The sequence below is a fragment of the Priestia sp. SRI_019 genome, from assembly GCF_057586255.1.
The window spans coordinates 228,859-344,201 of the sequence record NZ_JBYCZN010000004.1 but is presented as its reverse complement, the minus strand read 5'-3'; the positions used below and the strand labels follow the sequence as shown (position 1 = coordinate 344,201).

Sequence of the window (115,343 nt, the reverse complement as noted above, 5' to 3'; positions counted from 1 at the left end):
TTACATTGAGCATTGGTATCGGAGCTGGTGCTGCTGATTTACCTGAGCTGGGTGCTTTAGCTCAATCTAGCTTGGATTTGGCCTTAGGTCGAGGCGGAGATCAAGTAGCGATTAAACAGCCGAATGGAAAAGTGAAATTCTTTGGGGGCAAGACAAACCCAATGGAAAAACGGACGCGCGTGCGTGCAAGAGTTATTTCTCACGCGTTAAAAGAGCTCATTACAGAGAGTGGAAAAGTGATTATCATGGGTCATAAGTATCCAGATATGGATGCTGTAGGAGCTGCTATTGGGATATTAAAAGTAGCCCAAGTAAATCAGAAAGACGGTTTTATCGTATTAGATCCTGATCATATCGATACAGGTGTTCAGCGAATGCTAGAAGAGATTAAAAAGAAAGAAGGCCTGTGGGAGCGATTTATTACGCCTGAAGAAGCCTTAAATCTTGTAAGTGATGATACTCTTTTAGTAGTAGTGGATACGCACAAGCCGTCCATGGTTATTGAAGAAAGATTATTACATCGTATTGAAAATGTCGTGGTCATTGATCACCATAGACGTGGAGAAGACTTTATTGAAGATCCTCTTCTTGTCTATATGGAGCCATATGCTTCCTCGACAGCAGAGCTCGTTACTGAGCTTCTTGAATACCAGCCAAAACGATTTAAAATTGATATGCTAGAAGCAACGGCACTTTTAGCCGGTATTATTGTCGATACAAAAAGCTTTACATTACGCACGGGATCTCGTACGTTTGATGCAGCGTCCTTTTTACGTTCTCAAGGCGCAGATACGGTTCTTGTTCAAAAGTTTTTAAAAGAAGATATCACGCAATATGTACAGCGAGCACGCTTTATTGAACATGCAGAGATTTATACAGCAGGTATTGCCATTTCACGAGCTGAACCAAACAAAATGTATGATCAAGTGTTAATTGCGCAGGCTGCAGATACGCTGCTTTCAATCAACGGAGTAGTTGCTTCGTTTGTTATTTCTAAGCGACGGGATAATCTAATTGGTATTAGTGCTAGATCGCTTGGAGATATCAATGTACAAGTTATTATGGAAAGTCTCCAAGGCGGAGGCCATTTAACGAATGCTGCTACTCAGCTTCAAGACATTAGTTTGGATGAAGCTGAAGAACGGCTTAAACAAGCAATTGATGAGTACTTAGATGGAGGTAAAAAATCATGAAAGTAATTTTCTTAAAAGATGTAAAAGGAAAAGGCAAAAAAGGTGAAGTGAAAAATGTTTCAGACGGTTATGCACATAACTTCTTATTAAAAAATGGTTATGCTGTTGAAGCTACAGGCGGTAATGTGAAAGTATTAGAAGCACAAAAAAATAGAGAGCAAAAAGATGCAGCTGCAGAACTTCAAGCAAACAAAGAGTTAAAAGCAACTCTTGAAGAACTAACAGTGGAATTAACAGCAAAATCTGGTGAAGGCGGCCGTTTATTCGGTTCTATCACAAGCAAACAAATTGCTGAAGAATTAAAGAAAAAGCACAAAATTAAAGTAGATAAGCGTAAAATTGAATTAAATGATGCAATTCGCGCATTAGGCTACACAAATGTACCGGTTAAATTACATCCGGAAGTAACGGCTACGGTAAAGGTACACGTGACTGAACAAAAATAAACGTACGATTGAAAAATAGGTAAATAATATAAAGGGTTGGCGCGGACTTGTATTTGTTCGCGCCAACATTTATGATGAAAGAAAATACTGAAAGAATATAAGAGGGGCATAGAAATATGAGTGATCTTTTTGCTGATCGTCTTCCGCCTCAGAATATTGAAGCAGAGCAAGCGCTATTAGGGGCCATTTTCTTAGAGCCTTCTTCTTTAACCTTAGCATCTGAACTGCTAATACCTGAAGATTTTTACCGGGCATCGCACCAGAAAATCTTTACATGTATGCTGAAACTTTCTGACCAAGGTGAACCGGTTGATTTGGTAACGGTAACGTCTGAATTAGCCGACCAAAAAATCCTAGAAGAAGTTGGCGGCGTATCGTATTTAAGTGATTTAGCTAACTCTGTTCCAACGGCTGCAAACGTAGAGTATTACGGTAAAATCGTAGAAGAAAAGTCGATTTTACGCCGTTTAATTCGTACTGCAACGCATATTGCTTCAGAAGGATATGCAAGGGAAGACGAAGTGGAAGTTTTATTAAATGAAGCGGAAAAAAACATTTTAGAAGTAGCACAGCGTAAAAACAGCGGTGTGTTTCAAAATATTAAAGATGTACTTGTACAAACGTACGATGATATCGAAGTTCTTCACAATCGAAAAGGTGACATTACAGGTATTCCAACCGGGTTTAGTGATTTAGATAGAATGACAGCAGGGTTCCAGCGAAATGATTTAATTATTGTAGCGGCCCGACCATCGGTAGGTAAAACGGCTTTTGCCTTAAATATTGCGCAAAACGTTGCAACGAAAACGGATGAGAACGTAGCCATCTTCAGTTTAGAGATGGGTGCTCAGCAGCTTGTTATGAGGATGCTTTGTGCGGAAGGAAATATTGATGCACAAAGGCTGCGTACAGGTTCGCTTACAGCGGATGACTGGGGAAAGCTCACTATGGCAATGGGATCTTTGTCCAATGCAGGGATTTATATCGATGATACACCGGGTATTCGTGTAGGTGAAATTCGTTCTAAGTGCCGTCGCTTGAAACAAGAAGGCGGGCTTGGGATGATTTTAATTGACTACTTACAGCTCATTCAAGGAAATGGACGAAGCGGAGAAAACCGACAGCAGGAAGTATCTGAAATTTCTCGTGCGTTAAAAGGTTTAGCTCGTGAATTAGAAGTTCCTGTTATCGCCTTATCACAGCTTTCCCGTGGAGTAGAGCAAAGACAAGATAAGCGGCCAATGATGTCTGATATCCGTGAATCCGGAAGTATTGAGCAGGATGCCGATATCGTAGCTTTCTTATATCGTGAAGACTATTATGAAAAAGATACAGAAAATCAAAATATTATCGAGATTATTATAGCCAAGCAGCGTAACGGTCCAGTTGGAACCGTACAGCTTGCCTTCGTAAAAGAGTACAATAAATTCGTTAATCTCGAGCGGCGCTTCGACGACGCAGGAGTGCCGCCTGGTGCATAAAACCTCTCATATTGAGAGGTTTTATTTTATTGTTATCGCATTCGTTCCGCAAAATACGATATATTTGTAATAACTTTTGTTAAATCGTTCGGATTTAATTGACTTTAGCGTGATAAATTGATACACTTATCCATGGTTAAATTATGTCGTAGTGAGCTGTTGCTTACTAAGCGGAGGTGCTTAAGATATGTCTTCAGTCGTTGTAGTAGGAACACAATGGGGAGATGAAGGAAAAGGGAAGATTACAGACTTCCTATCAGAAAATGCAGAAGTGATTGCACGTTACCAAGGTGGGAACAATGCAGGTCACACAATTAAGTTTAATGGTGAAACTTATAAGTTACATTTAATTCCTTCAGGTATTTTTTATAATGACAAAACATGTGTAATTGGAAACGGTATGGTTGTCGATCCAAAAGCGCTTGTTCAAGAATTAAAATACTTACATGATCGCGGTGTAACAACAGAAAACTTACGTATTAGTAACCGAGCTCATGTGATTCTTCCATATCATTTAAAATTAGATGAAGTTGAAGAAGAACGTAAAGGTGAAAATAAGATTGGTACAACGAAAAAAGGTATTGGACCAGCTTATATGGATAAAGCAGCACGTGTTGGTATTCGAATTGCCGATTTACTAGACCGTGAAGTATTTGAAGCAAAATTAACACAAAACTTAGCTGAAAAGAACCGCCTTCTTGAAAAAATGTATGAAGTAGAAGGCTTTACATTAGAAGAAATTTTAGATGAGTACTATGATTATGGTCAACAAGTTGCAAAATATGTTGTTGATACATCAGTAGTATTAAATGATGCGTTAGACGAAGGACGTCGTGTACTATTTGAAGGCGCACAAGGTGTTATGTTAGATATCGACCAAGGAACATATCCATTTGTTACATCTTCAAACCCAGTAGCGGGTGGAGTAACAATTGGCTCTGGTGTAGGTCCATCTAAAATCAAACACGTTGTAGGTGTATCAAAAGCGTATACAACTCGTGTTGGTGACGGTCCTTTCCCAACTGAATTAACAAACGAAATCGGTGATCAAATCCGTGAAGTAGGACGTGAATATGGTACAACAACTGGTCGTCCTCGCCGTGTAGGTTGGTTCGACAGTGTAGTTGTACGTCATGCTCGTCGCGTTAGCGGAATCACAGATTTATCTTTAAACTCAATTGATGTATTAACGGGAATTGAGACATTAAAGATTTGCGTAGCTTACCGTTATAAAGGGGAAGTTATGGAAGAATTCCCTGCTAGCTTAAAAACACTTGCAGAATGTGAACCTGTATATGAAGAGCTTCCAGGTTGGACAGAAGATATTACGGGTGTGAAAACATTAGATGAATTACCTGATAACGCTCGCCATTACTTAGAGCGCGTGTCTCAATTAACAGGTATTCCTTTATCTATTTTCTCTGTAGGTCCAGATCGTACACAAACAAATGTATTACGTGGTGTATATAGCTAAATAAAAAAGGTTAGCTCCTCGTGAGCTAACCTTTTTTATTTGTAATTGGTGCTTTGTTAACAAGATTTTTTAAAAAAGGTCAATAATAAAAAGAAAGTTTTAAAAAAACTATTGCATTCATAGGAAATATCATGTTATTATAATAAACGTCGCTAAGAGATATAACATGAGCCATTAGCTCAGTTGGTAGAGCATCTGACTTTTAATCAGAGGGTCGAAGGTTCGAGTCCTTCATGGCTCACTTTTGTTACAACGTGGCCCGTTGGTCAAGCGGTTAAGACACCGCCCTTTCACGGCGGTAACACGGGTTCGAATCCCGTACGGGTCATTTTTAATATTTTTAATATATAGCATATAGACTGAGGTCCCGTGGTGTAGCGGTTAACATGCCTGCCTGTCACGCAGGAGATCGCGGGTTCGATTCCCGTCGGGACCGCCATTTTGGCTCGGTAGCTCAGTTGGTAGAGCAAAGGACTGAAAATCCTTGTGTCGGCGGTTCGATTCCGTCCCGAGCCATCAAAAAGCATGACTTTATTTAAAGTCATGCTTTTTTCTTTTATTTACATTTAAAAGAAAACGTTATTTGCTTTGTATCTCTTTTGTGGTAATATATTACTTTTGTATTTAGAGATGGTTGAAAATCATATATCTTCATGTATAGTAGAGGATGAACTTGTGACGTTTCAAGGGTTATCAAGTATAATAAAACTACGGTATTCAAACAGTATGAATACTATCTTTTATATTTTGCTTCAACTAATAAAGGAGAACGATGATCATGGATAAACGTATTTTAGTCGTAGATGATGAAAAGCCGATTGCAGATATTTTAAAGTTTAATTTGCAAAAAGAAGGTTATGAAGTATTTTGTGCTTATGATGGCGTAGAAGCACTTGAAAAAGTGGAAGAAGTACAGCCTGAAATGATTTTATTAGATATTATGCTTCCTCAGAAAGATGGAATGGAAGTTTGCCGAGAAGTGCGCAAAAAATATGATATGCCAATTATCATGTTAACAGCAAAAGACTCTGAAATTGACAAAGTTTTAGGTCTAGAATTAGGTGCAGATGATTATGTAACTAAGCCGTTTAGCACGCGTGAATTATTAGCACGTGTAAAAGCTAATTTACGTAGACATCAGCAGGTAGCTGTTCCAACGGAAGAAAGCGAAACGAATGAAATAACGATTGGAGCACTTGTTATTCACCCAGATGCTTATATCGTGTCTAAGCGCGGAGAAACGATTGAACTGACTCACCGTGAATTTGAGCTGCTGCATTATTTAGCGAAGCACATTGGGCAAGTCATGACGCGTGAACACTTGCTTCAAACTGTATGGGGTTATGACTATTTTGGTGATGTGCGTACGGTAGATGTAACAGTTCGAAGGTTACGTGAAAAAATTGAAGATAATCCAAGCCATCCAATGTGGATTGTAACAAGACGTGGAGTAGGCTATTATTTACGCAGCCCAGAGCAGGAGTAATTTTAGATGAAGAAAGTAAGGCTCCTGCAATCTATTCATTTAAAGTTTGTATTGATTTATGTGCTGCTCATTTTAATTGCGATGCAAATTATTGGGGTCTATTTTGCACGACAATTAGAAAAAGAATTAGTTAACAACTTTCGAACGTCTCTTCAAGAGCGGACAGACTTGCTGACGTATAACATTGGACAAGAAATGGTGAAAAATCGTGATGATGATTCACCCACTCTTGAGGAAGACTTAAAGACTATTTTACGAGATTTTGCTTCAAGACCCAATTTAGCTTCAAATGATATGAATGACATCTCTGAAGTAAGAGTCATTGACCAAAATAGAAGAATCATTGCTACATCGAACTCAAATCCTCAACAGATCATAGGTAAAAAGACTAATGATTTAGCGATTACAAATGCGTTGTTAGCAGGAACGAACTCTGATAATGTATTTGTTGATCAAAGCGGACAGCGAATTAGAGTTATGATACAGCCCATTCGTTTACAGGATAAAGTAGGTGCCAGTCAATCAAATTCAACTAATAAAAATGGAAAAGTTCAGTCTAGCGAAGAAATCTTAGGGGCTATTTACTTAACAGCTTCCATGGAGCCTGTTTACGATCAAATGAGTAATATCAATCAGATCTTTAAGGCAGGTACGGTGATTGCTCTTTTTATTACAGCTATTTTAGGCGTGTTTTTAGCTCAGACGATTACTCGTCCAATGTCTGAAATGAGAAAACAAGCACTTGAGATGGCCAAAGGGAATTTTACGAGAAAAGCTAAAGTATACGGGTATGATGAGATTGGTCAGCTAGCTCTCACATTCAACAACTTAACAAGAAAGCTTCAAGAAGCACAGGCAACTACAGAAGGGGAGCGCCGTAAGCTTAGCTCGGTATTAGCTCATATGACGGACGGCGTTATTGCGACGGATCGAAAAGGAAGAGTAATTTTAATTAATGATCCAGCTGCAGCTATGCTAAATGTTTCACGTGAAACGGTTTTGTCTGACCCAGTTGTTTCCCTATTAGATCTTGAAGAAACGCATACGTTTGAAAGCTTGCTTGCTAATCAAGAGTCATTAATTTTAGACTTTAGTACAAAATCCGATCCCTTTATTTTAAGAGCTACCATTTCCGCTATTCAAAAAGAGACCGGTTTTATTAACGGGATTATCATTGTCTTGCATGATATTACAGAGCAGGAGAAAATTGATCAAGATCGCCGAGAATTTGTAGCGAATGTTTCACATGAATTGCGTACGCCGTTAACAACGATGCGCAGTTATTTAGATGCGCTTGCAGAAGGAGCATGGCAAGATAAGGACTTAGCTCCAACATTTTTAAATGTAACGCAAACAGAAACAGAACGAATGATTCGTCTCGTTAACGACTTGCTTCAATTATCTAAGCTAGATAGCCAAGACTACCGATTTAGTCGTGACCCAATCAATTTTGTGAAGTTCTATCATTACATCATTGATCGCTTTGAAATGACAATAGAACAAGGTATTTCGTTCGTGCGCGACTTGCCAAATGAAGCAATCTATGTCGCTATCGATCAAGATAAAATTACACAAGTATTAGATAACATTATTTCCAATGCAATAAAATATTCGCCTGAAGGTGGAACCATTACGTTTTCAATTGCTCAGCATACGCATGAAATTGTTGTGAGCATTAAAGACCAAGGTATGGGAATTCCAAAATCAAATTTAGCTAAAATTTTCGAACGCTTCTATCGTGTAGATAAAGCACGAACGCGTAAATTAGGCGGAACAGGATTAGGGCTTGCTATTGCCAAGGAAATTATTGAAGCACATGATGGACGCATTTGGGCAGATAGTCAGGAAGGAAAAGGAACAACGATTTACTTTACTCTTCCGATTGAAAGTGAGAATGATGACGAATGGGAATGAGATATGAACATATCAAAACGGCCATCTTAGTTGTTCTCGTCGCTTCCAGTTTAATTATGACTTATCATATATGGACGTATCAGCCTTCTTATAAGGTCATTTCAAAGAATCAACATTTACAGGAAGTTGAAGTGAGTTCAAAAAGTAAAATAGAAGATCATATTCTTCCAACAGAAGTTCTCTATCATCGAAACGATAATCACTACATGTCTCACGACGAAGATGATGTAAACAAATGGGTAAATGAAATGAAAAAGTGGAAATTTTCGAATGTGACGGACGTTTCGGATGCCATTTCTCCTGATGGATTTTTAAATTATGTCCATGGAAGTAATTCTATTGAAGTGCTGTATCCAGACGCGCTGCCTTTGAAAACATTTCAACAGCTTTTTTCATTTTCTCAAACGTCTTTGCCTAATCAAACATTTGACCGTGTACTCATTAAAATTAAGCGTACACCTTCCTTTTTCGTGAGCGTGTATCTTGTGAATTATGAGCAAAAAAAGATTTATTCGGTTACAGTCAAGAATTTGGCCAAAGATGATATCAAAGAATTAGAAGACAAAATGAAACGTACGTATGCCCCGAGCTTTGTATATAAAGAAAACAAAAATCGGTATATCTTCCTTCCGGAAAACAATATCACGATGAATAGTGAAGTCTACTATACTAGCATGAGGCATTTAGATATTGAGAAATATAAGGAAGCGCTTTTTAACAACCCAGACTATGCACGGAAAGAAACGTCTACAAACCGAGATGTCTACACCGAAGGTACAAAAGTGATTAATGTTAATACGAAGACAGATGTGATGGAATATGTGAATCTTGTAAATTCCACGACCGAGGTAATGGAAGATTATAATTTAATAAATCGCAGCTTTAGCTTCGTTAATGACCACGGCGGCTGGACGGAATCTAATTACAGGTTCAACAGCTGGAATCGTATTACAAAAGAAATTAGCTATCGTTATTATAAAGATAACTATCCCGTGTACAGCAATCAGGGAATGACTGAAATATATCAGAGATGGGGAAATGCGGAGATTTTAAATTACCGTCGTCCTCTTTATCGTTTTGTAAGAGTACAGGATTCCAGTATAGAAAAGCTGCAGTCATCTCAAAAAGTGATTCAATTAATTGAAAAACACCAAAACTTTGACTCGAATCTGTTAAAAGACATTTCAATAGGCTATCAGCTAGAAGAAGTCTCACAGCAGCCGAAAACCGGTGAAAAGACGGTTGAGTTTAATTCTAATTCTGTCAAACTCGTTCCTTCTTGGTTCTATTATTATAATAGCAAGTGGTATCGAATTGCACCGCCGACCGAAGGAGGCGATAACGATGGATTGGAATAGAACAAAAACCATCTTTATTTTCACTTTCTTGATTCTTAATATTTACTTAGGCTATCAGATTTTTAAAACTCATCAAGAAGATCAGTACTCTCTATTTGTAGAGTCGAGCGTTGAAGAACAATTGACGAGTGAAGGCATTGAGTATAAACATTTACCTGTAGATGTGAAGGAAGCTTCGTCGTTAAATGCTAAAAGTAAGTTATTTAAAGAAGAAGATTTAAAAAAGTTAAAAGAACAAAAAGCAACGCTGCTTGAGGAAAAAACAATTCGAAGCGTATTAGACAAACCTTTTTCAGTACCTGAAAAAAGTCCCGAAGCAAAGCTAAGTCAATTTCTAAAACGGTATGTGATCTCAGGTAAGGATTATGAGCTATGGAATGTTGACAAAGAGAAAAAAACAGTTACATTCTTTCAAAAATATAAGAAGCATAAAATCTTTGATAATGAAAATGGCATGATTATTGCTCATTTAAATGATAAAGGTGAAATTATTTCTTATGAACAAACAATGCTAGGTTCTGTGAAAACGTTAGATGATGAGCAGGATGTTTTAACGCCTTTAAAAGCATTAGAAAATTTGTTTTTGAAGGGTGAATTGAAAAAGAAAGATTCTGTAACAAAAGTAGAGTTTGGGTACTATACGTTTGATCTGCCGCTATTAAATTCTCAAGTTTTAGCACCAACTTGGCACATTGTTGTAAATGGAGATACGAGTTATTTTGTAAATGCCTTTGAAGGGCAGATTATTAAAAAAGGAAATAAATAAGTATTTGGAGTGAGATAAATGAGCCTGCATTTCAGCGTGCTAGCGAGTGGGAGCACAGGAAATGCGATTTTAGTAAGTGATGGAGAACATTCCTTACTAGTTGATGCAGGGCTGAGCGGAAAACAAATGGAAGCTCTATTTCAACAAGTAAATCGCAATATCCCGGATTTATCAGGAATTTTAGTGACTCACGAACATAGTGACCATATTAAAGGACTAGGTGTTCTGGCACGTAAATATAAGCTCCCTATTTTTGCAAATGAAAAAACGTGGAACGCAATGGATGGCTTAATCGGCAACATTGATACGGAACAGAAGTTTCACTTTGAAATTGGCCAAACGAAATCGTTTGGTCAATTGGAAGTGGAGTCTTTTGGCGTTTCGCATGATGCTGCAGAGCCTATGTTTTATGTCTTTCATCAAGGGTCTAAAAAATTAACCCTTATTACGGATACCGGCTATGTAAGTGACCGCATGAAAGGTACGATTAAAAATAGCGATATGTACGTATTTGAAAGCAATCATGACGTTGAAATGCTGAGAATGGGGCGCTACCCTTGGAGCATTAAAAGACGAATTTTAAGCGACGTCGGACACGTATCAAATGAAGATGCGGCTCTTGCAATGGCAGATGTGATTGGAGATCAAACCAAACGCATTTACTTAGCGCATTTGAGTCAAGACAATAACATGAAGGAAATTGCTCGCATGTCTGTTGCGCAAGTGTTACAACAAAAAGACATCAATGTAGAGGACAATATTCTCCTATGTGATACAGATCCAAAAAGACCAACTGATATTGTTTATGTATAGTCTCTAGAAAGGAAGCGAAAAATAACTTCATTTAGTACGTGAATGCAGACATTCACGATGATAAATGAAGGGTTCGGTGATAGTGTGGAACATTATGATGAAGGCCAAGAGCCAAATAGTCGGCCGCCTAAACGCCGCAGAGGATATTTCGCTTCTGCTCTGATTGGAGCTATTATAGGTGCACTTATTGTACTGCTTCTTATGCCAGCCTTGGTGAGGAATGGGATTTTGCCATACGGATGGATGGATGATGAAAATGGAGATGAACAAACAGGGTCGACCATTCAAAAATCAGTATCTCTTGACGTCACCACGGCCGTCACAAAAGCCGTTTCTGAAGCCAATGCAGCAGTTGTAGGAGTTGTAAACATCCAGAACTCTGAAAGCTTTTGGAATGATGAACGAACTGATGCCGGGACGGGCTCAGGTGTTATTTACAAAAAGCAAGGCAATAAAGCTTATATTGTGACAAACTATCATGTCATTAAAGGCGCTAACGAAATTGAAGTGAGCTTCAGTAACGGTACAAGGGTATCGGCTAAAATTCTTGGCAGCGATGATTTAATGGACTTAGCAGTTCTTGAAATTGACGCAGGCCACGTGACAAAAGTGGCTACCTTCGGAAATTCTGATAAGCTTAAAGCTGGTGAACCAGTGATTGCTATCGGAAACCCGCTGGGCCTTCAATTTTCCGGCTCCGTTACACAAGGAGTTGTCTCAGGGGTTAACCGTGTCATTCCTCAAGATTTGAATGGCGATGGAAATCCTGATTGGCAATCAGAAGTTATTCAAACAGATGCCGCCATTAACCCTGGTAATAGCGGGGGTGCTCTTGTTAATATTGATGGTGAATTAATCGGTATTAATTCCATGAAAATTGCTCAAGAAGCAGTAGAAGGCATTGGTCTTGCGATTCCAATTAACATGGCTAGACCCATTATTAATGACTTAGAACGATATGGTGAAGTCAGACGTCCGTATCTTGGAGTTAGTACACTATCATTAAGTGAGGTATCAGGATATCATTTAAAAGAAACCCTTAAGTTACCGCATGATGTAGTAAACGGAGTCGCTGTTCTAAAAGTCGAGCAAGGTTCGCCAGCTGCTAAAGCTGGATTAAAGGAATATGATGTGATTGTTGAGTTAGATCACAGCAAAGTAAGGGACATTGCGACACTTCGCAAACACCTCTACATTGAAAAAGAAATTGGCGATAAAATGAACGTAACGTTCTATCGGGACGGCAAAAAGAAATCCACAGAAGTAAAATTAACACGTCAAATGAAGTAAAAGAAAAGTTATCCACAGGGGATAAACTCCTGTGGTTTTTTACTGAAAAGAATAGAGAAAGGAAGATAAATACATGAAGATATATTGCTGTTTAGAACATACAGAACTAGCGCTGGATGTAATGGTAGATGAGATTGAGCTAGCACCGGTTTTTGAAAAAATAGAAAATTCTACCGACAAAAAAAGCTGTGAATATTGTGACAATGAAGCTGTATATGTAGTAGGGAACTAATATTCTTATACAAAATGTGGATATAGCATGTGGATATGTGGATAATATCTGTGGATAAGAGATAAAGGAGAGGAGAATAGCCTGTGAATATCTCTATTATAACCATTGGAAAGCTAAAAGAAAAATACTTAAAACAAGGCATTCAAGAATATTTAAAGCGTTTATCAAGCTATGCAAAAGTAGAAATTATTGAGCTTGCAGATGAAAAAGCGCCAGAAAACTTAAGTGAATCTGAAATGGAACAGGTGAAACAAAAAGAAGGAGAGCGCATCTTAGCGAAAATCTCAGACGATACTCACGTGATCGCATTAGCTATTAACGGAAAACAAAAATCTTCCGAGGAACTCGCAAAAGAAATTGATTCATTAGCTACCTACGGAAAAAGCAAAATAGCGTTTGTTATCGGTGGGTCGCTTGGTTTAAGCAGCGAAGTAATGAAACGCTCAAACGCAGCCCTTTCTTTTTCAAAGATGACGTTTCCTCATCAGCTTATGCGCCTAGTATTAGTAGAACAGATTTACCGAGCTTTTCGTATTATTCGAAATGAACCTTATCATAAATAGAACGTGTGGATATTTTTTTATTAAAAGCTGAGGCAGAAGGAAATGTAAAACCTTCTGCCTCAGCTTTTATCATATGTGGATAAATAGCACACCTCTATAAAAAAGAACAAGAAGTTCTTCTCTCCGATAAAATGGTAGAACAATTGAGTTTAAGCAAGCGAGATCTTATTTAAGAAACAGAAAAACCTTCGTCTTCTTTCACTCCAGCTCTGTCTTTAAACTCATCAAGCAACGCACGCACTTCGTCAGTTGTTTCCGTGCTCATGAGTAGATTTCTTAATTCACTTGCACCGCGGAATCCGCGAACGTAAATTTTGAAAAAGCGTCGAAGCGGTTTGAAAGGGCGCGGCTCTAACTCTTCAGAATACTTATCATGAAGATCTAACTGCAGGCGAAGAAGTTCTAATAGCTCTTCGCTTGTGTGCTCTTTCTTTTCTTTTTCAAACGCAAACGGATTATGGAAAATTCCGCGTCCAATCATGATTCCATCAATGCCGTACTTCTCCGCAAGTTCAAGACCTTTCTGGCGGTCAGGAATATCCCCGTTAATTGTTAGTAGCGTATGAGGGGCAATTTCGTCACGAAGCTTCTTGATCTCCGGAATTAACTCCCAGTGCGCGTCAACATCGCTCATTTCTTTTTTTGTACGAAGGTGAATAGAAAGGTTCACGATATCCTGTTCTAAAATATGCTTCAGCCAGTCGTACCACTCATCAACTTGCGTATAGCCAAGACGAGTCTTTACGCTTACTGGAAGTCCTCCAGCTTTAGCTGCCTGGATAATCTCAGCCGCAGTATCTGGACGGCGAATCAGACCAGAACCTTTTCCGTTTCCTGCAACATTCTGTACAGGACAGCCCATATTAATATCAATGCCGCGAAAACCCATTTCGGCCATGCCGATACTCATTTGACGGAAGTATTCAGGCTTGTCTCCCCAAATGTGCGCAACGATTGGCTGTTCATCATCTGTAAACGTCAAACGTCCTTTTACGCTATCTTTCCCTTTCGGATGGCAGTAGCTTTCCGTATTCGTAAACTCTGTAAAAAATACGTCAGGTCGTGCTGCTTCGGTCACAACATGGCGAAAAACGACATCCGTCACAGCTTCCATCGGTGCCAAAATAAAAAACGGACGCGGCAACTCATGCCAAAAATTATCTTTCATCTTATATCTAAACCCTTTCTTTTAGAGAAAACGTATTCCCAAAATTAAAAAGTGTAATTTCTTTTATCAGGTTGAATGTCAGTATAAACTTCAACCAATATATACTTTAATGGTATGGGAGGAAAAGTGCAAGGGAACGAGTGATTTTGTTTTGCTGGAAATACCTATTGAAACAAATTTTATATCTAATATTAGTGGAGTGTAAGCAATTAAAAGCGAGCCTGAAGGCATGTAACGGATACCTGCGAATAAATATCCTAAAGTATTTGGTTTGTGTGTAGGCACTTTCTCCAAGGATATTATAAAGTATTCACCATAATTATGATTACGATAAACGATTTTATAAATAACTTCGACTATATAAAAAACCACGTCTGTAACTGTACAACAGACGTGGCTTCATTACGTATTAATGCTTTTTGTAAGGAGCACCGTCCTTAGAAGGCAGTCCAGAAATGTATCTATCCTACACCACCTGTTTCTTGAATGCCAATGCTTTCTTTCAGTGCATTAGCTAGCTCTTCTTTATCAACAGCGGTAATATTTTTGTCGCTGATGTCCTCGCCCGGGTGCTGATAGTTGCTTAATACGTAGCGAGAGTTTTTAATGTTTTCTACTGCACGAAGTCCTGTTGCTTCTGCTCCCACTGGAACTGAAAGGATGCGTGATAATTTTTTAGTTTTTACATGATAAGCCCATACGAAGTTGTTTGTATGCAGTGAGCTGTCTTCTCCGATAAACAGTGTATTTAAGTCATTTGAATACGTAAGGTTATCAGGGTTGGCAATTTTATTTGGGTCGGCTGTATTACCGTATGCATCTGCTTTTTCTAGGTCTTGTCCAATCAGTAGCCCTTCCATGCTTGCAGGAACGTAGCGGCTGTTAATCTTGCCGTTTGCTTGGTCTTTTTGATGCGATCCTAAGTTCAGCTGGTAGGTCACACCAGACTCTAATTTTGGAAGCTGGATATCATCTTGTACAGCGCCAGATTCTTTTAGCATGGCACTATTTTGGTAAGAAATAGCCATATACGCTTTTTTGTCTTTTTTGTTAACCGTTAGTCCTTCCATCTTGTTGAATTCAGATGTTGCACCTAAAATTGCACCGTATCGGCGTGATTCTAAAAAGGCAGCTGCTTTTTCCATGCCAGGCTTTACTCTTAGGTATTCAACTTTGTTACTTGCAGCGGTTTTCACAGCTGTAAATCCTTTTGTAGGCTGGTCAGCTGTTTCAAAAATATCACTAAATTTTGTGCCTTTGTCGATTATTGTTTTCACTTCATTGTCTGTTGCATGACCAAGCTTAATCCACTGAAGGTCGCCTTTACCTCCATTTTCTGTGCTCGTTTGTTTAAACTTTGCCGCATAAAGAGTTCCTGCTGAGAAGTCTTTCTCCTTATCGGCTACATACATAAACATCATGGTATTAGACCCATCGTCTCCAAAAAGAGCGGTTTTGTTATCTGGAAGTACCTGCATCATTTCGTGTGAAAAACGGCCTGTGCTGTAATGTTTTACGACGGATGCATGGCCGCTTTCATCCACTGAAATTTCTGGAATCCAGCCGTAGTAGTAAGGATTTGCTTTTGACGTGTCGCCGAAATAAAGCTTAGCGAAGTTCGTGACGTCTTTATAAGAGCTGGATGAAGGATCTTCAAAAGCACGTGCATCAGGCTCGTATTCTTCTGACCCAAGGTGAGTACCCCAATCCGTTGTAGAGCCATTACACGGCGTCCACAAACCATTTACATTAGAAAAATCAATTTTTTTAGCATGGTTGACGGTTAGTTTTCCTGTTTTATCATCTCGGTCAACTTGTGTAAGCGTCATTGAAGCAGGAAGACCGGAAATCTCTTTTCCAGCATTATTAACAGATTCATATTCATAATGTGAAATAATATAAGACTTACCGTTGATGGTGATAAAGCTGTTTGAATCCGGTGCATCTGATACGTAAGGTGATGGCTTATCAGGAACGCTTCGGTCAATAATCGGATCCCCGTTTGCATCGATCGGTGTACCTGCGGCGATTAATTCCCCTTTATTATCGACAATTTTATCTTTTGAAAGAAAGAGCTGGTTATAGTTAAGCGGCGTTTTTTCAACGCTTCCATCTTTATACGTTACTTTTACAGATGCCTCTGTATACGTTTTAATCATATTTTCAATCGTAGTAGGTGCTTTCATTGGCTGAAACTCGACGCTTTTGATTTGTTTTGGATGTTGAATTGGATGATGCTCTGCTGCAAAAGCAGAAGCGGCGCTAGAAGCTAAGAGGGTGAGAGATAGTCCAAAAGATACTCGTTTTTTCATGGTTGATAACCTCCGAATCGTATTCATACACTTATTAAATCATTTGGTTGTTGAGGAAATATAAAGAGAAGAGCTGGATTTGTTGAGCTGTTGTTAAGAACGTTGAACATTTATATGACAAGTTTAACTAGAAGTTATTCAGCTATCTTTTAGAATTTGTTCAGATAGTATTCAGCTGGGCTTCACAGTGAATTCATGTTCCGCTCTTACAATAAACACATAGCTAAAGGCGACAAAAAGCACTTTGGCTCGTACAGCAAAAGTGAAAGGTATTTTAGCAGAAAAAAATGTCACTCAGTTCAATGCTTATACGGGATAAGAGTGCTCATAATTTTTTATCTTAATACATTTCATTTTTCATTCATATCAAGCAGAGGGTGCTTCAAGGCATCTTCTGCTTTTCTATTTATAACTAGAAACGGAGCTGTTTATCTATGTTAAGATAAATGTAGATTATTGTTGTAAAATGGATAGAACTAGAATGAAATAAATTAAATAGATAGGGTGTACACATGAGAAAAGAAGTACAAGTTATAGCCAAAGAAGCTTTTATTAAAAAAGTGAACAAGGGTTATCCACTCATTGAAAAAGATGCGCTTGTTGATGGTCATAAACTGCAAGAAGAAGGCGTTATTATTAACTTATTCACTCCGAAGAATCAATTTTTAGCCAAAGGCTATTATGGAAAGCAAAATAAAGGCTATGGATGGATTCTTTCGAAAAAGAAAAATGAGCAAATTGACGCGGCGTTTTTTGCCAGAAAAATTCAGCAAGCTATTTCATCACGTCATGATTTTTATGCGTCTGAAGACACAACTGCTTTTCGCGTATTTAATAGTGAAGGTGACGGAATCGGCGGCTTAATTATTGATTATTATGACGGATATTACGTCATGAGTTGGTATAGTGAAGGAATTTATCGATTTAAAGAATACGTCATTGAAGCCTTAAAGTCTGCGCCTAATTTTAAAGGGCTGTACCAGAAAAAACGTTTTAACGTAAAAGGGCAATATATTGAAGAAGATGATTTTGTAGCAGGGGATAAAGGTGAGTTCCCTCTTATTGTAAAAGAAAATGGTATTCGTTTTGCCGTTTACTTAAATGACGGAGCGATGGTGGGAGTCTTTTTAGATCAGCGAGACGTCCGTAAAACGATTCGAGATAAATATGCAAAAGGAAAGACCGTGCTAAATATGTTTTCGTATACAGGTGCATTTTCAGTGGCGGCCGCTCTTGGAGGAGCTGCGAAAACAACAAGTGTCGATTTAGCCAATCGCAGCTTGGCAAAAACAATTGAGCAATTTAGTGTAAATGGAATTGATCACGAAGCACAGGACATTATCGTAGAAGATGTTTTCAAGTATTTTAAATATGCGGTCAAAAAGAACATGACCTTCGATCTTGTGGTGCTAGATCCGCCGAGCTTTGCCAAGTCGAAAAAGCATACGTTCAGCGCGGCAAAAGACTACAAAGATTTATTAAAAGAAGCTATTGCTCTTACAAAGCCAAACGGTGTCATTGTGGCATCTACGAATGCAAGCAATTTTGATATGAAAAAATTCCATTCGTTTATTGAAAAAGCTTTTAATGAAAAAGGTGAACGTTACAAAATGATGGAGCAGTTCGCTCTTCCAGCTGATTTTAAAACAATAAAAGAATTTAAGTCAGGTAATTATTTAAAAGTGGTGTTTATTCAAAAAGTAAATCACTAAATGCAAGGCTGCATGATGAACTCATGCAGTTTATTTATTTTTGATAAAATAACGCTTACAAGCTATTTTGAAGGGAATAAAATGAAGGTAAGAGATAAATATTGTCAATATATATGATAAAATAATAAAGGAATTATGCTCAACACTTCACAATTTTACAATATCATCCTTACGAAACGTATTTTTACAATTATTTTATTTTAAATGGGATAAGTATTGGGTGTGAAGTAGAAAGAGCATACTACTATTATTAAAAAACATGAAAGGAGAAAGATTATGGCTGAAACAACAAAAAAGCCTGCCGGCGAAGTGAAATTTATTCCTTTATTAATTTGTCTGGCAATCGGACTTGTTTTATGGTTTATTACACCTCCGCCCGGACTTGATTTGAAGGCTTGGCACTTATTCGCTATTTTTGTGGCTACTATCGTAGGGCTTATCATTAAACCATTGCCATTAGGCAGTGTAGCTATTTTATCTTTAACCATTATTGTATTAACTAATACATTAACACTTGAACAATCGCTCAGCGGTTTTCAAAATACGACGATTTGGTTAATCGTTATTGCATTCTTTATTTCTAGAGGTTTTATTAAGACTGGTCTAGGAACAAGGGTTGCCTATATCTTCGTTCGTTTGTTCGGTAAAAAGACGTTGGGACTATCGTATTCTCTTATCGTAAGTGACTTGCTTTTATCACCTGCAATGCCGTCTAATACAGCACGAGCTGGAGGAATTATTCTTCCCATCATTCGTTCTTTATCCGAAACATACGGATCGAGAACTGGAGACGGTACGGAGCGCAGAGTCGGCGCTTTCTTAACAAAAGTATCGTTTCAAGGAGATATGATCACATCCGCTATGTTCGTAACAGCAATGGCGGCCAATCCTCTTGCTGTTAAAATGACGGAACAAATTACAGGCAAGACTATTTCATGGGTTGGCTGGGCAGCGGCTGCAATCGTACCTGGAATTATTAGTTTAATTGTTATTCCACTCGTTATTTATAAGCTGTATCCGCCAGAATTAAAAGAAACGCCGGAAGCATCTGAAATTGCAGCAAAAAAACTAAATGAAATGGGTCCGCTAAAGAAAGAAGAATGGTACATGATTGGCGTATTTTTACTTCTTCTTGTGCTGTGGATTTTTGGCGCTAATTTAAATATTAATGCAACAACAACTGCTTTTATTGGTCTATGTGCGCTTCTTTTAACGCAAGTGTTAAGCTGGTCGGACATCAAAAAAGAACAGGGAGCATGGGATACATTAGTCTGGTTTGCTGTTTTGGTTATGATGGCAACTTTCTTAAATGATCTAGGCATGATTCCTTGGTTCAGTGATCTGATGAAAGGCACTGTTAGCCATATGTCTTGGATGACGGCGTTGATTGTACTAGCTATTGCGTATTTTTATTCTCACTACTTTTTTGCAAGTAACACGGCTCACGTCAGCGCTATGTACGCAGCATTTTTATCTGTCATCGTGGCCGCTGGTGCGCCTCCGTTACTGTCAGCATTAATTTTAGCGTTCTTTAGCAATTTATTTGGCTGTTTAACTCACTACGGAAGTGGACCGGCACCGGTGTTCTTCGGTAGTGGATATGTAACGCAGCAAAAATGGTGGTCGCTCGGCTTTTTAATTTCAATTATTCATATTATCATTTGGATTGGAATTGGCGGCTTGTGGTGGAAACTGCTAGGTCTATGGTAAAAAAACAGTGGCGCAGGCCACTGTTTTTTTATGCTTCAGCCCAAACGGATACAGAGCCGCCATTTACAGGGAACTGTCCGTAGCCATCTTCTTCAATCACGATTTGGTCCTCTCGGTTGTTTGTGAAGTCAATCCACGTTTGTCCACTTCGGTGTTCGCCGACGAACATTCTCTTTTCGCCATCTTCGCCGTTTGACATCACCACAGCGCATCCAGACTTCTCAAATTCCTCTACACCATGCCTTACCCATCCAATGGTATTCGGGTGATCGAAATAATCGTCTTGCTGGCCGTATGCTTTGTCATAGCGTACATGCAAGAGAGCGGAAATATCTTTTTCTTTTCCCTCAATTGGGTGCTCTCCGCCTATTCCAAAATAGTCTCCGTAAAACACACAAGGATAGCCGTCTTCACGAAGTAAAATTAGAGCGTAAGCACTTTGTTTGAACCAATCTTCTACCCAAGATTCTAAAGATTCATTTGGCTGAGAGTCATGGTTATCTACAAATGTGACAACATTCAACGGGTGAGTCTTGACTAATGTATCATCAAAAATCGTGGTTAAATCAAAATCTCTTCCTTGCTGAGAGGCTTCATGCAGTTTATAGTGCAGCGATACGTCAAACAAATCGATTTGATAATCAATCACGTCTAGGAATTCCTGACAGGCTGTTAACTCTGGATTCCAAAACTCTCCCACAAAATAAAAGGGCTTTTCTTGAGAAGAGGACAATTCGTGGGCAAATTCTTTAATAAAATCGTGGTTAATATGTTTAATGGCGTCTAATCGATAACCGTCGCACTGCAGGGTGTCTGCTAACCATTTTCCCCATTTGATCATTTCTTCTCGAACTTCAGGATGATCGTAATCAATATTCGCAAACATTAAATAATCGTAGTTGCCAAACTCTTGATCCACATTTTCGTTCCAGCTTTTGTTCTCCCCGGCAATACGAAAAACGCCTTCTTTTCCATTTTTATCATCGTAATCAGTGCCGTTAAAATGATTAAAGTTCCATTTGAAAGAAGAATATTGATCGCCGCGCCCTTCAAATGTAAACTTTGTCCACCCTTCAATTTCAAAAGGTTCAGAAATTTCTTCTGTTCGGTTCATGGGGTCCACTTCAATGACGTGGAACGTTTCTTTTTCATCTGCTGCAGCTTTATGGTTCATTACAATATCCACATAGACATTAATTCCATGATTATGACAGGCATCAATCGCTTCATGCAGCTCTTGCTTGGTTCCATACTTTGTACGAACGGTTCCTTTTTGATCAAATTCGCCAAGATCATATAAGTCGTAAACGCCGTAGCCGTTATCCTCTGATGAAACACCTTTTGTAACCGGGGGAATCCACACGGAATCAATTCCTTGTTCTTTTAGTTGAGGAGCGAGCTCTTTAAGGCGTTGCCAATGCTCGCCATCAGCCGGCACATGCCATTCGAAAAATTGCATAATTGTATGATTCCGTTCCAAGTTAAATCATCCTCCTTTTAAATAAAAAGATATAATCGCTCACGGATAGTTCTTTAGAATCAAATGAGGAATTGATTATATTTTTTCTTTTAACGTTCCTGTTATCCCTATTCTTTAAACCTTTTTCAACATATGAAGCTTAAGAAAATCTTAAGATTTCCCCTTCCTTTTTCTTAAGAAATGCAGTTTACAATAAAATCCATAGACGAAATGACCCATGATATACTTTTGAAAGGAGTGTGAGAAATTAATGAACGAATATGTGGTTTTAGTCGTAGACGATGAGCAAGAAATCCGTAAGGGCATTGCTATTTATTTGAAAAATGAAGGCATTAAAGTCTTTACGGCCAAAGATGGAATCGAAGCCATAGAGATACTAAATAAAGAAAAAGTTCACTTAATTATTCTTGATATTATGATGCCAAGGCAAGACGGCATTTCAACGACGTTTAAAATCCGAGAACAGAAAAATATCCCGATTATTATGCTGAGCGCTAAAAGCGAAGATGCAGATAAAGTACTCGGTCTGCAGGTAGGAGCAGATGATTATGTGACAAAGCCTTTTAATCCATTAGAACTGATAGCGAGAGTTAAATCACAGTTAAGAAGATATGTGACATTAGGTACATATGAGGAAACAAAGACGATTGATATCCGAGGTCTCGTACTTGATATTGAGGCTAAGTCCGTCACTCTTGACGGGGTATTCATTAAGCTGACTCCCATTGAGTATAAAATTGTAGAGTTATTAATGAAAAATGCAGGGAGAGTTTTTTCCATACATGATATTTATGAACGCGTATGGAATGAACCAGGCTACAACGCAGAAAATACAGTAGCGGTACACATTAGAAAAATAAGAGAAAAAATTGAGATTGAACCAAAAAATCCGAGATATGTAAAGGTTGTGTGGGGACTTGGATACAAAATGGAAAAGTAGCGTCATTTCAGCTATAGGGATTATCTTGTTTTTATTTGGTTTAGGAGCAACTATTTCTTCAATTAGTAACGTGCATAATCTATTAAAAACAAACTATTTACAAAAAAGCAGCTATGTAAAATCAGAAGACTTCAAAAAGCAAATAAGTCGTTTTACAAATGATCTCTACCTTTTAGAATTGACACAAAAAGATAAGAATACCGTTAATGCAAATAAGATAACAGAAGAAGAGATTGAGTCGTATCGATATACGGAAGGAACATTAACAGAATAAATAAAAAACGTGCACGATAAATATGAAGAAAAAATAGAAGACGCTAAGCAGGCAAAGAGCAAAAACGTTGAAGCTGCCTATGTAAAGCAGCAGGATCTAGAAGTTAAAAACATTCAAAAAAAGTTTCAAGATGATCAATTCGTTCGAGAAGAAATAATGAAAAACAAAAAACTCGAAATGAAGAAACTATATGATGAAGCTTTTTATCGACAAAAAATATTATCTCAATATAAAAAAGACATCATGTATTATTTAAAAGATAGGAACACAAACAAAATATATACGAACATCCAAAACGCAGGCAAAGAAGATGTTAATCAATTAGTAAAACAGAAAAATATATTGTATAAACATACTTATTCAGCTCAATCACCACTGGTGTTCCAAGCAGATGAATATAAAAATTCATCGTTAAGCAGTGAGGTAGACTCAGAGATCCCAACCCGGTATTTAAAGCAGAAGTTTACGGGTATAATTGCTGTTCCTGAAAAAGAAACCTTCATTAGTCCTTTATTTGATGAATATAACTATTATCATCATCAAAATGTAGCGTTTCTCGTGTATGCATTTTCAGGGATACTAGCTCTGTTAATAGGTTACTTTATTTATAAAAAAACAATAACTGGACATTTAAAAGAAATAACAAGACAAACTGCAGTACAGAGGGTTTATAAAAAAATACCTTTAGATATTTGTATAATTGTTTTTCTTTTATACTCATTTTTTACATTAAGTCTAGTTCTGAACGGCTATCCTGCTTCTTTATTAGAATCATATAAGCATGTTGCTACGTTCTTCTTTTATATGATAGCAATATCTATAGCTATTTCCCTATGGGCACTTCAAGTATTTCTACTGTTTCAGCGTATGCGCACAATAGATGATATAAAAGAAGAATATAAAAGAGCGTGTGTTTATCAAGTAATTTATTTTCTTCAATCTATTTTTATTATCAGACATATTGGCATGCATATAATGGTTGTAGTGCTGCTTTTAGTGTTTGCCGTGTTTGCTGTTGCAACTCTATTGACTAGTGGATCTATGTTTGCAGAACAAGTATCCATACTGTACTTAGCTATAGGCAGTGTTGTAGGAGTGGTTACTTTGATACTGCTTATGCTACGAGTTAATTATTTGAATAAAATTATTATCTCAATTGATCAAATTGCCACAGCCGAGTGGAAAGAGCCGTTACCTATCAAAGGAAAATCAGCTTTGACTCAAGCAGCGCTAAACATAAATCATATCCAGCAGCAGATTCAAACATCTCAGCATGTTCAAGTGAAAAGTGAACGCTTGAAAACAGAGTTAATTACCAACGTCAGTCACGATTTAAGAACACCATTGACTTCTATTATGACATATACAGCGTTGCTAAAGTCGCAAGATCTTACTTCGGACGAACAACATGCTTACGTTGAAATTATTGACCGTAAATCAAAACGTTTACAGACACTTATTGATGATTTATTTGAAGTGTCAAAAATGGCAAGTGGAAATGTAGAATTGCATAAAGACAAAATTGATATTAACCAGCTTCTTCATCAGGCTTTAGCTGAATATAATGAAGCAATTGAAGATTCAACTCTGCAATTTCGTATTCAATCTCTCGAAAAGCCGATATTTGCTACTGTAGATGGTCAAAAATTATGGAGAGTATTTGACAATTTGATAGAGAATATATTGAAATATTCACTTGAACAAACGCGTGTCTATATTTCTGTTCAAGAAATAAACGAACAAGTGAAACTAACATTTAAAAATGTAAGTAAATATGAATTAAATGAGCAGGCAGATGAGCTGTTTGAACGATTTAAAAGAGGGGATACTTCAAGACAAACCGATGGCTCCGGACTTGGGTTAGCTATTGCTAAGTCAATTATTGATTTGCACGGAGGAGAACTGAATATTGAAATTGACGGAGATTTATTTAAAGTAACGATTACTCTTTAATGTGAGTGAATATAAACAGCATATCTAGTAAAAAAAGAGAAGCAACCTCATTATGCTGGTTGCTTCTCTTTTTTTAGCGTTCGTAATTTTATTCCGCAACCGCAAAGCGTACTGTGCTTTAGTACTTTTATTTCTCTATCACACTGATTACATCTTATTTCTGGTCCAATCATTTCTTCATCCCTTCCTCTTTTTACAAGAATTTAAATAAGTATCCATAAAATATGGATACTTATTTAGTGATAAAATGTTAAACTAATTGATAATAAACGATAATCTACAATGAGAAAAACACCTTTATTTTTCTCATTTAGAAAACGGATAAATTTATTTTACTTGCTGCGGAACAGATAATCCTAAACCATCTGCAACGCGTGTTCCATACTCTGGATCCGCTTTGTAGAAGTGCTGAATTTGACGCAGTTTAATCTCTTCTTTTTCTACAGGCTTCATAGCTTCAACGATGTTTGCAACGAGTCGCGTACGCTCGTCTTCGCTTAGAAGGCGGTATAAGTCACCTGCTTGCGTGTAATGGTCGTTATGATCATATGCAACACTATCGGCAACGCCTGAAACAGGGTATGCTGCTTGTTTGTTTTCCTGTGATTCTGTTGGGCCGCCAAAGCTGTTTGGCTCATAATAAACAGAACGGCCGCCGTTATCGTCAAAGCGCATTTGGCCGTCACGCTGATAGTTATTTACTTCATTGCGCGGACGGTTAATCGGTAGCGCCTGATGGTTAGCACCCACGCGGTAGCGATGTGCATCGCTGTATGCAAATAGTCGGCCTTGCAGCATTTTATCAGGCGATACGTCAATTCCCGGCACAAGCGTTCCAGGTGAGAATGTAGCTTGCTCCACTTCGGCAAAATAATTTTCTGGATTGCGGTCCAAGACCATGCGACCTACTTCAATTAACGGGTAGTCTTTTTGTGACCAAACCTTTGTTACGTCAAACGGATCAAAGCGATACGTATCAGCATCTTCTAATGGCATAATCTGAACGTACAGCTTCCATGAAGGGAAATCGCCTTTTTCAATGGCATTAAATAAATCTTCAGTATGATAATCTGGATTTTCACCAGCTAACTTTGCAGCTACGTCTGGAGACAGATTTTTTACACCTTGCTCTGTTTTAAAGTGATATTTTACCCAAACGCCATCTCCTTCGGCATTAACCCATTTAAATGTGTGGCTGCCAAATCCATGCATATGGCGTAAAGTTGCGGGGATACCGCGGTCAGACATTAAAATAGAAACTTGATGCAAAGATTCAGGAGATAAAGACCAGAAATCCCAAACGGCCGTCGGGTTTTTTAAATGTGTGCGTGGATCGCGTTTTTGTGTATGAATAAAGTCAGGAAATTTAATCGCATCTCGGATGAAAAATACAGGTGTATTATTTCCGACTAAGTCGTAGTTTCCTTCTTCTGTATAAAATTTAACAGCAAATCCGCGAGGGTCGCGAACGGTATCTGCTGAGCCGTTTTCACCAGCTACTGTTGAAAAGCGAGCAAATAGAGGTGTTCGTTTTCCTACTTCAGAAAGGAAAGCTGCTTTTGTATAGCCTGAAACATCATTTGTCACTTCAAAATAGCCGTGGGCACCGGCGCCTTTTGCGTGTACGACGCGTTCAGGAACTCGTTCTCGGTTAAAATGGGCTAATTTCTCTAAAAGGTGAACATCTTGAATTAAAGTAGGTCCGCGTGAACCAGCGGTCATTGAATTTTGATTATCTCCAACCGGAGCTCCCCAACTAGTCGTTAGGTTATTCTTGTTTGTTGTCATCTTAGAACCACCTCTTATTTGAATTTTATTATGTTAGAAATAATAATAACATTTTTAAATAAAAAATCAATACTAAATTATAATTATTATAATTTGAAGTGTTGATTTTGAGATGTAGTCAATGGGGTATATAACATGTGAAGTGTACGAACTATTTAAAAAATTTTCTGTATAGTATATTTAGTTTAATAATAAAAATGCCTGGTGTGCAATTATTTTGACCGGCTATTACCATATCAAAAACACGCTTGCTTATATAAGCAAGCGTGTTCTTTTTATATATTTTGTGATAAGTTTGCTTTCGCTGCCAGTTCAGCCTGAGGCGTGCGCCAAAGCTGCGTCCATTTTTGGATCGCAGCAATCATAATAATGAGACCGAGTATAAGCATGATGATTGAAAGAGTCGCATTTAATATGCTGTAACCTGCCGCAGCTTCATTTAAATAGACATTCTTAACCATCCAATAACCTGCGTAGTTAACCGTTACGTAAAGGTAGGCTAGTGGAATAAGGCAAGTAAGCATATAGGAGCGTTTATCTGCAATTCTAAGAATAACGGTTGCTCCAATAATTAAACCAATAGAGGCCATTAACTGATTCGATACGCCGAACAGCGCCCAAACTGAGCCAATATCTCCTGAGAACAATAAGTACCCCCACATAAAACAGGCTAGGGCGCTTGCAAAAATGGACCCCGGAAGCCAGTCTACTCGCTTCAATGGCTTATAAAATTCACCGAAAAAGTCTTGAATTAAATAACGGGAAACGCGTGTACCCGCGTCGATAGCAGTTAAAATAAACACTGCTTCAAACATAATGACGAATTGGAAAAAGTAAGAAGACAGGTGGCTGAACCAAGGAATTTCTGTGAAGATATATGTCATTCCTACGGCCAGTGTAACAGCGCCGCCTGTACGGCCTTCTAAGTTTAGACCAATCTCTTGGCTAAGCTGAGGAAGAGCTGTCACGTTCATGCCGAGCGTTTTGAACACTTCAGGTGTAGAGTTGATTGCAAAATAGTCTCCAGGATGTAAAGCTGTTGCGGCAATTAACGCCATAATTCCTACTAAGCATTCGACTAACATCGCGCCGAAGCCTACAACTTTAATGTCACTCCAACGGTCGATCATCTTAGGAGTTGTTCCTGAACCAACAAATGCATGGAAGCCGGAAATAGCACCGCAGGCGATCGTAATGGAAATGAACGGCCACACAGGTCCTGCTAAAATAGGGCCGCCTCCGTGAATAAATTCAGTAACTGCAGGAAATGGAATTGCTGGGTTTACGAAAAACACGCCTACGATCAGTGCGATAAAGACACCAATTTTCATAAAGCTGCTTAAATAATCTCGAGGTGCTAAAAGCAGCCAAACGGGCAAGGCCGCTGCGAAAAATGCATAAACGGGAAGAATAATTGAAAGTGTTTTAATATCTAACGTTAAAAAATCTCCTAAAGCTGTTCCTTGAATATAAGGACCGCTAAATACGGCGATTAAAATTAAAATGAAGCCGACGGTAGAAGCCGCTTTTAAATTACCGGTTTTTTTGTGGTAAATACCCACACCCATTGCGATCGGAATCGTAATTCCAACAGCGAATGTACCCCAAGGATTTTTCTCAAGTGCATGTAGCACGACCATAGATAAACCGGCCATTGTGATGGTAATGATAAAAAGCATAGCTAAACCTGTACAAAAACCAGCGACGGGTCCTAGCTCTTTTTTAGCCACTTCGGAAAGCGACTGGCCTTTTTGGCGCATAGATGCAAATAACACAACTGCATCGTGAACGGCTCCTCCGATTACAGCTCCTATTAAAAGCCAGAGCAGGCCGGGCAAATAGCCAAACTGAGCTGCTAAAATAGGTCCAACAAGCGGACCTGCAGCTGCAATAGCTGCAAAGTGATGACCAAATGTTACCCATCGGTTGGTTGGCACATAATCTTTCCCATCTTCAAGTTCATGTGCTGGCGTTTTTTGCGAATCGTTTAGTTTCAAGACCTTAACAGCCATGAATGTTCCATATAGCCGATACGCAATCATTAAAATACAGATAGATCCAATAACAATCGTAACCGCATTCATTACAAATCCCCCTATCCCTTAGTTGTCTGATGTTTGTACTACTACACAACGTTATGTAATTGTGTGTTCCCCTTACAACTTTCATTATAAAAGAAGAAAGCGCTTTTATCACCAGTTTTTCCCTTAATTATTTAAAAAATTAGAAAGTTCAAATTCCCTTTGAAAAACTATAAGACTTTTCGCATAATCTCTGCTATAATTTTTAAAAAAATTAGTACGCATTTAGGTGTTTTTAGTTAGGGAGATGAAAAGAGTGAACCATCGTCAAGAGTTACAAAATAGCAAGCGTATCGTAGTCAAAGTAGGGACATCTACGTTGACCTATGATAACGGAGATATTAACTTAGCACGCATTGAAAAACTAGCACGTGTGTTATCTGATTTAATGAATGCAGGAAAAGAAGTTGTGCTTGTTACATCAGGTGCTGTTCAAGTAGGAGTAAAAAAACTAAAGTTAAAAGAAAAGCCAACTTCTATTCGAGAAAAACAAGCAGCAGCCTCTGTCGGGCAGTGTGAGCTTATGCATATCTATAGTAAATTCTTTGGTGAGTACAGCCACATCGTCGGTCAAGTACTGTTAACGAAGGATGTAATCGAAGATGAACATGTGCGCAATAACGTTGTAAACACGTTTGAAAAATTAATTGAAGATAAAGTGATTCCTATTGTGAATGAAAACGATACGGTTGCCATCGATGAGATTGAAAACATCGTGCGCTTCGGCGATAACGATAATTTATCTGCCATTGTTTCGGTTTTGATTCACGCAGACTTACTCGTTATTTTATCTGACATTGACGGTTTCTTTGATTCAGACCCCACAAAAAACCCTAACTCTAAGTTAATGAAAGTAATAGATGGCATCACACCGGAGCTTGAGAATTTTGCTGGAGATAGCGGAACGGATGTTGGAACAGGCGGAATGGTCACAAAGCTTACCGCTGCTAAAACAGCTACAAGTGCAGGCGTAAGCTTAATCCTAGCAAATGGTAAAGAACCAAGTATTTTGCGAGATATTATTGAAGGCCAAGAAATTGGAACGTTATTCTTAAAACAAGCTGAAGGAGTAATGAAATGAGTGAATTGCAGTTTAAAGGAAAGCAGGCAAAAGAAGCCTCTTATTTCTTAGGAAATGTAACGAGCGAACAAAAACAGCAGGCACTTTATAAAATGGCGGCTGCTTTATTGGATCAACAAGAAGCGATTTTAAAAGCAAATGAATTAGACGTAGAAAAAGCCGTTCAAAAAGGCACGTCAAAAGCGATGTTAGATCGCCTATCTTTAAATGAAGAGCGAATTCACGGAATGGCAGACGGCCTGCGCCAAGTAGCTGCGCTTTCGGATCCAGTCGGAGAAGTGCTGTCTATGGCGAAGCGACCAAATGGCTTACAAATTGGACAGCAGCGTGTACCTATTGGTGTCATAGGAATTATTTATGAAGCGCGTCCAAACGTTACGTGTGATGCAGCAGGCTTATGCTTAAAAGCAGGAAATGCAGTTATTTTGCGCGGAGGCAGCGAGGCGTTTTATTCGAATCAAGCGATTGTTTCTGTATTATCTCAAGCTGCGGCAAGTGCAGGATTGCCTGAGCATAGCGTACAGCTTATCGAAGATACGTCGAGAGAAACAGCACTGGAGTTAATGAAACTAAATGAATATATCGATGTGTTAATTCCTCGAGGCGGTGCTGGTTTAATTGAAGCGGTGGTAAAAAATGCAACCGTTCCTGTTATTGAGACAGGAACCGGGAACTGCCACATTTATGTTGATGAAGAATATGACCGTGACATGGCGGCCAATATTGTCATTAATGCAAAAACATCTCGTCCAGCCGTGTGTAACTCAGCCGAAAAGCTGATTATTCATGAACGAGCGGCTCATGAATTTTTGCCGATTATTGTTCAAGCGCTACGAGAGAAAGATGTAGAAGTACGAGGTGATGAACGTGCGCTAACAATCGTTCCAGATCTTGTTCCAGCAGCGAATGAGGATTGGAAGAAAGAATATCTGGATTTCATCATGGCGGTTAAAATCGTAGATGATATCGATGAAGCGATTTCCCATATTAATGTTCACAGTTCACATCACTCTGAAGCGATTGTAACAACAAATTATGCTCATGCTCAGTGTTTTTTACAGCGCGTTAATTCAGCCGCTGTTTATGTAAATGCTTCAACGAGGTTTACGGACGGAGAAGAGTTTGGTTTCGGGGCAGAAATCGGAATTAGTACACAAAAGCTTCATGCGCGTGGACCGATGGGATTAAAAGAATTAACAACGCTAAAATATATTATTTACGGAGATGGACAAATTCGATAAAAAAGAAGAGGCTGGGACGAAAGTATTTTAGACAAAGTAAAAACGAACCATTGATCAAAATTTTTGATTAGTGGTTCGTTTTTTGTTAGGGTGAACATAGTTTTCATCTATTTAAATTCTTCTAGTAGTTGATGGGAGGGCGAGACGAAGAATCCTGCGGGAAAAGCGGAACAGATGAGACCCCGCAGGAGCGAAAGCGACGAGGAGGCTCAGCGGCCGTCCGCGGAAAGCGAAGTCTTGCACGGAAATCAACTACGGTGTCATAAGCCGTTTAGCTCATGAATCCCATTTGTTCGTCTTTAGATGGGATTCATTTGGTTATATCCCAACCTCTTCTTTTACTTCCACATATGTTCAATTTCTTCAAGTGACTTTCCTTTTGTTTCCGGAACCCACTTCCATATAAACAAAAATGAAGCGAGACACATAACCATAAAGAATAAAAATGTAAAAGATCCTCCAGCTTTGTTCCAAAGGATAGGGAAAAACTGAGATACAAACCAATTAGCTATCCACAAGAAAAACGTAGAAATAGACATTGCATAGCCTCTCGCGTGATTAGGAAAAATTTCAGAAATCACAACCCATACAACCGGTCCCATAGAAATATTAAAAAGAAATAAATAAAAAACAATAAGTAAACTAGTAGTCAACCCTTCAGTACCTTGAGAATGAAACCCAAAGGAAACGAGAAGCTGCGTAACGGCCATACCAGCCGTGCCAATAAGCAATAAAGCTTTGCGGCCAATCCGGTCGATAAGCCACATGGAACAAAGAACGCCTAAAAAGGCAGCCACACCAATCATAGACGTAACAAGGAGCGATAAATCTCCTCTAGCTCCAGCTGCTTCAAAAACTTGCGGGGCGTAATAAATAATGGCATTAATTCCGACAAGCTGTTGAAAGGCTGCAAGTAGAATACCAATAAGCAGCGCTTTTCGAAGACAGGCCTCTTTAAAAAGCGAAAGAGAAGCCGGTTGATTTTCTTTTAACGATTGCTCAATATGATACAGCTCTTGGCGTGCAATGTGTGTACCATTGATTTTAATTAAAATGTCCATAGCTTCTAAAGTGCGGTTTGCTTTTACCAGCCACCTCGGACTTTCAGGAACAGGAGAAAGAATAAGAAGAAATAAAAGAGCTGGAATGCCAGAAGCACCGATAATGTAGCGCCATCCCGTGGAATTCTGCCAAGCGTCTTCCCCAATAGATAAAATGTAGTCATTTACAAAATAGACAGAAACAATCCCAACGGCAACAGCAAATTGGTATAGAGAGCCTAAGCGGCCACGCATGTGCGGAGGGGCTATTTCAGAAATATAGGTAATAGAAAGAACAGAAGCCATACCAATGCCTAGTCCTCCAATAATTCGAGAAATAATCACAAAAGAGATGGATGAAGATAGCGCTTGCATAATTGCGGACACGACAAATAAAGAAGCTGCTAAAAGTAAGATGCTTTTTCTACCGAATCGATCACTCAGTTTTCCCGAAGCAAGTACCCCAACGGCACCACCGAGCAGCAGACTAGATACAACAAAACCTACCATCGTTGGACTGAGATTAAAATGTACTTTCATCAACCCAATAGCTCCTGAAATGACGGCTGTGTCATAGCCGTAAAGCAACCCTCCAAAAGCAGCTGCACATGAAATGAAAATCACGAAAAATAGATCTCCTTTTTGCTCCTTATACTCGTCAGAAGTTACTTTTACTATCCCCATATAAATTCCTCCTTTGAATCACCGTCACTATTTCAATTAAAAAAACGTTATACGTAAAACGTTTTCATAAAAGATGTTTTTATGTTAAACTAAAAATTATAAATAATCAAACTATTTTTCAACTTTTATATGAATTATGTACGTTTTGTTATCAACCAATAGGGAAGAAAAAATAGGGGGAAGAGAAATATGGCGTTTATGCAATGTGATTTTTTTTCAGAAGTATTGCAAATAAGTACTTCAATGAACGTTTTGATACCGCAGCAAACAAAATCTCAAATTGGTTTACAAACCAATACAAGAAGTGAGAAGCACCCTACGCTCTATTTATTACACGGTCTTTCTGATGATCATACGATATGGATGAGAAGAACATCGATTGAACGCTACGCATCAGAATTAGGACTTGCAGTTGTAATGCCAAATGTAGATCGCAGCTTTTATAGAGATATGGCTTATGGAAAGAAGTATTGGACGTTTGTAACAGAAGAACTTCCTCAATTGGCTAGATCATTCTTTCCGTTATCGGAAAAAAGAGAAGATAATTTTGTAGCTGGCCTTTCTATGGGAGGATACGGCGCTTTAAAATGGGCGTTTCGCAAACCACATCAATTTTCTGCAGCTGCCAGTTTATCAGGAGTGATGGACGTTGAAGGGCTTGGAGGACGTGAAGAAGTGCAGTTCTTAGATTATCCTTTGATTTTTGGCATGCCGCCTGTTATTAGACCTGAGGATGATCTTTTCTGGCTGCTTGAAAATCGCCGGCGATATGGAGAAGTGACTCCGCGTATTTATCAATGCTGTGGAACAGAAGATTTTTTATATCAGGAAAATAAACGTTTTTCCGAGCGCTGTAAGCAAGAGCCTATTTGTTTTACATATGAAGAAGGAAAAGGAAGTCACGACTGGGCATATTGGGATCAAAAAATTCAAGATGTGTTAAAGTGGCTGTTTAGTGAAAAGTAGGGAAGGTAGTTTTCAGTGGTGCCGGCTTCTAGTAGTATAATAAAGAAAAATGTTTACTTGGTCGATAGACTAAAAGGAAATGGGAGTCGGTACGAATGGGGAGAAAAAAAGTCACGATTACAGAAGTAGCAAAAGAAGCGGGTGTTTCATTAGCTACGGTATCAAGAATCTTCAATAATAAAGACGGTAAAATTAAAATTAGTGAAACAACTAAACAAAAAGTACTAAAAGCAGCAGCTCATTTAGGGTATCAGACGAATCCATTTGCGGCAGCTCTGCGGGCCCAAAAAACAGGGATTATCGGCATATTGATTAGAGATTTAAAAGATCCGTTTCTAATTGAACTATTAAAAAAGGTACAGCAACAAGTCCAAAGTCGAGGGATGGACGTTCTTATTGGACACACGGATTACGAAGAAACAACGGCTGAGCGTCAATTAAATGTTATGATGAATCATTGGTTTGATGGGGTCATTTTATTAGACTATGTAGCTGCTCAGCATCCGTTTGTAGATGTATTAAAACAATATCAAACGCCTTACGTTTCTCTTACAGGTGACGCCTCTTCTGCACTTTGGCCGATTGTACATGTAGATGATGCGGTGGGAATGCAATTAGCTGTTGCTCACTTAACGGACCTTGGTCATAAGAATATAGGGTTCGTTGGAAAAGCTGTAAGCGGAGTCGAGCACCGTCTGTCTCTTTTTTATCAGTATGTACCGTCAGCAAACGCAAAGTTTGTGAAAGAAGATATGAATGACTCAGATGAACTATATCAGTTTATAAATGAGCTAGCTCATCATCCAGATCCTCCAACTGCGCTTATTTGTGCTACGGATTACATCGCTCTGAAAGTGATACACTGTGCGTGGCAAAACGGGCTTCACGTTCCAGCAGATTTGTCTGTTATAGGGTTTGATGATATTACAGAAGCTAGTGAAGCGCATCCTCCACTAACAACTATCCGTCAACCGATGGAAAAAATGGCTGAAAAAGCAGTAAACCTCTTACTTCAGCAAATTCAGGATCAGCAAGAAATAGATCAGATACAGTATAAAATGGCACCTGTATTAGTAGAGCGTGAGACCACAAAACGTATGAATTGATAAGGAATGTATATACTATTCCTGAAAGTGTGAGACAAAAAGTCCACACTTTTTTGCATTAACCATTGCGTCCACTTCCCTCTTTCTTATACACTGTATGCTGTAGGGGAAAAAACCAAGCTTTAATATGTTTGGAGCGATTTGATGACACAACAAAAATTAGATAAATATGAAATTATGGACGTTAGCTTACTAGCAGGTAAAATTATGTTAGAAAGCGGAGCAGAAACATATCGAGTAGAAGACACAATGATGCGGATTGCAGCGTCTTACGGTATAAAAAAATCCCACAGCTATGTGACGCCAACAGGGATTATGTTTTCACTTGAAACGAAAGAACCGACGAAAACGAAGTTAATTCGTATTTCCGAACGAACGACCGATTTAAAAAAAGTAACCATGGTAAATAGCGTCTCAAGAACAATCAGTCAAGGAAACATTTCCTTGGAGGAAGCGTATGAAATGCTACAAGAAATTGAAGCAACGAACGTAGCTTTTCCACTATGGGTTCAACTTGCAGCTGCATCCATTTCTAGCGGATGCTTTTTAATCATGTTTCAAGGTTTATGGACGGACTTTATTCCAGCCATGTTTTCAGGAGGTCTCGGATTTTTAACCGTGGTGTATTTCCACCGTCTTATTCCGATTCGCTTTTTTGCTGAGTTTACCGCTTCGTTAGTTATTGGACTTTTATCAGCTCTCTTAGTCGCTTCAGGACTAGGCACGCAAATTGATAAAATTATTATTGGATCCGTTATGCCTCTCGTTCCTGGCTTATCCATTACCAATGCAGTGCGAGATTTAATGGCGGGACATTTACTGTCTGGATTATCAAAAGGAGCAGAAGCGTTTCTGACGGCATTCGCTATCGGTGCAGGTATTGCCATTGTATTTACGCTTCTATAGAAGGGAGGCATCATATGCATATCGTAGAGCAGATAATTACAAGTTTTATTGCTTCAGCAGCATTTGGGATCATTTTTAATGTTCCACGTGAATCATTATTAAAAAGTGGCTTTGTCGGAATGATTGGCTGGCTCATTTACTATTTGCTAACGTTCTATGGCGTAGATGAAATTCCAAGCACAGTTGCATCGGCCTTCTTTATTGCTATTATTAGTCAAATTTACGCAAAAATTTACCGAACGCCGATCATTATTTTCACCGTAGCAGGTATTATTCCGCTAGTTCCAGGAGGAACAGCATACGATGCCATGCGTAACTTTGTAGAAAATAATTATAATGAAGCGATTAGTCTTGCAGCGAAAGCCTTTATGATTTCAGGTTCAATTGCCATTGGTATTGTGTTTTCTGAAGTCATCAACCAAATCATTCGTCAATCTAAATTAAATGCCAAAGCAAAATATCGACCGTAGAGAAGCAAGCTCAAATCAGAGCGTGCTTTTTTTATGAAAAAAATAAACAGAACCTTCACTTTTTTTGTCACAAGAAAGTCACGTTTTAGTCTAAAAACGTTCAAAAAATGTACGTGCACAGCTAAAAAAATAGACTATACTATGTAAATAGAAAGAGAGATATTACATATGTATGTGAAACACTGAGCATATCTCTCGAATTATTATGCTCAATATTTCACAATGTAAGTAAAAGATACTCAGAAATGAGCAAAGTATCTATGGAAATGATGAATGTTCTTATATATGAAAGGAGAAAGAAGATGGATACAGTTATACTATCGCGTATTCAATTTGCATCAACGACGCTGTTTCATTTTATCTTTGTACCGCTATCTATCGGTCTTGTCTTTTTAGTAGCGATCATGGAAACGATGTACGTAGTAAAAAAAGATGAACAGTATAAAAAGATGGCAAAGTTTTGGGGACACTTATTCCTGATTAACTTTGCTGTCGGAGTCGTAACAGGTATTTTACAAGAATTTCAGTTTGGCATGAACTGGTCAGAGTACTCACGGTTTGTAGGAGATGTATTCGGTGCGCCGCTTGCTATTGAAGCACTGCTAGCGTTTTTTATGGAGTCCACTTTCCTTGGACTGTGGATTTTCGGGTGGGATCGTTTGCCTAAATGGCTGCACTGTCTATGTATTTGGCTTGTTAGTCTAGGTACTATTTTTTCAGCGTTCTTTATTTTAACGGCTAATTCTTTTATGCAGCATCCGGTTGGAATGGAGCTGAATAATGGACGTTTAGAAATGAATGACTTCTTTAAATTGTTAACAAACGGTCAGCTGTGGGTTGAATTCCCTCATACCATTTTAGGTTCGTTTGCAACAGGCGCCTTTTTTATCACGGGTGTCAGCGCCATTATGCTCTTAAAGAAAAAACATTTGGCTTTTGCCAAAAAATCATTTCAAGTTGCCATTATTGTAGGGTTAGTTTCAGGTGTAGGAATTGCGTTATCTGGTCATGAACAGGCTGGATACTTAGTTAAAACACAGCCCATGAAAATGGCCGCAAGTGAAGGATTATGGGAAAACAGCGGAAGTCCAGGCGCTTGGACGGTAACAGCAAATATTCACCCCGATGAAAAGAAAAATACGGGCGAAATCAAAATACCTTATTTATTAAGCTTCTTATCATACGGGAAATTTTCAGGTTCCGTTCCTGGGATGAATGAGCTGCAGGAGCAGTATACGGCGAAATATGGAGCAGGGAATTATATTCCACCCGTTCGGACAACATTTTGGAGTTTCCGCATTATGGCTGGTCTAGGTGGCGTATTATGTGCATTAGGCATTTGGGGCACGTACTTGCTTTCTCGTAAAAAACTTCAAGAAAGCAAACTATTTTTACGTATTATGACGATTGCCATTGCCTTTCCGTTCCTTGGAAGCTCAGCAGGTTGGATTATGACAGAGATTGGCCGTCAGCCTTGGGTTGTATTTGGCTATATGAAAACGGAAGATGCCGTGTCTCCTGGTGTAACAGCAGGTGAATTGCTGTTTTCTATTATCTCGTTTTCGTTCTTTTATTTAATTTTAGCTGTGATTATGGTGTTCTTGTTCGTTAAAGAAATTAAAAAAGGTCCAGATCACGATCATGAAGCACATACAAAAGTAACATCAACTGATCCGTTTACAAAGGAGGGATACAATGTTTTCTCTTAATGAATTCTGGTATTTACTAGTATCCATTCTGTTTGTTGGTTTTATCTTTTTAGAAGGCTTTGATTTTGGGATTGGAATGGTGTCTCGTTTTTTAGGAAGAAACGACTTAGAGCGACGAGCTTTTATTAATACAATCGGTCCTTTTTGGGATGCAAATGAAGTTTGGCTAATTTCAGCAATCGGTGCTATGTTTGCCGCTTTTCCAAACTGGTATGCAACGCTATTAAGCGGGTCATATGTTCTTTTTGTTCTTCTTTTGCTTTCGCTTATTGGCCGCGGTGTAGCATTTGAATTTCGAGGGAAAGTTGAAAAACAAGCGTGGAAAAATGCATGGGATTGGGTTATCTTCTTTGGAAGTCTTTTTCCACCGCTCATTTTTGGTATCTTATTTTCAGCGCTAATGAAAGGACTGCCTGTTGAGCGCAACATGCAAATGAATGCCGGCTTTTCGGATATTGTTAATCTATATACCATCACAGGCGGCGTTACGTTAACAATGCTTTGCTTATGGCACGGACTTATTTTTGCCACGATCCGTACGATGGACGATATTAGAGATCGTTCACGTAAGGTCGCTATGAAGCTTTTGCCTATAAATGCCTTATTACTTCTTATCTTTTCAGGCATGACGTTTTTTGAAACAGATTTATTCAGTAATCATAGCCGCTTGATGCTATATACATTTTTCATCGGTATTTTCGTGTATTTACTAGCAGGATTTTTCCTTACACGTAAAAAAGATGGATGGGCATTTGCTATGTCTGGCTTAATTTTAATTCTATCAATTTCCTCTATATTTGCAGGATTGTTTCCAACCGTTTTGGTTAGTTCAATCAATGAAAGCTATAGTTTAACGATTCATAATGCAGCATCAGGGAATTATTCCTTAAAAATTATGTCTTACGCTGCTATTGCATTACTGCCTTTTGTGTTAGGTTATCAAATTTGGAGCTACTACGTTTTCAGAAAACGTGTAGATCATAAGGAGCATATGGAGTATTAATGGGTAGAAATTTAATGGTTTACAACGGAATAAAAATGGTTCTTGCCGTGTTAATAGGGCTTATTACTATTCAAAGTGTAGCCATTATTTTTCAAGCTAAGTGGCTCGCCGAAGTAATTACCGCTCTTTTTCATGGTGAAAGTTTAACTTCGCAGACAAAAGCAATCGGATTGTTTTTGTCTGCCTTTATGATTCGTCAGATCGTAAGTTTTATAGTAAAAAAAACAGCATATCAATTTGGAGTCAAAACGACGCAGGAACTTCGTTTGATAGTCATGCAAAGCATTTTTTCATTAGGACCGCGTTTTACCAAAGATGAAGGAACAGGAAACTTGGTGACGCTCATCACCACAGGCCTACAGAAGCTTCGCGCTTATCTCGAGCTGTTTTTGCCTAAATTGGCCGCCATTAGCGTTACACCTTGGCTAGTGCTTGCTTTCGTCTGGTACCATGATCGGCTTTCAGGCATTATTTTACTTGTGACCATGCCAATTTTAATTTTATTTATGATTTTGCTTGGATTGGCTGCACAAAAAAAAATAGATAGCCAATGGGAGACATATCACGTGTTGTCCAACCACTTTGTAGATTCGCTTCGAGGGTTAGAAACTTTAACATTTCTCGGGAAAAGTAAGAAACATGCTGAAACGATTGAAAGAGTCAGTGACCGTTATCGAAAAGCGACAATGGGAACGCTCCGAATTGCTTTTTTATCTACGTTTGCTTTAGATTTCTTTACGATGTTATCTGTAGCCATCGTGGCTGTTATGCTTGGTTTGCGGCTGGTGAACGGGTCTATGACATTAGAACCTGCACTTATGATTTTATTGCTGGCGCCTGAATATTTCCTGCCGATACGAGAAGTCGGAAACGATTACCATGCAACATTAGACGGAAAAGAATCCGGAGATGCATTACTTAAGATTGTGAAGCGGGCTGAAAAACCGTCTGCTAAAAAAGAAGCTGTTCCTAGTTGGACTGAAAGCAGTGAACTTCAATTACGTCATATTACTGTCAAATATGACAAAGAGCAGCCGCCTTCTCTTGAAGATGTGTCACTGCATGTTAAAGGAATAAAGAAAATTGGAATCATCGGAAAAAGCGGAGCTGGAAAATCGACGCTTATTGATATACTCAGCGGCTTTGTACAATCTACAGAAGGTTCTGCTGAAGTAAACGGCGTGCCAATTGATTTACGCTCAGATGCTTGGCAAAAGCAGATTACGTATATTCCTCAGCACCCATTTATTTTTAATGGAACAGTAAAAGAAAATATTGAATTTTATCAAGACAGAGGCGGCTCATATGATTATCAAGATGCTTTAACGAAAGCAGGACTTTTATCAACGGTTCAACAGATGCCTAAGAAGGAAAATGAAATGATAGGGGATGGGGGACGGCAGCTTAGCGGCGGCCAAGCTCAAAGGATTGCTCTAGCAAGGGCATTTCTAAGCGACCGTCCTATTGTTATGCTTGACGAACCAACGGCACAAGTCGATATTGAAACGGAATATGAATTAAAGCAAGATATTTTAACGATGTTCCAAGAGAAGTTATTTATTTTAGCTACGCACCGTCTGCATTGGATGAAAGACATGGATCTCATTGTTGTAATAGAGGACGGAAAGGTTGCAGAAATCGGTAATCATCAAGAACTGATTCAAAAAAAAGGAGCTTACTATCAATTTTTACATGAAGAGGAGGAGATATGATGAAATATAAAAGTTGGATATGGCCCTACTTTAAAACATATAAATATCGTATCTTTTCTATCTTATTACTAAGCATGTTAACGATTGGTTCTGCTTGCGCGCTAATGTTCACGTCAGGTTATTTGATTTCAGCTTCTTCCTTACGGCCAGAAACGATTTTATTGGTGTATGTTCCAATTGTACTTGTGCGTACATTTGGTTTAAGCCGAGCCTCATTCCGTTATGCGGAGCGTCTTGTCAGTCACGATTTTATTCTTCGTATTTTGGCTAAAATGCGTACACGTCTTTATCGTTTGATTGAACCGTTAATTGCTACATCTCGCTATCAAACAGGAGATGTTTTAGGCGTTCTCGCGGAAGATATTGAAAGTTTACAAGGCTTGTTCTTGCGTACCATTCTTCCAACAATTTCAGCTGTTATTTTATATGTTATTTCGATTGTAGCTTTAGGATTCTTTAGCCTAAAGTTTGCATGTTTGATTGCCATCTATTTATTTTTATTAGTAGTAGTGATGCCGCTTTTTTCCCTTTGGCATATGAAGGCAGCCAATCAGCGATATAAATCAAGCAAAGCACAGTTATATGCCAAGGTCACAGACGGCTTTTTAGGAGTGGCTGATTGGGTGTTAAGCGGTCAGCAGCAGTCATTTTTTCATTCGTATAACAAAACAGAAAATGAGTTAGACGGCATGGATCGCAAGCTTAAACTATGGACGTATTACCGAGAATTGTTTGGACAACTTATTGTAGCAGGTTTAATTGTCACAATGATTTGGTTTGGGGCTTCTCTTTTTGCAGATAAAGAGCTTGCAGGTGTGTTTATTGCTGCTTTTATTTTAGTAGTATTTCCTTTATCTGAAGCGCTGCTGCCAGTAGCTAATGCGGTAGAAAAGATTCCTCAGTTTGAAGAATCATTAAATAGAGTACAGGCAATGGAAAAGAACTGGGAAGATGTGAATGAAAAGAAAAAACATACTCTTTCTCTACCTTATGAAGGTTCATGGAATTCGGTTAGATTAAAAGTTGAGCATGTAAGTTTTCGCTATAGTAATGAGGAGGAGTCAGTAATTCATGATCTTTCATTTCAAGTCGAGCAAGGGAAAAAAATTGCGATTCTTGGCAAGAGTGGAGCTGGAAAATCGACTCTATTAAAGTTGCTGCAAGGCTCCTTAGCACCTACAGAAGGCACAGTTCAACTAAACGGTCAGTCTGTTGCTGAAGTTCGTGAAGATGTACCAAAACTCATCTCTGTATTAAATCAAAATCCTTATTTATTTAATACAAGCGTAGCCAACAATTTATTACTAGCTAATGAAGAGGCCACAAAAGAAGAAGTAATTGAGGCCATGAAGCAAGTGAATATGCACTCCCTTGTGGAAGGTTTGCACCAAGGATATCAAACGCCGATGCTCGAAACAGGTCAGCGCTTCTCGGGAGGAGAACGTCAGCGGATTGCGTTAGCACGCGTTCTGCTTCAGCATACGCCAATTGTTATGCTAGATGAGCCAACTGCAGGGTTGGATGCTATGACTGAAAAGCGCTTGTTATCCACTATCTTTGAAACTCTTCAAGACAAAACCTTAATATGGGTTACGCATAATTTAGTTGGGATGGAAAAAATGGATGAAATCTTATTTTTGCAAGATGGTAAGATAGCCATTCGAGGAACGCATGACGAATTGCTTGCGACGAACAGTCACTATCAAAAGCTATATGAATTGGATCATCCGGCAAAAAGCCTTTAGCAGAAGCTAAAGGCTTTTTATTATTTGATAATAAAGTGAAATTCGACAAACATGAGTAAAATATGTGTCGAATGAAAGAAAACAGCTTGGATTCAAAGAAAAGAGTATGCGTTTAGCATTTTTGAAAAAGTGGTAAAACAAGGTAGTGTTTGTTTCTTCCTGTATAACATCGGTTTATTTTAGGGAAAATATATACACATTATGCGAACGAGAGAAGGAAGATACAATGGAACCTATGCTTATACATATCACGCTCGTAGTGGGACTAGGCGTTCTATCTCAGTGGCTGGCTTGGAGATTTAAGTTACCAGCAATTGTCGTGATGTCAATTATCGGACTGCTAACAGGCCCTATTTTAGGTTTAATTGATCCTAAAGCACAGTTTGCCCAGCTTTTTGATCCTTTTGTGTCGATTGCTGTAGCTGTTATTTTATTTGAAGGCAGCTTGAATTTAGACATGAGAGAGGTAAGGGGAATCGAAAAGCCCGTGTTTCGCATTGTGACGCTCGGAGCCATGCTAGCTTGGATTTTAGGCTCTTTAGCTGCTCATTACATAGCGGATTTATCATGGGCGGTGGCAATTGTTATCGGAGGGCTTTTTATTGTGACGGGTCCAACCGTGATTTTACCTCTTTTACGACAAGCTAAATTAAAACCAAAACCAGCAGCGATTTTAAAATGGGAAGGTATTATTGTTGATCCATTTGGTGCACTGCTGGCCGTTTTTTCGTTTGAAATTGTTCAATTTTTAGTGCTGAGAGAAGTGAGTGGAAAAACAATTCTCTTTTTCTTTGCAGCTTCTATCATTGCTGTTTTAATAGGGTGGCTTCTTGGCCGCGGAATAGGATGGATGTTTCAAAAGGGGCATATTCCAGAGTATTTAAAATCTCCGGTCGTATTTATTGTTGTTATTGCCTGCTTTACGATAGCTGATGAAATTAAGCATGAAACGGGTCTTCTAGCAGTAACAGCGATGGGAATTACCCTTGCTAATATGCATATTTCATCTATTAGTGATATGCGACATTTTAAAGAGAATATTTCGGTTCTATTGACTTCTACTATTTTTATCATGTTAACGGCTGGACTGACGATGAAGACCATTACTGAAATTTTTCATTGGAATATTATTTTGTTTGTTTTACTTATGCTGTTTATTGTCAGACCTGTCTCCATCTTTTTATCAACGGTAGGGACAGATTTATCTATAAAAGAAAAAATACTGATTGGCTGGATTGCCCCGCGTGGCATTGTAGCGTTAACGGTCTCAAGCTACTTTGCGAAAGTACTAATTGATGAAGGATTTAAAGATGCTTCCATTCTAACAACGCTGACATTTGCTTTAGTGTTTGCTACGGTTTGTGCACACGGTTTTTCCCTTTCATGGCTAGCTAAGAAGCTTGATTTATCAATTGGGGAAGAACCTGGTATTTTGCTTGTAGGAAGCAATGATTTTACGGTTGCCTTTGCTTCCAAGTTAAAACAGCTGGGCTATCCAGTGTTAGTTGCTGATTCTTCGTGGGAGCGCTTAAGAGTTGCGCGCAGAGCGGAAGTAGATGTGTATCACGGAGAAGTTCTAGCTGAGCAAACGGAATATCATCTAGATTTAACTCCTTATGAATACGTGATTGCTGCAACTGAGTTAGATGCATATAATGCGCTTGTTTGTACTGCTTTTCTTCAAGATATGGGGCGAAACAATGTTTTTCAATTGAGTATTCGTGACCAAGAAGATTCAAGAGAAGATGTCGATGAAATTATGCACACAGTAAGAGGACGCATGCTTTTTAAGAAAGGAATTACGTGGGAGTTTCTGCATCATAAAATGGAGCATGGATATACGATTTACAATACAAAAATTACGGATGAATATACGTATGAAACATATCTTGAGGAGAAAAGCGATGATTCTCTTTTACTAGCAGTGAGCAAGCAAGGAAAGGCACTGAGCTTTTTTGCTCATGATCAAGAAATAAACGTTAATGCGGGTGATACGGTGTTAAGCCTTCAGCCATTAAAAAGATAAAAAAACAGGCCTTCAATGGCCTGTTTTTTATGCTTGTCTTTGTTTAAAATGAATGACGAACAGATAAGCAGCAGCTGCTGCAAAATAGATAGTAACGGCTGGTGCCGTGAAGACATGCCCAGCTACAAAAGCAATTCCAAGAGCTAATACAATTGCTGTACTGTACATCATAAAGCTTTCATCAAGAAGCTGTGATGGTTCTTTAAATAATCGAAGCAACACGGTTAAACCAACTACTATAAGTGGAAGAACCCATAGTAAAAATCCGATAATACCTAAAGAGAAAAACAGATCATAAAAATCCATTTCAATCATCTTTGGCGGAAGCTGTTTTGTATAGTCACCAGAAAAGCCCATACCTATCATTTTTCGTGCAATAGGTGCTTTTGCATACTCTTCCTTATGATGAGCTAAAAATTGCTCACGGCTGCTTAGAATCAGATTTTGAATATCTTTGTCATCTAAATTTGATTTCTTTTGTTTTTTCTTTTTAGCCGGCTTTTCTTTTTCTTTCTTTTCCGGCTTCTCTTGCTTTGTTTTCTCTTTTTTAGCCTCTAACATATCGATGTGCGTATATGTGTTTTTATAAGCTGGAGAAATCGGAGTGGTTGCTCCGGTTACAATTAAAAGCAGAATTGAGATTACTAAGTTGGCTTTAATTAAGCTGCGTTTATTCGTAAATAATTTTGCAAATAAGACAACTGTTGCTACAACTAAAGAAAGAATAACGGCACCTAAGCCTACTTTCGTTCCAAGCATGATGGATGAAACGGCTAACAAGATAAAAGGAATCCAGTAATAAGCTTTTGAAAACGAACGTACTTTATCTAAAGCTAAAAGCAGTGTGAGAGGAAGCAAAATAGCAATGGTTGCCCCTAGCTCATTCGCTGCATAAAACCAGCCTTTGAATCCAATTTTATTATACTGATAACTCTCTAGTGCTGTACCTGTTAGCATTGTACCGATAAAAACAATACTGATGATGAGTGAAGCAGTCAATAAGTTTTTGCTCAGTATTCTTTTTACATCCAAAGACGATCGATAATGTGAAAACATCACAATCATTCCAAGTAATGTAACGTTCATATAAACAACCTTATTGAAAAATTTAATTTCTTGCCCAATATAATAAGGATCTTTCCATTGATGATTTAAGTAGATATTGAGTCCAAGAAAGAGTGCAAAAACAATAAGGTAGATAATCGAATATCTAGCCCATTTTGATTGTTTGGCAAACACTAAAAGTAGGACACCTGCAAAAATCATATATAGAAAGCGAATAACAACCCCAATTGAGAGACCACTATCCATGTTCAAAACCATGTACGTCGTTAGCATATCAATAATTGGCTGAATTGAAATAAAACCAACGAACAGAAAAAATAACCAGTATGTGTTCTTCATATAGTACTCTCCTGTTTTACGTGAATTAACGTTTTCTTTTAACTAAAAGCATAACACCTTCTACTCTGCATAATAGCGTCGACATTAAGTATACTAAACCACCTGCAAGACAGACAATACCAAATCGTAAGATAACATGTAATGAATTCAAAAATGCGATGTCCTTCAAGAAGAACATGAGGATAGCAACAGGTACGGAAGCTAAAAGAATTTTTCCTGTTTCTTTCACTAGATATCCGTAATGGAAGTGATTGATTTGTTTTGCCAGCATAACGAATACGATGGCCGTATAGAAAAAGGCAACCACTGACATGGAAAGTGCTAATCCTTGGTATCCCATAAATTTAGTGAAAATCATGTTAAAGATGATGTTTAACACAATGGATAATAAGCCTGCTCTCATAATAAGATAACCTTTTTGAAGAGAATAAAATCCTTTTGCAAGAACAGCTTGCAGCGAATAGAAAAACACTGAACCTAGGTAATAATAAGATACATCTGTTGTTTTTAACGTCGAATTTGCGTCAAATGCACCGCGCTGATAAGCAATCATTACAATGTCTTTCATATAAAAGATCATAATAACAATCGTCGGAATCAGCAGCATCAGCATAAACGTAATCCCTTTTTCAATTCCTGATTTAAAGCGTTCTTCATCTTTTTCAGAAATGGCTCTTGCAATCAGCGGATAAATAATAGTTGCGACCGTAACCCCGAATATTGCCTGGGGAATACTTACAAGTCTGAAGGCGTAATTTAAATATGAAATAACACCTTCACCAAAGGAGCCAGCAAAGAAGAAGTTTACAGTTAAATTAATTTGACCGACCATAATGGTCACACCGACAGGGATGAATACTTTATAAAAAGCCACTACTTCATCACGGTCAATTTTTTGCTTCCATAACAGCAGATGCTGCGGTTTAAAATAGACAACTTTAATTAAGAAAGAAGCAATTGTTCCTATAAAATAGCCAAGAGCAATTGCATAGCCGCCCATGATTGAATGTAATAGGATTGTACTTAAAATCGTAAATAGTACAACAACCGTTTGAGAAAACACGGAGAAAGAATATTGACTTCGTGCATCAAATACACCTTCGTATACGGCATTCACTCCAACTAGTGAAAGAGATAAAAAGTACATAACGCCCGTATAAATTCCTAGTTCAATTGCTGCTTTGGAAAAATTAGAGTACGAAGCGGGAAAGTAAAAGAAAGCGGCAATTGATCCGAGAACCGAAATAATGAAACAAATAAGAAAGGTTGATTTAACAATATTAGTCAAATGAACCTTTCCTTTATTTTCTTTTTCATAACGTAAATAACTAGGAATAAACGCATCCTTCATCCCCGTTAACATAAATAAAATAAAAGCGTTTGGAATGATCATTGCTGCGTTGTATGAATCGACAATATAACTTGTACCGAAATAGTTAGCAATAACTAAATCACGAATCATACTAGAAAATTTCAAAAATAATGTTGATATGAGCAGTAAAATGCTCGCGAATTTTAAGTTTTTCATGCGAAACTCCTACCTTTTCAAGTTATCTCATCAACTATTAGCAATAAAGAAGCATCCGACAATTAAAAGAATACAGCCGATAACTTGTTTTGTTGTAACTTTTTCTTTAATTAAAAAGTAACCGAATGTTAATGTCCAAATATACGTAATAGACGTGAGCGGAAATACAATAGAATAAGGTAACAGCGTTAAAACATACACATTAAGCAAAGCTGCCGCCCCGTAAAAAAGGCCGCCACCTACAAAGCAAATAAGCGCTAGCTTTATCTTTTTTTCATTTAAATACGTAGAAATATACTTGAAAAAGACAGCTCCAACTGAACCTAAAAGAGTCATAATAAGTAAAAGCGGGATACTATTCATCTTGACCACCTACTAAAATTACACCTACGATAATAATAAGAGTACCGACCAGCTTCATAGGGCTAATGGTTTCATTTAATAGAAAGAAACCAAGAGCAATGCTGATTACGTATCCTAAGCTTAAAAATGGATGAAGTAAGGAAACTCTTTCAAATTTAAAAGCGGCAATCATAAAAACCGCTCCTAATCCATAAAGAAAAAAACCAATAATTAAATTTAAGTTAAATGAAGCTTCGGACAACTTCCAAAAAAGTTGTCCAACAGCTGTAAACAGGGAAGCCACGATAATGAGTGTGATTCCTAGCTTTTTGTTGTAATTGCTCTCCATCAGGAGGTCACATCCCTTTCTTTCTGATCAAATCGGATAAAAGGAAGACCAATAAAGAAGAAAGACACAAATACGCTTGCTAATAAATATCGGAAATCTTGAGCCGGCAATGCTGCAAGAACAGAAAGCGTGTTAAGAGCCCACGGAATGACGATAATGAGTGACGTAATTCCTCTTCGAATCACTAGCATTAATGAAAATAATAAAATGACACAGTGATAAAAAGCTGGTTTCCATAAGAATGTAAAAACAGGGTGCTTAAAAATAGCTAAGTAAGCATTAGCAGTATGTGTAATAAACGGCTCGATTACTTTATTTTTAAGACCTAAATCATTGCCGTAATAAATGTTGGTTACATACGTATCCGTGTAGCCATCTTTAAAAGGGTTGATTTGCCATACTAAAGCCGTTTGTTTGAGAAAGCCTTCCGTTGCGAGATAAGGATTTTTGATAACAATGCTAGCATAGTTCTTAAAGTAAAGACCTAAATCATTAAAAATAAATTCGCGGTCGTAGTATTTCCACGTGAATTTAATTGGATCACTTTTGTATGGATTATACTTTTCTTTCCACAATTCAATAGGAAGCACTTTATTAAAATATTCGCGCTCTTCTTTTGACATTTCCCCATCATTTGAAATGATATTTGCAATTTGTTGAGTTGGAATAGACAAAGCTTCATTTGGATCTGAAGGTTTTACATCAAGCCACGTGAACACAGGGCCTGTAACAATCTTTTGTAAAATAAAGACGACTAAGAAAATCGTGACAAGAGGTTTCCAATTTTTTCTGAACAAGACGATCATTAAAAGGAAAGTCAAAACAAATACAGGAAAACCATTATGTCTAAAGAAAGCTACTCCAAATGCCGAAAGTAAAAGTAAGAAAAAGCTCGCTTTACTTTTAACCCAAGCACCTTTTGACAGATAAATTTTTGCAATGTTCACCGTAAAAAACAGCAGAAAAGCACTGTATAAAATGTCTTTCCAAATAATAATTGAAAAGATTAAAAAGCTTGGAATAATGACAATAATAGCTGTTAAAAGTCCAATCATAACAGGATGTGCTTTGCGTTTAATGAAAAAGTCAAACGTATAGGCGTATATGCTCACTACAACAACAATTTGTGTGAACGCTACAATGCCTGGATTATCCCATATTTTTGTCAGCAGCATAATGAGCCACGTAATCATAATAGGGTGCCAATCGTTAAATTCTCCGTTATGTGCCTGTCTCCACTGTGCTAATGAATCGGGAGTCATGGCCGCTGGGAAAAAGGCGAACCAGTAGTATAGACTAACAGCTAAAATAAGAATCGCAACAATTCCTAGGTAACGCTTTGGGTATGCAAATGTATAGTGAAAATCGTTTATCTGTTTGATAGCGCTGAGTACAGCGGCCGTCAGCAGCATTGCTAATAAAGTACGGCTGATGGCATACAAAACGAGTGAAAAAATAGTTGAGCTCGTCATATGTAAGTTATCTAAAAATGAAAACTGTACGATAAACGAAAAAACAATCAGCAATAGCCATTCTAGCGGTTTAAATGAAGCATAAGCTCTATTTTTATAAATAAAAATAGAGCTTATGATGGTAAATACAAGTGCAGCAAAAAGGGAAAGATAGTGAACACCGTCTGGATTACCAATACTTAAACCGATAAGAATAATTAAAGCCGTTACTGTAAGCAGTAAAATACTTTTTTTATTCTTCATCATTGTTATTCTCCTACTTGTTCAATCTGTTCAATTTTTTTATTTAGTTCTAATTCATATTGCTTGCGATTTAATGAAGCAATTGTATCTAGAATTAATCCACAGACGAAAGATAAAACACCTAACACCATCAATCCAGTTGCTAAGATAGATGACGGTACTTTGGTAATAAAGCCTGTATCAAAAAATTCATAAAGTACCGGAGCACCAACAGCTAATCCTGCGACAATAAACAACACTGTCCAAATGGAGAAGAACTGAAGCGGCTTGTACTCTTTAAATAACGTAAAAATCATTCGTAACACTTTAAATCCATCAGAGAACGTATTAAGTTTCGATTCGCTGCCTTCAGGTCGATCGCGATAATCGATCGCGATTTCTTTGAGGCGGAAGCGTTTATCTAACGCGTGAAGACTCATCTCTGTTTCAATTTCAAATCCTGGGCTCATCACCGGTATTGATTTTACAAATAATTTATCGTAAGCACGATAACCTGTCATGATATCTTTAATGTTACTTTTGTACAGGCCATTAATTAAAGAACGTACCAAGTTGTTACCAAAATTATGGAAAGCACGTTTGTTTTCTTCGAGATACGTTCCGTTTGATAAACGATCTCCAATGACCATGTTAGCTTCTCGATTTCTAATAGGCTCAATTAATTGATGAACAAATTCTGCAGGATACGTATCATCCCCATCTACCATGACATAACAATCTGCATCAATTTCTTGAAACATCGAACGTACAACGTTTCCTTTTCCTTGCTTGAATTCTTTTTTGACGATTGCCCCGTGCTCAAGTGCAATTTCACTTGTGCGATCTTTTGAGTTGTTATCGTACACATAAATATCTGCACTAGGCAGTTCGCGTTTGAAATCGTCAATTACTTTTCCAATTGTTACTTCCTCGTTATAACAAGGAATTAAAACTGCGACTTTCATTTTTCCACCTCATCAAAAAAAATTGTTGGGAGTTGTTCAGCAATTACATCTACTGTGTAGCGGTTTGCTGTTTGTAACGCCTGTTGAGACATTTGCTGTTTCACATCTTCAGGAAGATTAATAAAAGCCTGTAGCTGTGAAGCTAGTTCGTCTACATTTTTAGGCTCAAAGAATAGACCATTCTTTCCGTCTATAATGTAATCTTTTAGACCACCAATCTGACTCCCAATTACGGGTGCTCCGCAAGCCATAGCTTCGAGGCCGACTAAGCCCAAACTTTCTCCTTTTCTTACGGTCGGAAACACGAATGCTTCAATCGCATTATATACGTAAGCAAGAGAGGACTGAGGAAGGAGAGGGAAATGGATGACTTTTTCCTCTAGGCCCAGAGTCTTGATCATTTCCTTAAATGCCGCTTCATCTTTTCCGCTTCCAACGTATAGGTATTTGTAAGAAGTGGGCATTTGTTGTTCAGCTTTTGCAATTGCTTGCAGGTAGTATTCCCATCCTTTACCCACATCAATGCGGCTTACACATCCAAGATAACGGATAGTAGGGTCCAAGTTTAGTTCTTGATAAGCTTTGCTTTTATCTGCATAAGGGTGAAACAGATCTTTATTCACTCCTCCGCTTGGAAAAATATAGATTGGGTTATGAACCTTATATTTCTCTTCAACGAGCCCTTTATAATAAGGAGAAGGAGTAATAATTTTAGTAGAATGTTGCAATAAGTCATTTACTCTAGGCTGATACTTTTCCTGTGAAGGTACTTCAGGTACAACGTCTGAACCATGAACGTTTGTCACAATCCTCACATTCTTCTTTAGCTTTTTAAGAATCAGCAGCGGAAGAGCATTATGAGATGCATAATGTACGTAAAGGTAGTCGTAGTTTTTTGTCAAGCCCGTCAAGACGACATTAGCATAATGAGAAGCATAGCTAAAAAGCTTGCTTAATTTGCTTGTCTTTTTTTGCATGACAATTTTATCAACTTGAATACCATGTTGAACTAAAATTTTTTCAGTGTTTTGAACAAATACACCATAGCTCGGGAATTGTTCCGAAGGATACATATTTGAAATCAACAAAATTTTCATGATTGTTTCACACCTATTTTTCTTTATTAGTTTATGATAATGACAACGGGTGTTCATTTAAATAGAGCTTACATGTATCATCTTACTATTAAGTTGAGCGATTTCATTGATAAACATGCAAAAATGGGTTGCATATCGCCAACATCACAATATTATAGCACACCTACTTTTTAAAATGCGAAAGTTTATCGGACACTTCTAAAACGATAGATAAAGCAGTAAAGAAGATGGTTTCCACATCATCATAATCACACGAAAAAAAGCGAACGCTATTCGTTCGCTTTATGTCACTTATTTCACTTCAACGCTTACCCCAAAATGGTCGGAAACAACAGGATAATGTATGCCGTTAAACACCACAGTTGATGACTGAATATCCTGCGCATGACTCGATAGAATTAAATCAAGGCGCAGTGCCCGTTCATTATCATCCCATCCAGCAATGTTACCTTTAACTGTAATACCGCTATCTTTTTTATTCGATAGAGTATACGTATCATAGAGGCCTTGGCTCAACAGGTAGTCGTAACCTTCATTTCGGCTATGAGCGTCATTATTAAAGTCTCCAAGTAGGAAAAATGGGTTATCTTTGTGTACATGAGCTAGCAGTGTATCAACTTGCTGCTTGAACGGCTCTTCCTCGTCATCCCACCAGCCAAGATGACAAGAATAAAACGTAAGAAGCTCTTTTTCATATTCGATTGTGGCTCCAACAATTCTTCTCGTTTTCCAGTAGTCAATATTTGACGTTTGTGACACGAAAAATGAATGCTCTTCAATAATCGGGTGTTTCGTTAAAATGGCAATTCCTTCTTCATACACTTCATAGCCTATATGAGATAAATCCCATAACAATTGATAGTCTTCACCTTGCTTACCCAGTTCTTTTGCTAAAAGCCAAGCGTAATTATCGCTGCGAATGTAGTCATATACATAAGGTGCGTCTACTTTTTGGCTTACTTCCTGTAAAGCAATGACATCATATTTTTCTTTTTTAATTACTTCAGCTAGACAAGATAACTTGTCTAGCTGATTTTCCTCTTGCCAAGAGTGGCAATTTAACGTTAATAGCTTCATTATGTTAAGCTCCTAACAAATCTTGAATGTCGGATTTCAAAACATCCGCTTTAGGTCCATAAATAGCTTGTACCCCTTTATCTTTCAAGATTAAACCAAGGGCTCCGTTTTGTTTCCACTCACTTTCTCCTGCAACGGCATGTATATCTTTTACCGTTACACGTAAGCGAGTCATACAAGCATCAACATCTTCAATATTGTTTTCTCCGCCAAGCAGTCCAATAATGACTGGTGCAAGCGAATCATTTTTCACCTGCTTGCTGCTTGTTGCAGTTGTTTCTTCATCAATATAGTTTCCGTTACGTCCCGGCGTTGGGAAGTTAAAACGTTTAATTAAGAAGTTTGCCACTCCAAAATTTAAGCCAAAGAATACAAGGCAGGCAATGACAAAGTTCATTAAGTCAGCCCATAGTCCGGCTTTAATAATCATTGGTGTACGTGTTAATAGTTCAATTACGCCAAATGAGTGTACGCGAACATGAACAACATCAACAATGGCAAAAGCCAGTCCCGTCATAATTGCATATACGGCATATAAAAGAGGTGCTGCGAACATGAACATAAATTCGATTGGTTCTGTTACGCCCGTTAAGAAAACAGCTAGTCCAGCTGAAAGGAACATTGAACGATATTTTGAACGTTTGTCAGGATCTACGTTACGATACATTGCTAAAGCGATTCCAATTAGCGACGCACAAGACAAAATCATCTGTCCTACTTTAAAGCGTGCAGGTGTAACGTCATGTAATAACTGCTTGTAGCTTTCCATATCTCCTGCAGCGCGGAAGTTATTTAAATCTGCAATCCAAGCAAGCCATAAAGGATCTTGACCGGCAACCGTGGAACCTGCCCCAGAACCTGTTAAAATTTTGTACGTTCCGCCTAGCTCCGTGTAGTTCATAGGAACTGTCAGCATATGATGAAGACCAAATGGAAGAAGCAGACGTTCTAATGCTCCGAAAATAAATGGTGCTAGAATAGGAGCTGTGTCTCTAGATGTTGCAATCCACTGTCCGAAGCTGTTTAATGAACCTTGGATAAACGGCCATACAATGGATAAAAGCAGTGCCGTTACAACTGAACCACCGATGACAACAAATGGTACGAAGCGCTTACCGTTAAAAAACGAAAGGGCTTCAGGCAATTTATCATAGTTGTAATATTTATTGAATAAATTCGCTCCTAAAAACCCGGCGATAATTCCTACGAACACTCCCATGTTAAGAGCGGGAGATCCTAAAATAGATGTGAAGTAGTCTTTTACAACTAATTCTTGTCCAAATAGTGAGTGAACCGTTGCTTTTGAATCTGAGAGCATTTCTGCTTTAACTCCGAAAATGGCGCCTGTAATTCGATTAATAAGAATGAATGCGATGAGTGCAGCAAATGCACCTCCAGCACGTTCTTTTGCCCAAGAGCCCCCGATGGCAACAGCGAACAAAATGTGAAGATTTGTGATGATACCCCAGCCTATGTCTTCCATCACGCGTGCAATTGTTTGTACAGCAGTGATGTCTCCCCCAGTCATTGCAACTAGTTTTCCAAGTGAAATCATAATACCAGCTGCGGGCATAACCGCTACTACTACTAATAAAGCCTTACCAAATTTCTGCCAAAAATCAAATGAAAAGAACTTCTTCATAGTTTTTCCCCTTCCCCTATGTATGGGTTTTCATTTTATTTTTTGATAAACTATATTTAAAAGATAGTGCAACCGTTTGCATAACCCTATTGTAATAAAAGGGCTTTCATAATGCAAGACTGTAATTTCTCTTTTTTGAAAAATTTATTCATGAATTATAAATGATGAAAAAATTTTTATGATAAAGTGAACAATATCAACGGTATTTTAACACGATAGAATGTAATCAAAGCATTCAAGTAATAGCATAAAGACAAGTGCAGAGGAGGATAATATGAAAAAAGAAGATCTACAAGCGATTATTTTTGATTTAGACGGTGTTATTGCAGATACGGTACATTTATATTATAGAGCAAATAAAAAAGTAGCAGATCAACTTAACGTTTCATTTTCTGAAGAACTGAATCAGCAGCTGCAGGGGATCAGCCGAGTGAAAACTGTAGAGCTCATTGCTGCACAAGGCAACGTGCGTCTCACAGTGGAAAAAAAAGAACAGCTTGCTGATGAAAAGAATAAGTATTATCAAGCATTAATAAAGGAAATGACAAAGAATCACTTACTTCCAGGAATACAATTGTTGTTAGAGGATTGTAAAAAACAAGGTATTAAAATGGCGATTGCTTCTTCTAGTTCAAATGCAAATACTGTAGTGGATGCGTTAGGAATACGTTCTTTTTTTGATTGCATTGTGGATGTGAGAAAAATAAAGAAGGGAAAACCAGATCCAGAAATATTTTTGACAGCTGCCGATCAATTACAAGTAAAACCCTATGCATGTGTGGCCATAGAAGATGGAGAGGCCGGTATAAAAGCTATTAATCAAACAGATATGGTTTCTATCGGCGTTGGTAAGCATCTGAAGGAAAAGGATGTGAATTTTCACGTATATTCCACAGCTGATTTGCATTTAAAGACGATTAAAGAGGCTTTCGAAAAAGCAAGAAAAGGAACAGATTATAACAGCGCGTATACAAAAAATTAGTAAATCTTTTACATGCAAGTAGCAAAGCGTAAAAAAACATATGCTAAAATAAAATAAGAGAGCAAAGATACATAGGAAGGGGTACATCATGATTAAATGTATTGCGATCGATATGGATGGAACTTTAGTAAATAGTGAACAAGTTGTAAGTAAAGAAAATGCCCAAGCGATTAAGACAGCTCAAAAGGCAGGGGTGGAAGTTGTTGTTGCTACGGGACGTTCTTATGAAGAGGCCCGTTATGTTTTAGAAGAAGCAGGACTTCATACATATTTAATTTGTGCAAACGGAGCAGAGCTTCGGAACCCACAAGGGGAAAAACAATATTCAGTAGGCATGACGATGGAATCTATTCGCGAAGTAGAGGATATTTTTAAGAAGTTTCAGTTGTACTTTGAAGTCTATACAAGTGAAGGTACGTATTCAAATGACTATGAAAAAGCTTTGTCGGTATTAATGGATATTTATTTAAGCGCCAGCTTAAAAGATAATTATGAAAAATCGTTAGAAGCGGCAAAAGAGCGTTTCAATAGCGGCAGAGTAAAACTTATTGAAGAGTATGAAGGGTTGTTTCAAGATCCAAATAAGGACATTTATAAGCTGCTTGCTTTCTCTTTTGACGAAGAAAAGTTAGAACAGGCAAAAATAGAACTTGTGAAGTTAGATTCTATTGCAGTCAGTGCATCTGGTAAAGAAAATATTGAAATAAATGATGAAAATGCTCAAAAAGGAATTGCAGTTACATCATTTGTTCAAGAACGCCATATTTCTTTAGAAGAAACGATGGCCATTGGAGACAATTATAACGACGTGTCGATGTTTCAGCGAGTTGGACGTGCCGTAGCGATGGGGAATGCCCCTCAAGAAATTAAAGAGTTTGCCCATATCGTAACAGGGACAAATGACGAGCACGGCGTAGCTCAGGCTATTTTAAATGCGCTTGAAACAGTCAAACAATAAGCAAACTAAAAAGCATGCCTAAAGGCCATGCTTTTAGTTTGTTACTTTTTCTTTTGCACGACGGTATGCACCGTGATTTGTTGGTCCGACATATTGATTTAAAGCAAATGAATGGCGAATTGCTTCTGTAATAAATTCTTTTGCTGTATAAATAGCTTGTTTGACGTCACTGCCTTTTGCCAATTCAGCAGCAATCGCAGCTGAGTATGTGCATCCAGCACCGTGTGTGAATGTCGTTTCAATACGTTCAGACTCTAAGATCTCAAATGTCTTTCCATCATAAAGCAAATCGATTGCTTTTTCATGCGCTAATTTACTTCCACCTTTAATCAATACATATTTGGCACCAAGTTCAGAAATTTTCACGGCTGCTTCTTTCATTTGATCAACCGTTTTGATAGGGCCAAGTCCGCTTAATTGACTAGCTTCAAATAAGTTAGGCGTTACGACTGTTGCTTTTGGAACTAGTACATCGCGCAAGCTGACAGTTGTTTCCGGGTGAAGCGCTTCGTCTTCTCCTTTACATACCATCACAGGATCGACTACAACATTTTTTAAATCGTATTCTTCAATTGTTTTTGCGGCTAGTTCAATAATTTCCACTGAGCCAAGCATACCCGTTTTTAGAGCTTGTACGCCTACGCCTTTTACGATTGTTTTCAGCTGCTGTTCAACAGTTGAAACTTCTTGTGGAAATACGTTATGAGACCAGCCGTTATCGGGATCCATTGTTACAATTGTTGTTAAAGCTGTCATTCCGTAAACACCAAGTTCTTGGAATGTTTTTAAATCCGCTTGAATGCCAGCTCCGCCGCTGCTGTCAGAACCCGCAATGGTTAATGCTTTATTCATTGTCATAAAAAATCCTCCCGTATTTTAAGTTCATAGAGAAAATAGAGTAAAACTTCCACCGGTCGGTTTTTAGCTGCCCAATGTGTTTTAGATAAATTTCTTCCATTCACTTTTCACTTTTTCTTTTATTTTATCGCTTTTAATGTAGATATTCAATTTCTAAAAACTGTATGAATCCTAAGTGTATACTTTTGTCTTAGCCTCTTTTACCTTATGGTACAAGCACTCTTTCTTTTCATGAATAAAATAAAGAGAAACTTAAGAAAGGGTGATTCACATAAAAAAACATTCTAATCATGACAGTTATAAAGACGATTCGTATGCTTTCAATAAATCACAACCTCGCAAAAAAAACCACAAAGATTATTATATGAATTCAAATTTAACAAATGATCACTTCAGAACTGTTAAGGCAGGCACTTTAAATGTTTGTATAATTGTATTACCAGGAGCTAAAGTTGATCGAAACTCCACAGATAATCAGTCTATAGTTCCCAATCGTGTAAAAAGAGACATAGCCGCTGCTAATAAAATATGGAAACAATATGAGAAAAACCGATTAATCCAAGGTGTTACATTTACTATTACACGTTCAGTTGTTTTTTTGGAAAACATCAGTGGCATTGTTAGTAATGCGGAAAATTTTCCAATTGGAGGGGCTAGTCATCTTACAATGGTACAAGCAATGCTTAAAACTGGCCGAAAGGTTTGTCAAAATGCTAATGTGTATGTATTTTACATGAATGGAAATAGATTTGGGCCTGTTAATTTTGACTATTCATCTACTCTCGCTGTAACTTATAACTCTTTTCCGCTTATTATTATGACAAATGCAAGTACAGATGAGTATCTTCTCGCACATGAATTGGGTCATTTTATGTTTATTACGAATCGATTTAACGAGACGGATGATCCAGAACCTTTTCATGAACTAGATGGAAATCATAATAAAACGCCTAGTAACCTTATGTTTCCTACTCCTGAATTCTGGCCAATAGTACCGGAGATTACCAGTGAACAGATACACAAAGCTTTAAATAGTCGTGTTTTTTACCGCTGATTGTTGTTCATTCAAAATAAAAACGCCCTTAACAGCGGGTTAAGGACGTTTTTCACTATTTATTAGATAGAAGCTAATTCTTTTTCAAGAGCTACGTCTACTGATACATAATCATAACCTAAATCATGTGCAACTGCTTCGTACGTAATGGCTCCGTTTGCAACGTTCACTCCTAATTTTAACGCTTCGTTTTGAGCGATTGCTTTGTGAACACCTTTAGAAGCAATTTGAAGTGCGTAAGGTACGGTTACATTTGTTAAAGCAATTGTTGATGTGCGAGGAACTGCTCCCGGCATGTTTGCAACCGCATAGTGTACAACCCCGTGCTTTTCATAAGTCGGCTGATCGTGTGTTGTAATGTGGTCGATTGTTTCAACAATACCACCTTGGTCGATTGCTACGTCAACAATAACAGAACCTGGCTTCATTGTTTTTACCATTTCTTCCGTTACTAGTTTTGGAGCTTTTGCACCTGGGATTAATACTGCGCCAATCACTAAATCTGACTCTGCTACTGCATCCGCAATATTGTAAGGGTTTGACACTAGCGTATTGATTTGGTTGCCAAAGATATCGTCTAATTGACGTAATCGTTCAGGACTTAAATCAATAATTGTTACATCAGCACCGAGACCGATTGCGATTTTTGCAGCATTTGTACCAACACCGCCGCCTCCGATAATCGTTACTTTTCCGCGGCTAACTCCAGGAACACCCGCTAATAAAATTCCTTTTCCACCGTTTGATTTTTGAAGGAATTGTGCACCGATTTGAGCAGCCATACGTCCTGCTACTTCGCTCATAGGTGTTAATAGAGGCAATGTACGATTTACTGCTACTGTTTCATAAGCAATGGCTGTTACGCCGCTATCTTTTAATGCTTTTGCTAGTGCTGGTTCAGCTGCTAAGTGAAGGTATGTGAATAAGATAAGACCTGGTCTAAAATAGCCGTATTCACTGGCTAGTGGTTCTTTTACTTTCATAACCATTTCAGCTTGTGCCCAAACGTCAGCTGCTGTCTCAGCAATTTCAGCTCCAGCTTTTACATAATCTTCGTTTGTGAAGTTACTTCCAATACCCGCTTCATTTTCAATTAATACACGATGACCTGTACCAACAAATGATGCTACGCCTGCTGGTGTAATCGCTACTCGGTTTTCGTTGTTTTTGATTTCTTTTGGTACGCCAATAATCATGATTAATTTCCCCCTTGGTCGTTTGTGTACCTTTAGTATAAAGAAAGTTTTGTGAAATTTCTTTGTCTAGAAAGAAGAATCGAAGAAGTGGTTTTTGTTTAAACACACAAATGTAAACGCTTACTTATCAGAATTTTTAATTTTTATGTAAGGTAATCTAACATCATAAAGAAATAAAAAGTGAAAAAAAAGAGCTATTCGTTTATTAGAAAATAAATGAATAGCTCAATGTTAAAAAAAGTCACATTATCTGTTATTTTTTATATTTCATTAACTTAATATCAATATAAAGAGTCATTTTTTGATTAACGTCCTTTAAGTTAATATCACCAATCTCTGAAATTCGCTTTAATCGATAGCTAAGGGTATTCATATGCACATTTAATTCTTTTGCTGCTTCGTTAATGTTATTATCATTATTTAAAAATACTTCGAGAGTCTCCACCAAGTTGCTATTATGACGAAGATCGTAATCAGTTAGCTTCTTTAAAGAATGGTTTTCAAATTGATCTTGCACGCGCTTTTCTAAAATAACATCAAGAAATTGATAAATACCTAATTCCTGATAGTTAATAATCTCTTTCGTTTCTTCTGGAAACTTACTTTTCATATCTAATACGTTCAAGGCTTCTTTATAACTTTTTTCGATATGATCGTGCGATGAATAAATACTGCTGCAGCTGGCTTTAATTTGAGTAACATCAAAGCGTTCATACATGTTGCCTCTAAAATAGTCTACAAAATCTCGCTGTTCATCAAGAGGGTTTTCAACCGCATCCAAAGAAAGCAGTAAGATTAAGTCATTGCAATCAATCGTATAAAGAACGATTTTTAAGCGATGCATCGTTTTTAGCATATACGAGATTTGACGTTCAGCTTCAGGCGTAATATCTTCTTGGAAGCGGAAGATAGCAATGGAAAACGTTGATGGAGCTGTAATTTGAGCGTCATAAAACGCTTCTGAAATTTCTTGGCGAGACTTAATGTGACCAGTTAATAGTTTCCAGAAAAATTCCTGTGAACGTTCCTCTCGTTTATACTTTCGAATTTGAAGCTGTAGCAATTTATTTTTTAATACATTCGCAGCTTTTTTTAATAGCTCTACTTCTTCGTCGCCTAAGGCTTTCTCAATTTCAACAGCCCAGATGAATCCTAGAACTTCTTCATTTTTCCAGATGGAAATAGCTATACGATCTCCAAGCCCAATTTCATTTATATTTTTCACACGCACAGGTTCACTTGTCTCAAGCAGTTTAGGAATAATGCCTTCTTTCCATAAGTTGTTGATGACCTTTTCCGGAACTCTTCTTCCAATAATCGTGGCAATACGCGCCTGGTCCGTTCTTTCGTCATGGGTGCTATAAGCTAATAAGCGATGATTAGCATCTTCAATGGTAATAGGACAGTTCAATACTTCGCTAATGCGATCAGCGAATTCTTCAAGCGTATCAAAATTTTCCTTGAACGGATCTTTGATTGGTTTCGTCATATATAAAATCCCTCTTCATAAAACAAAATAAGTACTAGTACAGCTTTTTTAGCTGCAATAAATATAGTAAAACGGTAACAACCGTGTTGATCATCAATTCATTGAAATGATTAACTGCTTAATATTTTAACAAAAGTACTTGTTTAAGAAAATGTTAAAATGCGTCTAAAGGTAGTTAAGAATGTACGGATGATTAGTAACTGCGTTCATTTCGCTTATTTTATCGAAATTTTCTTCAAAATAATCAATGTTCGGTGAGCATGATTCTTTTCAAATGTGTATAATAAAACGTATGATTATGGTTATATCAAACTTGAATCTGTAACTTTCTTTATGATATGTTCAGTTACGATTAGGTTGACCAATTCATATTACACATGAAGGGAAGAATTTAACATGGCAAAACAACAAATCGGTGTTATCGGTTTAGCGGTTATGGGGAAAAACTTGGCGCTAAACATTGAGAGCAGAGGCTATTCTGTTTCAGTTTATAACCGCTCTCCTGAAAAGACAGAAGAGTTCCTAAAAACAGAAGCAGAAGGTAAAAATTTTGCAGGTACATACAGTGTGGAAGAGTTTATTAATTCTCTTGAAAAACCGCGTAAAATTTTATTAATGGTTAAAGCTGGTGCTGCTACAGATGCAACAATTGATTCGTTAAAACCATACTTAGAAAAAGGCGACATTTTAATCGATGGCGGAAATACATTCTTCCAGGATACAATTCGTCGTAACAAAGAGCTAGAAGAATTAGGTATCCATTTCATCGGTACAGGCGTATCCGGCGGAGAAGAAGGCGCATTAAAAGGACCTTCAATCATGCCTGGCGGACAAAAAGAAGCATATGAACTTGTAAAACCAATCTTAACAGCTATTTCAGCGAAAGTTGAAGGCGATGATTGCTGCACATACATTGGACCAAATGGTGCAGGTCACTACGTAAAAATGGTTCATAACGGCATCGAGTACGGCGATATGCAGTTAATTTGTGAAGCATACTTCATTATGAAAAACGTATTAGGTTTAGAAACAGATGAACTACATGAAGTATTTGCTGAATGGAATAAAGGCGAGCTAGATAGCTACTTAATTGAAATCACAGCGGATATCTTTACGAAAAAAGATGAAGAAACAGGTAAAGCACTTGTAGACGTTATTTTAGACACTGCAGGTCAAAAGGGTACAGGTAAATGGACAAGCCAAAGTGCGCTTGACTTAGGTGTACCACTACCAATCATTACGGAATCTGTATTTGCGCGCTTTATTTCAGCTATGAAAGAAGAACGTGTAAAAGCAAGCAAAGTATTGAGCGGTCCAAATGCAGCTGCATTTGAAGGCGATAAAACTGAATTAGTAGAAGCAATCCGTAAAGCATTGTACATGAGTAAAATTTGTTCATATGCGCAAGGGTTTGCTCAAATGAAAGCAGCTTCTGAAGAATATGACTGGAATTTACAGTACGGTGATATTGCAATGATCTTCCGTGGTGGTTGTATCATCCGTGCACAATTCTTACAAAAAATTAAAGAAGCTTACGATCGCGATGCAGATCTAACAAACTTATTATTAGACCCATACTTCAAGGATATCGTAGAAGGCTATCAGTCGGCTCTTCGTGAAGTTATTTCAATTGCGGTTAAACAAGGTATTCCTGTACCAAGTTTCTCAAGTGCATTAGCTTACTATGACAGCTACCGTACAGAAACGTTACCAGCGAACCTTTTACAAGCGCAACGTGACTACTTCGGAGCTCACACATATCAACGTGTTGATAAAGAGGGCGTATTCCATACTGAGTGGTTAAAATAAAAAACAAGAAAAGCAGCTGTATACTACAGCTGCTTTTTTTATTTACTCTTTAGGGGAGAAGTTGTCTTCTCCGACTGGCCACCAGTGAAAACCGTCTTCAGCAAGCAATGCGTCTGATTCTTTTGGTCCCATGGAACCTGATTCGTAGTTCGGGAAGTTTTGTGCTTTTGTGCTTTCCCATGCTTCTGAAATGGTATCAACAAACTTCCAAGAAAGGGCTACTTCATCCCAGTGAGTAAAGTTCGTTGCATCTCCAAGCATGCAATCGTAAATAAGGCGCTCATAAGCTTCCGGTGTATTCATTTTATCTCCACAGTTATTGCAATAGTTCAAGTTAATTGGTGTGGATGATGTGGCACCTGGCGTTTTACGCGCGTTTAAGTGAAGCGTAATGCCTTCTTCCGGTTGGATATGAATGACAAGCAAGTTTGGATGAATTTCTTTATCTTTATTGAAGTACAGGTTCATTGGTAAGTCTTTGAACTGTACAACAATTGTCGTTGCTTTTTCTTTCATGCGTTTACCTGTACGGATATAAATTGGTACGCCAGCCCATCTGAAGTTATCAATCATAAGCTTACCAGATACAAATGTAGCGGTATTAGACTCAGGATCAACGGAGTTTCCTTCGCGGTAGCCGATCACTTCTTCTCCTTCAAGTACACCTTTGCCATATTGGCCTCGTACAAAATAATCATCTACTTCATCTACTGATAAAGAGCGAAGAGCACGCAATACTTTTACTTTTTCACTGCGAATTTCTTCCGGTGTTAATTTAATTGGCGGTTCCATTGCGAGTAATGCCACCATTTGAAGCATGTGGTTTTGTACCATGTCTCGAAGGGCACCTGAAGACTCATAGTAACGGCCACGGTCTTCTACACCAAGCGTCTCGCTAGACGTAATTTGGATGTTTGAAATGTATTGATTGTTCCACATTGGTTCAAATAGAGCATTTGCAAATCGGATAACTTCGATATTTTGCACCATTTCTTTACCGAGATAGTGGTCGATACGATAAATTTGATCTTCCTTAAATGCATGGCGAATTTGTTCATTTAGTTCTTTAGCAGAAGGATAATCATGGCCAAACGGCTTTTCAATGACTAGGCGACTCCAACCGTCTGTTTGTGTTAAACCTTCATTTTTTAAATTTGAAGCAATTGTTCCGAAAAATTCAGGTGCCATTGCTAGATAGAAAATACGATTTCCAGGCACGTTGTATTGCTCATCAAGGCTTTCTGTTAGGCTTTTTAATTCTTGATAAGAAGCGACATCTGTTACGTCAAACGGTTGGTAATAAAAATGTGAAGCAAACTTTTCAATGTCAGCGTCACTGTTTTTGAAACTGCTCACTGATTTTTTTACATTTTCGCGTAATTCGTCATTAGTCCAAGGTCTTCTTGCGACACCAACAACAGCGAAATCTTCCGATAGTTTGTTCGCTTTATATAAGCGGAAAATAGAGGGGAATAACTTACGTTTTGCTAAATCACCTGTAGCGCCAAAAATTACGATAATGGATTTTGGTTGTACATTTGTCATTACTTCTAGGACCTCACTTTGTCGTAGTTACGTTCAATTTTTTTCCGCTTTAACAGACAACACTAAAATGAAATCTGGGGATTCATTGCCCGTTAAACTCGGCCTTTATAAACAAACGAATGATTGCTTGTTTACCTTTTCCTTTATGTATAGAACTACTAATAAATTGTAACGATTTTAAAGGGTTAACGCAAATAGATTAAAACAATTTGTAGTTATTATTCCATGTTTTTAACAAGTTTAAAAGTATTTTGTTTCGAATACGGAGAAAAAGCTACCGTTATTTTAACAGTAGCTTTTCTCATTTATTTATATTGATACAGGGAACCGATAGATTTTTTTGTTGAAAATGGCAAGTCAGGGCTATCGGCGATGATAAAAATAGGACAGTGCATTAAAAGTGGATGTTTTTCGAAAAAAGAAGCATCAGCGTGATAGATGGACGATAGAATAACAGGGAGCTGTTCTAAAAAGTGAAGGTAGCGTGTAATGGTTTCATCTGTTGATGTATGCGCACCGATGTAATAATACACAGTAAGGAAATAAAAGCCTTTATCAAAGACGAAGGATGCTAAATATTCGTTCCGCTCTTTTTGCATATGATCGTAGGCAAATTCAATGCCGATTTGAATGGAAGGAACAGAAGTGTGTTGACCTGGGAAAACGGTGTATTTTCTTGGTATCATCGGTTCAATGGGTGTAACACCCAGGCTGTAGGTTACATCTATTTGGTGGGGATTGCTAATGATCATATGGAATCCCTCCTTTAATATAAAAATACACTCTTTATAAGTGTATACAAAGTTTCATTGAACATGACAATATTAAAATATGCCCAGGCTCTTAGCATATTTAAAGCAGGCAACGTTTGAGCAGGGGGCAGAGTTTACGATAAAATAACAAAAAAGATTATTATGAGGTGATAAGCGATGAGTATTTTAAAAAATGACTGGGCTCCTTTATTAGAAGAAGAATTTCAAAAAGACTATTACATACAGCTTCGAGAATTTTTAGTGGATGAATATAATCACCACACCATTTACCCTGATAAATATGATATTTTTAATGCCTTACACTATACGGATTATAAAAATGTAAAAGTGGTCATATTGGGACAAGATCCTTATCATGGACCAAATCAAGCGCATGGACTGAGCTTCTCTGTTCAACCAGGAGTAAAAACACCGCCTTCTTTAGTGAATATTTACAAAGAGCTGAAAAATGAAATGGATTATCATATTCCGAATAACGGTTATTTAGTCAAATGGGCAGAACAAGGTGTTCTTTTGCTTAATACTGTTTTAACAGTTAGAAGAGGAGAAGCGAACTCTCACAAAGGAAAAGGGTGGGAACAGCTGACGGACCGCATTATTGAATTAGTGGCACAAAAAGAGGAGCCAGTCGTGTTTTTGCTGTGGGGCAAGCATGCACAAGCTAAAAAAGAGCTTATTCATCATTCGCACCATTTAATTTTGGAAAGCCCGCACCCTAGCCCATTTTCTGCTAATCGAGGCTTTTTTGGCAATAATCACTTTCAACGAGCAAATGAGTTTTTGCTCCAACAAGGACGTCGATCTGTTGATTGGCAAATTGACGATGTGTAAAAGTGAGCATTTCATGAAGATTAGCTTCAGACATAGCCTCCTATTTCATCTTTTGATAAAATAGCTGTATAAAGTCATATTGAATGTAAGATGAGGTGTCTACATGGATATAAAAATGACGCAGCTCCTTGATAAAATTAGTGCAGAAGTACAAAAAGCAAAGCACCATTCGAATAGTGCGAACGTTCGAGATCAATTGGTTGCCATAAAAGCACTGTGTGAGCTTGCATTAGATCAAAATGGAGAGGTTTCAGTATCGAAACCTGTCTCGGTTTCAAAACCTGTTGTAATGTCTTCACCGGAAATTATGCAATCGCCTGAGATTATGCAGCAACAGATTATTCAGTCATCCAAACCTAATTTTGAAGGAACGAAATTGAAATCAGATGATGCAAACGGCGATAGTCTGTTTGATTTCTAAAGTGAGGAGAAAAACATGAAACTATTTTTAATAATCGGTGCAATCAATGCAATGTTAGCGGTTGCTCTTGGTGCTTTTGGAGCGCATGGGTTAGAAGGGAAAATCTCAGAGAAGTATTTAGAGGTATGGAAAACGGGAGTGCAGTACCAAATGTTCCATGCAATGGGGCTGTTTGTCATTGCGTTTCTATTAAGCAAATTTCCTCAATCTTCTTTGTTAACAGCTTCGGGCTGGATTATGTTCGCGGGGATTGTGCTGTTTTCGGGCAGTCTCTATGTATTAAGTACGTCCGGTATTAAAGTTCTCGGCGCGATTACTCCGCTAGGTGGAGTTGCATTTATTGTGGCTTGGATTTTAATTGTTGTTGCAGCTGTAAAATGGCTATAAAAAAACCCCTGAAAAGGGGTTTTTTTAACGCGGAGAATAATTGCTCAACTGCTGGCCTCCACCGCTAAACGGATAGTTATATTTGATTGGACCCTCAAAAGTGATGTAATCGAGATAAACCATAAGTAGTAAATAACGAGTGCCAGTTTGTGGATCACTTAAAATGATATGATCGCGTCCGGCTGCTTCAATTTCCCCTCTAAAGACTTTAGCGTTCCACTGCGTGTTATTTTCAAACGTCATATATACAGTCGCTATTTTCCCTCGATTTAAGCGTAAAATATTTTCAATATATGATTCTTCAATGGGCAGTTGATTCGGGTCTTGCGGGGCACCGCTTCCTCCAGAAGAGGTAGGGGGCGGACCTCCTTGTGTTTGCCCTTGAACCTGCTGGCTGCCTGGCTGGGGCTGCTGCGGCTGAGGCATATAATAAGGATAGTTTGGACTCATATACGGATTTTGCATATATTGCTGTTGCGGTTGATTAGACTTTGGTTTTTTCATAGGAACCTCCTTCAAACAAAAAGAAATTAGTAAACTCCTGGACAATCAGCTTGAGTTGGTGCAAAGAAACAGTGAGATTTAAATCGTCCTGTGTTATTTTGGTTATACCATTGAGCAGGACAGTCGCCGCTGGGCTTGAAAAACCACAGTGAGTTTTCTGCGGGGTTAAAACGTTCCCCTCTTAATACACGTCGTGCAAGTGTAATTTCAGACTGGCGGGCACGCTGATAAAAGTAGCCTTTTTGAGTTGCTTCAAATCCGCCTGGGTTTTGAAACACCATCTGACGAATGGTTCTTATATTTCTAAAATCTAAACAGGGAGCTTTAGCGCGGTTCACGCCTACATTTCCTACCAGTAACATCCCTTGTTTTCCTTCACTTTCAGCTTCAGCTCGAATGAGTCTGGCTAGGAGCTTAACATCTTCTTCGTTGTGTGCAACGACTGCCATTATCCCACCTCGCTTACTTGTGACACTGTTGTATATATATGGTCCTGTAAGTGCGAATATGCCATGGCTAGAAAATAAAAAACCTGTTTTCACTTGGAAACAGGTTTTTTAGATAAAGCTCATTGATATTTATTGCTCTAGGCGTTACAAAAGCGATGAGCGCTTTTGCGGCTTAGTTTAAACGTGTAAAAAGCGTGCAATAGCTTCTTCTTTTAATAAATTTCCGACAAAGAAGCTGCCAAATTCCCCGTAGCGAGCACTTACTTCGTCAAAACGCATTTCGTATACTAATTTTTTAAATTGAAGTACGTCATCTGCAAAAAGAGTGACGCCCCACTCGTAATCATCAAAACCAACAGAACCCGTAATGATTTGCTTTACTTTTCCAGCGTATTGACGTCCAATCATTCCATGACTGCGCATTAAGCTGCGTCGCTCTTCCATAGGAAGCATGTACCAATTGTCATTTCCTTGACGACGTTTATCCATTGGATAAAAGCAAACATGACTAGCTTTTGGTAAAGTTGGATATAGTCTAGCTTGGATTTGAGGATTTTCATAAGGATCCTCCCCAGCAGGTAAGTAGTTGCTTAATTCAACTACTGATACGTATGAATAAGTAGGAATGGTAAACTCAGCAAGCTTTGTTTTATTAAATTCTGTTTCAATTTCATTTAGTTCTTCCATAGTAGGACGAACAAGCATTAGCATAAAGTCTGCTTTTTGGCCGATAATGGTATATAAAGCATGACTGCCTTTCTTCTCAGCTTCAGTTCCTTTCCATTTCTCAATCAACCCTAAAAATTCATGGATAGCCGCTTGGCGATCGTCGCTTGATAACTGCTTCCAAGCGCCCCAATCGATTGAACGGAAATCATGAAGTGCATACCAACCGTCTAATGTTTGTGCTGCTTCTGCCATTTCGTTTCACTCCTATTGTCCGATTATGATAAATTCCAATTCTACTATATCATAGTTTGTCCGAAGAACTGGAATGAAAAACCTGTGATTTTGTGACTAAACTTTAAACAATTGTCGCAAAGTAAAAACAGGTTTCATTTTAGGTGTTAGCGGAAAATTAAGAATTAAAAGACTTTTTCGCAATCATGGATTCTTGAAGGACATGCCTTTGATTTTTAAAAAAAGTGGAGTATCCTATTATGAGAAAAGTTTTTTACATATCGAGGAGGATTTACTTTGAGTGATTTATTTACAGGTTTAAAACAAAAAGTATCAGCTAGCGATGTATCAATCGTATTCCCAGAGGGATTAGATGAGCGCGTATTAGGCGCTGTTTCTCGTTTAGCTGCCGACAATATCTTAAAGCCTATCGTTGTTGGAAACAAAGACGCTGTAGCATCAAAAGCAGCAGAACTAAACGTAAAATTAGACGGTGTTGAGGTTTTAGATCCTCAAAGCTACTCTGAATTTGATGAAATGGTAGCAGCGTTTGTTGAGCGTCGTAAAGGTAAGGCAACAGAAGAAGATGCTCGCAAAATTTTATTAGATGAAAACTATTTTGGCACAATGCTTGTTCATATGAACAAAGCTGACGGTCTTGTAAGCGGAGCTGCTCATTCTACAGCAGACACAGTACGTCCGGCTCTACAAATTATCAAAACAAGACAAGGTGTTAAGAAAACATCTGGCGTATTTATTATGGTTCGCGGCGATCAAAAATACGTATTTGCTGACTGTGCAATCAACATCTCACCTGACAGCCAAGATTTAGCTGAAATTGCTATCGAAAGTGCTCGTACAGCTGAAATGTTCGATATCGATCCTCGTGTTGCTATGCTAAGCTTCTCAACAAAAGGATCAGCAAAATCTCCGGAAACAGAAAAGGTAGCAAACGCAGTAGAAATTGCAAAAGAATTAGCACCAAGCGTAACATTAGACGGCGAATTCCAATTCGACGCAGCATTTGTTCCTTCTGTAGCTGAAAAGAAAGCACCAGGTTCAGTGATTAAAGGAGATGCAAATGTATTTGTATTCCCAAGCCTTGAAGCAGGTAACATTGGTTACAAAATTGCACAGCGCCTAGGAAACTTCGAAGCAGTAGGTCCAATCTTACAAGGTCTAAACAAACCGGTAAATGATCTATCTCGCGGTTGTAACGAAGAAGATGTGTACAAGCTTGCTTTAATCACAGCAGCTCAAGCATTGTAATAAAAAAAACTCCGTCCTAGGGCGGAGTTTTTTTTATTTGGCTAATGAACCTAATGCTTTTTCGTTGCGGTCATACATGCGCTGCAGCTGCGTCTCAAACAGCTCTTGTTCGGTAGCATTTAAGGGCATATTCACAAGAGAAGAGCTCATACTATTCAGTGTTTGCAATAAAAGCAGCATGACATCAGATACGGTTAACTCAATCTGTAATAGTTCAGATAGAGAAGCCATTGTGTGAGGCTCGATATTTGGGTATGAAAATTTAGTTTCCGTGTTTTGGAGACCTTTTTTGTAAAACTCTTGAATGAGAGAAGCACGTTTAGAACCGCTTCCTTTAACGCATAAGTAAATTTGTACAGCCACTCCGCCGCGAACGCGTCGCTGTGAAATGCCTGCAAACTTTTGATTGCGAATGCTTAGATCAAAGCTGCCGGGACAATAAGATCCCACGATTTCCTTCGCTTCAATTGCTGTCCCGTAAGATGCAAACATGACCTTAATCAAATCAAACATGGCTTCATATCCACGATCAATATCAATTCCTTTTTCTGCATCAGGAAAAATTAAAGAAATGTTTAGAACATCCTGATCAAGTACGACAGCGAGGCCGCCTGAATTGCGGACGATTGTTTTATATCCTTGTTCGTGTAAATAAGCTGCACCTTCAGCTAAATGAGGGAGCTTTGTATCTTGGATCCCTAATACAATCGTATCGTGATGCACCCAAGAGCGCATGACAGCTGGAGATTCACCTCTTCCAACGGTTGTACAAAGCGTGTCATCGATGGCAAAAGAATGACGGGCATCAAAATGAGGACCTAGACTGGATTGATCAATAATACGCCAAGCGGGCTGTGCTAAAAGCTTTAAACTATTCTGCTGCATATCTCAAACCCCTTTATAAACAGTAAACGAACATATTATAGCATAAAGGCGTCGTGTCATTGGCTGTAAAATAGAAAAAGAAGAAAGAAGAGCCAAGTTTGACATCCCTCTTTCTTCGTTCATGTAGCTTATTCAGCCATTTTCTCAAGATTTCCGTTACGATCCATCTTAAACGTAGTAGAAGAACGTTCTTCTTCATCGAATAGAGCTAACTTTCGCGCACGGTTCATGATTTGCATTAATGTTTCATAGTCTTCTTGAATAGTAGTAGCATTTGCCTCGAGATGTTTGATTTGTTTCTCCAACTCTGTGTTTTTCTTAGCTAATTCTGTATTTTCTTGCATCAAGCGTTTGTTTTCGCTTTGCAATGCCTGTAAATTGCTCGCTTGATTTGGCATTGTTTGCAAAAAGCGAATAACGTCAGCCATTGAAAGCTCTTCACTGCTGCTTGTTTCTACTTGTGTTTCAGATAAGCTATATGTTGCTGTAGGTGCAGACATCATTTGTTCCACATGCTCTACAGATGCTGGTGGCGTATATAATAATTTCTTTTTGCCTTGCTCTTGTCCAAGTGCACGCATGCGCTGTTTTCGCTGTTTTTTTGCTAGCTGAAGTGCTTTTTCATACTGATGGCGTACGACAGCATTCCATCTGAATCCACATGCTGCTGAAGTGCGGTTTAATTCATCTCCAACTTCTTCAAACGCATTCAGCTGCGTACTTCCTTCGCGGACATGGCGCAATACTGTTTCAGCTAATAATAAGTCGTTTTCTTCTGTCCAAGCATCTTGTCTATCTTTCACTTTGTTCACTCCTCTATTTTCCATGACTCATAGTAATCATGTTTTGTAGTATCATCATGTACAAAAAATCCATACTTTATACCATTTCTTCTAGGAGTATGATAGATTTTGCTTCCTTCTTTAACTTGCATCGGACTTCAAATAGGGGTAAAATACCCCTTAGACAAAATGATGAACCAATTTTGAAAGGATTGTGTCAACATGGCAAATGAATTTAGAATTTGTGATGATTGTCAGGCAACAAACGTCAAAACGTTGTTACCTCGACTTAAAAAAATAGATGAACAAGCTGAAGTACAAATCGGCTGCCAGTCTTACTGTGGACCCGGACGTAAAAAGTCATTTGCATTTGTAAACAACCGTCCTGTAGCAGCGCCAACAGAGGATGAATTAATCGAGAAGATTGAGAAAAAAGTAAAAAAATAGATAGTGAAACAATAAATAGCTGCTTTTCTGCTACTTATTTGTCGAACGAGCTTCTTACAAACAGAATCGCCTTGTTTGTTAGGTAAATCACCTTGGTTGCTTGACAAGGTGATTTTTTATTCTGAATAGGAAAATAGGAAGTGAGTGTCGAAAAATTATAGCAACAACAAAGTGAAGATAGAGAGGTATGTAAATGACATATCCTAATGAAAAACTCAGTGAAGAAAAAGTATTTAAAGATCCTGTTCACCGCTATATCCATGTAAGAGATCGTGTTATTTGGGAGCTAATTGGGACAGCCGAATTTCAAAGGCTGCGTCGTATTAGACAGCTAGGAACGACATACTTAACGTTTCATGGGGCTGAGCACAGCCGTTTTAGTCATTCCTTGGGTGTTTATGAAATTGTGCGCCGTATTATTGATGACGGTTTTCAAGGACGCCCTGAATGGAATGAAGATGAGCGTCTTCTTTGTCTTTGTGCTGCTTTACTGCACGATTTAGGTCACGGTCCGTTTTCACATTCGTTTGAGAAGGTTTTCCACTTAGACCATGAAGAATTTACACAAGCCATTATCGTAGGTGACACAGAGGTAAATCAAGTGTTAACCAAAGTAGGAAAGGATTTTCCTAAAAAAGTAGCTGAAGTAATCGCGAAAACATATGAAAATAAGCTTGTCGTTAGTTTGATTTCCAGTCAAATTGATGCAGATCGCATGGATTATTTACAGCGTGATGCGTATTACACAGGAGTAAGCTACGGTCACTTTGATATGGAACGAATTCTGCGCGTTATGCGTCCTAGGGAAGACCAAGCCGTGATTAAACACAGCGGTATGCATGCAGTGGAAGATTATATTATGAGCCGCTATCAAATGTACTGGCAAGTGTATTTTCATCCTGTTACGAGAAGTGCTGAAGTGATTTTGACAAAAATTTTACATCGTGCAAAAGAGCTCCATCATCATTACTATGAGTTCAAGCAGGAGCCAACTCATTTTTATTCGATTTTTGAAGAAGAGATATCGCTAAAAGAGTATTTGAAATTAGATGAATCTGTGATTTTATTTTATTTTCAAGCGTGGGAAGAAGAAGAGGATGAAATTTTATCTGATCTATGCCGAAGATTTATGAATCGTCAGCTTTTTAAATACATTGAGTTTAATCCGAATTCACAAATGAAGATGTGGATGGAGCTTACAACATTATTTAAAAAAGCGGGTATTAACCCAGATTATTATTTAGTCGTCGATTCTTCAAGCGACTTACCATACGATTTTTATCGACCGGGTGAAGAGGAAGAACGCTTGCCGATTCATCTGTTGATGCCAAATAATGAAGTGCGTGAATTATCACGTCAGTCGGAGATTGTTGAAGCAATTTCAGGGAAAAAGAGAACCGATCATAAATTATATTTTCCACAAGATCTCATTGATCAATTGTCGTCTAAGCGAAAAGTTAAAGATCAGATTATAAACTTACTAAAAGGAGATCAGAGTTAAATAGTATAGGAGTTGAAGGGGCTGTGTTAAACGATCACGCAAAGATTGTGAAAGTATTTTCCGCGGCGGGAGAAGTTGTTGGCAGAAAAAAGTTACAAAAGATGATATTTATCGGAAAAAAGCTGAAGTTTCCTTTTTATGAAAAGTATAATTTTCACTTTTTTGGACCTTATTCTGAGGAATTAACGCTTCGAATTGAAGAGCTGTGTAACTTAGGCTTTTTAAGTGAAATTAAAGAGAAAAAAGGCGGGTATATGCAGTATCGCTACGTATTAACAGAAGCGGGGGAAGGATTTCTAAGCCACTATGATTTAGAACTTCCTCACTTGCAGGAATGTATGAAGGATATGAACGAACAAAGCTCGAAATTTTTGGAGCTTGTCTCTACGATTTTATATTTCGATAATTTACCGAAAGAAGAAGTAAAAGAAAAAGTGTTTACGCTAAAGCGTAAGCAAAATTATACAGAAGAAGACATTTCAGAAGCATACAAATATATTGAAAAACTTCAGGCAACGCTGTCTATCCATTAAAAAAATGCCATAGGTTCACTCCTATGGCATCTTTTTTATGTAGGCGTTATTGATCGCTCATGCGCTTGCCCGCTACAGCGTAATGGTTTTTAGACATTTCTTCAATGATAATAGATACTTTTTCAGGTGCTGCACCTGTTGTTTCCACAACAGCATCCGTTACTTTTTCAACAAGAGCTCTTTTTTGATCATCTGTACGGCCCTCAAGCATTTTAACAGTTACAACTGGCATAATGTGTACACTCCTTTTTGATCATTATATGATTAGTGTACCCGTTTTCTGAATAAAATGACAGTATGAGATAGTGATGGAGGACATAATCTGTAGTATACTTTTATAATAACATCGATATAAAAAACTAGGTGTGCCCAAAGGAACCTTATCGCTGGTTTTTGAGAACTTTTAGGGCATATTTGAAGAAACCTTGTATCCTTCTTACCGCAAAAAAAGATTCATTTAGTAGATGTGATAGATTGAAATTACTTTAAAATAAAGGAGATAAAGAGTGGAACATTTTTTAGCTTTTTCATTGCAAGACCTTCCTTACGTGGTAATGACGCTTATTGTTGCATTCACGCTGCATGAGTTTGCACATGCGTATGTAGCTTATTTATTTGGAGACCACACAGCTAAAAAGCAAGGAAGGCTAACGCTTTCTCCGCTGGCTCATTTAGATCCATTTGGAACGCTTTTGTTAATTATCGCAGGTTTTGGGTGGGCGAAGCCGGTTCCTGTTAATCGCTATTTCTTTAAAAAGCCTCGTTTAGCTGGTATTCTAGTATCGATAGCGGGACCGTTTAGCAACTTGGTGTTGGCATTTATCGGCTTGCTTATTTACTATTTGATGAATAACGCCGCAGTGGACAACGATGCGCTTTATCGTTTTGTTACATTATTTATTCAAATAAACCTAACACTAGGTGTATTTAACTTGTTGCCTTTTCCGCCTTTAGACGGCTACCGCGTGATTGAAGATCTCGTTCCGCCGTCCACGCGAGCTAAAATGACGCAGTATGAGTCTTGGGGCATTTTTGTATTTTTAATTCTTGTGATTACACCTCTGGATCGCATTGTGATCTGGCCGCTTTTAAACGGAGCAGCAACGTTTGTTATGAATATCTTTCAGCAGATATTAGCACCACTGATTTAATGAATAGAGGAGGCTTACTATGACTCAGCCAAAAAAGAAAAGTATAGGATTTAATATCATAAAAGACGATTCAACCGACGGCCACGGCGGTTACGGGGTTGGAGCGTTAAGTTTAGAAAACATTTCACCCGTTTTTGTTTGTCCGAGCGACGAAGAAGTATTTGTGGATATCGGTGCGATGCATGCAAGAAGTGTAGTGGAAAAAGGAATTAAGTTCTTACCGAATAAAGACGAGGTGCCAAACGGCAAGTTATATTGGCTTGTGTGGGTAACGATTGATCGCAAGCAAGAAGGACCTTACTACGCAGGTATGACAGCATGTGAAATGACCGTTGATCGTGAAATTCGCCGCGGCTATAAGTCACTTCCTGAACACGTAAATAAAATGGATAAATCCTTAAAACGACGCATTATGGTAGAAGAAATGGATAACAAGTCTAAGGATTTGCTTCGTGAGTTTTTGAAGTCTCATAATGAAGAAGTTTGGACGTTATCTAATGATGACTTAAAAGAAGCGCTTCAAACATCGTAATGCTAAAAAAAGCTTAAGGCCTTGGGGACTGACCCCTTGGCCTTAAGCTTTTTTTTAATCAAACCATTTGGGTAACCAGTGAAACTTTTTATCTTCTGTTTCACGCTCTTTTTTCTTTGTTTTTGCTGCATGATCGATGTGATCAGTACAATATGTTTTTGGCTGTGTTCCAGTTAAATAATAAGCTTTATATTGAACAGGGCATGATTTGGATGCTAACTTTCCATTTTGAGGATTAATGTTTACGCTCATTAATCCGTTTGGTGCTTTAAACTTTTCTTTTTTCTTCCCTTTTAAAGCATCTTCCATAAATAATGCCCACATTTTTTTGGCGTATCCTTTTTCAGCTACATCATCCATTGTCCTTCCTTGATCATATCCAACCCAAACGCCTGAAACGAGCTGAGGAGAGTAGCCAATCATCCAGCTGTCTGTGGAGGTTGTGCCGGATTTTCCTGCATAAGGACGAGATACATATTTAGAAATAGGCTTTCCTGTGACGGTTGTATAGCCATTTAGCTTTTGATTAAACATGCCTGTCATTAAATGAGTAGTAAGAAAAGCATAGCGCTTATCAATGACTTGTTTCCGTTCCGAAGGAGCTTGATAAACAACTTCTCCGTCATGGGTTTCAATTCGTTTAATAAATGTTGGACGAATTTCTTTTCCGCCATTAGCAAAGATGCCGTACGCATTAACCATATCAATGACTTTGACAGGTGAAGTTCCAAGAGCTAAAGATGGAACTTTCTTTAAAGGTGATGATATTCCAAGTGTTTTAGCGGTTTCAATCAAGCGGTTTTCCCCAATAAACAAATGCGTTTTTACGGCATAAATATTGTCTGAAAGTGCGATGGCTTGAGCCATTGTAATAGGAGCATCTGCATAATAATTGTGATAGTTACTAGGCGTGTATGTCGAAACGCCATCTTCCAATTTGAACGTCGTTTCTTCACTTTTCATTGGAGTAGATTCAGTAAAACCGTCTTTTAACGCCGCATAGTATAAAAATGGCTTCATCGTTGAGCCAGGCTGTCTTATTGCTTGAGTCGCGCGATTAAACGGGCTCTTTTCATAATCTCTTCCACCAATAAGAGCTTTCACTTGTCCATTTTTAGGATTCATCGCAACAAATGCACTTTGTACGTCTGAAGAGCTGCTGATAACATCCTTCATTTTTTCTTCTGCCGTTCGCTGCATCTTTTCATCCAGCGTTGTATAAACGCGAAGTCCATTTGTATAAATCATGGTTTCATCAATGCCTAAATCTTGCTTTAATTCTGCTAGCGCTGCATCCATAAAGTAAGAAGCATCTTCTTTATTAGGATCTTTTTCAGCAGGCTTTGCGAATGCTAGAGGTGTTACAAGCGCTTTTGTTGCTTGCTTAGCTGTAATAATTCCATCCTCTTTCATGAGAGATAAAATGATATTTTGTCGTTTTTTTGCATTTTCTTGATGAATAAGAGGAGAGTAGTAGCTAGGGCCTTTTGGAATACCTGCTAACATACTCGCTTCACTTAACGTCAAATTTTTGGCATGCTTATCAAAATACAGCCTAGCTGCCGCTTCAATTCCATAAGCTCCATGGCCGTAGTAAATCGTATTCATGTAGCCTTCTAGAATTTCATCTTTGCTATAATTCATTTCTAACCGAATTGTGTACAGAGCTTCTTGAAGCTTTCGAGTCCACGTTTTGTCGTGCTCTAGAAACAAGTTTCGTGCATACTGCTGAGTAATGGTACTCGCACCCTGTACTTTTCCCATAGCTTTTATATCAGCTACAATTGCTCCGGCGATTCGATGCATATCAAAGCCGTGATGCTCATAGAAGCGCTTATCTTCAACCGCTAAAGTCGCATCTTTTACGTAAGGTGAAATTTGATTAAGTGAAACCCAGTAGCGCTTTTGTCCATTGTGAACTTCATCAAGAACTTTACCGTTTGCTGAGTAGAAAACAGCTGTTTGAGAAACGTTTAGCGGAGGGGGGCCAGAGATTTTGGCGTAGAGAAAGATGCTTATGTAGGCAAACAACAATAAAGCCCCCGCTAATATACCAAGGACGAGAAGAATTCGGAAGATGCGTCTTGCCTTTTTTAAATGTTCGGTTAATACCGTTTCCATTTCTATTCACCACCAATATGTGTCACTATGCACCATACATGTTGTTTTCAATACAACAAAATTCTATTAAAAGAGCGGTGCAAGTAGATTCTAAAGCTTGTATCTATCATCAGTATGAAATAGAAAAGGAGGTTTTAAACCTCCATTGCTAAAAATTTTACTTGCTTTTTTGCTGAATTCATCTATACTTTTTTCATGTTTGTATAAATTATGTTAGGGTAATCTATGCATAGGTTAATTCTCAAAATAGAAGGGAAGAGTTTGAAATGGAATTATGGTTCACAGAAAAGCAAACAAAGAACTTTGGTATTACAGCTAAAATTAATCGCACTTTACATACAGAGCAAACGGAGTTTCAAAAATTAGACATGGTTGAAACAGAAGAGTTTGGTAACATGCTCCTACTTGACGGTATGGTTATGACAACGGAAAAAGATGAGTTCGTTTATCATGAAATGGTTGCGCATGTACCGTTATTTACGCATCCAAATCCAGAAAACGTACTAGTTGTAGGTGGAGGAGATGGAGGCGTAATCCGTGAAATCTTAAAACACCCAAGCGTAAAAAAAGCGACGTTAGTTGATATCGATGGAAAAGTTATTGAGTACTCAAAAAAATTCTTACCTTCAATTGCGGGCAAACTAGAAGATCCTCGTGTTGATGTACAAGTAGATGACGGATTTATGCACATCGCTAAAAGCGAGAACGAATACGATGTCATTTTAGTGGATTCAACAGAGCCAGTAGGTCCAGCTGTGAATTTATTTACAAAAGGATTCTATGCAGGTATCTCAAAAGCACTTAAAGAAGATGGTATCTTTGTTGCTCAATCGGACAACCCTTGGTTTACGCCAGAACTTATCTCAAATGTTCAGCGTGACGTAAGAGAAATCTTCCCGATTACACGTCTATACGTAGCAAATATTCCAACGTATCCAAGCGGTTTATGGACATTTACAATGGGTTCAAAGAAACATGATCCATTAGAAGTAAGTGAAGATCGTTTCTTCGATATTGATACAAAGTATTACACAAAAGAATTGCATAAAGCCGCATTTGCTTTACCAAAATTTGTGCAAGATCTTATTAAATAAGTTATCACATACAAGTGAGGTGCCAGAGGTTTAAGGCTGGCATCTTTTCTATGAACAATGAAGGAGGAACAAAATATGCGTTTTGATGAAGCTTATTCAGGTAATGTATTTATCGGCAGTCACCCTGTTTTTGAAGAAAGTGAAGCGGTTCTTTATGGAATGCCAATGGACTGGACAGTTAGCTATCGTCCAGGTTCACGATTTGGCCCAACTCGTATTCGTGAAGTATCAATTGGATTAGAAGAATACAGCCCGTATTTAGATCGAGAGCTAGAGGAAGTAAAATATTTTGATGCAGGAGATATTCCACTTCCATTTGGGAATCCTCAGCGCAGCTTAAATATGATTGAAGAGTATATCGACCAGCTTTTAGCAGCAGACAAGTTCCCATTAGGTATGGGCGGAGAGCATTTGGTTTCTTGGCCTGTTATGAAAGCTATGTATAAAAAATACCCGGATTTGGCCATTATCCATATGGATGCTCATACAGACCTTCGTGAAGAGTATGAAGGAGAACCACTTTCTCATTCCACTCCAATTCGTAAAGTTGCAGAACTAATCGGACCAGAGAATGTTTATTCATTTGGTATTCGTTCAGGAATGAAAGAAGAATTTCAATGGGCAAAAGAAAACGGCATGCACATTTCAAAATTTGAAGTTCTAGAGCCGTTAAAAGAGATTCTACCAACACTTGCAGGTCGTCCTGTTTATGTAACAATTGATATCGATGTATTAGATCCAGCGCACGCTCCTGGTACAGGAACAGTAGATGCAGGCGGTATCACATCAAAAGAGCTTTTAGCTTCTATTCACGCAATTGCTAAATCAGATCTTCGCATTGTCGGAGGAGATTTAGTAGAAGTAGCTCCAATTTATGATCCCTCTGAACAAACCGCTAATACAGCAAGCAAGCTTATTCGCGAAATGATCTTAGGCTGGGTACAAAAGAAATAAATAAAGTAAAAGGCGGCCGCTGTGGCTGCCTTTTTTATTTGGAATATGTGAATGCGTCACGTACTGTCAAAAGGTGAATTCTCGGCGTATCTATCATATTTCCTTTGAAGTATTATTGAATTCTTTCTTTAGAATGTTTATACTATTTAAGTTATAACGTATTCATTTTAATAAGGAAGTGTCTTTTGTGAGTAACGCTTCAGAAGTCAAGAAACCCATTGAAGTTAAAATTGTGACGGATATCCGCGATGGTCACCGAAAAGAGACAACATCGGTAAATGCAAAAGGTATGTATTATGAAAAAGGATCGAAAATTTATCTTACATACACAGAGCGCCAAGAGGAAATCGGAGATATTAGAACAGTGGTGAAAATTAGCGAAGATGAAGTATCAATTAATCGAACCGGTGCTGTTCAAATGAAGCAATCGTTTCGTAAAAAGGTACAGATCGAAGGAACTTATATAAGCCCTTATGGACGTATGGATTTACTAACATTCGCTCATAACATTGAATATAAACAAATGACTCAAAAGGGTCGATTATTTTTAACGTATGATCTAGAAGTACAGGGTCAGCCTACCGGGAAATATGCGTTAACCATTACATTCAAGGAGGAGAAAAAATGAACATCGTCGAACAAGTGCAGCAAAAATTAAAAGCTGAAATTCAAGATGCTGTGGTCAAAGCAGGACTTGCTGAAAAAGCAGAACTTCCAGAAGTTCTATTAGAAACCCCAAAAGATAAAACACATGGTGATTATTCTACCAATATGGCTATGCAGCTAGCTCGTATTGCCAAAAAAGCCCCGCGTGTTATCGCTGAAGAGCTTGTAGCAAACTTCGATAAATCAAAAGCATCTATCGAGAAAATTGACATTGCAGGCCCTGGATTCATCAACTTTTATATGAATAACTCTTATTTAACAGAGCTTATTCCAACGATTGTAAAAGCTGGTGAAGCGTATGGTCAAACAAACGTAGGGAACGGACAAAAAGTACAGGTTGAGTTTGTTTCAGCTAATCCGACAGGGGATTTACATTTAGGACATGCCCGCGGTGCTGCAGTTGGAGATTCATTATGTAATGTTCTTGAAAAAGCAGGTTACGATGTGTCACGTGAATACTATATCAATGATGCTGGTAACCAAATTAATAACCTGGCTTACTCAGTAGAAGCACGCTACATGCAGGCTCTTGGTTTAGAGAAAGAAATGCCTGCAGACGGCTATCATGGTGCTGACATTATAAACATCGGAAAAGAGCTAGCAAAAGAGCACGGAGACAAGTATGTAAATGCCTCTGAAGAAGAGCGTTTTGAATTCTTCCGTCAATACGGGTTAGATTACGAGTTAGCTAAATTAAAGCGTGATCTTGAACAGTTCCGTGTGAAATTTGACGTATGGTATTCTGAAACGTCTCTTTATAAAAATGATAAAATCTCAGTCGCACTTGAAACGCTGAAAAAACAAGGCCATGTATATGAAGAAGAAGGTGCTACGTGGTTCCGTTCTACGACATTTGGTGATGATAAAGACCGTGTGTTAATTAAAAATGATGGTTCATTTACGTACTTAACACCAGATATTGCGTATCACCAAGACAAAATTCAACGCGGATTTGATAAGCTAATTAACATTTGGGGAGCCGACCACCATGGCTATATTCCTCGTATGAAAGCGGCGATTCAAGCGCTTGGTTATGAAAAAGATACGCTTGAAGTAGAAATCATTCAAATGGTTCAACTGTATCAAAATGGTGAAAAAATGAAGATGAGCAAACGTACAGGTAAAGCAGTAACAATGCGTGATCTAGTAGAAGAGGTAGGCCTTGATGCAACTCGCTACTTCTTTGCGATGAGAAGTGCGGATACACATTTAGACTTTGATTTAGATTTAGCTGTTTCTCAATCTAATGAAAATCCTGTATACTACGCGCAATATGCTCATGCCCGTATTTGCAGTATTCTTCGTCAAGGTGAAGAGATGGGGATTCAATCAACATCTGGCGCTGACCTTTCATTAATTAGTGCAGAAAAAGAAATGGAACTGCTGAAGAAAATCGGAGAGTTCCCTCAGGCCGTAGCGGAAGCAGCAACAAAACGTATTCCGCACCGCATTACAAACTATGTATTTGATCTTGCTTCTACGTTCCATAGCTTCTATAATGCAGAAAAAGTATTAGACAGCGATAATGTAGAAACAAGTAAAGCGCGTATTGAACTAGTGAAAGCTGTTCAAGTAACGCTTCAAAACTCCTTAAAACTAATTGGTGTTTCAGCACCTGAAAAAATGTAACAAAAAAAAAGAGCCTCTTGGCTCTTTTTTATTTAAAAAACAAGCGTGGCACCTCCTGTACGCTTTACTCCTCTCATTGATGCTAAATCTTCCACTAATTTTAGCAGCGCTTTATCTTTTAACTTTGCTTCTATCATTACGTCAAAATCTTGTCCAATATCTTTAGCCATTTGCAAAAAAGGTGCGATAAAATCAGTTGAGACATAATCAGAGTGACTTCTAAATTCTTTTTCAGATTTAGGAGAAGAGATATGTACTTTTGGTTTTAACCCGATATGTTTCCATGTGTCAAAGATACGAGGGAGCAATAATGCAAGAGGTTCTTCTCCTTCATTTGCTTTGTGGTGGTGATAATCAAAGAGAAGAGGGACTTTCTCTTTTTCGCATACAGCTAATGTTTCTTCAGTTGTGTATGTTTTATCATCATTTTCAAGAGTCATGCGCTTTTTAATGACAGGTGGCAGCGTTTGAATATTTTCATGAAATCGACCGATCGCTTTTTCTTTATTGCCATAGGCTCCACCTACGTGAATATTAATAAGAGCTTGATCGGCCACTCCCATCGCTTCAAGCATTCTATAGTGATAATTCATATCTTTTACCGCATTTTCTGTAATATGTTTTTTGTCGCTTGTAAATAATGTGAACTGATTGGGATGAAAACTCACGCGCAGCTGATGATTCCGAATCAATTCTCCTATCTCTGACCAATCGTCTTGGAACGCATCAATGTAATTCCAATCTACTTCAGGATGAGTAGCTAAAGGGACAAGAGAAGATGATAATCGATACAGCATAATTTCATGGGCAATATTAAAATGTAAAGCGCGCTTAGTATGATTTAAATTTTGTTTTGTGACGTAATGAAGCTTATCCAGCCTCTCATTTTTTTTCATTTTTTCCCATCTGGTAAACGTGAGGGTTTTCGCAGGTGAGCAGTCCCAAAGCGACAGGGCATGTGATACATAGCCAAATCTAATTTTCATTGTAAATTTTCCTCTTTTCGTTCATTAAAGCAACGGAGAAATAAAGGTTGCAAATCCTTGCTTTAGTTTTTCACTCCATTTTCGGTTTTTGACATCTTCTAAAGACAAAATGGGGCATTCCCCCATACAAGCTTTAAAGCTGTTCTTTACCTCTTCAATGTATGTGGCATCGTAGATTAAACAGTTGATTTCAGCGTTTAAGAACAAGCTTCTTTTATCAAAATTAGCCGTTCCTACATCGCAGATAACATTGTCTGCAATTAATACTTTTGCGTGGTAAAAACCGTAATAATATTGATAAATCATACAGCCTGCTTGAAGTAATGTAGGAAGATAGGCAAATGCAGCATGATGAACAAGCGGTTGATCTGCACGCATTGGAATTAAAATATGAACTTTTACTCCCCTTGCGCGAGCTTGCAGTAAAGCATTCATCAAAGGTTCACTTGGAATAAAATAAGGAGTACCTATGTACAGTTCCCTATTGGCTTGGTTGATAATCGATAAAAAGCTTTCTTCAAGTGAAAAACCTTCAGTCGACTTTAGCTGAATAACATAGTCTCCTTCAGAGGCTGGTGGAAAGTACCTTTCCACTTTACGCAGGTCTAAGCCGGTAGCAGCATACCAGTCGCTCAACAGCTGTATTTGAAGATCTTGGATACCTTCACCTTCCATACGCAGGTGGTAATCTTTCCACACCCCAAGCTTGGCGTCGAGTCCTAAATATTCTCTTCCGATATTAAAACCGCCAATGTAGCCAACTTTCCCATCAATAACGGCCATTTTACGGTGATTGCGTGCGTTGAGTGTATAAAACAAATAAGGCCACCGTAGCGTTCGACTGTAAGCAAAATGAACGCCTTGTTTCTTTAAGAATGCAATTTTGTTTTTCTTGATTTTATAGCTTCCCACACGGTCTACCAATAACCGGACTTCAATATTTTGCTGTGCTTTTTGGACTAGTAAATCTAAAAAATCTTGGCTAATTTCATCATTTTGTACGATGTAAAACGATAAATGGATAAATGAAGAGGCATTTTCTATTTCATGAAATAAATCTTTATACAAGACATTCCCGTCTGCGAACAAAAAAAGAGAAGCACGGCGCTTTGGAAATGTATTTTCAGCCTGAGAAAATACTTTCTTTCCAACGCCAAGGTCAATTGCAAGCCAAGCAATAAAAATAATAAAAAGTAAAATTACAACCATGCCGCTCATCATGTCACCTCTTTTCTCGATGTCAATACATTTTATGTTGTTCTTAGTGTCACCTTGTTTAAATAGAATATGAACAAAAGAACGAAAAGATATTGACTGAATGCTCATTCATTATATACAATGAAAGCAGATATATTATCAGAAAATTTAGTCGTCAGGAGGAAAGAAAGGTAACAAATTATTCAAGGAGGGGACGAGATGACAGTATTGCTGTGGGTGAATTTTCTCTTTTTTATTATTGTAACCGCTTACGCTGTTTCTTTGTTTGTATATTTGATTCGCACACGCATTGAGTATATTCAATTAGGGAAAAAAGTAGAATTTGATCAGCGGTTAAAAGAAAGACTGCAAAAAATTTGGGTGAACGTGTTTGGACAAAAGAAGCTGTTAAAAGATAAAAAAAGTGGAATTATGCACGTCATGTTTTTTTATGGGTTTATTTTAGTTCAGTTCGGCGCGTTAGACTTCATTATAAAAGGTTTGCTTCCAGGTAAACATTTGCCGCTTGGACCTTTATATCCCGGCTTTACATTTTTTCAAGAAATTGTGACGCTTTTGATTTTAGTAGCAGTGGTCTGGGCTTTTCACCGCCGCTACGTCGAAAAGCTTGTGCGTTTAAAAAGAGGGTTTAAATCTGGTTTAGTACTGATTTTTATTGGAGCACTTATGCTGTCAGTGCTTGTTGGAAACGGTATGTCAATCATCTGGCATAATCATGAACCGTCATGGACAGAACCGATTGCGTCATCGATTGCCATCTTGTTTAAGGGAATCAATGACGTTGCCGCTATCTCCATTTTTTATGTTTCATGGTGGATTCACTTAGCCGTGTTATTGACGTTTTTAGTATATGTTCCTCAATCAAAACATGCTCATTTACTGGCTGGACCGGCCAATGTATTTTTTAACCGTGTTTCTAAGCCAGGTAAGCTTGAAAAGATTGATTTTGAAGACGAGACGCAGGAGACGTTTGGGGTTGGAAAGATTGAAGAATTCACGCAGCACCAGCTTATTGATTTATATGCCTGTGTGGAATGCGGTCGATGTACGAATATGTGTCCAGCAACGGGTACAGGGAAAATTTTATCTCCAATGGATTTAATTTTAAAGATGCGCGATCACTTAACAGAAAAAGGAGCGGTTGTGACATCTAAGGCTCCTTGGGTTCCTACGTATGCATTCTCCAAAACAAAAGGAAATCAGCTGGCGATGATGGCGGCCAGCCAAGGCGGAGAAGAAGCCGCAGCAACAGCGGAATATAATCCCGCTTTAATTGGAGATGTCATTACGGAAGAAGAAATTTGGGCATGTACAACGTGCCGAAACTGTGAAGATCAATGTCCCGTAATGAACGAGCACGTAGATAAAATCATAGATTTACGACGTTTTTTAGTATTAACTGAAGGAAAGATGGACGCGGATGCTCAGCGTGCCATGACGAATATTGAGCGTCAAGGAAACCCTTGGGGATTAAACCGAAAAGAGCGTGAAGAATGGCGACATATAAGAGAAGATGTTTACATTCCGACTGTTAAAGAAGTAAGTAAAGCCGGCGAAACGTTTGAGTATTTGTTCTGGGTAGGTTCGATGGGATCTTATGATAACCGCAGCCAAAAAATCGCTCTATCGTTTGCAAAGCTTCTCAATGAAGCGGGTGTTTCATTTGCGATTTTAGGAAATAAAGAAAAAAATTCTGGTGACACGCCGCGCAGGTTGGGCAATGAATTTTTATTCCAAGAGTTAGCTTCTAAAAATATCGCTGAATTTGAAAAAAATGAAATCAAAAAAATTGTTACGATTGATCCACATGCTTACAATATTTTTAAAAATGAATATCGAGATTTCGGTTTTGAAGGAGAAGTGTATCATCACACAGAATTACTAGCTATGTTGGTGGAAGAAGGTAAGCTGTCACCAAAACACGCGGTTAATGAAAAAATCACCTTCCATGATTCCTGTTATTTAGGAAGATATAACGAAGTATACAGTCCACCAAGAGAAATTTTGAAAGCGATTCCAGGTGTTCGTTTGATTGAAATGGATCGCAACCGTGAAAATGGTATGTGCTGTGGAGCAGGAGGAGGGTTAATGTGGACGGAAGAAACAACCGGCCAGCGCATTAATGTAGCGCGCACCGAACAGGCCTTAGCCGTTAACCCAAGCATTATCAGTTCAGGTTGCCCGTACTGCTTAACGATGCTAAGTGACGGAACAAAAGCAAAAGAAGTAGAAGAACAGGTTCATACGTATGACGTAGCAGAACTGCTTGAAAAGTCAATTTATGGCGACGTGCAAGAACAGGTTTCATAAAGGAGAAGTAGAGATGGTCTTCATCTCTACTTTTTACAGAAAGGAAATTGAGCAAGCGTTCAATCGGCGAGGACAAAGAGGAAGAAAAAGGAGGAAACAACAGTGGGGAAAACAGTTATTGTGAGTGCAGTTCGAACACCTTTTGGAAAATTAGGTGGCAGCGTAAGTGGACTAAAAGCAGCAGAACTAGGCGGGAAAGCGATTCAAGCAGCATCAAAGGGATGTACAGAAATTGATTCCGTTATTATGGGATGCGTGCTGCAAGGGGGCCAAGGACAGCTGCCTTCTAGGCAAGCCATGCATTATGCAGGTTTACCGTGGCAAGTAGAGACGGAAACCATTAATAAAGTCTGTGCATCGGGTATGCGCAGCATTACAACTGCTGATCAGCTGATTCGATTAGGAGAAGCAAAAACAATCATTGCAGGTGGAATGGAATCGATGAGTAACACACCGTATCTTCTTCCAAAAGCAAGGTGGGGGTTCCGTATGGGAGATAGCGTTGTGACGGATTTGATGGTTCATGACGGTTTGACATGCAGCTTTACAGGGGTCCAAATGGGTACGTATGGAAATGAAATAGCTTCTGAAATGGATATTTCCCGAGAAAAGCAGGATGAATGGGCCCTTCGCAGTCATCAATTAGCGGTAGAGTCAGAAGAGAAAGGGAGATGGACCGCAGAAAGAATTTCAGTTGATATTCCGTCTAAAAAAGGAACGATAACGGTTCAAAAAGATGAAGGACCAAGAAAAGACACGTCGTTAGAAAAACTTTCTTCTCTTCGGCCTGTATTTGGTCACAGCGGAACCATTACAGCAGGAAATGCACCTAGCGTGAATGATGGAGCAGCTGCGATCATGCTAATGGATGAAGATGTGGCAAAAGCAAATGGCTATGAGCCGTTGGCTACGATTGTAAACCATACTTCTCTTGCGATGCAGCCAAGGGAATTTCCGAAAACGCCTGGGTTTGCTATTAACAAGCTATTGCAAAAAACAAATAAGACAGCAGACGATATTGCGCTGTTTGAAATCAATGAAGCTTTTTCAGCAGTAGCGTTGATGAGTATGGAAATTGCAGGGCTTCCGGCTGAAAAAGTAAATGTGAACGGCGGGGCTGTAGCACTTGGACATCCGATTGGAGCAAGCGGCGCCCGTATTGTTGTAACGCTCATTCATGAATTAAGACGACGAGGCGGCGGACTAGGCATTGCTTCTATTTGCAGCGGCGGCGGCCAAGGTGATGCCATTATGGTAGAAGTGTAAAAGGGGGATACCAACTTGAATATTGAAACAGTTATGGTTATTGGAGCAGGTCAGATGGGAGCAGGAATTGCGCAAGTATTTGCTGCGAGCGGATACCAAGTTTCTTTGTATGACGTTGATCAAAAAAATATACAAAAAGGAATAGAAGGTATTGATAAACGTCTGAAAAAGCAGGTGGGAAAAGGTTCTCTCTCAGCTAAGGAACATGAAGGGATTATGGAGCGCATTCAGCTGGCAAATGAAATAACGGCAGCACAAAAAGCAGATTTAATCGTCGAAGCGGTTGTGGAAAAAATGGAAGTCAAACAAGCCATTTTTGCGGAGTTGGATTCGTTAGCCCCGAGTCATACTATTTTAGCAACCAACACGTCTTCGCTTCCTATTACTGAAATTGCAGCTGTGACCACTCGACCTGAAAAAGTAATTGGCATGCACTTTATGAATCCTGTTCCGGTGATGAAGCTCGTTGAAATTATTAGAGGGCTGGCTACTACCGATGAAGTGTATCAAGCAGTCTATGAAACAACGAAAAAGTTAAATAAAACCCCGGTGGAAGTTCATGATTTTCCCGGTTTTGTTTCAAATCGAATTTTAATGCCAATGATTAACGAAGCTGTGTTTACGCTCTATGAAGGTGTAGCAAACGAAGAGGATATTGATCAAGTCATGAAACTAGGAATGAACCATCCAATGGGACCTTTGACATTAGCAGATTTCATCGGCCTCGATACATGTTTGTTTATTATGGAAACGCTTCATAAAGGGTTTGGTGATGACAAATATCGTCCTTGTCCATTGCTTAGGAAATATGTAAAGGCAGGGTGGCTTGGTCGAAAAACAGGAAAAGGGTTTTTTACGTACGAAACATAAAGGAGTGGCGAAATGATCTTTTTTACGTCTGAACAACACATGATTAAAAAGATGGTAGCTGATTTTAGTGAAAAAGAAGTCGCTGCGGCTGTGCCAAACATGGAAAAGGGTGAATTTCCTCGAGGTTTATTAAAGCAGATGGCTGATCTTGGCCTGATGGGCATTCCCGTTCCTCAAATTTACGGAGGGGGCGGACTGGACTTTGTGTCGTACATGATTGCCATCCACGAAATATCAAAAGTAAGTCCAGCCCTCGGCGTCATTCTCTCTGTTCATACTTCTGTAGGTACGAATCCTATTGTCGTATTTGGGACGGAAGATCAAAAACAAAAGTATGTAAAAAAACTGGCGACAGGTGAATATTTAGGTGCTTTTTGTTTAACAGAACCTAGTGCAGGGTCTGATGCTGCAAGCTTAAAAACAAAGGCAGAACGAAAAGGAGACCACTATCTTTTAAATGGCTCAAAGCTTTTCATTACAAACGGTGGCGAAGCAGATACGTATATTGTATTTGCTAAAACGAATCCCGAACGCGGGTCGAGAGGGATGAGCGCTTTTATCGTTGAAAAGACGATGGAGGGATTTTCAGTAGGAAAAGATGAACATAAGATGGGCCTTCACGGTTCTCGAACGGTTCAACTTCACTTTGAAAATATCCAGGTGCCTGTAGAAAATCGTCTCGGAGAAGAAGGTGAAGGCTTTCGAATTGCGATGGCTAATTTAAATGCCGGAAGAATTGGTATTGCTGCTCAGGCGGTAGGAATTGCTGAGGGTGCGTTAACGGCAGCTAAAAACTATGCCAATGAACGATATCAATTCGGAAAACCGATTTTATCTCAGCAGGGTATTGCCTTTAAGCTGGCTGATATGGAAACGGCTGTTGAATCAGCGAAGCTTTTAATGTATAAAGCCGCTTTTTTATATGATCAAAAACTTCCTTGTAAAAAAGAAGCCTCAATGGCGAAATTATTTGCTTCCCAAACGGCCATGAATGTAGCAATCGATGCGGTTCAAGTTTTGGGAGGCTATGGTTATATGAAAGATTATCCAGTAGAGAGGTATTTTCGCGATGCCAAAGTATGCGAAATCTACGAAGGTACAAGCGAAATTCAGCGCATCGTCATTAGCAGTCAATTATAGGGGGAATAATCATGTTTTTTAAACTTTCAGAAGAACACGAAATGATTCGAAAAATGGTGCGGGACTTTGCCAAAAACGAAGTGGCTCCGACAGCTGCACAACGAGATGAAGAAGAGCGTTTTGACAGAGGAATCTTTACGCAAATGGCTGATCTAGGATTAACAGGTATTCCATGGCCGGAGCAATACGGAGGAATTGGCAGTGACTATCTAGCTTATTGCATTGCCGTTGAAGAACTGTCTAGAGTATGTGCATCAACAGGCGTTACTTTGTCGGCTCATACTTCTCTTGCCGGCTGGCCAATCTATACATTCGGAACAGAAGAACAAAAACAAAAATACCTGAAACCTATGGCAACGGGTGAGAAAATAGGTGCTTATGGGTTAACCGAACCGAGCGCTGGATCAGACGCAGGAGGAATGAGAACGCTCGCTGTAAAAGACGGAGAAGATTATATTTTAAATGGTTCTAAAATCTTCATTACAAACGGCGGCGAAGCGGATATTTACGTCGTATTTGCTCGCATCGACCCCAATGAAAAACGCACGAGCGCTTTTATTATTGAAAAAGATATGCCTGGATTTTCAGTTGGTAAAAAAGAAAAGAAACTGGGCATTCGCTCTTCACCTACCACAGAAATTATTTTCGAGGACTGCCGTGTTCCAAAAGAAAATTTGCTGGGAAATGAAGGAGAAGGATTTAAAGTTGCGATGATGACACTAGATGGCGGCCGAAATGGCATTGCAGCGCAGGCTGTAGGAATTGCTCAAGGGGCGTTAGATGCGGCTGTAGCTTATGCCAAGGAACGTCAGCAATTTGGTAAGCCAATTATTTCTCAGCAAGGAATTGCGTTTAAGTTAGCTGACATGGCCACGAGTATAGAAGCTGCAAGACTGTTAACCTATCAAGCTGCTTGGCTGGAGTCCCAAGGGCTGCCATATGGCAAAGAATCAGCCATGTCAAAATTATATGCCGGGGATACAGCAATGAAAGTAACGACAGAAGCTGTTCAAGTATTTGGAGGGTACGGTTATACAAAAGATTATCCAGTAGAACGTTTTATGAGAGATGCAAAAATCACGCAAATTTATGAAGGCACACAAGAAATTCAGCGTCTCGTCATTTCTAGGTATCTTGCTAAATAAAACACTTGTTGTAGGAGAGGTGAAAAAATGAAAAAGAGAGAAGTTCTCACATCCATTAAAGATGAAAAGCTGATTGTAGAGCGTCGTAATCAAATGATTAAAGGGGCCGTCACGCTATTTAAGGAAAAAGGTTTTCACCGAACAACAACAAGGGAAATTGCCAAAGCCGCTGGGTTCAGTATCGGTACACTTTACGAATATATTCACTCTAAAGAAGATGTTTTATATCTTGTATGTGACAATATTTACGATGAAGTGAGAGAGCGATTAGAAGAGATGGTGGTGGACCGTTATACAATCGCTGAGCTTCAACAAGCGATTCAGCACTATTTTAAAGTTGTGGATGAGCTTCAAGATGAAGTATTAGTCATGTACCAAGAAGCGAAATCACTGTCTAAAGATGCGCTTCCATATGTATTAAAAAAAGAGCTGGATATGGTTGAGATGTTTAAGGTTATTATCGAAGGCTGCGTAGAAAACAATCAATTTGCACTTACGGATAAAGAAATTTCGCTGTTTGCTCATCATTTATTTGTTCAAGGTCAGATGTGGGCATTTCGCAGATGGTGGCTGCAAAAGCATTATTCATTAGAAGAATATACAAATATGCAGTTAGATTTTTTACTTAAAAATTTTTCATTTCAACAACTGTGTGAGGGGGAGACAGTTTGAATACAAGCAAAAGACCGCTTCGTTTTTTAACCGCTTCTAGCCTGTTTGACGGCCACGACGCGTCCATTAATATTATGAGACGAATTCTTCAAGCCAAGGGGGTAGAAGTCATTCACCTGGGGCATAACCGATCTGTCGAAGAAATTGTTAACGCTTCCATACAAGAGGATGTTCAGGGGATTGCCATTTCTTCTTATCAAGGCGGCCATGTAGAATATTTTAAGTATATGTACGATTTACTCCACGAACAACAGGCTTCTCATATTAAAATTTATGGCGGAGGAGGAGGGGTAATTATTCCAAGTGAGATTCAAGAGCTTCATGATTACGGCATTTCTAAAATCTTTTCTCCGGAAGATGGACGAAAAATGGGGTTAGAAGGCATGATTCAATTCATGATTGATGATTGTTATTACACAAATCCACCTGCACTGCCGAAGGATCGAACCTTAACGCCAGCTAATGACCGTTTAATTGCCCAGCTTATTACATGCGCTGAAAATGAAGCCTATGAATACACAAAAGAGCACGCAGCTGCTCTTGAAGAAATCCGAGAAAGTGTAATCGAAAGCGAGACGGATCAAAAAATACCGGTTATTGGAATCACAGGAACAGGAGGAGCGGGGAAAAGTTCGCTTACGGATGAATTAGTAAGAAGGTTTATTGAACATATTCCAGATATTCATGTAGCTGTTTTATCCGTCGATCCAACTAAACAAAAAACCGGAGGAGCGCTTCTTGGGGATCGAATTCGCATGAACATCGCAGCGTCTCCTCGTGTGTATATGAGAAGTTTGGCCACACGTTCATCTGGACATGAGCTATCGGCGGCCATTCGAGATGGAATTGCCGTCGTGAAAAAAGCGGGTTTCGACATTATCATCGTCGAAACAAGCGGCATCGGGCAAGCTGATGCTCAAGTCAAAGATATTGCAAACGTCTCTCTTTATGTAATGACAAGCGAATTTGGCGCGCCGTCGCAGTTAGAAAAGATTGAAATGATTGATTACGCAGACTTTATTGTAATCAATAAATTTGAAAAAAAAGGTTCCGAAGACGCAAAAAAACAAGTGCAGCGTCAATATCAGCGTAATCATCAGCTGTTTGAAAATAATCTCTCTACCATGCCAATTTACGGAACAATTGCGAGTCAGTTCAACGACGGGGGAACAAATATTTTATTCGAAGATCTTGTAAATCATCTGCATCAAACATGCCGTACGTCTTGGCACGTAGAAAAATCATCAGAGCGCGTAAGTGAAAAGAAATATACCATCATTCCTAATGACCAACAGCAATATTTACAGGAGATTGTAAACAGCGTTCACTCTTATCACCGCAATTCGGATGTTCAAGTGCAAACAGCGCGTAAATTTTATCAGCTAGAGGGTGCTCTGGAGGAAGTGGAAACAGAAACAGCCAAGCAAGAGCTCACTCACCTAAAGGAGAAATATCAAAAACAGCTAACGGCTGAATCAATTGAAAAGCTGGAAAACTGGCCGAAATTAAAAAGTCAGTATGGGCAAGAAGAACTTATTACAAAGATAAGAAATAAAGAAATTAAAACCTCTCTGCAAGTTGATACCCTATCAGGACTGCGTATTCCGCGCGTGGCCCTTCCAAAAGTTAAAGAATACGGGGAAGTTCTTCGTTTTCTTTATAAAGAAAATGTGCCAGGAGCGTTTCCTTATACAGCAGGTGTTTTTCCGTTCAAACGAAAAGGTGAAGATCCTAAGCGTCAATTCGCAGGCGAAGGAACACCAGAACGAACAAATCGCCGCTTTCACTATTTGTCAAAAGATGATGAGGCTAAACGTTTAAGTACAGCGTTTGATTCTGTAACGCTTTATGGAGAAAATCCAGATCCAAGGCCGGATATCTTCGGGAAAATTGGCGAAAGCGGCGTAAATGTCTGTACGCTTGATGATATGAAACTCCTGTATAAAGGATTTGATCTTTGCCATCCGTCGACTTCCGTTTCGATGACGATCAATGGGCCAGCTCCAATATTACTAGCTATGTTTATGAATACCGCTATCAGTCAGCAGGTGGAAAAGAAGGAAGAGGAGCTGAAGCGTCCTTTAACAGAAGAGGAATACGAGGACGTAAAATCGGGTACGTTGCAACAAGTGAGAGGAACTGTTCAAGCGGATATTTTAAAAGAAGACCAAGGGCAAAATACGTGTATTTTTTCCACGGAATTTGCATTAAAAATGATGGGAGATATTCAGCAGTACTTTATTGACGAGAAAGTGCGCAACTATTATTCTGTTTCTATTTCAGGCTATCATATAGCTGAAGCAGGGGCTAACCCGATTTCTCAGCTAGCTTTTACATTGGCCAACGGCTTTACGTACGTGGAATATTACTTGAGTCGAGGCATGCACATTGATGATTTTGCTCCTAATTTATCATTTTTCTTTAGTAATGGACTTGACCCTGAATACACGGTTATTGGACGTGTAGCGAGAAGAATCTGGGCAATTGTGATGCGTGATAAATACGGCGCGAATGAACGCAGTCAAAAGCTTAAGTATCATATTCAAACATCCGGCCGATCGCTTCATGCACAGGAAATTAATTTTAATGATATACGTACCACGCTGCAAGCCTTAATGGCCCTTCATGACAACTGCAACTCCCTTCATACCAATGCGTATGATGAAGCAATTACAACACCGACAGAGGAATCTGTACGAAGAGCGATGGCCATTCAATTAATCATTACAAAAGAGCATGGATTAACTAAAAATGAAAATCCGCTACAGGGTTCTTTTATTATTGATGAACTAACAGACTTGGTAGAAGAGGCGGTACTGGCTGAGTTCCAACGCTTAAATGATCGAGGCGGCGTTTTAGGTGCGATGGAAATGCAGTATCAGCGAGGTAAGATTCAAGATGAATCGATGGAATATGAGATGCAAAAACATACGGGAGATTTACCTATTATAGGAGTAAATACGTATATTAATCCAAATGAAGAGGAAAATTCCTCAGGTGATGACATGCAGTTAGCCCGCGCATCAAAAGAAGAAAAAAATCATCAAATTAATCAGCTTCAGAAGTTTCAGCAGCAGCATGAAGAAAAAAGAGAAGATGCGCTGAAAAGGTTAAAGAAAGCTGCAACAGAAGGAGAGAACATTTTCAAAGAGTTAATGGAGACCGTTAAAGTAGCCAGCTTAGGAGAAATTACGCGAGCTTTATATGAATGCGGTGGGCAATATCGCCGAAATATGTAATAATGTATCGTTAGTATATAGTGATATATTAAAAGCCGAGATGACTGTTTGTGGGTCATCTCGGCTTTTATAGACTTAACCCTAGCTGAGTCAGAATAACTGATGGTGAATTCCTTTTGATTAAAGGATGCTGTTGGCTTATTAAGTAGAATGTATTATAGTGATAAAATGTCTATTTTTTCGTTGTTTTATGCGAAATTCTCGAGAATTTTAGAAACGAGGCTAGCATAAATGTATTGAATTTGTTTATAATGAATGGTATGTATTTATTCGTTTCCATCATTTACACATATGATGAATTGATTTAATAGATTTTCGATATACATAGCCATAGAAAGGATGTGCCAGATTTGAGTTTAGCACAGTACTCAAAAACGGATTTAAAAGAAATGTCGATGATTGAGATTGCTTATGCGCTTCTAGAAGAAAAAACAGATCGTCAAGCAATGTCATTCCAAGAAATTATTGCTGAAATTAAAGCAGCAGCTGAAATGTCAGATCAAGAATTAAAAACGAGATTAGCTCAGTTTTATACAGATATTAATATTGATGGTCGCTTTTTAACAGTAGGGGACAACCATTGGGGTCTTCGTGGATGGTATCCTTTTGACCAAGCTGAAGAAGAAGTTATTCCGGTTGCAAAACCTAAAAAGAAAAAAGCGAAAAAAGCTGTTGTTGAAGAAGTTGAAGATTTTGATGATTTAGAAGAAGATTTGGATTATGAAGACGTTGATGATCTAGAGGAAGAAGATTTTGAAGACATTGACGAGCTAGAAGAAGATGAAGATGATCTTGCAGAAGACGATTTTGACGATTTAGAAGATGATCTAGACGATGATGATGAAGAGGAAGAAGAAGATTATGAGGACGACAAAGAAAAATAATCCTTCTTGACTTTTTCAAGCGAAGTAGGTAGAATCTTTTTTGGGCTCTTTAAACAAGCATTTAAAAAGTTTTTATTTAAAATAGACTATTGCTCCCAATCCAGTTTTGGTATTGGGAGCAATTTTTTTATTTTATCTATCCATGTTTTACACCCCGATATGTTCTTATAAATCCTTGATAGAAACTTTCTTTTGGTTCTTGAACGTTTCACATTCATAAGGTTTCTTATAATTTCGCATGCACAATGAATGAATTGTGATTGTTTATGTGAAAACTTTTAATATTGTACAGTTCAAATTATTTAGAGGGGGAAGTATAGATGACAAAGTATATTTTCGTAACAGGCGGTGTTGTATCATCTCTAGGAAAAGGGATTACAGCAGCTTCTTTAGGCCGTTTATTAAAAAACCGTGGGTTGAACGTAACGATTCAAAAGTTTGATCCATACATTAACGTAGACCCAGGAACAATGAGTCCATACCAACACGGTGAGGTATTCGTAACGGATGATGGCGCGGAAACAGACTTAGACTTAGGTCACTATGAGCGTTTTATCGATATCAACTTAAATCGCTACAGCAACGTAACAACAGGTAAAGTATATTCAACAGTATTGAAAAAAGAGCGTCGCGGTGATTATTTAGGCGGAACAGTTCAGGTTATTCCGCACATCACAAATGAAATTAAAGAACGCGTTTTCCGTGCAGGTAAAGAAACAAATGCGGACGTTGTTATTACTGAAATCGGCGGAACGGTAGGAGATATTGAATCACTTCCTTTCCTAGAGGCTATTCGTCAAATCAAAAGTGATATTGGCCGTGACAATGTTATGTACATCCACTGTACACTTGTGCCATATTTAAAAGCTGCTGGTGAAATGAAAACAAAACCAACACAGCATAGTGTAAAAGAATTACGTAGCTTAGGCATTCAGCCAAATGTTATCGTTGTTCGTACAGAAATGCCAATTTCTGAAGATATGAAAGACAAGCTAGCTTTATTCTGCGACATTGATCCAAAAGCGGTTATTGAGTGTGCAGACGCTGAAACATTATATGAAATTCCACTATCTCTACAAGAGCAGCACCTAGATCAAATCACATGCGATCACTTGAAATTAGATTGCCAAGAAGCAGAAATGACTGAGTGGAAAGCACTGGTTGAGAAAGTAAAAGGACTTTCAAATACAACAAAAATTGCATTGGTTGGTAAGTATGTAGAGCTTCAAGATGCTTATATTTCTGTCGTAGAAGCAATGAAACATGCTGGATATGCATTCGATGCAGATGTAAACATCAAGTGGGTAAACTCGGAATTTGTAACAAAAGAAAATGTTCAAGATTTACTTGGTGATGTAGACGGTATCTTAGTTCCAGGTGGATTTGGTGATCGTGGAATTGAAGGTAAAATTGTAGCAACACAATATGCACGTGAGCAAAAAGTCCCATTCTTAGGTATTTGTTTAGGTATGCAGCTGGCATCAGTTGAGTTTGCGCGTAATGTATTAGGCTTAGAAGGCGCACATTCAGCAGAAATTGCACCTGAAACAAACTATCCAATTATCGACTTATTACCAGAACAAAAAGACGTAGAAGACCTAGGTGGTACACTGCGCTTAGGACTATACCCTTGTAAATTGTCTGAAGATACGCTTGCATATAAAGCATATCAAGATGAAGTGGTATATGAGCGTCATCGTCACCGTTATGAATTCAATAACGAATACCGTCAACAAATGGAAGAGAAAGGCTTTATCTTCTCTGGTACAAGCCCAGACGGCCGTTTAATTGAAATTGTAGAGCTAAAAGACCACCCATGGTTCTTGGCTTCACAATTCCACCCAGAGTTTACTTCTCGTCCAACTAGACCGCAACCATTGTTCAAAGAATTTATTCGCGCATCAATGGAATCAAGTCAAAACAAATAAGTGAAATAAAAAACACGCTGTCTTTAGACAGCGTGTTTTTTATTCATATTCTTCTACGATTTCTTTTAATGTGAAAGTTAAACCGTAGTACGCGTATAAAGCGACCATCATTGCTGGAAAACCAAATCTTGAGCCGTCTTCTCCAGGAATAAGCGGCTTTAACAATTTTGTATCAATATGCGCATCTGCGAGTGCTGTTAAAGAAGGCTCGGTTATCTTTTTAGGAACAGCAGCAATGCTAACAAATGGAATATCGTGTTTCTTTAAACTTTCAGCTATTTCCACTGCTTTATTATCTGTTGAAAATCGAGAGACAAGCAGTACGCGATCAACGCTAGTCAGCTGATCTAATTCATGTAAAGGCAAAGCTTTTGCCTGACTTAAAGGTTCTGCACTGCTTAGTGCTTCAAGCGTAATGGCGTGCATTTCTTCTACGCCATAAATATAAATAAATCCTTCTCCGACAGAGGCTTGTGCTAAAATACGCGCGGCATCTTCAAATTGGAATTCTTCTTGTTCTTCAATTCGTTTAAAAAAACCTGAAAGTTGAGTTGTGAAAATTTTAAGCATAGAATCTCCCTTCGATTTAAGCGGCTAAAGCCGTCTATCTACACATTATAACGAAAAAAGCTATCTGTATTCTATCTTGAAATGAGCTACAATGAAAGTAAAGTGCAATGAAGTTGGATAGATGACAAAAAAAGCTATGTTTTGTAACAATTTCTCTAATTAGCAGGGATTTTTGTTTTAAAGGCGAAATACATATGTTAGTTTTGTCTGTAGAAGAGGAATATAAAAGGTGGGATTATATTGGCAGAGAAAATTTTAATTGTTGATGATCAGTATGGTATACGTATTTTATTAACGGAAGTGCTGCAAAAAGAAGGCTATACAACATTTCAAGCGGCGAACGGCTTCCAGGCGATTGATATTACAAAAGAGCAAGCACCGGATCTTGTCTTATTAGATATGAAAATTCCAGGAATGGATGGAATTGAAATTTTAAAAAGGTTAAAGCAGCACGATGAAACGATTAAAGTCATCATTATGACCGCTTATGGTGAATTGGATATGATTCAAGAAGCAAAAGATTTAGGAGCATTAACACACTTTGCAAAACCGTTTGATATTGATGAAATCCGAAAAGTTGTTAGGGAATATATACCAGTAAAGTCGAATTAAGGTTTTGGTAGGGTTTTCATCCTAACAAATTTTGAATATCAGCCTAAAAATGTTGCTGTTTTCATTGTTAGTTGGTATCCTAATTACTGTATTCATAATTCGACAATCTATTATGTAAAGATGCGCGTTGTTTCTACATGAAACACTCAATTCAAGAGCATACTATTTGAGTGTGCCTTTTGGTTAGCATCTAATCTAAGGTTGATTTTAAGGAGGATTTCAATATGCCTTTAGTATCAATGAAAGAAATGCTTATTACAGCAAAAGAACAAGGCTATGCAGTAGGTCAATTTAACTTAAATAACTTAGAGTTTACTCAAGCTATTCTTCAAGCAGCAAAAGAAGAAAACTCTCCAGTTATTCTTGGTGTATCTGAAGGTGCAGCACGCTACATGGGCGGTTTCAAAACTGTTGTAGCAATGGTTGAAGCTCTAATCGAAGATTACGACGTTCAAGTACCAGTTGCAATTCACTTAGACCACGGTTCAAGCTTTGAATCATGTGCAAAAGCAATCCATGCTGGATTCACTTCTGTAATGATCGATGCTTCTCACCACCCATTTGAAGAAAACATTGCAATTACTTCTAAAGTAGTTGAACTAGCTCACTTCCACGGAGTATCTGTAGAAGCAGAACTAGGAACTGTTGGTGGACAAGAAGACGACGTTATTGCTGAGGGCGTTATCTATGCAGATGCTAACGAGTGTGAAGAACTTGTTAACCGTACAGGTATCGATTGCTTAGCTCCAGCATTAGGATCAGTTCACGGACCATACAAAGGTGAACCAAACCTAGGTTTTGCTGAAATGAAAGAAATCGGAGATCGTACAGGTTTACCATTAGTTTTACACGGTGGAACTGGTATTCCAACAAAAGATATCCAAAAATCAGTTTCTTTAGGTACTGCTAAAATCAACGTAAACACTGAAAACCAAATTGCTTCAGCTAAAGCTGTTCGTGAAGTATTAGCTGCGCAACCTGAACAATATGATCCACGTAAATACTTAGGACCTGCTCGCGAAGCAATCAAAGAAACGGTTCAAGGTAAAATGCGTGAATTCGGTTCTTCTAACAAAGCATAATTTGAAATCTTCGGATTGCCTGTTTGCAATTAGTTGAGTCTGAAAAATAAAACCGTCTTATTTTTATTGTAAGGCGGTTTTATTTTTACTATAATTTTCTTATCATTCTGAATACATAACACAGGGGGATGGCATTCATGAAGTTTTTTATTGATACGGCTAACTTAGACGAAATTAAGGAAGCGCATTCATTAGGTTTGTTAGCGGGGGTTACAACAAATCCTAGTTTAGTAGCTAAAGAGAACATCACGTTTGAAGATCGTCTTCGTGAAATTACAGAATTTGTTGAAGGGTCTGTAAGTGCAGAAGTGATTGCGCTTGATGCAGAAGGCATGATTCGCGAAGGAAAAGAGCTTGCCGCGATTGCGCCGAATATTACAATCAAGGTACCGATGACTCCAGATGGCTTAAAAGCAGTAAAAGAATTTACTAGTTTAGGTATTAAGACAAACGTTACGCTTATTTTCTCAGCTAACCAAGCGTTAATGGCAGCAAGAGCAGGTGCTACTTACGTATCGCCTTTCTTAGGAAGATTAGACGATATTGGTTTTAATGGTCTCGATTTAATCTCAGATATCGCCGATATTTTTGCGATTCATGACATTCCATCAGAAATTATTGCAGCATCTATTCGTCATCCGATGCACGTAACAGAAGCTGCAAAAAATGGAGCACATATTGCGACAATTCCTTACAAAGTTTTAATGCAATTGTTCAAACATCCGTTAACAAACGCAGGAATTGACCAATTTTTGGCAGATTGGGAAAAACGAAATGTCTAAACATGTATAAATTTGTGTGGCGTTTACCATCCTGACAGGTGAATGCCATATTTTTCTTTTATCTTGTCGAAACTATACATGATTTTTTCATTTTCGTGTACACTAGTAGGTAATAGGAAAAATAACCATTCTTTTAGGTATTCTTTGTACCAAAATTTTCCTCAATTACTAGGTGAGAAACTTTCTTTCACTAGAAGGGAGCTATAAATGGAAAAGTTAAAAATACAAGGTGGCTTTACCTTAAGTGGATCCGTCCGCGTCAGTGGTGCTAAAAATAGTGCCGTTGCGCTTATTCCAGCAACAATTTTAGCCGAGTCACCTGTTACAATTGAAGGTCTGCCCGATATTTCAGACGTGCAGTTATTAGGGGATTTAGTTGAAGAAATTGGTGGGAAAGTAACCATTGATAACGACGAATTAACAGTAGATCCATCCGGAATGGTTGCAATGCCTTTACCGAACGGAAAAGTAAAAAAATTACGCGCTTCTTATTATTTAATGGGGGCGATGTTGGGACGCTTTAAAAAAGCGGTAGTTGGGCTTCCAGGAGGCTGTTACCTTGGTCCTAGACCAATCGATCAGCACATTAAAGGCTTTGAAGCTCTTGGCGCGAAAGTAACAAATGAGCAAGGAGCTATTTACATTCGAGCTGAGGAATTGATTGGTGCTCGAATTTATTTAGACGTTGTTAGCGTAGGAGCAACAATCAATATTATGCTTGCTGCTGTAAGAGCAAAAGGGCGTACCGTTATTGAGAATGCTGCTAAAGAGCCTGAAATTATTGATGTAGCTACGTTACTGACAAGTATGGGTGCCCGTATTAAAGGTGCAGGTACGGATGTTATTCGAATTGATGGAGTAGATCAATTAAAAGGATGCCGTCATTCCATCATTCCAGACCGAATTGAAGCAGGCACGTATATGATCATGGGAGCGAGTATGGGAAAAGAAGTTGTTGTTGACAACGTTATCCCTCAGCACTTGGAGTCATTAACGGCTAAAATGCGTGAGATGGGTATTCATATCGAAACAAGCTCAGATCAGATTCTTGTAGCGACTCGTCAGCTATTGAAGCCTGTAGATATTAAGACGCTAGTATATCCAGGTTTCCCAACTGATTTACAGCAGCCATTTACGACGCTTCTAACAAGAGCGTCTGGTACAAGCGTTGTGACGGATACAATTTACGGTGCAAGGTTTAAGCATATTGATGAGCTGAGACGAATGAATGCATCTGTTAAGGTAGAAGGACGTTCTGCTATTATTAATGGCCCTATTCACTTACAAGGTGCGCGTGTGAAAGCGTCTGACTTACGAGCAGGAGCAGCTCTCGTAACCGCTGGCTTAATGGCCAAAGGGATTACAGAGGTAACGGGTTTAGAGCACATTGACCGTGGTTACAGTCATTTAGTAGACAAGCTATCGGATTTAGGGGCAATGATTTGGCGTGAAGAGATGACTCAAGAGGAAATTGAGCAATTTCAAAATTCATAAAGGCAAATCGGTGCCACAGTCATGAAAGCAAAGTTTAGAAATGAGCTTTTTAATAAGCTACACAGGCGTAGGAGCGTTCTTCTATGTCTGTGTAGCTTATATATTTATGAATAGGGTAAATAGATAAAAAGGGAAGCTAAAAGATAAATTTCCTTTCTTATTTTAACGTCCAGTTTATTTCCTTTAATGTGAAATTATGAAAAGGTTTTCCTCGCTTCTCGTAAGCTATTAAATTTCCTTTTTTTTATTCATCTTCTAAAGTAAAAAAAGATTGATTAAAAAGATAGAAAAAGGTTAGAATATAAATTGCTACGTTAAATTTATCAAGATAATATAAATGGTTTTATGTCGGAATTATTCTTCTAAAAGTGTATAGTTAATCAATTGATTCTACTTATTATACTTCAAAGGTTATATTCTCCATTTTCACAGATTTATTCCATCCATATCATCTCTCAATTTTATATTTGAATTTAATATGGGAGGAACGGTTAAAAATTATTCATTATAAAGCGTGGTGTCCTAATGAACTTAACATTATCCAGTTTAGAAAATATGAAATTAAAAGAGCTATATGAACATGCTCGTGAGTATAAAGTTTCGTACTATAGTAAATTAACGAAAAAAGAACTTGTCTTTGCTATTTTAAAGGCTCAAGCTGAACAAGATGGGCTTTTATTTATGGAAGGCGTTCTTGAAATTATTCAGTCAGAAGGATTCGGTTTCTTACGACCAATTAACTATTCACCGAGTTCAGAAGATATTTATATCTCAGCTTCACAAATTCGTCGCTTCGATCTGCGTAATGGAGACAAGGTATCGGGAAAAGTTCGTCCTCCAAAAGAAAATGAGCGCTACTACGGATTATTACATGTAGAAGCAGTAAACGGAGAAGATCCGGAAACGTCAAAAGATCGCGTGCATTTTCCAGCGCTAACGCCGATTTACCCAAATGAGCAAATGCTGCTAGAAACTCAGCCAAGAAGTTTCTCTACGCGTATTATTGACTTGATTTCACCAATTGGATTCGGGCAAAGGGGACTAATTGTCGCGCCGCCAAAAGCAGGTAAAACGATGCTGTTAAAAGAAATTGCCAATAGCATTACAACGAATCATCCTGATGCAGAATTGATTGTCCTTCTTATTGATGAGCGTCCTGAGGAAGTGACGGACATTGAGCGTTCGGTTGACGGTGATGTTGTCAGTTCTACATTTGACGAAGTGCCAGAAAACCACATTAAAGTAGCGGAACTTGTCCTTGAACGTGCGATGAGATTAGTCGAACATAAGAAAGATGTTGTCATTTTGATGGATAGCATCACAAGACTTGCTCGTGCTTATAACTTAGTTATTCCACCGAGCGGTCGTACACTATCAGGGGGTATTGACCCGGCTGCTTTTCACCGTCCAAAACGATTCTTTGGAGCTGCTCGTAACATTGAAGATGGAGGCAGCTTAACCATTCTAGCAACAGCCTTAATTGATACAGGCTCTCGTATGGATGATGTTATTTATGAAGAATTTAAAGGTACAGGTAACATGGAACTGCATCTAGATCGTTCACTAGCTGAAAAACGTATCTTCCCTGCGATTGACATTCGTCGCTCAGGCACACGTAAAGAAGAGCTGTTAATTCCAAAAGAGCATTTAGACCACTTATGGGCAATTCGTAAATCAATGGCAGATGCTCCTGATTTTGCAGAAAAATTCTTAAAACGTTTACGTCAAACAAAGACAAATGAAGAGTTCTTTTCGATGTTAACGGAAGAGAAAAAAACGCTTCTAGCAAATAAACGATAAGTTATAAAACATGTGGTTGCAAAAGCATACAACCCTTGTTATAATTTCATCATGTGTGTTGATAAAGTACACAGTGAAATAGTTACTATTTCATCACTATCTTTATCAATAAACTCTGTTTCAGAATGATTCAGGGCGGAAGGAGATGAAACGAATGAAAACAGGAATTCATCCAAACTATAAAACAGTTATGGTTAAATGTACTTGCGGAAACGAATTTGAAAGTGGTTCTGTAAAAGAAGAGATCCGCGTTGAGACTTGTTCTGAATGTCACCCATTCTACACTGGTCGTCAAAAATTCGCTGAAGCTGGTGGCCGTGTTGATCGCTTCAACAAAAAATACGGTCTTAAATAATCACATTGTCGAAACAAACAGGCAAGTAGCTTAACTTCTTGCCTGTTTTTTTGCTTATAAAAGTAGAAAAACAGTGTCTGCTTGATAAAAAAGTGGGTACTTTATCATAGGAATAAGATCTACATAGAAGACGTAGATTAAGTTAGTAGCGGTTCGCTCAGAAACGGAACGAGAAGAAGGGAGAGTCCCGCAGTGGTGTACGTAATGAAACAAAGCGGTTGGATAGAAGTAATTTGTGGCAGTATGTTTTCAGGGAAATCAGAAGAGTTAATTCGACGTGTGCGCCGTACGCAGTTTGCTAAACAAAAAGCACAAGTGTTCAAGCCTGCAATTGATAATCGATATAGCGAAGAAGCGGTCGTTTCACATAATGGTACATCTGTTATGGCTTATTCAATCTCGGCATCGCGCGATATTTTAAAGCGAGTAGATGAAGAGACAGACGTAGTAGCGATAGATGAAGTACAGTTTTTTGACACAGATATTTTAGAAATTGTTCAATCTTTAGCAGATCAAGGCTTTCGTGTGATTGTAGCGGGGTTAGATCAAGACTTCAAAGGTGAACCTTTTGGACAAATGCCGCAGTTAATGGCTATTGCAGAATCTGTAACAAAGCTACAGGCCGTGTGCGCTTCATGTGGCTCTCCTGCGAGCCGTACGCAGCGTTTGATTAACGGTGAGCCTGCTTCTTATGACGACCCTATTATTTTAGTCGGTGCGTCTGAATCGTACGAACCAAGATGTCGTCATTGCCACGTTGTGCAAAAGTCTAAAGGACAAGCTGTGTCTGTGGACTCAAGCGAAATGGTCGAAAAATAAAGCAAGAATTTTATGATGATAAAAACAGAACGCGCAGTTCTGTTTTTTTGTTCATATACGTGTATTAACAAGGTTTTGACTCTATTTTAAAGCTATACTATAATTACAATGTTATGGATAAAGAATGAGGTGAATGACGTGTTTGATCGTTTAGAAGCGGTAGAGGCGCGCTATGAGAAGTTAAACGAACTTCTGAGTGACCCTGAGATCGTAAACAACCCCTCTAAGTTGAGAGAATATTCGAAGGAACAATCAGATATACAACAAACGGTAGCTGCTTATCAGGAATACAAAGATGTAAAAGAGCAGTTATCAGAAGCGAAAACGATGCTTGAAGATAAGCTTGATGCAGATATGCGTGACATGGTAAAAGAAGAAATTGCCGAGTTAGAAACGCAGCAAGAAGAGCTAGTTGAAAAGCTACGTATTTTATTAATTCCAAAAGATCCAAACGATGATAAAAACGTAATCATGGAGGTTCGTGGAGCTGCTGGCGGAGATGAAGCAGCATTATTTGCAGCTAATTTGTACCGGATGTATTCGCGCTTTGCTGAATCACAAGGCTGGAAAACAGAAGTAATGGAAGCAACGACTACTGGAGTAGGCGGTTATAAAGAAATTATCTTTATGATTAACGGTAAAGGTGCTTACTCAAAGATGAAATTTGAAAACGGCGCACACCGTGTTCAACGAGTTCCTGAAACAGAATCAGGCGGTCGTATTCATACATCTACAGCAACGGTAGCATGTCTTCCTGAAGCAGAAGAAGTCGAAGTGGACATTCATGAAAAAGACATCCGTGTAGATACATTTGCTTCAAGTGGACCTGGTGGCCAAAGTGTTAATACGACGATGTCAGCCGTTCGTTTAACGCATTTACCAACAAATACAGTGGTATCATGTCAAGATGAAAAGTCTCAGATTAAAAATAAAGAAAAAGCCATGAAAGTATTGCGTGCTCGCGTGTACGATAAGTTTCAGCGAGAAGCACAAGCAGAGTACGATGCAACGCGCAAACAAGCAGTTGGATCAGGAGATCGCTCCGAGCGTATCCGTACGTATAACTTCCCGCAAAATCGCGTAACGGACCACCGTATTGGTCTGACGATTCAAAAGCTAGATCAAATCTTAGAAGGCAAGCTTGATGAAATTATCGATGCATTAGTCATGGAAGACCAAGCGCGCCGAATGGAAGATTCGAACTAATGAAAGTATTTGAAGCCCTTAAGTGGGCTTCTTCTTTTTTGAAAGAGGCAAAGCGAGATGAAAACGCGGGAGAACTCTTGCTTCGCCATCACTTGCAGATGACGAGAACTCATTTGCTAGGTGCTCTGCAGGAAGAACTAGAAGAAGAAAGTCTAAAAAGATTTGAACAAGATGTCCATGCTCATAAAGCAGGTATGCCTGTACAATATCTAATCGGGACAGAAGAATTTTACGGGCGTTCATTTATTGTAAACGAACATGTATTAATTCCAAGACCCGAAACGGAAGAGCTGGTATACGGAATGATTTCTCGAATAAAAAAAGAATTTCAACACCAGCCTATTGAGCTTGTAGATATTGGAACGGGAAGTGGAGCAATTGCTATCACTTTAGCTTTGGAGCTTGACAGAGTGGAAGTTACAGCAACCGATATAGCTATAGAATCTTTAAGCGTAGCCAAAGAAAATGCTCAAAACCTGGAGGCTGCTGTCACGTTTATACAGGGAGATCTATTACAACCATTTCTATTATCAAATCAGAAATTTGATGTGATTGTGTCTAATCCGCCTTATATTCCAGCAGATGATGAGTTGTCCACAGTGGTAAAAGATCACGAGCCAAACCGAGCTCTTTTTGGTGGAAAAGATGGCCTGGATTTTTATCGACGTTTCATGGAAGAGCTGCCATATGTGACGAAGTCAAATAGTATTATTGGATTTGAAGTCGGGGCCGGACAGACAAAAGATGTAGCTGAGATGCTGGAAAAAACGTTTCCGACAGCTTTTGTAGAATGTGTATATGATATTAATGGAAAAGATCGAATGGTTTTTGCACAACTTCGTGAGAACTAAAAAAATCAGAGGGAAGGATTTTCCCTTTGGTTTTTGAAAATCATGCATTTTTTTACTAAATTACTAGTTTAAGATATCTTGCTTTCGGCCATACTGTTCCTATGAAAGGGCGGTGGCCGAAATGAAGAAATATGCTATCATTTATTTTATTTTATTAATTATTGGAGCAAATGCTCAACTTATATATACACATAACCAAGTGCAGGCAGATCAGCCTGCGGTCATTCCAGACGAGGCGATTCGACTGCGCATTTTAGCAAACAGCGATGGTGAAAAAGACCAGTACGTAAAACGTCTGATTCGTGACCGGGTGAACGAACAAATTACAGAATGGGTAAAAGATTTAACATCTGTAACTGTAGCTCGAAAAACGATTAAAGAAAATTTGCCGGCGCTTGAAACAATTGCGAAAGAAGTGTTAAAAGAAGAAGGCGTAAATGAATCTGTTCATGTTAAATTCGGAAAAGTAGAGTTTCCTACTAAGTTGTACGGTCAGTTCTTATATCCAGCAGGGGAGTATGAAGCCGTGCTTATTACTCTTGGCAAAGGAGAGGGAGCAAACTGGTGGTGTGTACTATTTCCTCCTTTATGCTTCTTAGATTTCTCAAACGGTGAAGCGGTAAAAGCGCCGGAGCCATCTGAAGAAGAGCCAACGGAAGAAAAAGAGAAACCAGCAGTTTCTGAATCAAAATCTGCAGACAAAACAGATGACAAATCGGCTGAAAGTAAAGAGCCTGCAGTGAAAACAGAAATTCAATCTGCAACTATTACATCGGATTCTATTGAGCAGAAAGCTGAGGAATCTTCTCAACCAACAGTATCTTCTAAAGAAGCAACTGCAAAAGATACAAGCAGCACAGTAAAGGAAGAGACAAGTGCTAAGGCTGAAAAAAAGGAAAGTAAAGAAGCTGAAAAGTCTGTTTCATCTAAGAAAAAAGCTGATTCTAAATCAAAAGAAGATTCTGTAGAAGTTAAGTTTTTTGTAGTAGAATGGGTATCGTCAGTATTTAATTAATAGAATCATTAAAAATAAAATTCAGTTCTACTTTTTTTAATCACCTCATAGATTTGTTACTAGAAAACAAGTTGAGGTGATTAAAATGAGAGAACAATTAAAAATTGCTAGTGAAAATGATTATATTCGAATTCAGCAGTTCTTGCAAAAAGCGGGCATCAGCACAGCAGGTGTGAAAGAGCATATTCATCAATTTGTCATAATGGAAAATGAAGAAGGCGAGCTGCTAGCAACAGTTGGGTTTGAAAAAGAAGGTGTGGATGGAATTCTCCGCTCCCTTGTCGTGTCTCCTTCTTTAATGCAATCTGATATTTTGCTGCTATTTAAAAGCATCGTCCAGCTGGCTCAAAAGCATGGCGTGAAGCAACTATATTTACTAACAAATAAGGCATCTTCTCTACATTTTTTTCAAATGATGAATTTTCAGCAAACATCTTACAGTGCACTGCCTGAGTTGTTAAAAGAACATTCTTATTTAAAAAAGTTACCAAACCCTCAGGATGTCTATGTGATGTTTTATGCAGCTAGTTAAAAGGAAATGTGGATAAATCATTTTAATGGGGTATCCACAATGTTATTCACAAAAACATAAGCTTTATCCACATTTTGTGGATAAAGCTTGTTTGTTGATATAATGAAAGCATGTATTTTACTACTTTTAATACATATTGTACTTTTAAAGTAAAAAAAACCTAGATATAGAAAGAAAAAGGAGTTGAAGAAGATGGAAACTAAGTTATGGGTTGTGGATAATTTTACGAACGAAAAAGATATTTATCCACAGATAGAAGAAGCAGCAGATTTGCTGCGCAATCACGAAGTAGTTGCTTTTCCTACAGAGACGGTGTATGGATTAGGAGGAGACGCAACATCGGATAAAGCTGTGGATAAAATTTTTGCAGCGAAAGGACGTCCTAGTGATAACCCTCTTATTGTTCATATTGGAGATAAAGAGCAGCTTCATACATTTGTAGAGTCGATTCCTTCAAAAGCAGAGAAAGTGATCGATGCTTTTTGGCCGGGTCCTCTTACAGTCATATTACCCAAAAAAGATCGAGTTTCAGATAAAGTTACGGCTGGTTTAAACAGCATTGCAGTGAGAATGCCCTCACATCCGGTAGCCCTCGCATTATTAAAAAAAGTTGCTTTGCCTATCGCAGCTCCTAGTGCAAACCTTTCCGGCAAGCCAAGTCCCACTCTAGCTCATCATGTGATGAATGATTTAGAAGGGCGTATTAGCGGAGTTGTAGATGGAGGAGCAACAGGGGTAGGAGTAGAATCGACGGTCCTTGATTGTACAGAAGAGATTCCTATCATTTTACGGCCGGGCGGCATTACTCAGAAAGAGTTGGAAAATGTCATTGGTCCCGTAAAAGTAGATCAAGCGTTACTAAGTGATAAAGAAGCGCCAAAATCTCCAGGTATGAAATACACGCATTACGCACCTGATGCACCGCTTGTCATCGTTGACGGCAGTTCAGATTTTTTCCAGTCTATTATTGATCGCTATAAAGATCAGGGTAAGCGAGTGGGGGTATTAACGACATCTGAACATGAAGATGCGTATAAAGCGGATGCGGTTATCACATGTGGATCTCGTTCAAATTTAGAGACGGTTGCTAGCCACTTATACGAGTCGCTTCGTTCATTTAATGAGTGCGACGTAGATGTTATCGTTAGTGAAAGTTTTTCTGAAGAAGGAGTCGGTCATGCCGTTATGAACCGATTAATGAAAGCTGCAGGACATCACGTGATTAAGCAATAAAATTCATCTTCTAAACCTTTTCGAATGTGCATATTTTGAAATAGGAGCACGTCCGAGGAGGGTAAAGATGAATGTATCTCAGTTAATTAGTGAAATGATCACGTTAGTCATTATGGCGTTTGCCTTAGGAATGGATGCTTTCTCAGTTGGTTTGGGAATGGGATTAATTCGTTTACGCTTTCGCCAAATTTTCTACATTGGTGTTGTTATCGGTGTATTTCATATTTGGATGCCGCTGTTAGGTATGTTTATTGGACGACTTTTGTCTGATAAACTTGGAATGTTTGCTACCTATGGCGGTGGAATTTTATTGCTGATTCTTGGGGCGCAGATGATTTATTCCTCCTTTAAGCATGACGATACGCCGTTTATCAAACCAGTTGGCTTTGGACTGTTATTTTTTGCGCTCAGCGTGAGTCTAGATAGTTTTTCTGTTGGACTTAGCTTAGGTATTTTTGGAGCAAGAACGTTTTTGACCATTATTGTTTTTGGCGTAGTAAGTATGCTATTAACTTGGTTAGGACTGCTGCTAGGCAGAAGAGTACAAGGCTGGCTTGGTTCATATAGTGAGGCACTGGGCGGAAGCATTTTATTAGCTTTTGGAATCAAATTGTTACTACCTTTTTAACTATATAAATAGGTAAAGGATCATGACCATTCAGGTTATGGTCTTTTTTTGCTTCTTTTGGATTGCATCGATAAAAGGAGGAAAGCGAAGTCGTTTTTTCGAGATGGATGAAGCGGTAATGGATAAAAAATACCCGGAAAAGCTAACTGGATTTATGCAAGCAATAGAGATACAATAGGGTGGAATATCAACATAGTCGAACATAGTGAAAGCAAGGGAGGATGTATCTTGAAAAACATCTTATTTGTATGTACAGGAAACACGTGCCGCAGCCCTATGGCAGAAGCGTTACTCAAAGCTAAAAAGATACATGGAATAAACGTGAAGTCTGCAGGTGTATTCGCTTCAAATGGAAGTGAAGCTTCTGTTCATGCACAAGTTGCCCTTCACCAGAAAGGCATAGCTTGTTCTCATGCTTCGGCAGCATTAACGGAAGAACAATTGATGTGGGCTACTTATATTTTTACGATGACGGAGCAGCATAAAATGCTGATTTTGAACCAAGCCCCATACGTAAGTGATAAATTATTTACGCTAAAAGAATTTGCCGACGAGCAAGGTGAAGTATCTGATCCGTTTGGCGGATCATTACAGACGTACGAACAGACTTTAGAAGAGTTAGAGCGTATGATTAACAAAATAGTCGACAAATTATAAAAGGTCCCATAAATGTTTGCTGACTTAAAATGAACAGAAATTTAATATAAGACGAAGGTATGTATGAGGAGGAAACAAAGATGAAAGTAGCTATTGCATCTGACCACGGCGGTATAAATTTGCGACAGGAAATTATCTCTTTAATGGAAGAATTAAATATTGAATATGTGGATTTAGGGTGTGAATGCACAGCGTCTGTAGACTATCCGGATTATGCACTTCCCGTTGCTCAAAAAGTGGCGAGCCAAGAAGTAAGTCGAGGCATTCTTATTTGTGGAACAGGCATCGGTATGAGTATAGCAGCTAATAAAGTAAAAGGAATTCGCTGCGCTCTAGTGCATGATACGTTCAGTGCAAAAGCAACAAGAGAACATAATGACAGCAACATTTTGGCAATGGGTGAACGTGTCATTGGGCCGGGACTTGCACGTGAAATTGCGAAAATTTGGTTAATGACAGAATTTGAAGGCGGCCGACATGAAAATCGCGTGAATAAAATCAAACAGTATGAGCAGCAAAGCGATGAAACAGTAACTGTATAATGTGAACGTATTCAATGAAAGAAAGGAAGAAAAATGTGTCTGAACTTACGAAATGGAAAGAGCAGTTGGAAACAGTTTTATCTGATTTTTTAGCACAAGTGCAGTTGTCTTCAGAACATACACTTGTCATTGGATGCAGTACAAGCGAGGTAATTGGTGAAAAAATAGGAACCGCAGGCGCAATGGAAGTCGCAGAAATGATTTTTGATACACTAGCAGATTTTCGAAAAAAAACGGGTGTCCACTTAGCATTTCAATGCTGTGAACATCTCAATCGAGCACTGGTAGTAGAAAGAGAATTAGCTCGCAAAGAGCGTTTAGAAATCGTTAGTGTTGTTCCTATCCATAAAGCAGGCGGAGCGATGGCTACACAGGCCTATGGCCAGCTTAAAGAGCCTGTTTTGGTAGAGTTTATTAAAGCTGATGCCGGTATTGATATTGGAGATACATTCATTGGTATGCATTTAAAGCATGTCGCAGTACCCGTTCGTTGTACGTTAAACGCAGTTGGACACGCTCATGTTACTATAGCAAAGACGCGTCCAAAACTAATTGGTGGAATGAGAGCGTTTTACGAACTTTCGTAATTAAATATATTAAAATAATACACATTTTTTCTTTTTTATTCTAAATAAATCATGTTACAATGTAGTTGAATCAACAAATAACGAACATTGCGAATACGAAATGAGGAGAGGATTTTGATGGAGAAACAACTAATGCAACAAGATCCAGCAGTTTATAATGCGATCAAGGATGAATTACAAAGACAACGTACTAAGATTGAGCTAATTGCTTCAGAAAACTTTGTAACAACAGCGGTAATGGAAGCACAAGGTTCAGTTTTAACAAATAAATATGCTGAAGGCTATCCAGCTAAACGTTACTACGGCGGCTGTGAACACGTAGACGTAGTAGAAGACTTAGCTCGTGATCGTGCAAAAGAAATTTTCGGAGCAGAGCATGTGAATGTTCAACCTCACTCAGGTGCACAAGCAAACATGGCTGTATACTTCACTGTTTTAGAAGCTGGAGACACAGTACTTGGTATGAATTTATCGCACGGCGGTCACTTAACGCACGGAAGTCCTGTTAACTTTAGTGGTGTTCAGTACAATTTCATCGAATATGGCGTAGATCGTGAAACACATCGTATTAATTACGATGATGTATTAGAAAAAGCTCGTACACATAAACCAAAATTAATTGTGGCTGGTGCAAGCGCATATCCACGCGCAATCGACTTCAAGCGTTTCCGTGAAATCGCTGATGAAGTAGGCGCTTATTTAATGGTAGACATGGCTCATATTGCTGGTCTAGTAGCTGCAGGACTTCATCAAAATCCTGTGCCACATGCTCATTTCGTTACAACTACAACACATAAAACACTGCGCGGACCACGCGGCGGTATGATTTTATGTAAAGAAGAATTTGCGAAAAAGATTGATAAGTCAATCTTCCCTGGTATTCAAGGTGGCCCATTGATGCACGTTATCGCTGCAAAAGCAGTAGCATTTGGTGAAGCGTTACAAGATGAATTTAAGCACTATGCTCAAAATATCATCGACAATGCTAATCGTTTGGCAGAGGGATTAAAGAAAGAAGGATTTGCTCTTGTATCTGAAGGAACAGACAATCACCTTGTGTTAATCGACGTAAGCTCAATGAATTTGACAGGTAAAGTAGCTGAAAAAGCACTTGATGATGTAGGTATTACAACAAACAAAAATACAATTCCTTACGATGAGCAAAGCCCATTTGTAACAAGCGGTATCCGTATTGGTACAGCTGCGGTTACAACTCGCGGATTTGGCTTAGAAGAGATGGACGAAATTGCTTCTATCATCGGATTAACGCTTAAAAATATTGAAGATGAAGAAAAGCTAGCTGAAGCTAAAACACGCGTTGAAGCTTTAACAAGCAAGTTTGAAATGTATAAATCACTTTAAGAGAGACAGGCCTTTGTGCCTGTTTTTTTATGGAGAAAGTGGTAGCAATTCAATCATTTTTTGAATAATGCTTGAACTCAAAAACTTTTTTCTGTAAAATGAATGCAATGTATAAATTTAATTAGCAAGAGATATGTTTTTACTAGTACGTACCATTCAATTCGTTGAATGGTATTTTAATGTGTACATCTTTATATATAAGGAGAGATATCAATGGGCAAAGTATACGTATTTGATCACCCGCTTATTCAACACAAATTAACTTACATACGCGATGTAAAAACGGGAACGAAAGAGTTTCGTGAATTAGTTGATGAAGTGGCAAGCTTAATGGCTTTTGAAGCGACACGTGATTTACCGCTAGAAGACGTTGAAATTGAAACACCGGTTTGCAAAACAAAGTCAAAAGTTATTGCAGGGAAAAAGCTTGGTATCGTTCCAATTCTTCGTGCTGGTATCGGCATGGTAGATGGATTTTTAAAACTAATGCCAGCTGCTAAAGTTGGACACGTTGGCTTATATCGTGATCCAGAAACATTACAGCCTGTTGAATATTATGTAAAGCTGCCTAATGATGTAGAAGAGCGTGACTTTATTGTAGTAGATCCTATGCTTGCAACAGGAGGGTCAGCTGTAGAAGCAATCAACTCTCTTAAAAAAAGAGGCGCTAAAAACATTAAATTTATGTGTTTAATTGCTGCTCCTGAAGGCGTGGAAATCGTAAAAGAAGCACACCCTGACGTAGATATTTACATTGCGGCATTAGATGAAAAATTAAATGACCATGGATATATTGTTCCAGGTTTAGGAGATGCAGGGGATCGTTTATTCGGTACAAAATAATTTGTAGATTCGGGTGATGAACATGAAGCAGCCAATTAAAGTAATGACGATATTCGGGACAAGACCAGAAGCAATTAAAATGGCCCCTCTAGTGCTAGAGCTTAAAAAGCGACCGGAGGAGTTCGAAGCGATTGTTACGGTAACGGCTCAGCACCGTGAAATGTTAGACCAAGTATTGAGCATTTTTGACATTCAGCCTGACTATGACCTTAACATTATGAAAGATCGCCAAACTCTTATGGACGTAACGACCAGAGGATTAGAAGGTTTGGATGACGTAATGAAAAAAGTGAAGCCGGACATCGTACTTGTACACGGCGATACAACTACGACGTTTATTGCCGGACTAGCAGCTTTTTATAATCAAATTCAGGTGGGACATGTTGAAGCAGGTTTGCGCACATGGAATAAATATTCTCCATATCCGGAAGAAATGAACCGTCAGCTTACAGGCGTTCTCGCTGATTTGCACTTTGCTCCAACCGATAAGTCTGCAGCTAATTTGCAAGCAGAGAATAAAAAAGAAGAGCGAATCTTTGTGACTGGAAACACAGCTATCGATGCGTTAAAAACGACAGTAAAAGAGACATATGAGCATGAAGTGTTAACGAAATTGGGAGATGATCGTCTTATTTTATTAACGGCGCATCGCCGCGAAAATTTAGGCGAACCAATGAAAAACATGTTCCGTGCTGTTAAACGTATTGTGGATGAACATGAAGATGTGCAAGTTGTGTATCCTGTTCATTTGAATCCGGTAGTTAGAGAAACAGC

At 38.5% G+C, this 115,343-nt stretch carries 105 protein-coding genes and 4 tRNA genes (2 of these 109 only partly in view); 79 read left to right on the top strand and 30 right to left on the bottom strand.

What is annotated here, in order from left to right; translation table 11 throughout:
• The 16 genes from AC2YJL_RS22605 to rlmH all read left to right on the top strand — a co-directional run.
• A protein-coding gene (locus tag AC2YJL_RS22605; RefSeq protein WP_230933841.1) for a DHH family phosphoesterase crosses the window boundary here: on the top strand, positions 1 to 1,193 show its 3' portion. It extends 781 nt beyond the left edge of the window; 1,193 of the gene's 1,974 nt are visible here — the last part of the coding sequence; the start codon falls outside the window, past its left edge; it ends in the stop codon at positions 1,191 to 1,193.
• Positions 1,190 to 1,639 carry a 50S ribosomal protein L9 gene (rplI, locus tag AC2YJL_RS22600; protein WP_013059910.1) on the top strand — a complete coding sequence of 150 codons (450 nt, stop codon included), beginning with the start codon at positions 1,190 to 1,192 and terminating at the stop codon, positions 1,637 to 1,639. Before AC2YJL_RS22605 ends, rplI begins: the two co-directional genes overlap by 4 nt.
• A gap of 116 nt (positions 1,640 to 1,755) precedes the next feature.
• Positions 1,756 to 3,120: a replicative DNA helicase gene (gene dnaB / locus AC2YJL_RS22595; protein WP_045293917.1), complete on the top strand. Its 1,365-nt coding sequence runs from the start codon at positions 1,756 to 1,758 to the stop codon at positions 3,118 to 3,120.
• A gap of 187 nt (positions 3,121 to 3,307) precedes the next feature.
• Positions 3,308 to 4,594: an adenylosuccinate synthase gene (locus AC2YJL_RS22590; RefSeq protein WP_028409757.1), complete on the top strand. Its 1,287-nt coding sequence runs from the start codon at positions 3,308 to 3,310 to the stop codon at positions 4,592 to 4,594.
• A 168-nt stretch (positions 4,595 to 4,762) separates the two neighbouring features.
• Positions 4,763 to 4,835 (top strand) — tRNA-Lys (locus tag AC2YJL_RS22585).
• 15 nt (positions 4,836 to 4,850) lie between these two features.
• Positions 4,851 to 4,922: transfer RNA gene (locus tag AC2YJL_RS22580), tRNA-Glu, on the top strand.
• A gap of 35 nt (positions 4,923 to 4,957) precedes the next feature.
• Positions 4,958 to 5,033, top strand: a tRNA-Asp gene (locus tag AC2YJL_RS22575).
• A gap of 4 nt (positions 5,034 to 5,037) precedes the next feature.
• Positions 5,038 to 5,110, top strand: a tRNA-Phe gene (locus AC2YJL_RS22570).
• 262 nt (positions 5,111 to 5,372) lie between these two features.
• Positions 5,373 to 6,080: a response regulator YycF gene (gene yycF / locus AC2YJL_RS22565; protein ID WP_013085552.1), complete on the top strand. Its 708-nt coding sequence runs from the start codon at positions 5,373 to 5,375 to the stop codon at positions 6,078 to 6,080.
• A gap of 6 nt (positions 6,081 to 6,086) precedes the next feature.
• Positions 6,087 to 7,994 carry a cell wall metabolism sensor histidine kinase WalK gene (walK, locus tag AC2YJL_RS22560; protein WP_013059906.1) on the top strand — a complete coding sequence of 636 codons (1,908 nt, stop codon included), beginning with the start codon at positions 6,087 to 6,089 and terminating at the stop codon, positions 7,992 to 7,994.
• Positions 7,985 to 9,352, top strand: coding sequence for a YycH family regulatory protein (locus AC2YJL_RS22555; RefSeq protein WP_251568911.1), 1,368 nt, complete (start codon positions 7,985 to 7,987; stop codon positions 9,350 to 9,352). The genes walK and AC2YJL_RS22555 overlap by 10 nt, the downstream gene beginning before the upstream one ends.
• On the top strand, positions 9,339 to 10,118 hold the full coding sequence (locus AC2YJL_RS22550) for a two-component system regulatory protein YycI (RefSeq protein ID WP_195695639.1): 780 nt from the start codon (positions 9,339 to 9,341) through the stop codon (positions 10,116 to 10,118). Before AC2YJL_RS22555 ends, AC2YJL_RS22550 begins: the two co-directional genes overlap by 14 nt.
• An 18-nt stretch (positions 10,119 to 10,136) precedes the next feature.
• Positions 10,137 to 10,931, top strand: a complete 795-nt coding sequence (locus AC2YJL_RS22545; RefSeq protein WP_014457688.1) for an MBL fold metallo-hydrolase — start codon at positions 10,137 to 10,139, stop codon at positions 10,929 to 10,931.
• 57 nt (positions 10,932 to 10,988) lie between these two features.
• On the top strand, positions 10,989 to 12,221 hold the full coding sequence (locus AC2YJL_RS22540; RefSeq protein WP_230933839.1) for a S1C family serine protease: 1,233 nt from the start codon (positions 10,989 to 10,991) through the stop codon (positions 12,219 to 12,221).
• A gap of 73 nt (positions 12,222 to 12,294) precedes the next feature.
• Positions 12,295 to 12,453 (top strand): CxxH/CxxC protein, encoded by a 159-nt coding sequence (locus tag AC2YJL_RS22535; protein ID WP_013059901.1) that lies wholly within the window; start codon positions 12,295 to 12,297, stop codon positions 12,451 to 12,453.
• Positions 12,454 to 12,536: 83 nt separating this feature from the next.
• Positions 12,537 to 13,016, top strand: coding sequence for a 23S rRNA (pseudouridine(1915)-N(3))-methyltransferase RlmH (gene rlmH / locus AC2YJL_RS22530; RefSeq protein WP_013085547.1), 480 nt, complete (start codon positions 12,537 to 12,539; stop codon positions 13,014 to 13,016).
• A 169-nt stretch (positions 13,017 to 13,185) separates the two neighbouring features.
• Here rlmH and AC2YJL_RS22525 read toward each other — a convergent pair whose 3' ends face one another.
• Both AC2YJL_RS22525 and AC2YJL_RS22520 read right to left on the bottom strand, forming a co-directional pair.
• The gene (locus AC2YJL_RS22525; RefSeq protein ID WP_028409752.1) at positions 13,186 to 14,184 is read right to left on the bottom strand and encodes a tRNA dihydrouridine synthase; all 999 of its coding nucleotides are present in this window, start codon (positions 14,182 to 14,184) and stop codon (positions 13,186 to 13,188) included.
• A gap of 461 nt (positions 14,185 to 14,645) precedes the next feature.
• The gene (locus AC2YJL_RS22520) at positions 14,646 to 16,496 is read right to left on the bottom strand and encodes a PhoX family protein (protein WP_251568913.1); all 1,851 of its coding nucleotides are present in this window, start codon (positions 16,494 to 16,496) and stop codon (positions 14,646 to 14,648) included.
• Positions 16,497 to 17,008: 512 nt separating this feature from the next.
• Between AC2YJL_RS22520 and AC2YJL_RS22515 the strand changes: the two genes are divergently transcribed.
• Both AC2YJL_RS22515 and AC2YJL_RS22510 read left to right on the top strand, forming a co-directional pair.
• Positions 17,009 to 18,208 carry a class I SAM-dependent rRNA methyltransferase gene (locus AC2YJL_RS22515; RefSeq protein WP_251568914.1) on the top strand — a complete coding sequence of 400 codons (1,200 nt, stop codon included), beginning with the start codon at positions 17,009 to 17,011 and terminating at the stop codon, positions 18,206 to 18,208.
• Positions 18,209 to 18,484: 276 nt separating this feature from the next.
• Complete coding sequence (locus tag AC2YJL_RS22510) at positions 18,485 to 19,918, top strand: anion permease (RefSeq protein ID WP_195695642.1); 1,434 nt, start codon at positions 18,485 to 18,487, stop codon at positions 19,916 to 19,918.
• Between the two features lie 28 nt (positions 19,919 to 19,946).
• Here the strand turns inward: AC2YJL_RS22510 and AC2YJL_RS22505 are convergent, their stop codons facing one another.
• Positions 19,947 to 21,398 carry an alpha-amylase gene (locus AC2YJL_RS22505; protein ID WP_182421641.1) on the bottom strand — a complete coding sequence of 484 codons (1,452 nt, stop codon included), beginning with the start codon at positions 21,396 to 21,398 and terminating at the stop codon, positions 19,947 to 19,949.
• A 250-nt stretch (positions 21,399 to 21,648) separates the two neighbouring features.
• Here AC2YJL_RS22505 and AC2YJL_RS22500 point away from each other — a divergent pair, with 250 nt between their 5' ends.
• From AC2YJL_RS22500 to AC2YJL_RS22490, 3 genes are read left to right on the top strand one after another with little or no spacing between them, the layout of a single operon-like run.
• Positions 21,649 to 22,338: a response regulator transcription factor gene (locus tag AC2YJL_RS22500; protein WP_251568917.1), complete on the top strand. Its 690-nt coding sequence runs from the start codon at positions 21,649 to 21,651 to the stop codon at positions 22,336 to 22,338.
• Complete coding sequence (locus AC2YJL_RS22495; RefSeq protein ID WP_251568918.1) at positions 22,316 to 22,612, top strand: hypothetical protein; 297 nt, start codon at positions 22,316 to 22,318, stop codon at positions 22,610 to 22,612. The genes AC2YJL_RS22500 and AC2YJL_RS22495 overlap by 23 nt, the downstream gene beginning before the upstream one ends.
• Positions 22,613 to 22,621: 9 nt before the next feature.
• Positions 22,622 to 24,565, top strand: a complete 1,944-nt coding sequence (locus AC2YJL_RS22490; protein WP_251568919.1) for a HAMP domain-containing sensor histidine kinase — start codon at positions 22,622 to 22,624, stop codon at positions 24,563 to 24,565.
• A gap of 327 nt (positions 24,566 to 24,892) precedes the next feature.
• On the opposite strand, the gene katA is transcribed toward AC2YJL_RS22490, so the two are convergent.
• On the bottom strand, positions 24,893 to 26,353 hold the full coding sequence (gene katA, locus AC2YJL_RS22485; RefSeq protein ID WP_195695645.1) for a catalase KatA: 1,461 nt from the start codon (positions 26,351 to 26,353) through the stop codon (positions 24,893 to 24,895).
• A gap of 275 nt (positions 26,354 to 26,628) precedes the next feature.
• Positions 26,629 to 28,437, bottom strand: a complete 1,809-nt coding sequence (cstA, locus tag AC2YJL_RS22480; protein ID WP_195695646.1) for a carbon starvation protein CstA — start codon at positions 28,435 to 28,437, stop codon at positions 26,629 to 26,631.
• A gap of 244 nt (positions 28,438 to 28,681) precedes the next feature.
• Between cstA and proB the strand changes: the two genes are divergently transcribed.
• The 3 genes from proB to AC2YJL_RS22465 all read left to right on the top strand — a co-directional run bounded on the left by proB (position 28,682) and on the right by AC2YJL_RS22465 (position 31,022).
• On the top strand, positions 28,682 to 29,515 hold the full coding sequence (gene proB, locus AC2YJL_RS22475; RefSeq protein ID WP_014457700.1) for a glutamate 5-kinase: 834 nt from the start codon (positions 28,682 to 28,684) through the stop codon (positions 29,513 to 29,515).
• A complete protein-coding gene (locus tag AC2YJL_RS22470) occupies positions 29,512 to 30,756 on the top strand; it encodes a glutamate-5-semialdehyde dehydrogenase (protein WP_251568920.1) in 1,245 nt (414 codons plus the stop codon). Before proB ends, AC2YJL_RS22470 begins: the two co-directional genes overlap by 4 nt.
• Positions 30,757 to 30,887: 131 nt before the next feature.
• Positions 30,888 to 31,022 (top strand): hypothetical protein, encoded by a 135-nt coding sequence (locus AC2YJL_RS22465; protein ID WP_269067761.1) that lies wholly within the window; start codon positions 30,888 to 30,890, stop codon positions 31,020 to 31,022.
• A gap of 72 nt (positions 31,023 to 31,094) precedes the next feature.
• Here the strand turns inward: AC2YJL_RS22465 and AC2YJL_RS22460 are convergent, their stop codons facing one another.
• Entirely contained in the window at positions 31,095 to 32,480 is a 1,386-nt protein-coding gene (locus AC2YJL_RS22460; protein ID WP_251568921.1) for a sugar porter family MFS transporter, read from the bottom strand.
• Positions 32,481 to 32,669: 189 nt separating this feature from the next.
• Between AC2YJL_RS22460 and AC2YJL_RS22455 the strand changes: the two genes are divergently transcribed.
• From AC2YJL_RS22455 to AC2YJL_RS22415, 9 genes are all read left to right on the top strand, one after another.
• Complete coding sequence (locus tag AC2YJL_RS22455) at positions 32,670 to 33,446, top strand: alpha/beta hydrolase (protein ID WP_230933830.1); 777 nt, start codon at positions 32,670 to 32,672, stop codon at positions 33,444 to 33,446.
• Between the two features lie 95 nt (positions 33,447 to 33,541).
• Positions 33,542 to 34,552, top strand: a complete 1,011-nt coding sequence (locus AC2YJL_RS22450; protein WP_050690818.1) for a LacI family DNA-binding transcriptional regulator — start codon at positions 33,542 to 33,544, stop codon at positions 34,550 to 34,552.
• A 144-nt stretch (positions 34,553 to 34,696) separates the two neighbouring features.
• On the top strand, positions 34,697 to 35,458 hold the full coding sequence (locus tag AC2YJL_RS22445; RefSeq protein WP_013085528.1) for a threonine/serine exporter family protein: 762 nt from the start codon (positions 34,697 to 34,699) through the stop codon (positions 35,456 to 35,458).
• 14 nt (positions 35,459 to 35,472) lie between these two features.
• Positions 35,473 to 35,928: a threonine/serine exporter family protein gene (locus tag AC2YJL_RS22440; RefSeq protein WP_013059882.1), complete on the top strand. Its 456-nt coding sequence runs from the start codon at positions 35,473 to 35,475 to the stop codon at positions 35,926 to 35,928.
• A gap of 302 nt (positions 35,929 to 36,230) precedes the next feature.
• Positions 36,231 to 37,637 carry a cytochrome ubiquinol oxidase subunit I gene (locus AC2YJL_RS22435; RefSeq protein ID WP_195695651.1) on the top strand — a complete coding sequence of 469 codons (1,407 nt, stop codon included), beginning with the start codon at positions 36,231 to 36,233 and terminating at the stop codon, positions 37,635 to 37,637.
• The gene (gene cydB, locus AC2YJL_RS22430; RefSeq protein ID WP_043977563.1) at positions 37,624 to 38,640 is read left to right on the top strand and encodes a cytochrome d ubiquinol oxidase subunit II; all 1,017 of its coding nucleotides are present in this window, start codon (positions 37,624 to 37,626) and stop codon (positions 38,638 to 38,640) included. Before AC2YJL_RS22435 ends, cydB begins: the two co-directional genes overlap by 14 nt.
• On the top strand, positions 38,640 to 40,352 hold the full coding sequence (cydD, locus tag AC2YJL_RS22425) for a thiol reductant ABC exporter subunit CydD (RefSeq protein WP_251568922.1): 1,713 nt from the start codon (positions 38,640 to 38,642) through the stop codon (positions 40,350 to 40,352). The genes cydB and cydD overlap by 1 nt, the downstream gene beginning before the upstream one ends.
• Positions 40,349 to 42,097 (top strand): thiol reductant ABC exporter subunit CydC, encoded by a 1,749-nt coding sequence (gene cydC / locus AC2YJL_RS22420; RefSeq protein WP_251568923.1) that lies wholly within the window; start codon positions 40,349 to 40,351, stop codon positions 42,095 to 42,097. The genes cydD and cydC overlap by 4 nt, the downstream gene beginning before the upstream one ends.
• 226 nt (positions 42,098 to 42,323) lie before the next feature.
• Positions 42,324 to 44,123 (top strand): cation:proton antiporter, encoded by a 1,800-nt coding sequence (locus AC2YJL_RS22415; protein ID WP_050690822.1) that lies wholly within the window; start codon positions 42,324 to 42,326, stop codon positions 44,121 to 44,123.
• Between the two features lie 27 nt (positions 44,124 to 44,150).
• Here the strand turns inward: AC2YJL_RS22415 and AC2YJL_RS22410 are convergent, their stop codons facing one another.
• The 9 genes from AC2YJL_RS22410 to AC2YJL_RS22370 all read right to left on the bottom strand — a co-directional run bounded on the left by AC2YJL_RS22410 (position 44,151) and on the right by AC2YJL_RS22370 (position 54,221).
• A complete protein-coding gene (locus AC2YJL_RS22410; protein ID WP_251568924.1) occupies positions 44,151 to 45,527 on the bottom strand; it encodes an O-antigen ligase family protein in 1,377 nt (458 codons plus the stop codon).
• A 25-nt stretch (positions 45,528 to 45,552) separates the two neighbouring features.
• A complete protein-coding gene (murJ, locus tag AC2YJL_RS22405; RefSeq protein WP_050690824.1) occupies positions 45,553 to 47,055 on the bottom strand; it encodes a murein biosynthesis integral membrane protein MurJ in 1,503 nt (500 codons plus the stop codon).
• A 30-nt stretch (positions 47,056 to 47,085) separates the two neighbouring features.
• Complete coding sequence (locus AC2YJL_RS22400) at positions 47,086 to 47,418, bottom strand: EamA family transporter (protein WP_016765961.1); 333 nt, start codon at positions 47,416 to 47,418, stop codon at positions 47,086 to 47,088.
• Positions 47,411 to 47,746, bottom strand: a complete 336-nt coding sequence (locus AC2YJL_RS22395) for an EamA family transporter (RefSeq protein ID WP_013059873.1) — start codon at positions 47,744 to 47,746, stop codon at positions 47,411 to 47,413. Before AC2YJL_RS22395 ends, AC2YJL_RS22400 begins: the two co-directional genes overlap by 8 nt.
• On the bottom strand, positions 47,746 to 49,464 hold the full coding sequence (locus tag AC2YJL_RS22390; RefSeq protein ID WP_230933825.1) for a DUF6020 family protein: 1,719 nt from the start codon (positions 49,462 to 49,464) through the stop codon (positions 47,746 to 47,748). The genes AC2YJL_RS22395 and AC2YJL_RS22390 overlap by 1 nt, the downstream gene beginning before the upstream one ends.
• Before the next feature lie 2 nt (positions 49,465 to 49,466).
• Entirely contained in the window at positions 49,467 to 50,405 is a 939-nt protein-coding gene (locus AC2YJL_RS22385; RefSeq protein WP_013059871.1) for a glycosyltransferase family 2 protein, read from the bottom strand.
• The gene (locus tag AC2YJL_RS22380) at positions 50,402 to 51,502 is read right to left on the bottom strand and encodes a glycosyltransferase family 4 protein (RefSeq protein WP_195695656.1); all 1,101 of its coding nucleotides are present in this window, start codon (positions 51,500 to 51,502) and stop codon (positions 50,402 to 50,404) included. Before AC2YJL_RS22380 ends, AC2YJL_RS22385 begins: the two co-directional genes overlap by 4 nt.
• Positions 51,503 to 51,793: 291 nt before the next feature.
• Complete coding sequence (locus AC2YJL_RS22375; protein ID WP_251568925.1) at positions 51,794 to 52,579, bottom strand: endonuclease/exonuclease/phosphatase family protein; 786 nt, start codon at positions 52,577 to 52,579, stop codon at positions 51,794 to 51,796.
• Positions 52,580 to 52,583: 4 nt separating this feature from the next.
• Positions 52,584 to 54,221 (bottom strand): PTS transporter subunit IIBC, encoded by a 1,638-nt coding sequence (locus AC2YJL_RS22370; RefSeq protein ID WP_251568926.1) that lies wholly within the window; start codon positions 54,219 to 54,221, stop codon positions 52,584 to 52,586.
• 274 nt (positions 54,222 to 54,495) lie between these two features.
• Between AC2YJL_RS22370 and pgmB the strand changes: the two genes are divergently transcribed.
• A complete protein-coding gene (pgmB, locus tag AC2YJL_RS22365; RefSeq protein ID WP_251568927.1) occupies positions 54,496 to 55,203 on the top strand; it encodes a beta-phosphoglucomutase in 708 nt (235 codons plus the stop codon).
• 88 nt (positions 55,204 to 55,291) lie between these two features.
• Positions 55,292 to 56,161: a Cof-type HAD-IIB family hydrolase gene (locus AC2YJL_RS22360; protein WP_230933822.1), complete on the top strand. Its 870-nt coding sequence runs from the start codon at positions 55,292 to 55,294 to the stop codon at positions 56,159 to 56,161.
• Positions 56,162 to 56,194: 33 nt separating this feature from the next.
• On the opposite strand, the gene pdxK is transcribed toward AC2YJL_RS22360, so the two are convergent.
• On the bottom strand, positions 56,195 to 57,019 hold the full coding sequence (gene pdxK, locus AC2YJL_RS22355) for a pyridoxine/pyridoxal/pyridoxamine kinase (protein ID WP_230933821.1): 825 nt from the start codon (positions 57,017 to 57,019) through the stop codon (positions 56,195 to 56,197).
• Between the two features lie 262 nt (positions 57,020 to 57,281).
• Between pdxK and AC2YJL_RS22350 the strand changes: the two genes are divergently transcribed.
• Positions 57,282 to 58,073 (top strand): hypothetical protein, encoded by a 792-nt coding sequence (locus AC2YJL_RS22350; protein WP_251568928.1) that lies wholly within the window; start codon positions 57,282 to 57,284, stop codon positions 58,071 to 58,073.
• A gap of 62 nt (positions 58,074 to 58,135) precedes the next feature.
• Here AC2YJL_RS22350 and ald read toward each other — a convergent pair whose 3' ends face one another.
• Together ald and AC2YJL_RS22340 are read right to left on the bottom strand one after the other, a co-directional pair.
• Complete coding sequence (gene ald / locus AC2YJL_RS22345) at positions 58,136 to 59,269, bottom strand: alanine dehydrogenase (RefSeq protein ID WP_251568929.1); 1,134 nt, start codon at positions 59,267 to 59,269, stop codon at positions 58,136 to 58,138.
• Positions 59,270 to 59,522: 253 nt separating this feature from the next.
• Entirely contained in the window at positions 59,523 to 60,758 is a 1,236-nt protein-coding gene (locus tag AC2YJL_RS22340; protein ID WP_195695662.1) for a PucR family transcriptional regulator, read from the bottom strand.
• Positions 60,759 to 61,154: 396 nt separating this feature from the next.
• Between AC2YJL_RS22340 and gndA the strand changes: the two genes are divergently transcribed.
• Entirely contained in the window at positions 61,155 to 62,567 is a 1,413-nt protein-coding gene (gene gndA, locus AC2YJL_RS22335) for an NADP-dependent phosphogluconate dehydrogenase (protein WP_013059861.1), read from the top strand.
• Between the two features lie 42 nt (positions 62,568 to 62,609).
• On the opposite strand, the gene zwf is transcribed toward gndA, so the two are convergent.
• Both zwf and AC2YJL_RS22325 read right to left on the bottom strand, forming a co-directional pair.
• Positions 62,610 to 64,112 (bottom strand): glucose-6-phosphate dehydrogenase, encoded by a 1,503-nt coding sequence (gene zwf / locus AC2YJL_RS22330; RefSeq protein ID WP_013059860.1) that lies wholly within the window; start codon positions 64,110 to 64,112, stop codon positions 62,610 to 62,612.
• A 305-nt stretch (positions 64,113 to 64,417) separates the two neighbouring features.
• On the bottom strand, positions 64,418 to 64,864 hold the full coding sequence (locus tag AC2YJL_RS22325; protein WP_251568931.1) for a staygreen family protein: 447 nt from the start codon (positions 64,862 to 64,864) through the stop codon (positions 64,418 to 64,420).
• Positions 64,865 to 65,041: 177 nt separating this feature from the next.
• Between AC2YJL_RS22325 and AC2YJL_RS22320 the strand changes: the two genes are divergently transcribed.
• The 3 genes from AC2YJL_RS22320 (at position 65,042) to AC2YJL_RS22310 (ending at position 66,524) form a co-directional block, all read left to right on the top strand.
• Positions 65,042 to 65,716, top strand: coding sequence for a uracil-DNA glycosylase (locus tag AC2YJL_RS22320; protein WP_251568933.1), 675 nt, complete (start codon positions 65,042 to 65,044; stop codon positions 65,714 to 65,716).
• A gap of 103 nt (positions 65,717 to 65,819) precedes the next feature.
• Positions 65,820 to 66,137, top strand: a complete 318-nt coding sequence (locus AC2YJL_RS22315; RefSeq protein WP_075421472.1) for a YwdI family protein — start codon at positions 65,820 to 65,822, stop codon at positions 66,135 to 66,137.
• Between the two features lie 15 nt (positions 66,138 to 66,152).
• On the top strand, positions 66,153 to 66,524 hold the full coding sequence (locus AC2YJL_RS22310; RefSeq protein WP_013059856.1) for a DUF423 domain-containing protein: 372 nt from the start codon (positions 66,153 to 66,155) through the stop codon (positions 66,522 to 66,524).
• 24 nt (positions 66,525 to 66,548) lie between these two features.
• Here the strand turns inward: AC2YJL_RS22310 and gerQ are convergent, their stop codons facing one another.
• From gerQ to hemQ, 3 genes are all read right to left on the bottom strand, one after another.
• A complete protein-coding gene (gene gerQ / locus AC2YJL_RS22305) occupies positions 66,549 to 67,028 on the bottom strand; it encodes a spore coat protein GerQ (protein WP_195695664.1) in 480 nt (159 codons plus the stop codon).
• 26 nt (positions 67,029 to 67,054) lie between these two features.
• Complete coding sequence (locus AC2YJL_RS22300; protein WP_016765947.1) at positions 67,055 to 67,477, bottom strand: cell wall hydrolase; 423 nt, start codon at positions 67,475 to 67,477, stop codon at positions 67,055 to 67,057.
• Between the two features lie 177 nt (positions 67,478 to 67,654).
• Positions 67,655 to 68,398 (bottom strand): hydrogen peroxide-dependent heme synthase, encoded by a 744-nt coding sequence (gene hemQ / locus AC2YJL_RS22295; RefSeq protein WP_195695665.1) that lies wholly within the window; start codon positions 68,396 to 68,398, stop codon positions 67,655 to 67,657.
• Positions 68,399 to 68,674: 276 nt separating this feature from the next.
• On the opposite strand from hemQ, the gene pta reads away from it, so the two are divergent.
• Positions 68,675 to 69,646: a phosphate acetyltransferase gene (gene pta / locus AC2YJL_RS22290; RefSeq protein WP_013059853.1), complete on the top strand. Its 972-nt coding sequence runs from the start codon at positions 68,675 to 68,677 to the stop codon at positions 69,644 to 69,646.
• Positions 69,647 to 69,679: 33 nt separating this feature from the next.
• Here pta and lipL read toward each other — a convergent pair whose 3' ends face one another.
• Complete coding sequence (gene lipL / locus AC2YJL_RS22285; protein ID WP_251568938.1) at positions 69,680 to 70,531, bottom strand: octanoyl-[GcvH]:protein N-octanoyltransferase; 852 nt, start codon at positions 70,529 to 70,531, stop codon at positions 69,680 to 69,682.
• Between the two features lie 128 nt (positions 70,532 to 70,659).
• Positions 70,660 to 71,334 (bottom strand): RsfA family transcriptional regulator, encoded by a 675-nt coding sequence (locus AC2YJL_RS22280; protein WP_121946169.1) that lies wholly within the window; start codon positions 71,332 to 71,334, stop codon positions 70,660 to 70,662.
• 201 nt (positions 71,335 to 71,535) lie between these two features.
• On the opposite strand from AC2YJL_RS22280, the gene AC2YJL_RS22275 reads away from it, so the two are divergent.
• From AC2YJL_RS22275 to AC2YJL_RS22265, 3 genes are all read left to right on the top strand, one after another.
• The gene (locus tag AC2YJL_RS22275) at positions 71,536 to 71,760 is read left to right on the top strand and encodes a YuzB family protein (protein WP_013059850.1); all 225 of its coding nucleotides are present in this window, start codon (positions 71,536 to 71,538) and stop codon (positions 71,758 to 71,760) included.
• A 193-nt stretch (positions 71,761 to 71,953) separates the two neighbouring features.
• A complete protein-coding gene (locus AC2YJL_RS22270; RefSeq protein ID WP_013059849.1) occupies positions 71,954 to 73,261 on the top strand; it encodes an HD domain-containing protein in 1,308 nt (435 codons plus the stop codon).
• Between the two features lie 23 nt (positions 73,262 to 73,284).
• Complete coding sequence (locus AC2YJL_RS22265) at positions 73,285 to 73,794, top strand: YwgA family protein (protein ID WP_230933818.1); 510 nt, start codon at positions 73,285 to 73,287, stop codon at positions 73,792 to 73,794.
• Between the two features lie 46 nt (positions 73,795 to 73,840).
• Here the strand turns inward: AC2YJL_RS22265 and thmT are convergent, their stop codons facing one another.
• On the bottom strand, positions 73,841 to 74,026 hold the full coding sequence (gene thmT / locus AC2YJL_RS22260) for a 2-hydroxymuconate tautomerase (RefSeq protein WP_013059847.1): 186 nt from the start codon (positions 74,024 to 74,026) through the stop codon (positions 73,841 to 73,843).
• A gap of 274 nt (positions 74,027 to 74,300) precedes the next feature.
• On the opposite strand from thmT, the gene AC2YJL_RS22255 reads away from it, so the two are divergent.
• Together AC2YJL_RS22255 and AC2YJL_RS22250 are read left to right on the top strand one after the other, a co-directional pair.
• Entirely contained in the window at positions 74,301 to 74,945 is a 645-nt protein-coding gene (locus AC2YJL_RS22255) for a site-2 protease family protein (RefSeq protein WP_016765944.1), read from the top strand.
• Between the two features lie 19 nt (positions 74,946 to 74,964).
• Complete coding sequence (locus AC2YJL_RS22250) at positions 74,965 to 75,477, top strand: YwhD family protein (RefSeq protein WP_025752469.1); 513 nt, start codon at positions 74,965 to 74,967, stop codon at positions 75,475 to 75,477.
• A 54-nt stretch (positions 75,478 to 75,531) separates the two neighbouring features.
• Here the strand turns inward: AC2YJL_RS22250 and AC2YJL_RS22245 are convergent, their stop codons facing one another.
• Positions 75,532 to 77,598 carry a transglycosylase domain-containing protein gene (locus tag AC2YJL_RS22245; RefSeq protein WP_050690837.1) on the bottom strand — a complete coding sequence of 689 codons (2,067 nt, stop codon included), beginning with the start codon at positions 77,596 to 77,598 and terminating at the stop codon, positions 75,532 to 75,534.
• 266 nt (positions 77,599 to 77,864) lie between these two features.
• Here AC2YJL_RS22245 and speE point away from each other — a divergent pair, with 266 nt between their 5' ends.
• The 4 genes from speE (at position 77,865) to argS (ending at position 81,941) form a co-directional block, all read left to right on the top strand.
• Complete coding sequence (speE, locus tag AC2YJL_RS22240; protein WP_013059843.1) at positions 77,865 to 78,692, top strand: spermidine synthase; 828 nt, start codon at positions 77,865 to 77,867, stop codon at positions 78,690 to 78,692.
• Between the two features lie 75 nt (positions 78,693 to 78,767).
• Positions 78,768 to 79,646 carry an agmatinase gene (gene speB / locus AC2YJL_RS22235; RefSeq protein ID WP_013059842.1) on the top strand — a complete coding sequence of 293 codons (879 nt, stop codon included), beginning with the start codon at positions 78,768 to 78,770 and terminating at the stop codon, positions 79,644 to 79,646.
• A 187-nt stretch (positions 79,647 to 79,833) separates the two neighbouring features.
• On the top strand, positions 79,834 to 80,274 hold the full coding sequence (locus AC2YJL_RS22230; RefSeq protein WP_230933817.1) for a YwiB family protein: 441 nt from the start codon (positions 79,834 to 79,836) through the stop codon (positions 80,272 to 80,274).
• On the top strand, positions 80,271 to 81,941 hold the full coding sequence (gene argS, locus AC2YJL_RS22225; protein ID WP_014457737.1) for an arginine--tRNA ligase: 1,671 nt from the start codon (positions 80,271 to 80,273) through the stop codon (positions 81,939 to 81,941). The genes AC2YJL_RS22230 and argS overlap by 4 nt, the downstream gene beginning before the upstream one ends.
• Before the next feature lie 32 nt (positions 81,942 to 81,973).
• Here the strand turns inward: argS and uvsE are convergent, their stop codons facing one another.
• Entirely contained in the window at positions 81,974 to 82,927 is a 954-nt protein-coding gene (gene uvsE, locus AC2YJL_RS22220; RefSeq protein ID WP_251568939.1) for a UV DNA damage repair endonuclease UvsE, read from the bottom strand.
• A 24-nt stretch (positions 82,928 to 82,951) separates the two neighbouring features.
• On the bottom strand, positions 82,952 to 84,148 hold the full coding sequence (gene cls / locus AC2YJL_RS22215) for a cardiolipin synthase (protein ID WP_244658413.1): 1,197 nt from the start codon (positions 84,146 to 84,148) through the stop codon (positions 82,952 to 82,954).
• 195 nt (positions 84,149 to 84,343) lie between these two features.
• Between cls and AC2YJL_RS22210 the strand changes: the two genes are divergently transcribed.
• From AC2YJL_RS22210 to pyrG, 9 genes are all read left to right on the top strand, one after another.
• On the top strand, positions 84,344 to 86,455 hold the full coding sequence (locus AC2YJL_RS22210) for a (Fe-S)-binding protein (RefSeq protein WP_230933815.1): 2,112 nt from the start codon (positions 84,344 to 84,346) through the stop codon (positions 86,453 to 86,455).
• 102 nt (positions 86,456 to 86,557) lie between these two features.
• Complete coding sequence (locus tag AC2YJL_RS22205; protein ID WP_251568940.1) at positions 86,558 to 87,721, top strand: acetyl-CoA C-acetyltransferase; 1,164 nt, start codon at positions 86,558 to 86,560, stop codon at positions 87,719 to 87,721.
• A gap of 15 nt (positions 87,722 to 87,736) precedes the next feature.
• A complete protein-coding gene (locus tag AC2YJL_RS22200) occupies positions 87,737 to 88,591 on the top strand; it encodes a 3-hydroxybutyryl-CoA dehydrogenase (RefSeq protein WP_251568941.1) in 855 nt (284 codons plus the stop codon).
• Positions 88,592 to 88,603: 12 nt separating this feature from the next.
• A complete protein-coding gene (locus tag AC2YJL_RS22195; protein ID WP_251568942.1) occupies positions 88,604 to 89,731 on the top strand; it encodes an acyl-CoA dehydrogenase in 1,128 nt (375 codons plus the stop codon).
• 11 nt (positions 89,732 to 89,742) lie between these two features.
• A complete protein-coding gene (locus AC2YJL_RS22190; RefSeq protein WP_013059833.1) occupies positions 89,743 to 90,876 on the top strand; it encodes an acyl-CoA dehydrogenase in 1,134 nt (377 codons plus the stop codon).
• 27 nt (positions 90,877 to 90,903) lie between these two features.
• Entirely contained in the window at positions 90,904 to 91,548 is a 645-nt protein-coding gene (locus AC2YJL_RS22185; RefSeq protein ID WP_057240004.1) for a TetR/AcrR family transcriptional regulator, read from the top strand.
• A complete protein-coding gene (gene icmF / locus AC2YJL_RS22180; protein WP_230933810.1) occupies positions 91,545 to 94,787 on the top strand; it encodes a fused isobutyryl-CoA mutase/GTPase IcmF in 3,243 nt (1,080 codons plus the stop codon). The genes AC2YJL_RS22185 and icmF overlap by 4 nt, the downstream gene beginning before the upstream one ends.
• A gap of 350 nt (positions 94,788 to 95,137) precedes the next feature.
• Positions 95,138 to 95,671, top strand: a complete 534-nt coding sequence (rpoE, locus tag AC2YJL_RS22175) for a DNA-directed RNA polymerase subunit delta (RefSeq protein ID WP_195695675.1) — start codon at positions 95,138 to 95,140, stop codon at positions 95,669 to 95,671.
• Between the two features lie 320 nt (positions 95,672 to 95,991).
• Positions 95,992 to 97,599: a CTP synthase gene (gene pyrG / locus AC2YJL_RS22170; RefSeq protein WP_195695676.1), complete on the top strand. Its 1,608-nt coding sequence runs from the start codon at positions 95,992 to 95,994 to the stop codon at positions 97,597 to 97,599.
• 39 nt (positions 97,600 to 97,638) lie between these two features.
• Here pyrG and AC2YJL_RS22165 read toward each other — a convergent pair whose 3' ends face one another.
• Positions 97,639 to 98,169, bottom strand: a complete 531-nt coding sequence (locus tag AC2YJL_RS22165) for a DUF2529 family protein (RefSeq protein WP_230933809.1) — start codon at positions 98,167 to 98,169, stop codon at positions 97,639 to 97,641.
• 237 nt (positions 98,170 to 98,406) lie between these two features.
• Between AC2YJL_RS22165 and AC2YJL_RS22160 the strand changes: the two genes are divergently transcribed.
• The 20 genes from AC2YJL_RS22160 to wecB form a co-directional block, all read left to right on the top strand.
• Positions 98,407 to 98,781, top strand: coding sequence for a response regulator (locus AC2YJL_RS22160; RefSeq protein WP_087944205.1), 375 nt, complete (start codon positions 98,407 to 98,409; stop codon positions 98,779 to 98,781).
• A gap of 224 nt (positions 98,782 to 99,005) precedes the next feature.
• Positions 99,006 to 99,863, top strand: coding sequence for a class II fructose-bisphosphate aldolase (locus AC2YJL_RS22155; protein WP_013059826.1), 858 nt, complete (start codon positions 99,006 to 99,008; stop codon positions 99,861 to 99,863).
• Between the two features lie 137 nt (positions 99,864 to 100,000).
• Positions 100,001 to 100,645: a fructose-6-phosphate aldolase gene (gene fsa / locus AC2YJL_RS22150; RefSeq protein ID WP_013059825.1), complete on the top strand. Its 645-nt coding sequence runs from the start codon at positions 100,001 to 100,003 to the stop codon at positions 100,643 to 100,645.
• Between the two features lie 207 nt (positions 100,646 to 100,852).
• On the top strand, positions 100,853 to 102,139 hold the full coding sequence (gene murA / locus AC2YJL_RS22145; RefSeq protein ID WP_013059824.1) for a UDP-N-acetylglucosamine 1-carboxyvinyltransferase: 1,287 nt from the start codon (positions 100,853 to 100,855) through the stop codon (positions 102,137 to 102,139).
• A gap of 525 nt (positions 102,140 to 102,664) precedes the next feature.
• Positions 102,665 to 103,939 carry a transcription termination factor Rho gene (gene rho / locus AC2YJL_RS22140; RefSeq protein ID WP_013059823.1) on the top strand — a complete coding sequence of 425 codons (1,275 nt, stop codon included), beginning with the start codon at positions 102,665 to 102,667 and terminating at the stop codon, positions 103,937 to 103,939.
• Positions 103,940 to 104,093: 154 nt separating this feature from the next.
• On the top strand, positions 104,094 to 104,294 hold the full coding sequence (gene rpmE, locus AC2YJL_RS22135; RefSeq protein ID WP_013085477.1) for a 50S ribosomal protein L31: 201 nt from the start codon (positions 104,094 to 104,096) through the stop codon (positions 104,292 to 104,294).
• A 204-nt stretch (positions 104,295 to 104,498) separates the two neighbouring features.
• Positions 104,499 to 105,113, top strand: coding sequence for a thymidine kinase (locus AC2YJL_RS22130; protein WP_226897604.1), 615 nt, complete (start codon positions 104,499 to 104,501; stop codon positions 105,111 to 105,113).
• Positions 105,114 to 105,251: 138 nt separating this feature from the next.
• Positions 105,252 to 106,319 carry a peptide chain release factor 1 gene (gene prfA / locus AC2YJL_RS22125; protein WP_013059820.1) on the top strand — a complete coding sequence of 356 codons (1,068 nt, stop codon included), beginning with the start codon at positions 105,252 to 105,254 and terminating at the stop codon, positions 106,317 to 106,319.
• A complete protein-coding gene (gene prmC / locus AC2YJL_RS22120; RefSeq protein WP_251568943.1) occupies positions 106,319 to 107,170 on the top strand; it encodes a peptide chain release factor N(5)-glutamine methyltransferase in 852 nt (283 codons plus the stop codon). The genes prfA and prmC overlap by 1 nt, the downstream gene beginning before the upstream one ends.
• A gap of 121 nt (positions 107,171 to 107,291) precedes the next feature.
• A complete protein-coding gene (gene spoIIR, locus AC2YJL_RS22115; RefSeq protein WP_050690851.1) occupies positions 107,292 to 108,185 on the top strand; it encodes a stage II sporulation protein R in 894 nt (297 codons plus the stop codon).
• A gap of 85 nt (positions 108,186 to 108,270) precedes the next feature.
• Positions 108,271 to 108,717: a GNAT family N-acetyltransferase gene (locus AC2YJL_RS22110; protein WP_153252781.1), complete on the top strand. Its 447-nt coding sequence runs from the start codon at positions 108,271 to 108,273 to the stop codon at positions 108,715 to 108,717.
• Between the two features lie 192 nt (positions 108,718 to 108,909).
• Positions 108,910 to 109,950 (top strand): L-threonylcarbamoyladenylate synthase, encoded by a 1,041-nt coding sequence (locus AC2YJL_RS22105; RefSeq protein ID WP_487374965.1) that lies wholly within the window; start codon positions 108,910 to 108,912, stop codon positions 109,948 to 109,950.
• A 67-nt stretch (positions 109,951 to 110,017) separates the two neighbouring features.
• The gene (locus AC2YJL_RS22100; RefSeq protein ID WP_013059815.1) at positions 110,018 to 110,578 is read left to right on the top strand and encodes a manganese efflux pump MntP; all 561 of its coding nucleotides are present in this window, start codon (positions 110,018 to 110,020) and stop codon (positions 110,576 to 110,578) included.
• Between the two features lie 22 nt (positions 110,579 to 110,600).
• Positions 110,601 to 110,756: a hypothetical protein gene (locus AC2YJL_RS22095; RefSeq protein WP_251568944.1), complete on the top strand. Its 156-nt coding sequence runs from the start codon at positions 110,601 to 110,603 to the stop codon at positions 110,754 to 110,756.
• 50 nt (positions 110,757 to 110,806) lie between these two features.
• A complete protein-coding gene (locus AC2YJL_RS22090) occupies positions 110,807 to 111,235 on the top strand; it encodes a low molecular weight protein arginine phosphatase (RefSeq protein ID WP_195695680.1) in 429 nt (142 codons plus the stop codon).
• Positions 111,236 to 111,315: 80 nt separating this feature from the next.
• On the top strand, positions 111,316 to 111,777 hold the full coding sequence (rpiB, locus tag AC2YJL_RS22085; protein WP_050690854.1) for a ribose 5-phosphate isomerase B: 462 nt from the start codon (positions 111,316 to 111,318) through the stop codon (positions 111,775 to 111,777).
• 35 nt (positions 111,778 to 111,812) lie between these two features.
• Complete coding sequence (locus AC2YJL_RS22080) at positions 111,813 to 112,364, top strand: TIGR01440 family protein (protein WP_487374964.1); 552 nt, start codon at positions 111,813 to 111,815, stop codon at positions 112,362 to 112,364.
• A gap of 117 nt (positions 112,365 to 112,481) precedes the next feature.
• Positions 112,482 to 113,726, top strand: coding sequence for a serine hydroxymethyltransferase (locus AC2YJL_RS22075; protein ID WP_013059811.1), 1,245 nt, complete (start codon positions 112,482 to 112,484; stop codon positions 113,724 to 113,726).
• A gap of 213 nt (positions 113,727 to 113,939) precedes the next feature.
• Complete coding sequence (gene upp / locus AC2YJL_RS22070) at positions 113,940 to 114,569, top strand: uracil phosphoribosyltransferase (protein WP_013059810.1); 630 nt, start codon at positions 113,940 to 113,942, stop codon at positions 114,567 to 114,569.
• 22 nt (positions 114,570 to 114,591) lie between these two features.
• Positions 114,592 to 115,343, top strand: the 5' portion of a protein-coding gene (gene wecB / locus AC2YJL_RS22065) for a non-hydrolyzing UDP-N-acetylglucosamine 2-epimerase (protein WP_016765923.1). 400 nt of this gene lie beyond the right edge of the window; only the first 752 of its 1,152 coding nucleotides appear in the window; the start codon lies at positions 114,592 to 114,594; its stop codon lies off the right edge, out of view.

Bases quoted from the DNA above. Each gene is read 5' to 3' on its own strand.
- rplI (WP_013059910.1), top strand. From the start codon at position 1,190: ATGAAAGTAATTTTCTTAAAAGATGTAAAAGGAAAAGGCAAAAAAGGT.
- dnaB (WP_045293917.1), top strand. From the start codon at position 1,756: ATGAGTGATCTTTTTGCTGATCGTCTTCCGCCTCAGAATATTGAAGCA.
- AC2YJL_RS22590 (WP_028409757.1), top strand. From the start codon at position 3,308: ATGTCTTCAGTCGTTGTAGTAGGAACACAATGGGGAGATGAAGGAAAA.
- yycF (WP_013085552.1), top strand. From the start codon at position 5,373: ATGGATAAACGTATTTTAGTCGTAGATGATGAAAAGCCGATTGCAGAT.
- walK (WP_013059906.1), top strand. From the start codon at position 6,087: ATGAAGAAAGTAAGGCTCCTGCAATCTATTCATTTAAAGTTTGTATTG.
- AC2YJL_RS22555 (WP_251568911.1), top strand. From the start codon at position 7,985: ATGGGAATGAGATATGAACATATCAAAACGGCCATCTTAGTTGTTCTC.
- AC2YJL_RS22550 (WP_195695639.1), top strand. From the start codon at position 9,339: ATGGATTGGAATAGAACAAAAACCATCTTTATTTTCACTTTCTTGATT.
- AC2YJL_RS22545 (WP_014457688.1), top strand. From the start codon at position 10,137: ATGAGCCTGCATTTCAGCGTGCTAGCGAGTGGGAGCACAGGAAATGCG.
- AC2YJL_RS22540 (WP_230933839.1), top strand. From the start codon at position 10,989: ATGATAAATGAAGGGTTCGGTGATAGTGTGGAACATTATGATGAAGGC.
- AC2YJL_RS22535 (WP_013059901.1), top strand. From the start codon at position 12,295: ATGAAGATATATTGCTGTTTAGAACATACAGAACTAGCGCTGGATGTA.
- AC2YJL_RS22525 (WP_028409752.1), bottom strand. From the start codon at position 14,184: ATGAAAGATAATTTTTGGCATGAGTTGCCGCGTCCGTTTTTTATTTTG.
- AC2YJL_RS22520 (WP_251568913.1), bottom strand. From the start codon at position 16,496: ATGAAAAAACGAGTATCTTTTGGACTATCTCTCACCCTCTTAGCTTCT.
- AC2YJL_RS22515 (WP_251568914.1), top strand. From the start codon at position 17,009: ATGAGAAAAGAAGTACAAGTTATAGCCAAAGAAGCTTTTATTAAAAAA.
- AC2YJL_RS22510 (WP_195695642.1), top strand. From the start codon at position 18,485: ATGGCTGAAACAACAAAAAAGCCTGCCGGCGAAGTGAAATTTATTCCT.
- AC2YJL_RS22500 (WP_251568917.1), top strand. From the start codon at position 21,649: ATGAACGAATATGTGGTTTTAGTCGTAGACGATGAGCAAGAAATCCGT.
- katA (WP_195695645.1), bottom strand. From the start codon at position 26,353: ATGACAACAAACAAGAATAACCTAACGACTAGTTGGGGAGCTCCGGTT.
- cstA (WP_195695646.1), bottom strand. From the start codon at position 28,437: ATGAATGCGGTTACGATTGTTATTGGATCTATCTGTATTTTAATGATT.
- proB (WP_014457700.1), top strand. From the start codon at position 28,682: ATGAAAAGAGTGAACCATCGTCAAGAGTTACAAAATAGCAAGCGTATC.
- AC2YJL_RS22470 (WP_251568920.1), top strand. From the start codon at position 29,512: ATGAGTGAATTGCAGTTTAAAGGAAAGCAGGCAAAAGAAGCCTCTTAT.
- AC2YJL_RS22465 (WP_269067761.1), top strand. From the start codon at position 30,888: ATGGGAGGGCGAGACGAAGAATCCTGCGGGAAAAGCGGAACAGATGAG.
- AC2YJL_RS22460 (WP_251568921.1), bottom strand. From the start codon at position 32,480: ATGGGGATAGTAAAAGTAACTTCTGACGAGTATAAGGAGCAAAAAGGA.
- AC2YJL_RS22455 (WP_230933830.1), top strand. From the start codon at position 32,670: ATGGCGTTTATGCAATGTGATTTTTTTTCAGAAGTATTGCAAATAAGT.
- AC2YJL_RS22450 (WP_050690818.1), top strand. From the start codon at position 33,542: ATGGGGAGAAAAAAAGTCACGATTACAGAAGTAGCAAAAGAAGCGGGT.
- AC2YJL_RS22445 (WP_013085528.1), top strand. From the start codon at position 34,697: ATGACACAACAAAAATTAGATAAATATGAAATTATGGACGTTAGCTTA.
- AC2YJL_RS22440 (WP_013059882.1), top strand. From the start codon at position 35,473: ATGCATATCGTAGAGCAGATAATTACAAGTTTTATTGCTTCAGCAGCA.
- AC2YJL_RS22435 (WP_195695651.1), top strand. From the start codon at position 36,231: ATGGATACAGTTATACTATCGCGTATTCAATTTGCATCAACGACGCTG.
- cydB (WP_043977563.1), top strand. From the start codon at position 37,624: ATGTTTTCTCTTAATGAATTCTGGTATTTACTAGTATCCATTCTGTTT.
- cydD (WP_251568922.1), top strand. From the start codon at position 38,640: ATGGGTAGAAATTTAATGGTTTACAACGGAATAAAAATGGTTCTTGCC.
- cydC (WP_251568923.1), top strand. From the start codon at position 40,349: ATGATGAAATATAAAAGTTGGATATGGCCCTACTTTAAAACATATAAA.
- AC2YJL_RS22415 (WP_050690822.1), top strand. From the start codon at position 42,324: ATGGAACCTATGCTTATACATATCACGCTCGTAGTGGGACTAGGCGTT.
- AC2YJL_RS22410 (WP_251568924.1), bottom strand. From the start codon at position 45,527: ATGAAGAACACATACTGGTTATTTTTTCTGTTCGTTGGTTTTATTTCA.
- murJ (WP_050690824.1), bottom strand. From the start codon at position 47,055: ATGAAAAACTTAAAATTCGCGAGCATTTTACTGCTCATATCAACATTA.
- AC2YJL_RS22400 (WP_016765961.1), bottom strand. From the start codon at position 47,418: ATGAATAGTATCCCGCTTTTACTTATTATGACTCTTTTAGGTTCAGTT.
- AC2YJL_RS22395 (WP_013059873.1), bottom strand. From the start codon at position 47,746: ATGGAGAGCAATTACAACAAAAAGCTAGGAATCACACTCATTATCGTG.
- AC2YJL_RS22390 (WP_230933825.1), bottom strand. From the start codon at position 49,464: ATGATGAAGAATAAAAAAAGTATTTTACTGCTTACAGTAACGGCTTTA.
- AC2YJL_RS22385 (WP_013059871.1), bottom strand. From the start codon at position 50,405: ATGAAAGTCGCAGTTTTAATTCCTTGTTATAACGAGGAAGTAACAATT.
- AC2YJL_RS22380 (WP_195695656.1), bottom strand. From the start codon at position 51,502: ATGAAAATTTTGTTGATTTCAAATATGTATCCTTCGGAACAATTCCCG.
- AC2YJL_RS22375 (WP_251568925.1), bottom strand. From the start codon at position 52,579: ATGAAGCTATTAACGTTAAATTGCCACTCTTGGCAAGAGGAAAATCAG.
- AC2YJL_RS22370 (WP_251568926.1), bottom strand. From the start codon at position 54,221: ATGAAGAAGTTCTTTTCATTTGATTTTTGGCAGAAATTTGGTAAGGCT.
- pgmB (WP_251568927.1), top strand. From the start codon at position 54,496: ATGAAAAAAGAAGATCTACAAGCGATTATTTTTGATTTAGACGGTGTT.
- AC2YJL_RS22360 (WP_230933822.1), top strand. From the start codon at position 55,292: ATGATTAAATGTATTGCGATCGATATGGATGGAACTTTAGTAAATAGT.
- pdxK (WP_230933821.1), bottom strand. From the start codon at position 57,019: ATGACAATGAATAAAGCATTAACCATTGCGGGTTCTGACAGCAGCGGC.
- ald (WP_251568929.1), bottom strand. From the start codon at position 59,269: ATGATTATTGGCGTACCAAAAGAAATCAAAAACAACGAAAACCGAGTA.
- AC2YJL_RS22340 (WP_195695662.1), bottom strand. From the start codon at position 60,758: ATGACGAAACCAATCAAAGATCCGTTCAAGGAAAATTTTGATACGCTT.
- gndA (WP_013059861.1), top strand. From the start codon at position 61,155: ATGGCAAAACAACAAATCGGTGTTATCGGTTTAGCGGTTATGGGGAAA.
- zwf (WP_013059860.1), bottom strand. From the start codon at position 64,112: ATGACAAATGTACAACCAAAATCCATTATCGTAATTTTTGGCGCTACA.
- AC2YJL_RS22325 (WP_251568931.1), bottom strand. From the start codon at position 64,864: ATGATCATTAGCAATCCCCACCAAATAGATGTAACCTACAGCCTGGGT.
- AC2YJL_RS22320 (WP_251568933.1), top strand. From the start codon at position 65,042: ATGAGTATTTTAAAAAATGACTGGGCTCCTTTATTAGAAGAAGAATTT.
- AC2YJL_RS22315 (WP_075421472.1), top strand. From the start codon at position 65,820: ATGGATATAAAAATGACGCAGCTCCTTGATAAAATTAGTGCAGAAGTA.
- AC2YJL_RS22310 (WP_013059856.1), top strand. From the start codon at position 66,153: ATGAAACTATTTTTAATAATCGGTGCAATCAATGCAATGTTAGCGGTT.
- gerQ (WP_195695664.1), bottom strand. From the start codon at position 67,028: ATGAAAAAACCAAAGTCTAATCAACCGCAACAGCAATATATGCAAAAT.
- AC2YJL_RS22300 (WP_016765947.1), bottom strand. From the start codon at position 67,477: ATGGCAGTCGTTGCACACAACGAAGAAGATGTTAAGCTCCTAGCCAGA.
- hemQ (WP_195695665.1), bottom strand. From the start codon at position 68,398: ATGGCAGAAGCAGCACAAACATTAGACGGTTGGTATGCACTTCATGAT.
- lipL (WP_251568938.1), bottom strand. From the start codon at position 70,531: ATGCAGCAGAATAGTTTAAAGCTTTTAGCACAGCCCGCTTGGCGTATT.
- AC2YJL_RS22275 (WP_013059850.1), top strand. From the start codon at position 71,536: ATGGCAAATGAATTTAGAATTTGTGATGATTGTCAGGCAACAAACGTC.
- AC2YJL_RS22270 (WP_013059849.1), top strand. From the start codon at position 71,954: ATGACATATCCTAATGAAAAACTCAGTGAAGAAAAAGTATTTAAAGAT.
- thmT (WP_013059847.1), bottom strand. From the start codon at position 74,026: ATGCCAGTTGTAACTGTTAAAATGCTTGAGGGCCGTACAGATGATCAA.
- AC2YJL_RS22250 (WP_025752469.1), top strand. From the start codon at position 74,965: ATGACTCAGCCAAAAAAGAAAAGTATAGGATTTAATATCATAAAAGAC.
- AC2YJL_RS22245 (WP_050690837.1), bottom strand. From the start codon at position 77,598: ATGGAAACGGTATTAACCGAACATTTAAAAAAGGCAAGACGCATCTTC.
- speE (WP_013059843.1), top strand. From the start codon at position 77,865: ATGGAATTATGGTTCACAGAAAAGCAAACAAAGAACTTTGGTATTACA.
- speB (WP_013059842.1), top strand. From the start codon at position 78,768: ATGCGTTTTGATGAAGCTTATTCAGGTAATGTATTTATCGGCAGTCAC.
- argS (WP_014457737.1), top strand. From the start codon at position 80,271: ATGAACATCGTCGAACAAGTGCAGCAAAAATTAAAAGCTGAAATTCAA.
- uvsE (WP_251568939.1), bottom strand. From the start codon at position 82,927: ATGAAAATTAGATTTGGCTATGTATCACATGCCCTGTCGCTTTGGGAC.
- cls (WP_244658413.1), bottom strand. From the start codon at position 84,148: ATGATGAGCGGCATGGTTGTAATTTTACTTTTTATTATTTTTATTGCT.
- AC2YJL_RS22210 (WP_230933815.1), top strand. From the start codon at position 84,344: ATGACAGTATTGCTGTGGGTGAATTTTCTCTTTTTTATTATTGTAACC.
- AC2YJL_RS22195 (WP_251568942.1), top strand. From the start codon at position 88,604: ATGATCTTTTTTACGTCTGAACAACACATGATTAAAAAGATGGTAGCT.
- AC2YJL_RS22190 (WP_013059833.1), top strand. From the start codon at position 89,743: ATGTTTTTTAAACTTTCAGAAGAACACGAAATGATTCGAAAAATGGTG.
- AC2YJL_RS22185 (WP_057240004.1), top strand. From the start codon at position 90,904: ATGAAAAAGAGAGAAGTTCTCACATCCATTAAAGATGAAAAGCTGATT.
- pyrG (WP_195695676.1), top strand. From the start codon at position 95,992: ATGACAAAGTATATTTTCGTAACAGGCGGTGTTGTATCATCTCTAGGA.
- AC2YJL_RS22165 (WP_230933809.1), bottom strand. From the start codon at position 98,169: ATGCTTAAAATTTTCACAACTCAACTTTCAGGTTTTTTTAAACGAATT.
- AC2YJL_RS22155 (WP_013059826.1), top strand. From the start codon at position 99,006: ATGCCTTTAGTATCAATGAAAGAAATGCTTATTACAGCAAAAGAACAA.
- fsa (WP_013059825.1), top strand. From the start codon at position 100,001: ATGAAGTTTTTTATTGATACGGCTAACTTAGACGAAATTAAGGAAGCG.
- murA (WP_013059824.1), top strand. From the start codon at position 100,853: ATGGAAAAGTTAAAAATACAAGGTGGCTTTACCTTAAGTGGATCCGTC.
- rho (WP_013059823.1), top strand. From the start codon at position 102,665: ATGAACTTAACATTATCCAGTTTAGAAAATATGAAATTAAAAGAGCTA.
- rpmE (WP_013085477.1), top strand. From the start codon at position 104,094: ATGAAAACAGGAATTCATCCAAACTATAAAACAGTTATGGTTAAATGT.
- AC2YJL_RS22130 (WP_226897604.1), top strand. From the start codon at position 104,499: ATGAAACAAAGCGGTTGGATAGAAGTAATTTGTGGCAGTATGTTTTCA.
- prmC (WP_251568943.1), top strand. From the start codon at position 106,319: ATGAAAGTATTTGAAGCCCTTAAGTGGGCTTCTTCTTTTTTGAAAGAG.
- spoIIR (WP_050690851.1), top strand. From the start codon at position 107,292: ATGAAGAAATATGCTATCATTTATTTTATTTTATTAATTATTGGAGCA.
- AC2YJL_RS22110 (WP_153252781.1), top strand. From the start codon at position 108,271: ATGAGAGAACAATTAAAAATTGCTAGTGAAAATGATTATATTCGAATT.
- AC2YJL_RS22105 (WP_487374965.1), top strand. From the start codon at position 108,910: ATGGAAACTAAGTTATGGGTTGTGGATAATTTTACGAACGAAAAAGAT.
- AC2YJL_RS22100 (WP_013059815.1), top strand. From the start codon at position 110,018: ATGAATGTATCTCAGTTAATTAGTGAAATGATCACGTTAGTCATTATG.
- AC2YJL_RS22095 (WP_251568944.1), top strand. From the start codon at position 110,601: ATGACCATTCAGGTTATGGTCTTTTTTTGCTTCTTTTGGATTGCATCG.
- rpiB (WP_050690854.1), top strand. From the start codon at position 111,316: ATGAAAGTAGCTATTGCATCTGACCACGGCGGTATAAATTTGCGACAG.
- AC2YJL_RS22075 (WP_013059811.1), top strand. From the start codon at position 112,482: ATGGAGAAACAACTAATGCAACAAGATCCAGCAGTTTATAATGCGATC.
- upp (WP_013059810.1), top strand. From the start codon at position 113,940: ATGGGCAAAGTATACGTATTTGATCACCCGCTTATTCAACACAAATTA.